Genomic DNA, 112,853 nt, shown 5'->3' with positions numbered 1-112,853 from the left:
TCGAAGTACGCGCCCCGACTTCGCCATTTGGCAGAGGTTATCCCGTGGCCTTCGACTTCGGCGCGAAGCGCCGAAGTTTATCCTGAGCGGCTGGCTTGCCAGCCAGCCGAAGGGCTCAGGCTGAACGGAGGTGGAGTTTAGTACCCTGCGAAGTCCGTAAACCGCGTGATCGTCGGGTCGAACTTCATCACCACCTTGCCGGTCGCGCCGTGACGCTGCTTGGCGACGATCAACTCCGCCAGGCCGTACACCCGCTCCACCTCGGTCGCCCACTTCGCATGGTCCTCGAAGACCTTGCCGTCATCGCCTTCCATCGGGCGCTTAGGCTCGCGCTGCATCATGTAATAGTCTTCGCGGAAGACGAACCAGACCATGTCGGCGTCCTGCTCGATCGAGCCGGACTCGCGAAGGTCGGACAGCATCGGGCGCTTGTCCTCGCGCTGTTCGACCGCACGGGACAGCTGCGACAGCGCCAGCACCGGCACGTTCATGTCCTTGGCCAGCGTCTTCAGCCCGCGCGAAATCTCGGAGATTTCCTGCACGCGGTTGCCCTCGGACGACTTGCCCGAGCCGGTCAGCAGCTGGAGATAGTCGACCACGACCAGACCCAGTTCGTTGTTCAGCCGCCGCTGCAAACGCCGGACGCGAGTGTGCAGCGCCGAGATGGTCAGGCCGCCGGTATCGTCGATGAACAGCGGCAACTGCTCCAGTTCGGCGGCGGCGGCGGCAAGTTGGGCGAACTCGTTGCGGCTAATCTTGCCCATGCGCAGCGCTTCGGAGCTGATCCCCGACTGCTCGGCCAGGATACGTGTCGCCAGCTGGTCGGCCGACATTTCGAGGCTGAAGAAGGCGACCTTGGCGCCGACCGACTCCGACGGCGGAATGCCGTCCTGCATGTCGCGCATCCAGCGGCGCGCGGCGTTGAACGCGATGTTGGTCGCCAGCGAGGTCTTGCCCATGCCCGGACGGCCCGCCAGGATCATCAAGTCGGAACGATGCATACCGCCGATCTTGGCATTGACCGAGTCGAGACCCGTGGTGATGCCCGAGACATGGCCGCCCGAATTGAGCGCCCGCTCGGCATTCTTGACCGCCATAGTGGTGGCCTGGGAGAAGCTCTTCACCGCATTCTCGGAGCCGCCGTCCGCTGCCACCTTGAACAGCTCGTTCTCGGCCAGCTCGATCTGGGCGCGCGGGTTCACCTCTTCAGACGTGTCCATCGCGCGGTCGACCAGCGTCCGCCCCACCGTCACCAGCGCGCGCAGCATCGCCAAGTCATAGATCTGCGTCGCGAACTGCCGCGCGCCGATCAGGCCCGCGCCCGATCCGGTCAGCTGCGCCAGATAGGACGGGCCGCCCAGCGCCTTCATCCCCTCATCCGCCTCGAACATCGGGCGCAGGGTGACGGGGGTCGCCAGCATGTCGGTGGCGCGCAGATTCTTGATCGCGGAGAACACGCGGCCATGGACCGGCTCGAAGAAATGCTCCGGGTCCAGCCGGTCGACCAGATCGTCGGCCAGCCGGTTGTCGATCATCATCGCGCCGAGCAGCGCGGCCTCCGCCTCGATATTGCGGGGAAGTTGCTGCGGCTCGGTGGCGGCAGCGGGGTTCTGAAATGCGAGGGTGGCCATTTCTCCGGCGTTAGCGCGAAGCGGCTCGGTATGAAAACGCATTGCGTCGATCAGCGGGGGATTTGCGGCGCACGCGCTTCGCGACTATCCCCGTTCGCATGGCCGATCCCCGGATCATATCCATCGAACTCGACGAGCGCAGCCTGGGCTGGCGCTCGGCCGATGTCGAGCAGGAACGGCGGATCGCGATCTTCGACCTGATCGAGGAAAATTATTTCGCGCCGCAGCGGCCCCAGGCGGACGGCTATGCCGGGCCATACCGGATCAAGCTGGAGTCGGAAGAAGGCCGTCTCGGCATCCATATGCACCGCGAGGACGGCACGCATATCGAGACGTTGGTGCTGGCGCTCGGCCGGTTCCGGCGGCCGATCAAGGACTATTTCGCGATCTGCGACAGCTATTACCAGGCGATCCGCGCGTCCACGCCGCAACAGATCGAGACCATCGATATGGCCCGGCGGGGCATCCACAACGACGCGGCCCAGATGCTGAAGGAGCGGCTGACCGGCAAGATTGAGGTCGACTTCGATACCGCACGCCGCCTCTTCACACTGCTCTGCGTCCTGCATATCCGCAACTGATGGCGATTCTCTGGAAAATCGGTGCCGGGCTGCTGGCGCTCGGCGCGATCAGCGCGGGCGGGCGGCACTGGGTGACGCATTGGCAACCCGCGACCGAACATTACGCGTTGCAGGGCATCGACCTGCCCGAGAACCCGCCCGCCGTCGAATGGCGCACGCTGCGCGCGAACGGTGCCGACTTCGCCTATCTGGTCGCCACTTCGGGCACCGACCGGCGCGACCCGTCGTTCGAGGGCAATTGGGACGCCCTGCCCGAGGCGGGGATGCGGCGCGGCGCGGTCCATATCTATTCGCTGTGCCAGCCCGCCGCAGCGCAGGCGGATGCCTTCAACATCTTCGTGCCGCGCGTCGGCGATGCCCTGCCTACCGCCATCGACCTGTCCTTTCACGACGACTGCACCGCCCGGCCCGAACGCGCGCAACTCGTCGCCGATGTGACCCGCTTCGTGTCGATGGTCGAGACGCATACCCGTAAGCCGGTGATGCTGCGCGTGTCCAAGGCCTTCGACCGCGAATATACCATTACCGCCGCGATCGACCGTCCGGTCTGGGCGATCGGCAATCTGTTAAAGCCCGATTATGCCGCGCGCCCGTGGCGCATGTGGCGTGCCAGCGATTTCCGCCGGGTCGAGGGGGTGGAAGGCCCCGTAAATTGGGACGTCGTCACGCCATGAATGCCACCGATCCGCACGCCTTGATCGCCGCCGCCCGCGACGCCGCGCGCAACGCCCATGCGCCGTACAGCCGCTTCGCGGTCGGCGCCGCGCTCCTGATGGCGGACGGCTCGGTCATCACCGGCGCGAATTTCGAGAATGCGAGCTACGGCCTGTCGCTCTGCGCCGAGACGGTCGCGATCGCGACAGCGTCGGCGGCGGGGCGGCTGCGCGAGATCGTGGCGATCGGCGTGATCGGCGGTGCGATGGACGCGGACGGCGTGCCCACCGGCGCCACGCCGGTCAGCCCCTGCGGCCGCTGTCGCCAGGTCATCAACGAAGCCGCACAGATGGGCGGCCGCGACCTGCCCGTCCATTGCGGCGCGGCAGAGGGCGATGCGGTGCGGACCTATCGTTTGTCGGAACTGCTCCCCGACGCGTTCGGCCCGGCGGATCTGGGGATCGGCTGAATTCGCCCGGAGGCGCGGATATTTTGTTCGCGCAGAGGCGCAGAGAGCGCAGATAAGAAGTTTAGAGCCGTCCGTACTGGCCATCGCCAACGACCTTGCACGTTCTCTCTGCGTCCTCCGCGCCTCCGCGCGAACATCCTTCTTCTTCGCGGCGTCGCGGCTTCGCGTGAACAACCGCCTTCAGGCCTCCGGCTCTTCGCCCCGCGCCCGCATCGCCGCACCGGCGGCCTGCATGAATTGCCACACATCGGCGGAGAAGCCGGGATCGGCCTGCCCATCCCACTCCGCCCGATTCTCGTGCAACCGCGTCGCGCCCGCCCACATTTCCGGCGACGCCACCGCACGGAACGGCGCCAGCAAGGCGAACCACTCGCGCACGAACCCCCGCGCGGCTTCCGAATTCGGGTCCATCGGCAGCGTCGCCGCGATTCGCTGGCCCAGATCGGCCCAGCGCGCCTGATAGGCATTCTGATCGAAATCGGGTCCGAGCGCCTCCATCCGCCCCGCCCAATGCGCCTGTTCGTCCGGGGTAAAGTGGCGGTCGACCACCGATTTCCACTGCGTCGTCGTCATGGCATTCCCTTTTCGTATCAGCGAGCACAGCGTCGCGACGTCGATGCGCTCGCCGGCATCGATGCGGGACTGAATGGACTGGAGCAGCGTTGCCGTTTCCGCGAGCACGGCACGGTGCGCCTCGACCACCGCCAGCTGCGCGGCGATCATCGGCGCCAGCCGGGCATCCGGCCGGTCGAGCATCCGCCCGATCGCCGCCAGCGTGAAGCCCGCGCGCTTGAGGGCGACGATGGCGTGCAGCCGCTCCAGCTCGCCCGCGCCGAAGATGCGCCGCCCGCCCTCGCTGCGCAGCGGCCGGATCAGGCCGCGTGCCTCATAGAAGCGTAGCGACCTGCTGCTCAGCCCCGTCATGCGGGCGATCTCAGTAATGTCGAGCATGGTAGTCATGAGCGTGACCGTACCGCTTGACGCTGCGTCAACCGCAAGCCCCTTTTTGCGGTTGGCGCTTGCCCTGCCCGCGCGATCCGGCGATGAGCGGCGCGTATCAAGGGGAATGAAGATGTCGATCCTGTCCGACCGTTGGATTCGCGAAGCCGCGCAGACCCAAGGCATGATCGAACCGTTCGTCGAGAGCCAGCGCCGCGACGGCTGCATCAGCTATGGCCTGTCGTCCTATGGCTATGATGCGCGGGTGGCGAACGAATTCAAGATCTTCACCAATGTCGACAGTGCGGTGGTCGACCCCAAGGACTTCGCGTCGAACAGTTTTGTCGACCGCAAGACCGATGTCTGCATCATCCCGCCCAACAGCTTCGCGCTGGCCCGGACGGTTGAATATTTCCGGGTGCCGCGCGACGTGCTGGTCATCTGCCTGGGCAAGTCGACCTATGCGCGGTGCGGGATCATCGTGAACGTCACGCCGCTGGAGCCGGGCTGGGAGGGGCATGTGACGCTGGAATTTTCCAACACCACCCCGCTGCCCGCCAAGATCTACGCCAATGAGGGCGCCTGCCAGTTCCTGTTCCTGAAGGGCAACGAGCCCTGCGAGACCAGCTATGCCGACCGGGCGGGCAAATATATGGGTCAGCGCGGGGTGACGCTGCCTCGGTTGTAAGGGGGTTAGCCGCCTGCAAGCGGCCCAGCGTTGGCGCCATCGCGGCTAAAGAGGATATGGTTGTCGGTATTCAGAGCGAACCGCCCCTCGTTCCTCCCCTGCGCGGATGACGGAGCAGGGTTCTCGGGTTGCGGTCGTTAACCAACCTCTTCCAGCAGGACACCCCTCCGTCAGGCCTTCGGCCTGCCACCTCCCCTTCCAGGGGAGGAATGGAGTGAGTGCTGTTCGGTCTCGCCTGGCTGCCCGGCGGACCGGGCATGTCCAGACGCATCGGCGCCCGGACTTGCCCGAATGGATTTATCGCGCGGCGATCGTCTGCGGCAGGTGGCGCAAGCCGGTACGGGCGACGGTATGCGACGACAGGATCGCACCCGACGGCATGTCCATCGCAATCGCCTTTTCCTTCAGCACCGCATCATACAGCGCGCGCGCATCGGCGGTGCGGCCGGTCTTGGAATAGACGGCAGCGAGGTTCAGCATCAGTTCCGGGCTGTTCGGATCGGTGCGACGTTCCTCGAGCAAGGTCCGCTCGGCGGCAAGAAAATTGCCCGCCGCGATTTCCTGAAACCCCGTGCGCTGCGGCCAAGAATCCTGGGCCATGGCCGGGGCTGCCACGCCCGCCGCCGCCACAAGCAACACCGATACCACTCCACGCATAGCCCATCTCCTATGTTTCATTTTTGTGACTTAAGAGTGTCACTTTTGTGAAACGTGTGCAAGCGGGGAAAGGTGCGGAGTTTTGGACGGCGTTTGGCCCTTTGCGGCCCATGACTAGCGGTGGGTTATGAGCCGGACGCCGCTTGATAATTTACGGGTGCTCGTCGCCCTCACAGGCTGATCCCAGGATTGGCGGCACCGGGCATTTGCTTCGCATGGTTCGGCAGTGATGTGCGCGTCCCGAGTAGGAGAGGGTCGCCTCTTCCCGCTCTCTCAGCTTACTTAGGGCGAGCGTTTAGCGTGGTCTTCGACTTTGCTCAGACTGAACGGATGGCGGATCCAGCCCTTGCCCCCCACCACTTATCCGCCAACCCTTGACCCCGTTCACCTTGAGCGAAGTCGAAGGCCAAGGGATACCCCCCTCCCAAAACGAAAAGGGCGGCCTCCGAAGAGACCGCCCCATTTCATCATCGACCTGATCGAAAGGGATCAGAAGTCGTTGCGATACTGCTCGTTGCCGATGAAGCCGAGCTTCGTCACCGCCGAACGCTTGATGACGGCCAGGGTCTCGTCGACCTTGGCGTACTTCGCGTCGGGGGCTGGCTGGAAGTGCAGTTCGGGTTCCGGGTTCATCGCGGCTGTCTGGTCCAGGAACTGGCGCAGCGTCACCTCGTCGACCGGGGCACCGTTCCAGGTGACCGTGCCTGCAGCGTCGATACCGATCTTGTTCTTCTCGGTATTCACGACCGGCGTGTTGGTCTTCGAGTTGACCGGCAGGTCGACCTTCACCGCGTGAGTCTGGATCGGGATGGTGATGATGAACATGATGAGGAGCACGAGCATGACGTCGATCAACGGCGTCGTGTTCATGTCCATCATCGGCTCGCCATCATCGGATCCGGCGCTCATTGCCATGGCGTGCTAACTCCTATTGTGTCCGCCCGGCCGATCAGGCGCGGGGGTTGCCGCCGGGGGGCGGCTCGGAGATGAAGCCGACCCGCGCGAAACCGGCCTGCTGCATCGTGTAGATGGTGCCGCCGATGCACCGGTACGGCGTATTCACGTCGCCACGGATATGCGCTTCGGGCAGCGAGTCGGGCGTGATGTTCGGCCCGAGCCGCTCGACTTCGGCCTTCAGCTTTTCGACCGCGCGGGTGCGCAGTTCGTCCGAGCTGACCGGCGTCAGGTTCCAGTACACCTTGCACTGGCCATTCTCGCTGGTCACCGAGAGCGACACGTTTTCCGGCTTCGTCGTGGTCGGATCGAAGCGGACGTTCGGCAGCTTCAGCGGAACGGTCTGAATCACGACCGGAACCGCGATCAGGAAGATGATGAGGAGCACCAGCATGACGTCCACGAGGGGCGTCGTGTTGATCTCCGACATCGGTTTCTCGGCGGAGTCACCGCCAACGCTCATCGCCATGAGAGAGCTATCCTATCCATGCATTCTTGCGCCGCCCCGAAATGGGCGGCGGGGGGTGGCGGGGCGACCGTCCGGAGACGGCCGCCCCGCCCCCTTAAGCTCAGGCGCGGGTCTGAACGCCACCGGCCTGACCGGCCGTGGTGGTGCCGGCCGGAGCCTTGACGGCAGCGGGCTTCGCCGCACCGGCAACCGCCGGACGAACCGCACCGTTCGAGGCCAGGAAGCCCAGCACGTCGTTCGAGAACGACGACAGGTCTTCCGCGATGCCCTTGTTACGACGCTGCAGCCAGTTGAAGGCGAGCACCGCCGGAACGGCGACGACGAGACCCAGAGCGGTCATGATGAGCGCTTCACCGACCGGACCGGCGACGGCGTCGATCGAGGCCTGGCCCGACGAGCCGATCTTGATGAGCGCGCGATAGATGCCGATAACCGTACCGAACAGACCGATAAACGGCGCGGTCGCACCGACGGTCGCCAGGAAGGCGAGACCGCCGCCCAGCTTCGAGTTGATCGCGGCTTCCGAACGCGCCAGCGAGCCGTGCAGCCAGTCATGCGCTTCGACCGGATCGGTCAGCTTCGAGTGCTGGTCCTGCGCGGCCAGACCGTCGTCGACGATCTGCTTGTAGGCCGAGTTCTTCTCGAGCTTGGCCGAGCCCTCGCGCAGCGAGTTCGACGACCAGAAGCCCTGACGGACGCGCTTGGACTGGTTGATGATCTTCTGCTGCTCGAACAGCTTCGAGAACAGGATGTAGAACGACACGATCGACATCAAGCAGAGGATGGTGAACACCGACTGCGAGATGAGGCCGCCTTCCTTGAGAGCCTGGCCGAGACCGTAGGGGTTTTCGGCACCGGCCGCGGCGCCGCCCGCGGCGAGGATGGTGGTGAGCATGGTTGGTAGGTCCTCTGACTAAAGCGTTGAATTTTTAAGTTCGGCCTAAAAAGCCGTTATTCCTGCGGCAGCTGCCAGCGTACCGGGAGCGTGTAGGACGACACGATCGGGTTCCCGCCCTGGTCAAGCGCGGGCGAGAAGCGCACGCGCGCCTTCGCGATCCGGCACGTCGTATCGTCGAGCGCACGATTGTTGCTGCTCGTCGTGACGACGCAATCGGTCACGCGTCCGTCGGTACCGACCGTCAGCTTGGCAACCACGCGACCTTCCGCGCCTTCGCGCTGGGCCGAGGGCGGATAAGCGTCCGGACCGAAGAACTGGCCCGGATTGCCCTTCAGGCCGGCCGCCTTCGAGACCGCAGGCGGAGCCGGCGGGGCAGGTGGCGACGGCGGCGCAGGCGGGGCCGGCGGTGCGGTCGGCTGGCTAAGCGGAATGACGCTCGTCGTCGAGATCGTCGGCGCCTGGGTCGGCACGTTGACGATCGGCGGCGGCGTCACGACCGTCGTCGGCGGCGGCGGAACATTGGGCTGTTCCGGCGGCGGCGGGGGCGGCGGTTCTTCCGGCGGGGGTGGGGGCGGCGGCTCTTGCACGTCGAACGTGTTGAGCTTCTCGGTCGCCTTCTTCACGTACTGGTAAGCCAGCCCCGTGACGAAGGCATAGCCCAGGGCAGCATGGATGAGCACGACGATAACGATCGCGACCACCTTGCCCCCGGACATCTTCTGGTCAGTATAGGCCATTCAGCAACGAAACTCCTCAGTCTGCCAGTTTCGCCTCGCCGTAGCGTGGGGACGTGGGAAACTCCTGCCATGCTCTTTCGGCATGCGGCAGAGCCTTGGACCCTATCGTGACGGCTGGCGCGGTGCAATCAGTTTGTCGGACGTAATAAACGTACAACCTGCGCATGACGAAATTATTTCTGTACCGTTAATGTGCAAAGGAGTAGCGCGAAGCTATGAATCCCCTGTCCCACGCCATTCGCGCTGGCGCTTTGACGCTGACGATTCCCCTGTTCGCCGCCCCCCTGCCCGCCCAGATGGCGACCGCGCCATCGGCCCGGCCGGGTGATTCGATGGTAGCGCAAACAGGACCAGGCTATGCCGACCTCGCCGATATGGTGCTGTCGGCACCGGTGATCGCCGATGTGACCATCCGCTCGGCCACCGCGATCAAGGGCGCCGAGGCCGCCGGAGTCGCCCCCGGCCATCAGCGCTTTTATATCGAAGCCGATGTCGGCGCACTGATCCGCGGCGCGGGCGGCCTGCCCGCGCGGGTCGGCTATCTGTTCGATACCGCGACCGATGCGCGGGGCCGCGCCCCGAAGCTCAAGAAGATGCGGGTGCTGATCTATGCCCGCCGAGTGCCGAACGCCGCCGATCAGCTCCAGCTGGTCGCGCCCGACGCGCAGCTGCCCTGGACGCCTGATACCGAACAGCGCAGCCGGACCATCGCGCGCGATGCGCTATCACCGGATGCGCCGCCGGTCATCACCGGGGTCGGCAACGCCTTCTACGTGCCCGGCAGCCTGCCCGGCGAAGGCGAGACGCAGATTTTCCTGACCACGGCCAACAACCGCCCCGTATCGCTATCGGTGTTGCGTCGACCGGGCGAGGAGCGGCGTTATGCCGTGGCGCTGAGCGAGATCGTCGACGAGTCCGCCGCCCCCCCGGCGCGCGACACGTTGCTCTGGTACCGCCTGGCCTGCGCGCTGCCGGAGTCGCTGCCCGATCGCAGCACCGCGTCGCTGGGACCGGAAAATGCTGAGGCCGCGCGCGAGGATTATCGCTTCGTGCTGCAAAAGCTCGGCCCCTGCGGGCGCGAGCGTCAGATGCCGACGGCCAACGACTGACCCGTGACGGCGTGCGCGGCGGCGAGATAGGCGACCGCCGCCGCGACCGCTTCTTCCATCGCGCCCTCGGCCGGGATCACCGCATTGATCCGCGCGCCCGGAGCCGCCGCAATGGCGAGCGGAGCGATCGCCGCCTCGACCATCGCCTGCGCCACGGCATCGCGGCCGGGCCGGATCACGAGCACCAGATCCTCGTCCGGATACCCCGCCACCACGGCCGCGATATCGGCGTCGGGGGCCAGATCGACTCGCCGCGCCGTCATCCCGTTCAGCGCCGATGGCGGACCAGCGTGATGCCGATCGCCTCGCCCTCTTCGGCGATGGCCAGCTTCACGATCTTCACCTGCACCCGTCGCACGCGCGCATCCTGAAGGAACAGCGTGTCGCAGATATGGTCGGCAACCCCCTCGATCAGCGTGAAATGCACGCCTTCGGGCAGCTGGGTCGCGGCATGTTTCAGGTCGAGATAATTTTTGGACTCGGTCAGCGGGCTGTCGGGCGTATAGCGCGCCGGACAGTCGAGATCGACGGTCAGCGAGATGCGCAGCGGCTGCGGCAGGTGCGTTTCCTCGGAATAGATGCCGGTCAGCACCTGGACTTCGAGGTCGTGGACTTCGAGCTGGAGACGGTCTTCCATCCCTGCGCCTGTAGCAGAGCGCGCGGCGAAGGAAAGCTTGCATCCCCCCGCCGTCGCGCTAAGGGCGCGCGTCCCCTTCCCCGCCACCGGACTTCGCCTCCCCCTTGACCATGCCGCCCGTGATGACCGCTCTTGTCCCGCTCGACGCGGTCGCACCCGATGCGGTCGAGGCGCTGCTGGACCGCGCCTTTCCGCCCGGACGCCAGGCGCGCACCGCCTATAAGGTGCGCGGCAGCGTACGGCCGATCGCGTCGCTGTGCTTTGCGGCGGTCGAGGAGGAGCGGCTGATCGGGTCGATCCAGTGCTGGCCCGTCGCGCTGACCGACGATGACGGCCAGGCGCATCCGATGGTCATGGTCGGCCCGGTCGCGGTCGAGCCGGAGCATCAGCAGGGCGGCATCGGGCGCGAACTGCTCCGCCACATGCTGGACGCCGCCGCCGCGTTAGGACTGGACCGGGCGATGATGCTGATCGGCGACCCGGAATATTATGGCCGCTTCTTCGCTTTCTCCGCCGAGCGGACCGGCGAGTGGCGATTGCCCGGCCCGGTCGAGCGGCGCCGACTGCTCGCGCGCGGACCGGACGTGCCCGCGCTCGCCGGGATGCTCGGCCCCGATACGGGCCGGGGCTGAAGCATGCGGGTCTTTACCTGCCCGCCCCGCATCCCTACCTCGTTCGCATCATGCCGATGGCACCGCCCCCCGATCTGTCCGCGCTGAGCCTGGCCGAAATCGTCCAGGCGATGGAGGCGCAGAAGCTGCCCCCCGTCTCGCAATGGCACCCCAGCCATTGCGGTGACAGCGAGATGCGGATCGCGCGCGACGGCACTTGGTACCATCAGGGTAGCCCGATTACCCGGCCCGCCATGGTTCGGCTGTTCTCCACCATCTTGCGGCGCGAGCCGGATGGCCGCCATGTGCTGGTCACGCCGGTCGAAAAGCTCGACATCGCGGTCGAGGATGCGCCCTTCGTCGCCACCGCGCTGAAGGCTGAGGGGGAAGGGGCGAGCGGCCGTCTGGTGTTCCAGCTCAACACCGGCGATCTGGTCGCGGCGGGGCCGGACCATGGCCTGCGCTTCGTCGAGGGCGAGGACGGCCCCCGGCCCTATCTGCACGTCCGGGACGGGCTGGAAGCGCTGATCGCCCGGCCGGTCTATTACGAGCTGGCCGAACGCGCGCTGGAGGGCGAGGGCGAGGCGCCCGGCGTGTGGAGTGACGGCATCTTCTTTCCCCTGACGTCCCCCTCCGCCGCATGACGCTGGCCGAAAGGCTGGCGGCGGCGATGGCGCGGATACCGGCGACCGACCTGCTGACCGGCGACGGCGTCGAGCCGCACGAGATCACGGCCATTCCGACCGCCGCCGCCGTGCTGGTGCCCGTGACCGACCGGGCCGACCCCGGCGTGCTGCTGACCCAGCGGACGGAGACGCTGCGCAACCATGCCGGGCAGATCGCTTTTCCGGGCGGCCGCGCCGACCCCGGCGACGCCGATCTGGTCGCGACCGCGCTGCGCGAGGCGGAGGAAGAGATCGGGCTGCCCCCCGCCACGGTCACGGTCGTCGGGCTGGCCGACCGCTATCGCACCGTCACCGGGTTCGAGGTGACGCCGATCGTCGGCGTCATCCCGCCCGACCTGACGCTCACCCCCGCCGAGGCGGAAGTGGCGGACCTGTTCGAGGTGCCGTTGTCCTTCCTTCTGAATCCTGCCCATCACCACCGGGTCAGCGCGCCGTGGCGCGGGCGGACCCGCCATTTCTACGAGATATTATGGAACGACCGGCGCATCTGGGGCGCGACTGCGGCGATGATCGTAAACCTGTCGCGGCGGCTGCAATGGGCGGCATGACGACCGGAACCGCACCCTGGGCCGATCGCCCCGAGCTGATCGCGTTGGCCGAGCGACTGGAGGCGCGCTTCGTCGGCGGGGCGGTGCGCGACATGCTGCTGGGCTTGGCGGTGGCGGATATCGATCTGGCGACGCCGCTCTCGCCCGAAACCGTCATCGACCGGGTGCGCGACAGCGGGTTCAAGCCGGTGCCGACCGGCATCGCGCATGGCACGATCACCGCCGTCCTGCCCGACGGCCCGGTCGAGGTCACGACGCTACGCCGCGACGTATCGACCGACGGCCGCCATGCCGTGGTCGCCTTCACCGATGACTGGCGCGAGGATGCCGCGCGGCGCGACTTCACGATGAACGCGCTCTATGCCGATCCCGCAACCGGCGGATTGTTCGACTATTTCGGCGGGCTGGACGACTTGAAAGCCGGGCGCGTGCGCTTCATCGGCGACCCGTTGCAGCGGATCGCGGAGGATCATTTGCGCATCCTGCGCTTCTTCCGCTTCCATGCGCGCTTCGGCCATGCCGTCGACGAGGCCGGACTCGCCGCCTGTGCCGTGCGCGCCAACGACCTGATGGCCCTGTCCCGCGAGCGGATCGCGGCGGAGTTGCTGAAACTGCTGGTCGCCGCCCGTGCGGTACCGGTCGTGGCGCTGATGGTCGAGCATGGCATCTTCCGCGCGGTCATTCCCGAAATCGAGACGGACGGCGTGGAGCGGCTGGCCCGTCTCGCCGAGCGCGAAGAGACGGCCGGAATTGCCCCCGACGCGATCCGGCGACTTGCCGCGCTTCTGCCTCGGCAAGCGGCAGAGCCTGTCGGCGCGCGGTTGAAACTGTCCAATACGGACCGCAAGCGCCTGATCGCCGCGACGGCCGGGCCGGGTGACGAAGGGCCACGCGCGCTTGCCTATCGCGTGGGCGTGCCGGGTGCGGTCGACCGTCTGTTGCTGGCAGGCGAGTCGGTCGAGGCGATTCGCGACTGGACGCCGCCTGCCCTGCCGCTGACCGGCGGTGCGCTGGTCGAACGCGGGATCGGCAAGGGACCGGAGGTGGCGCGGCTGCTCCGTCGGATCGAGACTCAGTGGATTGCGGAAGATTTTCCCGACGCCGAGCGGGTCGGGCATATAGCCGACGAGGCGGTCGCTCAGACCTGATCGGCGATGAGCGCCCAAGCGGCTTCGGGATCGAGCGGGCGGGCGTAATAATAGCCCTGGCCATGGCTGCACCCCAAAGCGGCCAGCGTCTGGCCCAGCTCGACCGCCTCGATCCCCTCGGCGGTGGTCTTCATGCCCAACGCCTGCGCCAGCCCCAGAATGGCGCGGACGATCGCGATCTTGTCGCGGTCGGCCAGCATCCCCGAGACGAAGCTGCGGTCGATTTTCAATATGTCGATCGGCAGCTTCTGAAGATAGGCGAGGCTGGAATAGCCGGTACCGAAATCGTCCATCGCGATGGTCGGGCCGAGCTTCTTGAGCGCGTTCATGATCGCGCTGACCCGGTCGGGGTCGCCGACGATCGCGCTTTCGGTGAGTTCCAGGATCAGCCGCTCGCCTGCCACGCCAGCCCGCGCCAGCGCCGACTCGATCAGCGCGGGTATGTCGTCGCGCTGCAACTGGATGGCCGAGACGTTGACCGACATGCGCACGCCGCAATTGCCACCCGCCCGCCGGTCCCACTCCGCCAGCTCGAGCAGCGCCTTGTTCGCGGCCCAGCGGCCCAGCGGCACGATCAGCCCCGATTCCTCGGCGACAGGAATGAAATCGACCGGGGAATGGTCGCGCCCCTCGGCATCGCGCCACCGGGCCAACGCCTCGAACGCGATGGTTCGGCCCGAACCCAGGTCGCAGATCGGTTGATAGGCAAGATGCAGATCTTCCTGCTCGATCGCGCGGCGCAGCGCGGTTTCCATCGCGAATTGCGCGCGGGCGATGGTGAAGGCCTGGGGGTGATAGACTTCGGTCCGCCCCGCCGCCTTGGCGTGCTTGACCGCGAACTGGGCGTGACGGATCAGCTCCTCGGCATCGCCATCCGGCCCTTCGTTGAAGGCGATGCCGACCGATGCCTCGACATTGACCTCATAGTCGGTCAGCCGGAACGGCGCGCGCAAGGCCCGATCGATCCGGTCGGCAAGGATATGGGCCTCCTCCTCGCTGCCGTCGATCATCATCAATATGCCAAATTCGTTGCCGCCGATCCGTCCGATCGAGTCGCGCGAGCGCAAGGCGCCCTTCAGGCGACGCGCCACGGTAATGAGCAACTCGTCGCCGACCAGTGACCCCATACAGGCGTTCAACCGACCGAATCGATTGAGGTCGATCACCAGCACCGCGTGGCGCTGGCCATTGGCCATCATCGACTCGATCAGGTCGCCGAAACCCTGGCGATTGGGCAGCCCGGTCAGGCTGTCGGTCGTCATCTCGCGACGCAGGCTGCGTTCGGTGTGGTGCTGCGCGGTATGGTCGACCAGCATCAGGACGCAACCATCGCCATGCCCCTCGGCCGCTCGGGTCAACGTTGCCTGGAAATAGCGGCAGTCGATGACATCGCCGACCGCCAGCGGAAACTCGATCGACGCCTGATCCGATGCCAGAAACGCGTCGATCCGGGTGGCGACTTCGTCTAGCAAACCCGCCTGGGTCCGCGAGTCGTTGAGGGCGGCGCGGCGATAGGCGTCGTTGGTGGCGACCACCACTGGTGCGCCGTGCTCGATGAGGATTTCCGCCGCCGGAATAGCCATGATCCTGATCGCGCACGACGTCAGCGACCCGAAATTCCGGTCCGAAGAGCGTTGCGTCGGATGAGCCATCGTTGCCATCAGTCACCCGCGTAGCCCGCGAATGTTAAGAGCCTCTAAAACTCAACGAAAAATCTAGTTAACGAAGCATTGCGAGGCCAGCGGGGATTCATCGTCAGACCGGTGCGATTCCACGGTTTCCTGCAAGCGGAACGGCTTTGCCGATCGCCCTCACCCTCGCCGGAAATAGTCCACGACGCCTAATCGAAGCGGTTGTCGCGCGGGAAGCCGGTCGGCGGCATCCGCCCCGCTGCGCCCCGCGCGGTGCGCCACGCCGACAGATCGGACTCGGTACGGACCCGCCCGGTATCGCCGCCCATCGGCCAGCTCAGCCCATCCTTGAAGACGAAGGTCGTCGCATCCGAAAGTCCGCCGTCGCGATAGCGCTGGAGCTGGACGCCGGTGCCGCGCGACAGCTCTACGAACTCCGTCAGCGGGAAGACCAGCAGCTTCCGGTTGTCGCCAATCGCCGCGACATAATCATGCTCCGCCCCCACCGGCCGCACGACCTTCAGCATGGACCCGGCACGCGGGGTCAGCACGGTCTTGCCCTTGCGCGTCTCGGCGATGGTGTCGGCGACCGGCACGATGAAGCCGCGTCCGTCCGACGCCGCGACCAGCAGCTTAGCCGCGCGGCTCGCAGGAAGGAAACCGGCGATGCCGATCGATCCGTCGAGGTCGATCATCGCGCGCACCGGCTCGCCGAAGCCCCGCCCGCCGGGTAGCTTGTCCGCCGCCAGCGTGAAGAACCGCCCGTTCGCCGCCGCCAGCAGCAGTTTGTCGGTGGTCTGCGCATGAAAGGCGAAGGCCGGACCGTCGCCTTCCTTGAACTTGGCGGTGTCGGCCGAGGCGAGGTCGACATGCCCCTTCATCGCGCGGATCCAGCCGCGCTGCGACAGGATGACGGTGATCGGCTCGCGCTCGATCATCGCCTCCAGCGGAATATCGCGGGTCGGCGCGGCTTCCTCGATCAGCGTGCGGCGCGCGCCCAGCGCAGTCTCGGGGCCATAGCGGTCGCGGATCTTGCCCAGATCCTTCTTCATCCGCGTCCGCTGACGCTGTTCGGAGCCGAGCAGCAGCGTCAGCTGCTCGCGCTCCTTGTCCAGCTTGTCGCGCTCGCCGCGAATCTCGAATTCCTCGAGCCGCCGAAGCGAACGCAGCCGCATGTTCAGGATTGCCTCGGCCTGTCGGTCGGTCAGGCGGAATTCCTCGATCATCACCGCCTTGGGCTCGTCCTCCGTACGGATGATCTCGATCACCCGGTCGAGGTTGAGATAGGCGACCAGATAGCCGTCGAGCAGTTCGATCCGGTCGGCGATCTTGCTTAAGCGGTGTTCGGAGCGACGCCGCAGCACGACGAACTGATGCTCGACCCAGGCGGCCAGCGCCTCGCGCAAGCTCATAACGCGCGGGGTGCGGTCCTTGTCCAGCACGTTGAGGTTCAGGCTGACCCGCGTCTCCAGGTCGGAGAAGCGGAACAACCCGTCCATCAGCACCTGAGGATCGACGGTACGCGCGCGCGGTTCGAGAACGATCCGCACCTGCGCATCCGATTCGTCGCGCACATCGGCCAGGATCGGCAGCTTCTTGTCGTTGATCAGCGTGGCGATCTGTTCGATCAGCTTGCCCTTGGCGACGCCATAGGGGATTTCGCTGATAACGATCTGCCAGCCGCCGCCCTTCTCGCGCTCGATCTCCCAGCGCGCGCGGACGCGAAAGCCACCCCGACCGGTCGTATAGCTTTCGCGCAAGATGGCGGGCGCATCGACAACCATGCCGCCGGTCGGGAAGTCCGGTCCCTTGACCAGCGCCAGGATCGCATCGTCGTCCGCGTCGGGCTGATCGACCAGCAGGATCGCAGCCTCCAGCAATTCGGCGGCATTGTGTGGCGGGATGCTGGTCGCCATGCCGACCGCGATGCCACTGGCGCCGTTCGCCAGCAGGTTGGGGAACAGGCCGGGGAAAAGTTCGGGTTCCTGCTCCTCGCCATTATAGGTCGGGCGGTAGGCGACGGCGTCCTCGTCCAGCCCGTCCATCAGGTCGATCGCGACCTGGGTCAGCCGGGCCTCGGTGTAACGGTACGCAGCAGCGTTATCGCCGTCGATATTGCCGAAATTGCCCTGCCCGTCGACCAACGGGTAACGCAGCGCGAAATCCTGAGCCAGGCGGACCATCGCGTCATAGACCGACTGGTCGCCATGCGGATGGTATTTACCGATGACGTCGCCGACGACGCGCGCGCACTTCTTGTACCCCGAGGCCGGATCGAGCTTCAGCAGCCGCATCGCCCAGAGAAGACGCCGGTGAACGGGCTTAAGGCCGTCGCGCACATCGGGCAACGAGCGCGCGGTGATCGTCGACAGCGCATAGACCAGATACCGCTCCGACAGCGCGCTGTCGAAGGGTGCGTCCAGAATGCCGACGGGAGGATTGTCGCGGAGATCGATCGCCATGGAAGCCCAGCTTCTAGCAAGCCATGACCCAAGGAGCAATCGGGAGGATCAAATCGGGAACATTCTTGCGATCAGCACCTGAGCCGATCCGATTGCGGCCGAACGAATGGCACCGCCCAAAGGCCCCTGCGGGCCAGTCGCTTGTTTTCCGGTTGTTATTCCCCACTGCTTTGTAACGTAATATTTCTACTTACAACACATTGTTGAAATCGATTCGCAATATCTTTATTTCTTCCCCGGACCTCGTCAGCAGGTCGTTTCCATGGGGGAATCATGCTCATCAACGTCTCGACCTCGCGGTCGCGGCGATGGCACATTGGTGCCTTGTCGCTGTGCACGTCCTTCTCAACCCTGATTTTTGCCGCGCCCGTGGCGGCGCAGAGCACCGCGCCGACCGGCGGGGAAAAGACCGGCGACAGCGACATCGTCGTCACCGCGACCGGCTATAGCCAGAGGCAGGAGGACGCCCCGGCGTCGATCACCATCATCGACGGCAACGACCTGCGCCGCCGCTCGATTCAGAGCCTGGCCGACGCGGTGCGCGACGTCGAGGGCGTGACGGTGAACGGCAGTGCCAACGAAACCGACATCCAGATTCGCGGCATGCCCGGCGACTATACGCTGGTGATGGTCGATGGCCGCCGCCAGAGCGGCCGCGAGTCCCGCGTCAACGGCAATCGTGGTTACGAGCAGAGCTTCACCCCGCCCGCCGCCGCGATCGAGCGGGTCGAGGTGGTGCGCGGGCCCATGTCGTCGCTCTATGGCTCGGACGCGATCGGCGGCGTCATCAACATCATCACCCGCCGCCCGACCCCACAATGGAGCGGCAGCCTGTCCTACGACCTCTCGATCCGCCCCTCGGGCGACCAGGGCAATGCCGGGAACGCGCAAGCCTTTGTCAGCGGCCCGGTCGTGCCTGGCCTGCTGGGCGTACAGGCCTGGGGCAGCTATCTGGCGCGCGGCGCGGACGACAATGTGATCGTCACCAACGGCTTTACTCGCGCGCGCCAGCGCAGCGCCACCGGCCGCCTGGTCCTGACCCCCGCCACCGGGCATGAGGTGATCCTGGAAGGCGGCCTGTCGCGGCTTCGCAATGGCGAGGGTGTCAGCCCCAACTGGGCGACGCGCCAGCAGGACAATGACCGCGATTACTGGTCGCTGATGCACAATGGCCGCTGGGGCAGGCTGTCGTCGCTGCTGTCCTATCTGGATGAGAAGACCAGCCGCGAGGGGCTGGCAACTCCGAACCAAACCGATGTATTCGGGCGTCGCCCCGAGGTGCGCAACCGCGTACTCGACGGCAAGCTGGTGATGCCCTTCGCCCGCACCACCACGACCATCGGCGCACAGTGGCTGAAAACGGGGCTGCGCGACTGGAACCAGGCCAATGCCGGCCAGCCGAACGCGCGCGAGTATGAACGCTATTCGGTGGTGCAGAAGGCGATCTTCGCCGAGAATGAATGGCGGGTCCTGCCGGGCTTCACCCTGACCGGCGGCATCCGGCTGGACGACCATCAATTCTATGGTCGCCACCTGAATCCGCGCGCCTATGCCGTGTGGCATATGGACGATCATTGGACCCTGAAGGGCGGCGTCGCACGCGGCTTCAAGGCGCCCGAGCTGCGCGCCGTCATCCCGGACTATGCGGTGATCCGGCGCAACCGCTTCGTCCAGTTCGGCAATCCGGCGCTGCGCCCCGAAAGCAGCGTGAATTACGAGGCGACGCTGACCTGGTCGAACCGGGCGGGCATCGCCGCCAACGCCACCATTTTCTACAACGACTTCCGCGATGCGCTGTCGACCATCACCACCACGCGCCGGTGGCAGGGCTTGCAGATCATGGAACGGGTCAATCTGAACCGCGCCTCGATCCTGGGCGTCGAGGTTGCGGGGCGCTGGCGGATCGACCCGACGCTGTCGATTCGCGGCAACCTGACCTATCTCGATTCGCAGCAGAAGAGCGGTCCCAATATCGGCGCGCCGCTGGCTCTGACCCCGCGCTTCAAGGGCAATGCCCGGCTGGACTGGGATGCCACGCCCGACACGCGGATATGGACCGCGTTCAACTATTACGGGAAGGAATATGAGGCGACCGTAACCGGCTCGCCCGCCCCGCCCTATGCGACCGCCGACCTGCTGGCGACGCAGCGGCTGACGCGCGGCCTGACCCTGAAGGGCGGTGTCTATAACGTCGCGGACACGCGACTGGACGATCCGACCTATGGCACGGTGAATTACGGACGGACGCTGTTCGTCGGACTCCTCGCCGATTTCTGAGGCGCCCCCCTTATTCCCTCGCCCCTCGCAGAGGGGAGAGGGTTGCGCAGACTTGGTCTTTGCGAAAGCAAAGGCCTAGTCGGAGCTGGGTGAGGGGTGGCGCTCGAAGAGCGCGCGAGCCTTCAGGCTCGCTCGACCCCTCACCCCAGCTGCGCTAGCCAGCACGCTGGCAAGCTTCGCTACCCCTCTCCCCTGTCCAGGGGAGAGGGAAAGGCGGCCTTAGGCCTGGTTCGCCTGGGCCTGGGTCACATCCTGCTGGAAGTGGTCGCCTGCGGCCACCGTGCAGTTCTGGAAGGCGACGGGGGTGAAGGTTTCGACCCCGGCGACATCCTCGTCGGTCTTCAGCTTGCCATGCGGCCCACGGACCGGCTGGAAGGCGACGACTTCGGGACGGAAGGTGGCGAGCACGTCCGCGGTATCGCGGCAGGCGACGGTGCGCTCGGCATTACCGTTCTTCACCACCGCGATGGCTTCCATGCCATTGGCGAGCGGCACATGCGCCTGCTCCCAGATCTGAGCACGCGGCGCCATATGCACCGGCCGCGCGACGGCAGCACCGGCCGTCAGCATCAGGGCTCCACCAACAACACCGATCATCAGCTTGTTCATGACTACCTCCTTTGCAAGCATAGCCAAAACCCCTGATCTATCCGATCGGTTTCCGTTACTTTCCACCTTACATTTCTTTAATCTCTCTTCCAAAAACTGTTCATCATGGATCACGGATTACGACGACGTCATCCTTGACCAGGCGGGGCGAAACGGGATGACCGGACGGTGCCCCGCTCCATTGCGCCGCCGCGTTCCATCCATTATAGGCCGCGCCATCCCGCCTCGGGCCTCAGCATGGGGGCGCCGGGGCTGTACTCATTTCAGGGGACCGCCGCATGGCTCGCCGCCGCCAAATCTACGAAGGCAAGGCCAAGATCCTGTACGAGGGCCCCGAGCCCGGCACGCTGATCCAGTATTTCAAGGACGACGCCACCGCGTTCAATGCCCAGAAGAAGGGCACGATCAACGGCAAGGGCGTGCTGAACAACCGTATCTCCGAGCATGTCTTCACCATGCTCGACCATATCGGCGTTCCGACCCACTTCATCCGCCGCCTGAACATGCGCGAGCAGCTGATCCGCCAGGTCGAGATCGTGCCGATCGAGGTCGTGGTGCGCAACGTCGCGGCGGGCTCGCTGTCCAAGCGTCTGGGCATCGAAGAGGGCGTGAAGCTGCCCCGCACGATCATCGAATATTATTACAAGGACGATGCGCTGGGCGACCCGATGGTCACCGACGAGCATATCGCCTGCTTCGGCTGGGCCAGCCAGGAAGAAATGCACGACATCGCCGACCTGGCGATCCGCGTGAACGACTTCCTGTCGGGCATGTTCGCCGCGATCGGCATCCGCCTGGTCGACTTCAAGCTGGAATTCGGCCGCATCTGGGACAACGACTTCGGTCGCATCATCCTGGCCGACGAAATCAGCCCCGATGGCTGCCGCCTGTGGGACATGACCACCAACGAGAAGCTGGACAAGGACCGTTTCCGCCGGGATCTCGGCGGCGAGGTCGAGGCCTATCAGGAAGTGGCGCGCCGTCTGGGCCTGCTGCCCGAGGGGGGCGACACCGCCGTTCTCGATCTGGAAGAACACCGCAAGAGCCGGGGCAAGTAATGAAGCTGAAGATTTTCGTCACCCTGAAGCCCGGCGTGCTCGACCCGCAGGGCAAGGCGATCCATCATGCGCTGGAAAGCCTGGGCTTTGCGGGCGTCGACGACGTGCGCGCGGGCAAGCTGATCGAGCTGGAAGTCGCCGACGCGACCACCGACGCGCAGATCGACGAGATGTGCCGCCAGCTGCTCGCCAACACCGTGATCGAGAATTACCGGGTGGAGCGCGCCTGATGAAGACCGCCGTGATCGTCTTTCCGGGCTCGAACTGCGACCGCGACCTCGCCGTCGCGCTGGAGGCGGTGACGGGCGTCAAGCCGGCCATGGTCTGGCACGGCGACAGCGAACTGCCCGAGGGGCTGGGGCTGATCGGCGTGCCGGGCGGCTTCTCGTACGGCGACTATCTCCGCTGCGGCGCGATCGCGGCCCGTTCGCCGATCATGCGCGCGGTGGTGGAGTCGGCGAACAAGGGCACGCCGGTCTTCGGCGTGTGCAACGGCTTCCAGGTGCTGGCCGAAACCGGCCTGCTGCCGGGCGCGCTGATGCGCAACCGCTCGCTCAACTTCGTGTGCCGCGACGTGAATCTGGAGGTCGCGAACACCGACAGCGCCTTCACCCGCCTGTACGAACAGGGCGAGACGATCCGTATCCCGGTCGCGCATCATGACGGCAACTACTTCGCCGACACCGATACGCTCGACCGCCTGGAAGGCGAAGGTCGCGTGGCCTTCCGCTATGCCGAGGACGTCAACGGCTCGGCCCGCAACATCGCGGGCGTGCTGAACGAGAAGCGCAACGTGCTGGGCATGATGCCCCATCCCGAACGCCGCATCGAAGCCGCGCACGGCGGCGACCATGGCCGCCGCCTGTTCGAGGGGCTGCTGGAGATGGTGGGGGCATAATTCCTACCTCCGTTCAGCCTGAGCGAAGCCGAAGGCCACGGGATGACATTTGAAAAGGGGAAGCGAGGCAACTCGCTTCCCCTTTTCATTTGGATTCACGCGAAGCCGCGACGGCGCGAAGAAGGCTGGTTCACGCGGAGGCACGGAGGACGCGAAGGTATCTCGCGTTTGGAGGCGCCCTCCCGCCTACTATGGCTTGTATAGAAGCATACAGCCGACGCTGCGTACGACCTCTTTGCGCCCACCGCGCTTCCGCGCGACCAAATCCTCTTTAAAACTCTTTGCGTCATCGCGGCTTCGCGCGAACCGAAACCCCGCTCAAACCCGCGCCCTAAACGGCGTGAAGTCCGTGCCCTCGTCGAACACATCTACCCCCTCGGCGCGTTTCAGCCAGCCGACGATCAGATAGGTCACCGGCGTCAGCAGCACTTCCCAGCCCACCTTCAGCGCCCATTGCGTGAACAGCACCACGACCACCAGATACGGCGTCCAGCCAACCGCGCCCCAAAAAGCCAGCGGATAGAAGATCAGACTGTCCACCCCTTGCCCCACAAGCGTCGAGCCGATCGTCCGTGACCAGAGGTGCCGCCCGCCGGTCCACAGCTTCATCCGCGCCATCACATAGGCGTTGACGAACTCGCCCGCCCAGAAGGCGCAGACGCTGGCCAGCACGATGCGCGGCACCTGGCCGAAGATCACCTCATAAGCGGCCTGATTGGTCCAGCTCGGTGCCGGGGGCAGCGCCACGACGACATAGCTCATGAACGCCATGAACAGCACCGCCGCCGTCCCCGCCCAGATCACCCGCCTGGCGCGCGCATAGCCATAGACCTCGGTCAGCACGTCGCCGATGACGTAGCTGAGGGGAAAGAACAGAATCCCCGCCCCGAACGGCCACTCGCCAACGAACGGCAGGGTGATGACCGCCACCTTGCCCGCGCCGATGACGTTGGACAACAGCAGGATGGTGACGAACGCCGCCATGACGAAGTCGAACCAGCGGAAAGCCCCGTGTCCCACGTCCCGGTTCGCCACCACCCGTTCCACGTCCATGCCGATCCCTTTCACCAAGCGGACCGACATTTATCGCCATTCCCAACCCAGGCAAACCACGCTAGGGACACCGCCATCCGCGCGTCCGTAGCTCAGTTGGATAGAGCAAGGAGCTTCTACCTCCTCGGTCGGGGGTTCGAATCCCTCCGGGCGCGCCAATCACCACACAGCATCGCCCTCACCACCGCGTACGCAGCGTCAGGCCATAGGTTCGCGGTTCCGCCAGGTACGAACCGAACAGCGCGTTGGCGGTGGCATAATTCGGTGCGCCGAACCGCTGGACCTGCGACAGGCTACCCGAACCCTGGAACGGCATGTTGAACGCGACCTGCTGGTAATTGGTGTTGAGGATGTTCTGGCCCCAGAATTCCAGTGCCCAGCGCTGGTCCTTGCCGTGCAGGCCGATGCGCGCGTTCATCAGGAAGAAGCCGTCCTGCTTCTTCTCGGCGAACAGGTCCGAGCCGGTGTTGTAATCGCTGGTCAGGCGGCCATCGACATAGAAGAGCGCGGTCATGCCCGTGCCCGCGATCGACGGCGTCCAGCTGGCCGAGGAGGTCACGACATGGCGCGGGGCATTCGACATCATGCTGCCGGGCAGCAGGAACAGCGCGTTGCTGAGCGGCTCGCCCGCATCGCTGCCGACCAGGTTCCGGGCATAATTGGTGTGGGCATAGGTATAGCCCATATGGACGGTGACGTCGGGCACGGGATACATGCCCGCTTCCAGCTCGATCCCTTGCGTCACCACGCCCGCCTTCACCTTGCCGGTGCATCGACCGGTCGTCGGGGAGTCGTCGCGATCCGCGCCGTTCAGGTCGCTGCCGCACGCGCTGATATTCTGGACGATATAGCCGGTGCCGTTGAACGTGTTCAGCTGGAAGTTCTTGAATTCCGAGCGGAAGGCGGCGGCGTTGAGGGTGAAGTTGGGCGAGGTGAACTTCACCCCCAGCTCATAGGCGTTCACCGTTTCGGGGTCGAAGCGCAGATTGGTCACCGACGCCGCCGTTGGCGTCCCGTACACATTGGGGGTCAGGTCCGAGCGTTCGAGATTATAGCCGCCCGCCTTGTAGCCGCGCGCATAGGAACCATAGATCAGCGTGCTGTCCACCGGCTTCCACGAGACGACGGCGGTGCCGGTAACCTGCCCCTCGCCGATCGAGTCGGACAGCGGCAGCCCGGTGAGCGCGGACGTGGAATTGCCGTTGCAGCTGAGCGTCAGGATGCCCCCGGCTAGATTGGCCAGGGTCGGATTGCCGCTGAGCAGGAATGGACGAAGCGCGGCCTGCTGCAGCGGGCAGGCGGTGTTGTTGTTCTCGAAATTCGCACGAAGTTTCTTGCGCTCGTTGGTGTAGCGCAGGCCGCCGGTCACGCTCAGCGTGTCGGTCAGGCGATAGATATTGTGCGTGAAGAACGCGAAGTTGGTGCTGGTCTGGTCATAGAGATCGCGCAGCGAACCGACATTGTTGATCGTGCTCAACCGGTCGATCGCCCCGACCAGCGTCGGCCCCAGCGCGCCGGTCAGGACGGCGCGACCCGCGCCGCTCAGGCAGCCCGGATTGGCAGGATTCTGCAATGCCGCGGTCGGATTGATCGTCGCCACGACCCGGCACGCGGCGAAGGCGCCATATTGCGAGCCGAAGATCAGATTGTCCGACACCTGAAGGTCTTCATGCGCGAAATAGCCGCCGACCAGCCAGTCGAGCCGGTTGTTCAGGATCGACCCGCTGAGACGCGTTTCCTGCGTGAAGGTCTTGAACTGGCGGTAAGCGCGGCCGTTGTTCGGGCGATCGATGATGTCGACATTGCTGTAATCGACATCGCCCGCCCCGCCCGCCTTGTACTCGCGATAGGCGGAGATGGAGATCAGCTGGACCTTGCCGATATCCCAGCCGACGCGCGCCGAGACGCCATAATCCTCGGTCACGTTGGAATAGGCATGGCCCGGCGTCTGCGCGATCCGGCGATTATAGGGATCGCTCTGGCTGGGCAGGACGCCGCCCAGGCTGCGCAGGATGTTGACGATGCGGTTCTGCGGATTGATCGCCGCATCGCCGGCGACGCCCGGCGTCGGATCGACCTTTTCGCGCGTGTCGATATAGACCGCGCCGCAGCACTTCTCGTCGCGGTGCGTATAGTCGCCGATCAGGCGGACCGAGAAATCGTCCGTCGGCTTCCAGAACAGCTGGCCGCGCACGAATAGGCGGTTGCGGTCGTTGTAATCGGTCTTGTTGACGACGTCGTACAGAAAACCGTCGCGCTTGTTGTAGACACCGTCCACCCGGAAGGCGAGCGTGTCGCCGATCACCGGACCGGTGACGGCACCTGCGACGCGTACGGCATTGTAATTGCCGTAGCTGACCTCGCCATAACCGCCATATTTGAACGCGGGATAGGGCGTGTAGATGCTGATCGCGCCCGCCGAGGAGTTGCGCCCCGACAGCGTGCCCTGCGGCCCGCGCAGCACCTCGATACGCTCCACCTCGCCCAAGTCGTTGAGGCCCGAGCCGGTCCGGCTGCGATAGACGCCGTCGATGAACACCGCGACCGAGCTTTCCAGCCCCGGATTGTCGCCCACCGTGCCGATGCCGCGGATACGCGCGGTGGCGTTCGCCTCCGAGCCGGTCGAGCTGACCAGCAGCGACGGCGCCAACTGGGTCATCTGGCGGATGTCGGTCGCCCCCGAATTCTGCAACGCGACCCGGCCATAGGCGCTGACCGCGATCGGCACGCTCGACAGGCGCTGCGAACGGCGGGTGGCGGTGACGACGATGTCGCCGCTGTTGGACGGCGCGGCCTTGGGCTTTTTCCCGTCCGCCTTGTCCTTCGAGGCCGGTGCCACGGAGCGAAGCCCCTGCGCCGATGCCGTTCCCGTGACGGTCCCCGACACCGTCAATGCCGCCGTCGATGCCAGCAGCCAACCCCAACGTCGCATATCCCACTCCCCTGAGCCCTGAATCTCGTTGGGAAAGCAGATAGACGAATAATCATACCGGCCGGTTAAGCCCCCGGACCGAAGCCGGATGCCCGATCGGACCCGCCGGCCGGTCCGGCCACTTGATCTGGATCGCCAATTCGCCATTCCGGCGCGCCGGTGCTAACCTATTGATATGATGAAAAGTGAGATCAACCCGCGCGTCTTCTGGGGCGCCTCCGGGATCATCGCGCTGCTGCTCGTGACGACGCTGGCCATGCCGGGCACCGCCGACGCCGCGTTCAAGACGGCGCAATCCTGGGCGATCGATACGTTCGGCTGGTTCTATATCTCGGCGGTCGCGGTGTTCCTGGTCGTGGTGCTGGCGCTGGGCTTCGGCCCGGCGGGCAAGCTGAAGCTGGGGCCGGACGATGCCGAGCCGGACTTTCCCTATCTGTCGTGGCTGGCGATGCTGTTCGCGGCGGGCATGGGCATCGGCCTGATGTATTTCGCGGTCGCCGAGCCGATCCAGCATTATATCTCGCCGCCCGAAGCGCCCAGCGGCACCATCCTGGCCGCGCGCGAGGCGATGGCGATCACCTTCCACCATTATGGCGTCCATGCCTGGGCGATCTATGCGCTGGTCGGCATGAGCCTCGCCTATTTCACCTATCGCAAGGACATGCCGCTGACCCTGCGGTCAGGGCTGTCGCCGATCCTGGGCAAGCGGATCGACGGCCCGCTGGGCGATGCGATCGACATCTTCGCGGTGTGCGGCACCGTGTTCGGCGTCTCCACCTCGCTGGGCTTCGGCGTGTCGCAGATGACGGCGGGGCTGAATTACGAATATGGCCTGCCCGACACGCTGACCGTCAAGATTGCGGTCATCGTGCTGGTGATGGGCGCGGCCACGCTGTCTGTGCTGAGCGGTGCGGACCGGGGTATTCGCCGCCTGTCCGAGCTGAACCTCGTGCTCGCCGTCCTGTTGATGCTGTTTGTGATGGCGGTCGGGCCGACCCTGTTCCTGCTGCGCGCGCTAGTGCAGAATTTCGGCCTGTATCTCGATCATTTCGTGAAGCGCACCTTCACCCTCTATGCCTATGAGCCGCGCGCCTGGATGGCGGACTGGACGCTGTTCTATTGGGCGTGGTGGATCGCCTGGTCGCCGTTCGTCGGCATGTTCATCGCGCGCATCTCGCGCGGGCGGACCATCCGCGAGTTTGTGATCGGCGTGCTGTTCGTGCCGACCGCCTTCACCTTTTTGTGGATGACGGTGTTCGGCAACACCGCGATCTCGCTGGATCTCGGCGGCGCGCATGGCGGGATCGCCGACGCGGTGCAGGCCAACTTGTCGACCGCGCTGTTCAAGTTCCTGGAATATCTGCCCGCCGCCAGCGTCACCTCGACACTGGCCATCGTCCTGGTCGGTTTCTTCTTCGTGACCTCGGCCGATTCCGGCGCGCTGGTCATCGACACCCTCGCCTCGGGTGGCACCGAGGAGACGCCGCGCTGGCAGCGTATGTATTGGTGCGTGCTGCTGGGCGTCACCGCGACGCTGTTGCTGGTCGCGGGCGGATTGGGCGCGTTGCAGTCGGCGACGCTGCTCGCCGCCCTCCCCTTCTGCTTCATCATGTTGTTGCTGGCGGTCGGGCTGGTGCGCCAGACCAATGCCGATTTGGCGGGCGTGACGCTGCCCGGTGACGGCCCCGCGATCAGCGAGCGGATCAAGCGGCTGATCGTGCCCGCGCGCCGCGCCGACATTCTCGCCCAACTCAAGGCGCAAGGCGAACCCGCGCTGCAATCGGTGCTGGAGGCGCTGGAGGCGGAAGGCTGGACCGCCAGCCGGTTGGACAGCGAGGACGACAAGGTCGAGCTGACCATCACCGCCCGCGATGGCCGCCCCTTCGTCTATCGCCTGTCGCCCCGCTCGCGCCCCCTGCCCGCCTATACCGCGCTGGAGGCGCCCGAGCGTCGCCGAAGTCTCGCCTGGATGCTCGCGGCACAGACCAATGGCGAAACGGGTTTCCGCGACCTGACCGGCTTTACCGTCGGGCAGATCGCGAACGATGTGCTGACCCAGCTGGAGCGCTGGCGGCTGGCCGAGGCGCCTCGCAAGGAGGGCTGATACGGCGCAATGACGGACCGGGCGACTTTCGGGGTGCCCCCTGATCGTCCCCCGGCCCATGGCGGGCGCTGCATATAAAGGTTCGTATTTATAATGATTTGGTTGGAAGCCCTGTTTCTGGGGCTGTTGCAGGGTATCACCGAGTTCCTGCCGGTATCGTCGAGCGCGCATCTGCGGATCGCGGGCGCCCTGCTCCCTTCCGGCAACGATCCCGGCGCGGCCTTCACCGCCATCACCCAGATCGGCACCGAAGCGGCGGTGCTGCTCTATTTCCGCAAGGATATCTGGCGCATCGCCATGGCTTGGCTGGGCTCGGTGATCCGCCGTCCCGCCACCCTGTCGCCCGACGCGCGCATGGGCTGGCTGGTGATCCTCGGCACTCTGCCGATCGCGATCCTCGGCCTGGCGTTCAAGCATCAGATCGAGGGCGGACTGCGCGACCTGCGCATCACCGCGACGATGCTGATCGTCTTCGCGCTGGTATTGGGCGCGGCCGACCGGCTGGGCGCGAAGCGCAAGCCACTGGGGCGGCTGGGGTGGCGTGTCGGCCTGGTACTGGGCTTTGCGCAGGCGATGGCGCTGATCCCCGGCGTGTCGCGATCGGGCGGCACGATCAGCGCGGGGTTGCTGCTCGGCTATACGCGCGAGGCGGCGGCGCGTTATTCCTTCCTGCTCGCGATCCCGGCGGTGCTAGCCTCGGGGCTGTTCGAGCTGGCCGACAGCTGGGGGCGGTTCGGGACGTTCGGACCGGGGCCGACGCTGCTCGCCACCCTCGTCGCCTTCGTCAGTGGTTACGGCGTCATCATGGTGTTCCTGAAGCTGGTGTCGACGCGCGGCTATCTGCCCTTCGTCGTCTATCGTATCGCGGCAGGCGCGGCGGTCTTCACGATGCTCGCCATGAACATCATTCCGGCGCGTTAGGCCGAGCCACCACCCCGTCGCGGCCGTTCAGCAGGCCGCTCAGGACTTGCCCTGTCGTGTCAGCGCCTTACACACCCCGGCGCATGGACACGCTTTCCCTGTTCGGCCTGCTCGCCGTTTCCTTCACCCTAGTCTGCTATGCGATGGAATCGGGGTCGCATTGGTGGACGCTGGGCTTCTGCCTGGGATGCGTTGCGGGATCGGCCTATGGCTTTCTTCAGGGGGCATGGCCGTTCGGGGTGGTGGAGATCGTCTGGGCGATCGTATCGGCTCGCCGCTGGTTGACGCTCAAGCGCCTTCAATCGAGCAAGTTTGTGGAACCGATCGCTTGACAGGGTGTTGCGCGGCGCCTAACTGACCGTCCTTCCAACACCCCCGGTTGAACGACGCGCGAGTTGCGTGCGTCGCCATTCCGCGTGGCGGAACCATCGCGTTGAGATGGAGCATGTGCGGCCATGCCATGCTCCGTGGAGCTAGGAGAACAAGTTTCATGGCACGTATTGCGGGTGTCAACCTCCCGACCAACAAGCGCGTATTGATCGCGCTGACCTATATCCACGGCATCGGTCCGGCCAAGGCGAAGCAGATCGCCGACAAGCTGGACATCGCCGCCGATCGTCGCGTCCAGGACCTGTCGGATCAGGAAATCCTCCAGATCCGCGAAACCATCGACGCCGATCACACGGTGGAAGGCGATCTTCGTCGCGAAACCGCGATGAACATCAAGCGCCTGATGGACCTGGCCTGCTATCGCGGCCTGCGTCACCGCAAGGGCCTGCCGGTCCGCGGCCAGCGCACGCACACCAATGCGCGCACCCGCAAGGGCAAGGCGAAGCCGATCGCAGGCAAGAAGAAGTAATTCGCCCAGGCAAATTACTCCGCCGGAGGCAGGCTTGTGGCTGACCGCCCGCCGCTCTCCGTACCAGGATACTAGGTCAGGACTTTCATCCAATGGCACGTGAACCGCAGCGCATTCGCCGTCGCGAGCGCAAGAACATCACCGCCGGCGTCGCCCATGTGAACGCCAGCTTCAACAACACCATGATCACCATCACCGATGCGCAGGGCAACGCCATTTCGTGGTCGTCGGCCGGCATGATGGGCTTCAAGGGCTCGCGCAAGTCGACCCCGTATGCGGCGCAGGTCGCAGCGGAAGACGCGGGCAAGAAGGCCGCCGAGCACGGCGTCCGCACCCTGGAAGTCGAAGTGAAGGGTCCGGGTTCGGGCCGCGAGTCGGCGCTGCGCGCGCTGCAGGCGGTCGGTTTCCAGATCTCCTCGATCCGCGACGTCACCTCGATCCCGCACAACGGCGTGCGGCCTTCCAAGCGTCGCCGCGTCTGATGCTTCCCATGGCCGGCTGACGAGTCGGCCATGCCTCTCTCCATGGCTGGAACCGTCCCCGTTCCGGCCCACAACTCAGGGGAACCACGTGTCTGTCAACGCAAAGAACTGGCAGGAACTGAAGAAGCCCAACGCGCTCGAGAAAAAGGGCGGCGATGGCAAGCGGAAGGCGACGTTCGTCGCCGAACCGCTGGAGCGTGGCTTCGGCCTGACGCTGGGCAACGCGCTTCGCCGCGTGCTCCTGTCGTCGCTCCAGGGCGCGGCGGTCACCTCGATCAAGATCGAGAACGTGCTGCACGAGTTCTCGTCGCTCGCCGGTGTGCGTGAAGACGTCACCGACATCGTGCTGAACGTCAAGCAGCTCGCGATCCGCATGCAGGGCGAAGGCCCCAAGCGGCTCCAGCTGTCGGCGACCGGTCCCGCCACCGTCAAGGCCGGCGACATCGCCGTGTCGGGCGACATCGAGGTCATGAACAAGGACCTGGTGATCTGCCATCTCGACGAAGGCGCGACGTTCAACATGGAACTGACCGCCGACATCGGTAAGGGCTATGTCCCCGCCGCGTCGAACCGTCCGGCCGATGCGCCGATCGGTCTGATCCCGGTCGATGCGCTTTACTCGCCGGTCCGTCAGGTGTCGTACAAGGTCGATCCGACCCGCGTCGGCCAGGACCTCGACTATGACAAGCTGACGCTCTCGGTCGAGACCGACGGCACCGTCACTCCGGAAGACGCCGTGGCCTATGCCGCGCGCATCCTCCAGGACCAGCTGGCGCTGTTCGTGCACTTCGACGATTCGGCGCTCACCCGCGCGGCCCCCGTGGGCCAGGCGGCGATCCCCGCCGCCGGTGGCGAGCCGCAGAGCGACGCGCAGCAGATCAACCGTTACCTTCTCAAGAAGGTCGACGAGCTGGAACTGTCGGTGCGTTCGGCGAACTGCCTCAAGAACGACAACATCATCTATATCGGCGATCTGGTCGGCAAGACCGAAGCCGAGATGCTGCGCACCCCGAATTTCGGCCGCAAGTCGCTGAACGAAATCAAGGAAGTGCTGTCGTCCATGGGTCTGCGCCTGGGCATGGAAATCCCCGGCTGGCCGCCCGAGAATATCGAGGAAATGGCCAAGAAGCTGGAACAGGAGATCATGGGCTGATTTCGCACCGGCGCAAGCAATTGCGCCGGAGACGAAAACAGCTCGGCCGGCGGGTCGCCTTCGGGCGACCCGTTCGACGTCAGGATCGCGGCTTCGCCGTGATCCGGTCCCGGCCGCTCCAGCAGCTTTGCTGACCCGCTCCCCGGTGAAAACCGGAGGGCCACAAGACAGGCGAAGGTGACGGCCTCAACAGTCACCAGCTCTGGGGTACCGTGACACGGCCCCTTAACGAACGAAGGAACTACCATGCGTCATCGCGTCGGCGGCCGTAAGCTGCAGCGTACCTCGGCTCATCGTATTGCGCTTTTCCGCAACATGTCGGCCGCGCTCATCAAGCATGAGCAGATCACCACCACCGTCGCCAAGGCGAAGGAACTGCGTCCCTATGTCGAAAAGCTGGTGACGCTGGCCAAGAAGGGCGGCCTGTCGAACCGTCGTCTGGCCCATGCCCGTCTGCTCGACGACGCGCAGCTGGTGAAGCTGTTCGACGTTCTGGCGTCGCGCTATGCCGACCGCAACGGTGGTTACACCCGCATCATCAAGGCAGGCATCCGTGCGTCGGACGCCTCGCCGATGGCGATCATCGAGTTCGTCGACCGCGACGTCTCGGCGAAGGGCCAGGATTCGGGTCCGGTGATGAACGAGGAAGATTTCGACGAAGCCGCGTAAATTCGCGCAGCCTCGAAGACCTTCGAGGAAGGGCCGTCCCAGCAATGGGGCGGCCCTTTTTGTATTTTCACCCGGCTCGCACCTAGCGCACCCCCTCCCGCAGGCGGGAGGGGGCCGGGGGGAGGGCAGGGTGTCTCACCGAGTGAATGGCTCCTGGCTTGCCCTCCCCCATCCCCTCCCGCTTGCGGGAGGGGCGTGCCAAGAATTGCAGTTTGGCCTTCTACGGCATCTCCATGACGGCCATCCACTCTACGGAAACACGTCCGCCCCGGTAGCTTTTCGCAAAAGACATCGCTATCGGACCGCCATGGAGCACCCGGACAGCATCCTCATCGTCGATTTCGGCAGCCAGGTCACCCAGCTCATCGCGCGCCGCGTGCGCGAGGCGGGGGTCTATAGCGAGATCGTGCCCTTCCAATCCGCCGCCGAGGCGTTCGCGCGGATCAACCCCGCCGCGGTCATCCTGTCGGGTGGCCCCGCCTCGGTCGTCGACGAGAACAGCCCGCGCATCCCGCAGGCGATCCTCGACAGCGGCCTGCCGATGCTGGGCATCTGTTACGGCCAGCAGGCGCTGACCGAGCAGCTGGGCGGCAAGGTCGAGAAGGGCGACAGCGGCGAATTCGGCGAGGCGTTCATCACCGTCGAGGGCGAATGCACGCTGTTCGACGGCCTGTGGACGACGGGCGAGCGGCATCAGGTGTGGATGAGCCATGGCGACAAGGTCACGGCCCTCGCCCCCGGTTTTCGTGTCGTCGCGACCAGCCCCGGCGCGCCCTACGCGATCATCGCCAATGACGAGCGCCGCATCTATGCGATGCAGTTCCACCCGGAAGTCGTTCACACGCCCGACGGCGCCAAGCTGATTGCCAATTTCGTCCGCCATGTCGCCGGGCTTTCCGGCGACTGGACCATGGCCGAATTCCGCGCCGCCAAGATCGCCGAGATCCGCGAGCAGGTGGGCACGGGCAAGGTCATTTGCGGCCTGTCGGGCGGCGTCGACTCGTCGGTGGCGGCGCTCCTGATCCATGAGGCGATCGGCGACCAGCTGACCTGCGTGTTCGTCGACGGCGGCATCCTGCGCCAGGGCGAGGCCGAGCAGGTCGTCAGCCTGTTCCGCGGCCACTACAATATCCCGCTCGTCCATGTGGACGCGCAGGACCTGTTCATGGACGGCCTGGCGGGCGTCACCGACCCCGAGGCCAAGCGCAAGTTCATCGGCAAGACCTTTATCGACGTCTTCGAGGCCGAGGCCAAGAAGATCGGCGGGGCCGAGTTCCTGGCCCAGGGCACGCTCTACCCGGACGTGATCGAGAGCGTCAGCTTCACCGGCGGTCCGTCGGTGACGATCAAGAGCCACCACAATGTCGGCGGCCTGCCCGAACGCATGAACATGAAGCTGGTCGAGCCGCTTCGCGAGCTGTTCAAGGACGAGGTCCGCGTGCTTGGCCGCGAGCTGGGCCTGCCGGACGTGTTCGTCGGCCGCCATCCCTTCCCCGGACCCGGCCTGGCGATCCGTATCCCCGGCGAGGTGACGCGCGAGCGCTGCGACATCCTGCGCAAGGCGGACGCCATCTATCTCGAGGAAATCCGCAAGGCGGGTCTGTACGACGCGATCTGGCAGGCCTTCGCGGTGCTGCTGCCGGTGCGCTCGGTCGGCGTGATGGGTGATGGCCGCACCTACGACTCGGTGCTAGCGCTGCGGGCGGTGACCTCGGTCGACGGGATGACCGCGCAGGCCTTCGACTTCCCCGGCGACTTCCTGCCGCGCGTGACGACCCGGATCATCAACGAGGTGAAGGGCATCAACCGCGTCGTGTACGATTACACCAGCAAGCCGCCCGGCACGATCGAGTGGGAATAACCAAGACTCGCGGCCCCGCGGGGCGGGGCCGCGGCTTGGTTATTCGGTGGCACAAGCCACCGCTAACGGGCACAGTGTTTTCTCCTCCCCTGTAAGGGGAGGTGGCAGGCCGCAGGCGTGACGGAGGGATGTCACCAGCGGCGAGGGTGGACTGTCCCCATAAGCCGGGACACCCGTCCACCATCCTATGGATGGTCCCCCTCCCCTTGCAGGGGAGGAATAGGATGAATGTCGATCGGTCCCAGGGAATAGGCCTGGCAGGTTTCCTCTCCCGCCGGAGAAAGCCTGGCCTTAGGGAATCACCAGCCGCGCGATCAGGCCCGGCTGGTTGTCGCCCAGCTCGAACCGTCCGCCATGGAGCCGCGCGACCGCTTCGATCAGCGCCATGCCCAGCCCCGCCCCCGGTGTGGTGCGCGCCGTGTCCAGCCGCCCGAAGCGCTTCAGCGCCTGCGCCCGGTCCGCCTCGGCGATGCCGGGGCCGTGATCCTCGACCTGGAAGACGATACCTTCCACACCCTCGCGCAGCCGCAACGTCACCTGCCCGCCCGATGCGCCGTGCTTCAACGCATTGTCGATCAGGTTGGACAGCGCCTGGCTCATCAATTCGCGGTGCAGCGGCAGCGGCGCGGGACGTGCTTCCACCTCGATGAGGAAGCGCAATCCGGCATCCTCCGCGACGGGCGCATAGAGTTCGCCGATCTCCTCGACCAGTTCCACCGGCGAGGCCAGTGTGAAGCGGTCGCGAGTCACCGACTCGGATCGGCTGATCTCGATCACCATGGTCAGCATCCGCATGATGAGGTCGGTTTCGACCAGCAACCCGCCCAGCGCCGCCTCGCGCTGCGCCGGATCGGCGATCAGCACCGCCTGCTCGGTCTTGGTGCGCAGGCGCGCCAGCGGCGAGCGCAGATCGTGCGCCAGGCTGTCGGTGACGACGCGCAGCTCGGCCATCAACTGCTCGATCTTGCCAAGCATGGCGTTCAGCCGCTCGGCCAGCCGATCGAAGGCATCGCCCTCGTCATTCCCCGACCGGACCAGCGACACCCGGCGGGAAAGGTCCCCCTCGCCCGCCGCGTCGATCACCGCGACGATGGTGTTGAGCCGCCCCGCGACGTAGCGCGCCAGCACCAGTCCGGTGCCCGCCCCCAGCATCAGCGACAGGAACACCGCCAGCGCCAGCGCCCGTTCGATCGCGACCTGCTGCGCCTCGATCAGGTCGAGCGGACGCCCGACCAACAGCCAGTCCTTGCCGATCGGGTGCAACGTATAGCCCGCCTCGCGCGAGTCCCAGACGCCTTCGCGCCCGAGCACCGCGATACGGAACGGCGTATCGGCCAGCGGCACCGCCAGATGGCGCGGCGCATAGCCCGCGATCCGGTGCCCCTGCGGATCGAAGATGGCGAGCACCAGCGATACGTCGCCCGGCTCGCGCGCCTCCTTGATCGCATCGGCCAGCGCGGGCAGCGCCCCCGTCCGCCAGACGGCGCGCAGGGCATCGGCCTGCTCGACGATCTCGCGGTGCAGGGCCGCGACCGCATCGGCGCTGGTCTGTTTCCAGATGAAGCCGACCAGCGCCAGATTGGATACCAGCGCGAGGATGATCGACAGCAGCGCGATCCGCGCCGAGATCGTCAGCCGGGGCTTCACCCTTCGACGGCCAGCCTGTAGCCCGCGCCGCGCACGGTATGCAGGATCGGGCTGCCGAACCCTTCCTCCAGCTTGCGGCGCAGACGGCCGATATGGACGTCGACCACATTCGAGCCTGGGTCGAAATGATAGTTCCAGATCTTTTCCAGCATCATCGTGCGGGTGACGACCTGGCCCGCATGACGCGCCAGGAATTCCAGAAGGTTGAACTCACGCGCGCCGACCGGGATGATCTTGCCCGCGCGCGTCACGGTGCGCGCCAGCAGGTCGATCTCCAGATCGCCGACGCTCAGCTTGGTGCGGGTCGGCTCGGACGCGGCGCGATCGGAACGGCGGACCAGCGCCTCGATCCGGGCCGACAGCTCGGCGAAGGAGAAGGGCTTGCACAGATAATCGTCCGCGCCCGCCTTCAGCCCGTCGACGCGGTCGTCGACCGTGGCGAGCGCGGAGAGCACCAGCACCGGCGTCGAGATGCCCGCCGCGCGGATCGCGCTGACCATCGCAAGCCCGTCCAGGCGCGGCAGCATCCGGTCGGCGATGATGAGGTCGAAGATGCCCTCGCTCGCCAAGAACAGGCCGTCGCGGCCGTCCCCGCATTGCTCGACGGCATAACCCGCCTCGGCCAGCCCCTTGGCCACATAGGCGGCGGTCGAGGCGTCATCTTCGACGATCAGGATTTTGCGGCTCATCGGCTCGTCTGCTCCGTCTTTGGGCGACATTCAACATTGCGGCGTCGTGTCGGGGTCGCTCGATCCCGGCTCACCACTGCTGCCGCCAAGGAAAGGCCGGCGGGAAGCGCTCTTCCCGCCGGCCTCGACGGCACCCCCGGGAGTGTCGGGCGCCGAGCTCTTCGAACTCCGTGGGATGCAGGGCTACAGCGCAGGGGGATACCTCGGGGTGACCATAATGTGACAAATGCGTCATCCACCCCATCCCCGGTTCGGCCGGTCGTGTTCTGTATTTTTGAACAAACAAAAAGCCGAATATTTTCTTATGCTTCCGTGCATTTTTAAGGTTTTGAAAACTCTTTTCGCTATGGTCCTTATATGATGATGGAAGCTCCCCTTGCCATCCCCGCACCGCTTGACGAGGAGCGCCGCCTCGCGACGCTTCAGGCGCATGCGTTGCTCGACAGCGAGCCGGAGGCGGAGTTCGACGCGCTGGTCTCGCTGGCCGCCGAGATGCTTGGTTGTCCGGTCGCGGCGCTGACGCTTGCGGACCGTGACCGTTTCTGGGTCAAATCGGCGATCGGCGCGCTGCCCCGGCAGATGCCGCGCGAGGTCGCCTTTTGCGACTATACCATCCAGTCGAGCGACGTGACCGTCGTGCCCGACCTGAGCCGCGACCCGCGTTTCGCGGTCAATCCCTTCGTCATGAGCGATCCGGGGACACGTTTCTATGCCGGGATGCCGATCCGGGTGCCCGATCTGGACGGATCGCCCCAGGCGATCGGTTCGCTCTGCGTCATGGACGCCTCGCCGCGTTCGCTCAGCCCGGCGGGGGAACAGACTCTGCGCCATCTGGCGCGACTGACCGAGTCGCTGATCGCCGCGCGCGCGGTCGCCCGGCGTGCCACCGCCATGGCCGAACTCAGCGAGCGGCAGGCCGCCGATCTGCGCGCCAAGGACCGCACCGTCCGTCAGGTCGAACGGCTGGCGCTGATCGGATCATGGCACGCCGTTCTGGGGACCGGACAGGTCGACTGGTCGGACGGCGTATATCGCATCCATGAATTGCCGCCGGGCCAGAGCTTCACCGTCGAACAGGGACTGTCCTATTATACGCCCGAGGCACGGACCGTCCTGCGTGCAACGATCGAGCATACGGTACGCACTGGCGATCCCTTCGACATCGAACTGGATTTCGTCACCGCCCTGGGTCGCAAGCGGCGCGTACGCGTCATGGGCGAACGCGAGATGCTGGACGGTGCGCCGCAAGGTCTGGTGGGCATGTTCCAGGACGTGACCGAGCGGCACGCGCTGGAAACCCAGCTGCGCCGCAATGCCGACACCGACGCGCTGACCCTACTCGCCAACCGCGCCGCCTTCGATCGGACGCTGGAGGCGGCGATCGCGGAGTCCTCCGCCAGCGGCGAGCCGCTGGCACTGGTCCTGATCGATCTGGACGGCTTCAAGCTCATCAACGATACGCTGGGCCATCCGGCGGGGGACGAGGTACTGCGCATCGTCGGCCAGCGGCTGCGCTCGGACTGGCTGGACGGCAGCTTCGTCGCACGGTTGGGCGGAGACGAGTTCGGACTGATCGTCCGCGACACGACACTGCTCGCCGATACCGAAGCCCTGCGCGCGCGGATCGAGACGTTGCTGACCATCACCATTACGATCGACGGCTTGACCATGAGCTGCGCCGGAACCGTCGCCGTGACGCTGCGCCCCGAGGATTGCCGGACCAATCGCGATTTCATGCACCATGCCGACAGCCGCCTCTACGGCGCCAAACGCGACCGGGTGGGCGAACGTCGACGCGGCGACCGGCGGCGGGCGGGTTGAGGGATAGCGTTCGGCCGTCATCCGGCATTCAGTCGAGCCGTCCTATCGTGTGATCTCCGACACAAGGGAGATCGTGATCGTGAAGAAGACCGCTTTTCTTGCCCTCGGTTTCGCTGTTGCCGCCATGCCCGTCGGCGCTGCAACCATCGCCAACCCCGCCTCCGCCTTCTGTGCGACGATGGGCGGCCGATCCGTTTCGGCTACGCTGGCCAATGGCGGAGCAATCGGCCTGTGCTATTTGCCGGGCAAGAAGATCGTCGAGGAATGGACGCTGTTCCGCATGTTCAACGGCAAGAAGCCCGCACCCCGGAACAATCCTTTCCGCTGACGCATCCGCGCGCACGGGCACCGGCCCTTCCCTCCGGGCCACACCGCCCCATATAGCGGGTCCATGTCTTCGCGCGTCCGCGTCCTTGTCCTGAACTCCGCGCTCGGCCCCCTCGACTATCGTGTGCCGCACGGGCTGACGGTTGAGCCGGGGTCGATCGTCGTCGCACCGCTCGGGCCCCGCCAGCTGCTGGGTGTGGTGTGGGAGCCGGAGCGGATGCCCTCCGACGCCGAGGTCGGCGACAATCGCCTGCGCCCGCTGCTGGGCGTAGCCGATGCGCCGCCTTTGCCCGATGCGCTGCGGCGGCTGATCGAATGGACGGCGGACTATTATCTGGCGCCGCCCGCCGCGGTGGTGCGGATGGCGCTGTCCTCCACCTCGGCGCTGGAGGGCGCGCGGACCGTTACCGAATACCGCGTCACCGGCCATGTCCCCGACCGCCTGACCCCGCAGCGGGCGCAGGCGCTGGAGCGGATCGGCGACCGCCAGGGTATGATCCGCGAGTTGGCGACGATGGCCGATGTCTCCGACGCGGTGATCCGGGGGTTGGTGAAGAACGGCGCGATCGAAGGCGTCGAAGTCGATATCGACAGCCCCTTCCCCCTGCCCGATCCCGACCATCACCGCCCTGTCCTGTCCGAGGACCAGCGCGCGGCGGCGGACATTTTGGTCGCGGGCGTGACCGCGCACAGTTTCCAGCCGGTACTGCTCGACGGCGTGACCGGATCGGGCAAGACCGAGGTCTATTTCGAGGCGGTGGCGCAAGCCGTCGCAGAGGGTCGGCAGGTGCTGGTGCTGCTCCCCGAAATCGCACTGACCGAGCCGTTCCTCAAGCGTTTCCACGACCGCTTCGGCTGCGAGCCGGTGGCTTGGCATTCGGGCCTCCGCTCATCGCAGCGACGCCGCGCCTGGCGGGCTATCGCCAGCGGCCAGGGACTGGTGACGGTCGGCGCGCGCTCGGCCTTGTTCCTGCCCTATCGCAATCTGGGCCTGATCGTCGTCGACGAAGCGCATGAGACCAGCTTCAAGCAGGAAGACGGCGTCCATTATCACGCGCGCGATGTCGCCGTGATGCGCGGCAAGTTCGAGCCGTGCCCGGTCATCCTGGCGTCGGCCACCCCCGCCATCGAAACACGGCAACAGGTCGCGTTGGGCCGTTATACCGAGGTCAAGCTGCCCGGCCGCTTCGGCCCGGCGCAGATGCCGACGATCGAGGCGATCGACCTGATCCAGGACCCGCCCGAGCGCGGCCGCTGGATCGCGCCCAAGCTGGTCGCCGCGATGAAGGAGGTGCTGGAGAAGCGCGAACAGTCGCTGCTCTATCTCAACCGGCGCGGCTATGCCCCGCTGACGCTCTGCCGGACCTGCGGGCACCGCTTCCAGTGCCCCAATTGCACCGCCTGGATGGTCGAGCACCGGCTGGTCCGGCGGCTGGCCTGTCATCATTGCGGCCATGTCCTGCCCACGCCCCGCGCCTGCCCCGAATGCGATGGCGAGGACTCGCTGGTCGCCTGCGGCCCCGGTGTCGAGCGGATCGCGGACGAGGCGACGGCCCTGTTTCCCGAAGCGAAGATCGCCGTCGTCACCTCCGACACCATCTGGTCCCCCGCCAAGGCCGCCGAGTTCGTCGGGCGGATGGAGGCCGGCGACATCGACATCGTCGTCGGCACCCAGCTGATCACCAAGGGCTATCACTTCCCCAACCTGACCCTGGTCGGGGTGATCGACGCCGATCTGGGTCTGGAAGGCGGCGACCTTCGCGCGGCGGAGCGGACCTTCCAGCAGATCCGGCAGGTGTCGGGACGCGCGGGACGCGGGGCCAAGCCGGGCCATGTGTTCATCCAGACCCACAGTCCCAAGGCGCAGGTGATGCAGGCGCTGGTCACGGGCGATGCCGAGGCCTTCTACACCGCCGAAACCGAGGCGCGCCGCGATGCCGATGCGCCGCCCTTCGGCCGCTATGCCGCGATCATCGTGTCGTCGGAGGATCAGGGCGCGGCACAGTCGGCCGCGACCATGATCGCGCGCGCGGCGCCAAAGGTGGACGGGATGCACGTCTTCGGCCCGGCGCCCGCGCCGCTGGCGATGCTGCGCGGGCGGCATCGGTTCCGGTTGCTGGTCCATGCCCGGCGGGCGCTGGCGGTGCAGGATGTGATCCGTGAGTGGCTGGGCGGGCTGGACTGGTCCGCCAAGGTGCGGGTCGCGGTGGATGTGGACCCGTATAGTTTTCTCTGACCAGAGGGCGCGCGCAGAGGCGCGGGGGACGCGGAGTTGTCGGGCGGCTTGGTGGCCTCCCCTTCACCGCCCTCCGTTCAGCCTGAGCGTAGTCGAAGGCCACGCTCAGACGTTCGCCACAAAGGCATTTTAACGGGTTCAGATAAAGCCCGAGACAGCCCGAATCCCTTGGCCTTCGACTTCGCTCAGGCTGAACGGGGCGATGGGTTCCCCGGGCACCACGCAGGTGCGCAAAAAGACCTCACCGCGCCGCGCGGGTCGGCGCATGGAAATCGGCCGGTTTCCTTGCAATCCACCGCAGGAACCGCACCATCTCCGGATGCGCGCGCAGCACCGCAAAGTCGGCATAGCCCCGCGCCAGTTCCGCATTGGAAAAGGTCGCATGGATGGTCCGGTGACAGATGGGATGCACCGGCACCGTCTGTCGCCCGCCTTCGCTCTTGGGAACGGGGTGGTGCCATTCCACCTTCACCCCCAGCGGCCGTTCGCACAGCGCGCAGGCCAGCGCTGCGGTCCGCTCGACCCGTTCGGCGGCGGCCACCAGCCCCGCCTTTCGCTTTACCCGCCCGACCATGCGCCTGATATGGGAAGCATCAGCCCATAAAAAACGGGGTCCGGCATCGCTGCCGAACCCCGTTCCTTTACGCCAACTGGATCCGAGAGGGATCAGAAGTGTGCGACAACACCCGCCATCGGACGGAAGGAGTGCGCGTTGTCGAAGGTCGAAACTTCCATACGCAGACGCAGACCCGAGTTGCCGGTCAGACCGCCCAGACCGATGTCCTTCGGGCCGACTTCGGCGCCGACGCCGTACACGGTCGCGTGATAGTCCTGCTTCAGGTCGCCAGCGACGCCCGGAGCGAAGTTGTGGAAGTTGTTCCAGCGGTAGCCGACCTTGCCGTAGAACAGGCCGCTCTCACCGGCGCGGAAGCCCGCGCGGCCATAGGCACCATACTGCCAGTCGATGTCACCCGACACGCCCTTGGCGACCGCGCCCTCGGCACCGACGAACACGGGGCCCAGCGGCACGTTGAAGCCGACGATGCCCTCAACCAGCGCGCCGTCCAGGTTGTAGCCCTTGGGCTGCGCGGGGATGCCGGCGACCGACTGGCGATCGAACTGCTCCCAACCACCCATGATCGCGACGTACGGCTCGATACCGAAGGCGCGGGTGCCGTCGGGAGCAGTCGCGGTGTCGGCCGGGGCCGGAGCCGCGGTCGTCGTGTCGGTGGTGTTCATGTCCTGAGCCATGGCAGGCACGGCAACGAACGCGGCCGCCGCAGCGGCGACGAGGGAAAGCTTACGCATGTGAGATACCCTTCTCTTATTCTATGTGGGGCGGCGGATCCAACCGCTCAGCCCAGGCCCGCTTAACCGGCTAGACGCCCATGGGTTGCACGGCATTTCAGATTTTTGATCGCCTTGTCGGAACCTGTAACACCAAAGACACAGTTCCTGTCACCAAGATGAACCAAATGGGGGCGGAATGCGGCATTGGCGGATTTCCGCCACTTTCCGGCCGCTTTTCCGCCCGCTGGTTTCATCGCGTGGCGGTGCAGCGTACGGAATCACCCGTGGGGCGTGTCAAAACAACCTCACCCCCCTTGCCACGCAGGTCATGCCCGAAGCCGCTATAGTGGATGCCGGACGCGACCCGCTGCCCCTCCAGCCGCATCTCCAGGTCGTCGCCGAAGCGCACCAGTGCGCTGTCGTCGCGATTGTCGAAGCGCACCCAGAAGCTGCTGCCGTTCTCGCACCGGAAGGTGGTGGAGACCATCGGCGGGAGCGCCGAGCGCTGGGCAGCGCGCGGATCGGGCATGGTCGAACAGCCGACCAGCACGATGCCGCCCGCCGCCAGCGCGACGGGAAGCCGGTTCATGGCCGCAGCGCGGTGTCGTCGGCGTCGTCGATCTCGTCGTCGGCCACCGTATCGTCCTCGAAATCCTCCTGGAGATCGTCCTCATCGATATCCTCGGCATTCATGTCGACCGAGGCATCGCTGGTCCCGACCTCTTCGGAGTCCATGTCGAGTTCGTCGATCGGCTCGTCCTCGACGCTGTCGTCGCCCAGATCGGGTTCGATATCGGTCAGCAGGACGCCGTCGCTGGGGCCGTCACGCGTCACCTCCAGGATTTCGGCGCGCTGGCTCTCGTCATAGCCTTCCTCGTCCCAGCCATCGTCGCCGGGTCCCTGGCTGGGAACCTGATGTCCGCCCATCACTGCCTCCTCTTGAACTCTGTGGAGGGGGAACACGGGGGCGGGCCGGGCGGTTCCCCGGCACCCTTCACGCGGGACGGAACATCCGCCCGCGCTCAGTCGCAAAGACGAAGGCGAAGGCGGCGCATCCTGCGATCAGGAAACCCAAGGTCAGCGGTTGGGTCGTCCCGTCATAGGCCTGGCCGATGCCTGCCCCAATCACCGATCCGATGGTGACGCTGGTAAAGCCCTGCACGCTCGACGCGGTGCCGGCGATCCGCCCCATATTCTCCATCGCCATCGACGAGAAGTTGGACGTCGCCAGACCGAAGCACGCCATGGTGATCGCCTGCAGCACCGCGAAGACGATCAGCGATTCACCGCCGAAATGCGCGATGGCCAGATGGATCGCCGACACGACGATCAGGATCGTGACCGAGCTGTGGCTGATGAGCCGCGTGCCCAGCCGCATGACGATCCGCGAGTTGAGCAGGTTCGCCGCCGCCATCGTGACCGAGGTGGTGGCAAAGATCAGCGCGAGCAGCTTTTCGCGCCCGAAGGTCTGCGCCATGATCGGCTGCACCGAGTTCAGATAGCCGTAGAGCGCCGCCATCAGCGCGGTCGCCGCCAGCGTATAGCCCAGCGACAGCCGGTCGCCGAGCGTCTCGCGCCAGCCCCCGACAATGCGCGTCAACGAGATGGGCAGCTGCGCCTCCACCGCCAGCGTCTCGGGCATCCGGAGCGAAAACCAGGCCAGGACCAGCGTGGCGAGGCCCGCGATCGTCCAGAAGATCAGCCGCCAATTGCCGAACAGCAGCACCAGCTCGCCGAAAGCGGGCGCCAGGATCGGTACGATCATGAACACCATGAAGGCGATCGACATGACCTGCGCCATCGCGCGCCCGTGATAGCAGTCGCGGACCAGCGCCACCGTCGCCACCCGCGTCGCCGCGATCGCCGCCCCCGCACAGACCCTCGCGACCAGCAAAAGGGTAAAGCTGCCCGCCACCGCCGCCGCGCCATTGGCGATGATGTAGATGATGAGCGCGACGATCAGCACCCGCCGCCGCCCATAGCGATCCGCCAGCGGCCCATGCACCAGCTGCGCCACGCCGAAGCCGATCAGGAAGGTGGTAACGACGAACGGCCGCGCCGCGGGCGACGCGCCCAGCGACTCCCCGATGGCAGGCAGCGCGGGCAGCATCGAATCGATGCCCAGCGCGGTCAACGCCATCAGCGCCGCGATCAGCAGGACGAACTCGACAAAGCCGATGGGCGCGCCGGGAGGCTCGGCGGTGACGGGCGTCACCGGATCAGCGGAACGGGATTCGGACATGATGGCTGTCTCTTAGGGTGGATGGACGGAGAGGGAAACCGCAAAACCGGCATCGGTAACGCGGTAATGGCCGCGCGGCTCCGTCCGATACCATGCCCGGCCCATGCCGATCGCAGTGGCTCAGGCTCTGCGAACGGTGTTGCGGCCTGCCTTTTTCGCCGCATAAAGCGCGCTATCGGCACGGCGCGACAGTTGCTCCACCGTGTCGTCGGACTGCCCCGCGGCAAGACCCAGGCTGATCGAGACCATCACCTGGACCTGCTCGCCCGTGTCGACAGGAGTCTGCCGAAGAGCCGCCTGGACACGGGCACAGAACGCCTCACCCGATCGCGTCTGGTCGGTCCGCACCAGCATCAGGAATTCATCGCCGCCCAGTCGACCGATCAGGTCGCCGGGCTGGGCCTGCGCGCGAAGGGTCGTCGCCAGATGACACAGGACGCGATCGCCGAAACCGTGCCCCCAGCGATCGTTGATGTCCTTGAACCGATCGACATCGATCGCGACGCAACAGCTCTGCCCCAGTTCCGCCGGGCTCCACTCCGCCGCGGCCAGCGCAAAGCCACGGCGATTGAGCACGCCGGTCAACGGATCGGTCGCCGCCTGATCCTTGGCCTCCCGTTCGCGCCGCGCCAATTCGGCCGCCAGCCGTCGCTGCTCCGCCAGCCCCGCCGCGACCGGCAGGCAGGTCAGCAGGACGACCGCGAGAAAGATCTGCAACATATGGGCATGGTGCAGGGCATCGGCCTGGATCATGACGACCGGGCCATGTCCCCGTGCCGTTGCGAAGGCCCCCATCACGGCGATGATGATCACCGCCAGATTGGTCCCGAGCGGCCCGATGCGGAACGTCACCAGCATGACTGGCGCATAGAGGAGGAACAGCGCAGGCAAGGCAGCGACGAAGAATACCGCATAGGTGGTCAGCGCGACGCTCAGCAGGATCGCCGCCGATACGGCACGTTCCCGCCAGCTCCATTGCGCGATCGTATCGGCCAGCTCGCCTGAAAATACCGCGAACACCATCGGCGTGAAGATCAGGAGGCCGAGGCTGTCGCTCAGCAGCCAGACCGTGAAGGCTTCGGTAAAAGGCTCAGCGAACAGGGCTACGGCGGTCGACGCGCCCAGCAGACCGCTGACCAACGGAGAGATGAGCCCGGCCGCAATCAGGAAACGCAACAGACCCTGGGGCGACCGCAGCGCATCGAAACGCCGTCCGCCCGCCCGGACCAGCATCGCTGCCAGTCCGATTTCGACCCCGTTCGCCATGCTGTACAGCAGCGCGCCCGCCATCGTCCCGCGGGTCAGCCAGTTGGCGGCGACATTGGCGACCAGTCCCGCGCTCAGCACCAACCCCCAGCGCGGGCGGCCGTCCAGCAGCAGCATGGCGAGCAGGACGGCATTGGCGGGCCAGACCGTTGCAATGGTCCGTCCGTCACTCGTCAGATGGATGGTCGAGGCGGCGAACAGGAAATACAGCAGCGCGGCCAGCAGCCAGACCATGCTGGCATTCATACTGATCGGTGTGGACGGGGCCTTCATGTCTGTCACCGCAGCGACTGGAATCGGGTGGTTATCGGTTTCTAAGATCTTCATTCCACCCTCCCCGGCCATGGTGAGGCACATCATTATGCCGCAGTGAGGGACGGCGTGCGAGGCCTTATTGCAGTCTGCGCGCGCTGGTGTCCGACACCGCATCCGGCGTCGCGCGTTCAGCACGAGGACAGCTTGCGCGACGAACAATCACGATCACGCTGCGCAAGACATGCAGAATGCAGAAGGAGTTTGCCGTCATGACCATCCAGCACCGTACCGGGCTGCGCAAGACCGGCCTGTCCCTGTCCTCTTCCGTGACCCTCCCGCTGCTGGCGGCGCTCGCCCTGTCGGCCTGCGATCGGCCGAACCAGGGTACGTCGATCACGGTGAACGGCTCGGATGGCGAAACGCTGGCGTCGGTCGATGGCAAGTCGGGGGAGGTGAAGCTGGCGCTGCCCGGCTTTTCCGGCGCGTTCAAGCTGCCCAAGGTGTCGATGGAGGCCGATAATTTCGAGCTGAACGGCGTGCATCTCTATCCCGGCTCGACGATCCGCAACGTCGATGTCGGCAATGGCCGCGACAAGGCGTTCACCATGACCTTCGACAGTCCAGCCGATCCAGCGACGGTGCGCGACTGGTTCCGCGACAAGATGGGCGAAGCCGACTTCACCCTGACCGATCAGGGCGGCGCGCTGGTCGGCAAGACGGCGGAGGAGAAATCCTTCCGCCTCGACCTTCGCCCCTCGGGCGGTGACCGATCGACGGGGACGATCACGCTCGGAGGATAATGGAGGGGGCGGATGACGCACCCTGTTCGGGAATGACGGGCGCGTTATATAGGTGCCAGCCTATTCGATTTTCTGGACATATCGCCATGACCGACACCCGCTCCGCCGAGGTTCCGACGCTCAGCCTCGCCGACCAGGACCATGACCCCGAGGGCTTTGCCGCCGCCTTGGGCGAATCGTTCGAGCGGTTCGGTTTCGCCATCGTCGCCGATCATGGCGTGCCCGCCGAACTGATCGACCGCGCCTGGGCGCAGACCAAGGCGCTGTTCGACCTGCCTGAGGAGGAGAAGCGCGGCTATCACGTCCCCGGCGGCGGCGGCGCGCGCGGCTATACCCCGTTCAAGACCGAGATCGCCAAGGATGCCAAGGTCGTCGACCTGAAGGAATTCTGGCATGTCGGCCGCGAACTCCCCGAGGGGCACCCCTATGCGGACCGGATGCCCGCCAATATCTGGCCCGACCGTCCGGAAGGGTTCCGCGCTGATTTCGTCGAACTGTTCTCGGCCTTCGATCGCGCCGGCGACCGGCTGCTCTCCGCCATCGCGCGACATCTGGAGCTGGAGCCGAACTGGTTTGATTCCGCCGTGAAGGACGGCAATTCGGTCCTGCGCCTGCTCCACTATCCGCCGATCCCCGCCGATGCCGAGGGTGTGCGGGCGGGCGCGCATGAGGACATCAACCTCATCACGCTGCTGCTCGGGGCCGAGGAAGCGGGCCTCGAACTGCTCGACCGCGATTCGGGCGAGTGGCTGGCGATCCGTCCGCCCGAGGGCGCGATGGTGGTCAATGTCGGCGATATGCTGCAGCGGCTGACCAACCATGTCCTGCCCTCGACCACGCACCGCGTCGTCAATCCGCCGGTCGAACGGCGCGGCTTCTCGCGCTATTCGATGCCGTTCTTCCTGCACCCGGCGCCGGACTTCCTGATCAAGACGCTGCCCGGCACGATCAGCGAAGGGCATCCGGATCGCTATCCGGAACCGATCACGGCGCATGACTATCTGTTCGAGCGGCTGGTCGAGATCGGGTTGATCAAGAAGTGATAGTGCGGGCTCGGTGAGACACCGCCCTCCCCCATCCCCTCCCGCCTGCGGGAGGGGAGTTGCTAAAATTCAGCGGCTCGTTCTAGCCGCTCCCCTCCCGCAGGCGGGAGGGGTTGGGGGAGGGTAAGGTGCCTCGCAGAGACCTTACCCCAACAATCACCCCAGAATATGCATCAACAACGGCTGCCCGACCAAACTCTGGCTCCCGCGCAACCGCTCCAGCGCCTGCGCCACCGCGCGCTCCGGCCCCTCATGCGTCACGATCGCGATCATCACCCCGCCATCGGCGGCCTCGCCGCGCTGAATCAGGCTTTCGATCGACACCCCCGCATCGCGCATCGCGGCGGCGATTTCGGCCAGCACGCCAACCTTGTCCTGCACCGTGAAGCGCAGATAAGCGCGCCCGCGCCGCTCGCCGCTATCGGCCTTCACCGCCGCCGTCAGCTCATGCGCGGGCATGGCGAAGGACGCGCCATATTCGCCGCGTGCGATGTCGATCAGGTCGGCGACCACCGCGCTGGCGGTCGGGCCGTCGCCCGCGCCCGCGCCTTGGAACAGCAACCGGCCGACGAAATTGCCCTCGGCGACGACCGCATTGGTCGAGCCGGTGACATGCGCCAGCGGATGGTCGAGCGGCACCAGATGCGGATGCACGCGCTGGAACAGGCCGTTCGCCCCCTCCTCCGCCACGCCGACCAGGCGGACACGGTAGCCGAGCGACGCGGCCTGCGCGATATCGGCGGCCAGCACATGGCGCACGCCGCCGATCGCGACGTCATCGAACGCTGGCTGGGTGCCGAAGGCGATGGCGGCCAAGATCGACAGCTTGTGCGCGGCGTCCACCCCGTCGATGTCGAAGCTGGGGTCCGCTTCGGCATAGCCCAGCGCTTGGGCCTCGGCCAAAACCTCGGCGAAGTCGCGGCCTTCGGCTTCCATCTTCGACAGGATGAAATTGCAGGTGCCGTTGAGGATGCCGTAAACCCGCGCGATGGCGTTCGCTGCCGCGCCCTCGCGAAGCCCCTTGATGACCGGGATACCGCCTGCGACCGCCGCCTCGAACTTCAGCGCGGCATTGGATTCCTCCGCCTTCTGCGCCAGTTCCAGCCCGTGATGCGCCAGCATCGCCTTGTTCGCCGTGACGAAGCCGCGCCCCGCCCCCAGCGCGGTGCGCGCCAGGGTCAGCGCGGGGCCGTCCGAACCGCCGATCAGCTCGACCACCACATCGGCATCCGGGTGCGAGGCGAGCGCGGCGGTATCGTCCACCCATTCGAAGCGCGACAGGTCGACGCCCCGGTCCTTGGTCCGATCGCGCGCGGAGACGGCGACGATTTCGATGGGACGACCGGCGCGCCGGGTAATCAGGTCACGGTTCGCATCGAGCAGGCGAATGACGCCGCCCCCCACCGTGCCCAGTCCCGCCAAAGCCACTCGCAAAGCATCGCCCATCGTCCAAATCCTGTATCCGGAGCGTTTGTTGAGTGCAGGCGGGTAGCGGATAGAAATGGTCGCTGTCGAGCCGGTCAGCGACCTTTTATTGCTCGAATGGGGCAATGCCGCTAAAGGCCGTTCATGATTTCCCCCGATTTCGTGGTCATCGACGTCGAAACCGCCTGTTCGCGGACCAGCAGCATCTGCCAGATCGGCATCGTCGGCTATGCCGCGGGCGTCGAAGTGCTGGCCTATGAGACACTGGTCGATCCCTGCGACGAGTTCAGCGCCTTCAATATCGACATCCACGGCATCACCGCCGAGCATGTGCTGGGCAAACCGACCTTCGCCGCGCTGCATTCCGAACTGGCCGGGCATCTGGGCGGGCGGGTGACGGTGGCGCATTCGGGCTTCGATAAGGGCGCGCTGGGCCGGGCGTGCGAACGCGATGCCCTGCCCCCCATCGCCGCGCGCTGGCTCGACAGCGTGACCATTGCCCGGCGGGCTTGGCCGGAATTGCCCAATCACAAGCTCAACACACTGGCGGCGTTCCTGGAACTGGAGCACCGCCATCACGACGCGCTCAGCGATGCGCGCGCGGCGGGTCAGGTCGTGCTGCGCGCAATGGCGGCGACGGGCATGACGCTGGCCGACTGGTTCCTGCCGCCGCCCTCCGCACGCTCCCGGCGGCAGGTCCGGCGCTGACAGGCTTCAGAAACCTCGACAACACCAGCCAGACCACCCCGGCGAAGGCCGGGGTCCAGTGGGGCCAGCCGAGGTAAACGCCCCTGTTTCTCTCGCAACTGGACCCCGGCCTTCGCCGGGATGGTGCTTGAGGCGTTAGAGCTGACGACGGAGCCTTTACGGCTCCAGATGCCCCCGAGGCCCCGCCCCGTCGAGCGCGATGGGCACGCGATGGCTCTTGTCGCGCAGCTTGTCGACCAGCTTGCTGATCCCGATCCGTGTCTCGTTGGCGAGCAGCAAGACCGGCGTGACGACATCGATGCCGACCTGACATCCGCCCTGCCGCGCCACACAGGGGCTGCCCGCGGCCGCCAACGCGCCCGCCCCGGTCAGTTCGGGATTGGACATCAGCGGCTTGGCGGGCGGCGCATCCGGGTCCGGCGGCAACCGATCATTGCCCAGGCGCCGTCCACAGACGATGATGTCCGCCTCGGTCCCGGCCGAAGGCGGACAGGGGTCGGCCGTCAGGATCGAGAAGCGCTCGGTCCCCGGCGGCGGTACGGCAGGGGCGGTCTGCAAGGCGATCAGCAGCAGCGGGATCATCGGCGCTTCCCTTCCATCACGGTGCGGGCTTGCGCAGGGTAGGCTTGCCGCCGCTGCCGCGCGCGTTGGTGTCCATCGTCAACCCCGCCATGCCGCCACCGACCTGAAAGGGCGACAGCTCCTTGAGCGGCGTGGTCCGCGCGAGGAGCCGGGTGCGTTCCTCCGCCACCCCCTCATGCCGGGGATCACCGGGTTCGGGCGGCACCTCGAAGGGGATGCGGAAGCGGTCGGCGTTGCGACGGCCGCAGACGGTGATGTCGGTGGCGTTGGGATCATGGACGCAGCGCGTCTCGACGCTGGTCAACCGGCGGGTCTTCGCCACGATCGTCTCCACGGAGGGTGGCGGGGCGTCCTCGCCCTGTGCCGACAGTCCCGCCATCACCATGACCAGCATCGTCGCAATCATGACGCTCTCCCGGCATCGTCCGCTCCCCGCCTGAAAGCTGGAGCCCGCCGGATCATGCCCCTTTTCCGGGCCGACCGCCAGCGTCATGACGGCGGCGTATCGTCTACGGCTCCAGATGCCCCTGAGGCTCCGGTCCGTCGAGCGCGATCGGCACCCTCTTGCTCTTGTCCCGCGACTTGTCGAACAATTTGCTGATGCCGATCCGCGCCTCGTTGGCGAGCATCAGCGCGGGGGCGACCAGATTGACCTGCGAGGCACACCCCCATTGCGTGGCGGCGCAGGGCGTGGCCTCCGCGCGCAGGGCACCGATGCCGGTCAGTTCAGGATTGGACGGTACCGGGCCGGAGGAGGGCTCGCCCCGCAATTCGGGCGCGCGGTCGGTTCCCGGACGACGGCCACAGACCACGACGTCCTGCTTCGCATCCGTCGACACCGGGCAATCGGGCAGCAGGATCGAGACGCGGTCATGCTCAGGCGACGGGGCAGCGGGCACCGCCTGCAGGGCAATCAGCAACAGGGGCAGCATCGGCGATCCTCCTCGGTTGGCGATCCTACTGCCCGTTGCGCCCGCTAATCAATCGCGGTGCGGAACAGGGTGCGCGGCTTGCTGGTGCAGTATTTGTCGCCGACCACCGCGCAATAGGTGCCGTCATTGGCGAAGGCTCGGGCCTTGGAGTCGATCGGCACCGCATGGCTGGGCGCGAGGCGATAGGGCGAAGGACGCTTGCCGCCATGACAGGTGGACAGGGTGCAAGTCGGCGTCAGGCGCGGCAGGGACATCTTGTGCTCCCCCTCCGCGATAGGAGCGGCCCATAACAGCAGCAGCGGCACCATCGTCTCTCTCCCCTTTTATATGTCGCTCTTCGCCCTTTTGTTTTTTCAGTCCTACCCGACCGGTGGCACGCCGAGGCGCGGAATCTCGATCGCGGGGCAGCGGTTCATCACCACCTTCAGCCCGGCGGCCTCGGCGCGCGCGGCCGCGGCTTCGTTGACGACGCCCAGCTGCATCCACACGGCCTTGGCCCCGATCGCGATCGCCTCGTCCACCACGTCGCCCGCCGCCTCGGACCGGCGGAAGATGTCGACGATGTCGATGGGATCGCCCAGCTGGCCCAGCTCACGGAAGACGAATTCGCCGTGGACATGCTCGCCGGTGATCTGCGGATTGACCGGGATCACGCGGTAGCCGTGATCCTGCAACCGCTTCATCACGCCATAGGATGGACGGTCGGGCCGGTCCGACGCGCCGACCAGCGCGATGGTGCGCGCCTTGGCCAGCAGGTCGCGAATATCCTCATCGGCGGTCAACGGCATCGGCTATCCCCTGTTCGCCACCGACCACCGGACTATCGTTCGGAAAAGCGGCGGGTTATCGCGCCTCAACGCCCCGCCATGCCGCCGGTTTCAGCGTGCGTTTGAAAACTCGCTGAAGGCGAGTTTTGGGGCGGCACCGGCACGCTCCCCCACCCGACCTCCCACAGAGTATCCTTGATGGGAGGTCGGGTGGGGGAGCGGGCCGGTGCGGCAAAACGTGCCAAAGCACGTTTTCAAACAGACCCCTGACCGTCCAGCCAGTTCGCGACCTGCACGGCCAGCGGGGCGAAGACCGTATCGTCCTCGCTCGCCGCCGGGGGCTGGCCCGCGTCGGAGGCGGTGCGAATCGCGATGGTCAGCGGCACCCGGCCCAGGAACGGGATGCCCAGCTCGGTCGCCGCCGCCTCCGCCCCGCCCGATCCGAACGGGTCCGAAATGCCGCCGCAATGCGGACAGCAATAGCCCGCCATATTCTCGACCAGGCCGATGATCGGCACCCCCGCCTTGGTAAACAGGTCGATCGCCCGCCGCGCGTCGATCAGCGCCAGATCCTGCGGCGTCGAGACGATCACCGCCCCCGCCGGGCGATGCTTCTGCACCATGGTCAGCTGCACGTCGCCGGTGCCGGGCGGCAGGTCGAGGACGAGAAGCTCGGTCGCACCCCAGTCGCCGTCGACCAGCTGGCTGAGCGCGCCCGCCGCCATCGGCCCGCGCCATGCGATCGCCTTGTCCGGCTCGACCAGCTGGCCCATCGACAGCAGCGACACGCCGTGAGGCGTCGGTACGGGTTGCAGCTTGCCGTCCTGCGCGACGGGCTTCACGCCTTCGGCGGCCATCAGGCGGGGCTGGGAAGGGCCATAGATATCGGCATCGACAAGACCCGTCTTGCGGCCAGCCCGCGCCAGCGCGATGGCGAGATTGGCCGACAGGGTGGACTTGCCCACCCCGCCCTTGCCGCTGGCGACCGCGATGATGCGACGCTCCCGCTTCTCGGCGGTCAGGACGACGCGGACATCCTCGGCGCCCGACTGGATCGCAGCGGCCTTCACCTCTTCCTCCAGCGCCTGGCGGCCCGCGCCATCCAGCCCGGTGGTGTCGAGCACGACCCCCGCCCGCGCGCCCTCCATCCGCACATTCGCGCGCTTGCCCGCCACCGCGGCGACCGCCGCCTTTACCGTCTCGATGATGCTCATGGCGGCCAGATAGGACGCGATGCGCGGCTTGGCACTGTTTTTGTCGGCGAACCGTTCCTATAACGATGACTATGAGAAAGCTGACGGGCCGGTTTCAACGCCCCCCCATCCTAGCCGCCAACACGCCAAAAGGCCCCTGGGGCGGGTCTGGCGAGGATCCCGACAACGGTCCCCGCAACCCTTGGGCGGTTCCGCCGGGCGGCCGCAAGGCACCGGGCAAGCCCACCGCGCTGGATGAATTCATCCGCAAGGCGCGCGGCTCGGGCGGCGGCGGCCCCGGTGAGGGTCCGGGCGGATCGGGCGGCGGCTTCGGCGGTCTTCCCGGCGCGCCGGGCGGGCGTACGCTCTGGGCGATCGGTGCCGCGATCCTGATCGTCATCTGGCTGCTGTACACCTCGATCCATCCGATCGGGCCGCAGCAGCGCGGCGTCGTCACCTATTTCGGTCGCTATACCGGCATCCTGGAGCCGGGCATCCAGATCACCGCCCCCTCCCCCATCGCCAGCGTCCGCGTGCTGGACGTGCAGAAGATCCGTACCGAGAATTTCCCGGAAGGGTCGGGCGAGAATCTGGTCCTGACCAATGACCAGAACATCATCGACCTGACCTATTCGGTCCGCTGGGACATCGCCAATCCGCGCGACTACGCCTTCCGTCTGGCGCAGCCCCAGACGACGGTGCGCGCAGCCGCCGAGAGCGCGATGCGCGCGGTGATCGCCGACACCTCGCTCGACCAGGCGCTGGGTTCGGGGCGTACCGGCATCGAACAGCGCGTGCAGGAGATGACCCAGTCGATCCTGAACGAATATCGCGCGGGCGTGCGGATTCAGGGCGTGGCGATCAAGCAGGCCGCCCCGCCGCAGCAGATCGTCGACGACTTCAACAAGGTGACGGTGGCGCAGCAGCGCGCGGTCGCCGACGTGAACCAGGCGCGCTCCTATGCGCAGCAGGTCGTGGCCCGTGCGCAGGGCGAGGCGGCGCAGTTCGACAAGGTGTACGAACAATATCACCTGGCCCCCGAAGTGACCCGCCGCCGCATGTATTACGAGACCATGGAGGCCGTGCTGGCCAAGTCGGACAAGACCATCGTCGAGACGCCGGGCGTCGTGCCCTATCTGCCGCTGTCCAAGGGGCAGGCCAGGCCGCTGCCGCCCGAGATCACCGCGACGGCACCGGCGACGCCGCCTGCCGCCGGTGCCGCGCAGGGAGGTGGCCAGTGAACGGCCTGAACGCACGCAACCCGATCGTGCTGGGCGTCGCCTTGCTGATCGCGGTCATCATCGCCGCCTCGACCTTCTCGATCGTGCCTGAGACCAAGCAGGCGGTGATCTATCGGTTCGAGCAACCGCGCCGGGTGGTCAACGGCTATCGGCCGGGCGAACAGCTGGGCGATAGCGGCGCTGGGCTGATCGCGCGCATTCCCTTCGTCGACCGGATCGTCTGGGTCGACAAGCGCGTGCTCGACCTCGACCTGGAAAAGACCCAGGTGCTGTCGACCGACCAGCTGCGCATGAACGTCGACGCCTTTGCCCGCTTCCGCGTGATCGATCCACGTCGGATGCTGGCGACGGCGGGCAGCGTGGACGGCGTCATCAACCAGCTTCGCCCGATCTTCGGCTCGGCGCTGCGCAACGAACTGGGCAAGCGGCGTTCGTCCGAACTGCTCAGCCCCGAGCGCGGTCAGGTGATGGACGCGATCCAGGTCCGGCTCGACCGGATCGCGCGCCAGTACGGCGTCCAGATCGTCGACGTCCGCATCAAGGAAGCCGAACTGCCCGAGGGCACGCCGCTCGACAGCGCGCTCGCCCGGATGCGGACCGCCCGCCAGCAGGAGGCGATCACCATCGCCGCGCAAGGCCAGAAGCAGGCGCAGATCGTTCGCGCCGATGCCGATGCCCAGGCCGCGCAAATCTATGCCCAGGCGTTCGGCAAGGACCCGGGCTTCTATGATTTCTACCGCGCCATGCAGTCCTATCGCCATACCTTCGGCGCGGACGGCAACAATCAGGAACGAGGGACGACCCAGATCATTCTGTCGCCCGAGAACAGCTATCTGAAGGAATTCACCGCGCCGGGCCGATAGGTGGAGATTCCACCTTTCCGCTCGTTCATATTCAAGCGTCGTTCAGCCAAACCGTGGCAAATAGGTCACGGTCAAACTGAATTTTCTTTGAGAGGACCCTAGCCCAGTGCGCTACGCCTACGCCATTACCAGTGCGCTCCTCCTCGGTGGTGCGACCGCGACCCTGGCCCTTCAGCCCGGAACCGCCCAGGTCGCGCAGAACGAACCCGGCGCGATCCAGGCGGTCGCCCCGCGTGCCGGCGCGCCGATGAGCTTTGCCGACATGGTCGCCAAGCTCCAGCCCGCCGTCGTCAACATCTCGACCAAGCAGTCGATCACCACCAAACAGCCTGCCAATCCGTTCGCCGGTACGCCGTTCGAGGGCTTTTTCGGCCAGTTCGGCGGTCAGGCCGGGCCGCAGCCGCAAAAGCGTGAGGGCATGTCGCTGGGCTCGGGCTTCCTGATCTCGCCCGACGGCTATATCGTCACCAACAACCACGTCATCGCGCCGGGCGCGGCGGGCGCGTCGGTCGATTCGATCACCGTGACGCTGAACGACCGCAAGGAATATACCGCCAAGGTCGTCGGCCGCGACGAGACCTCCGACCTCGCGGTCCTGAAGATCGACGGCAAGAACCTGCCCTTCGTCCGCTTCGGCGACTCGTCGCGCGCGCGGCCGGGTGACTGGGTGCTGGCGATCGGCCAGCCCTTCGGCCTGTCGAGCACCGTGACCGCCGGCATCGTCTCGGCCGTGCACCGCGTCACCGGCCAGGGTGGTGCGAATGACCGCTTCATCCAGACCGACGCCGCGATCAACCAGGGCAACTCGGGCGGCCCGATGTTCGACATGAATGGCAACGTCATCGGCATCAACAGCCAGATCTATTCGCAGTCGGGCGGCAATATCGGCATCGGCTTCGCCATCCCGGCCGAAGACGCCAAGCCGATCATCGACCGCCTGATGAAGGGCCAGAAGATTGAGCGCGGCTATCTGGGCGTGCAGATCGGCGGCCCGGTCACCGACGATGTCGCCGCCTCGCTGGGCGTGCCCAAGGGGCAGGGCGAGATCATCGCCAAGGTCGAGCCCAACGGCCCCGCCGCCAAGGCCGGCCTGAAGGCGTTCGACGTCGTGACCAAGGTCAACGGCCAGTCGGTCACGCCCGAGCAGACCCTGTCCTATCTGATCGCGAACGTGCCGCCGGGCGGCCGCGTCAATCTGGAAGTGCTGCGCGGCGGCAAGCCGGTGTCGCTGACCGCGACCGCCGCGACCCGGCCATCGAACGAGGAACTGCGCTCGACCATGGGCGATGGCTCCGACGCCTTCCCCGACGAGGACGACGATGCCCAGACCACACCGACGCCCGGTGGCGGCTTGGGTCTGGCGGTGCAGCCGCTGACTCCGGCGATCGCGCGCGCGATCAACGTCGATCCGTCGACGCAGGGTGTGGTCGTCGCGGCGGTCGATCCGTCGAGCGATGCGGCGTCCAAGCTGAAGCGTGGCGATGTCGTCACCGCCGTCAATGGCACGCCGATCCGCAGCGCCGCCGACCTTCAGCAGGTCGTAGCCGCCGCCAAGTCCGCGGGCCGTCCGCAGGTGCTGGCGCAGATCACCCGCGGCAAGATCGCCGGTGCGCTGATCCCGCTGCGGATCAAGTAACCCGTCCTCCTTTACGGGCCGAGACAAAAAGGCCGTCGCATCCCAAGGATGCGGCGGCCTTTTGCTATTCCCGTCCCCGTTCACGGCGATACAATGCGCGCCATGGACGGCATCTTCATCGGCATGGGTGGCGGCAAGCCACAGGCGATCGACCTCAAGCGCGCGAACAGGCACGGCCTGATCGCGGGTGCGACCGGCACGGGCAAGACGGTGACGCTGCAAACCATGGTCGAGGGATTTTCCCGCGCGGGCGTGCCCAGCTTCGTCGCCGACGTGAAGGGCGACCTGTCGGGGCTGGGCCTTGCCGGATCGGCGATGGGCAAAACGCATGCCGCCTTCACCGCGCGCGCCGCCGAGCTGGGCATGACCGACTGGGCCTATGAGGCCGCGCCGGTACAGTTCTGGGACCTTTTCGGCACCCAGGGGCATCCCGTTCGCGCCACCGTGTCGGAGATGGGGCCGCTGCTGCTCGCGCGGATGATGGGCCTGAACGAGACGCAGGAGGGCGTGCTGACCATCGCCTTCCACGTTGCGGACAAGGAAGGCTTGCTCCTCCTCGACCTGGACGACCTCCAGGCGATGCTCGCCGAATGCGCGGCACGGGCGGACGAGCTGACCACCACCTATGGCAATGTCTCCAAACAGTCGGTCGGTGCGATCCAGCGCGCGCTGCTCCAGTTGCGAACGCAAGGGGGCGAGCATTTCTTCGGCGAACCGGCGCTGGAGCTGTCCGACCTGATCGCGGTCGATGACTCGGGACGCGGCGTAGTCAATATTCTCGCCGCCGATCAGTTGATGGCCAGCCCCAAGCTCTACGCCACTTTCCTACTGTGGCTGCTGTCCGAACTGTTCGAGCAGCTTCCCGAGATCGGCGACCCCGACAAGCCCAAGCTGGTTTTCTTCTTCGACGAGGCGCATCTGCTGTTCGACGAGGCTGCGCCCGCGCTGGTCGACACGATCGAGCGCGTCGTGCGGCTGATCCGGTCCAAGGGCGTCGGCGTCTATTTCATCACCCAGAACCCGATCGACGTGCCCGACAAGATCGCCGGACAGCTGGGCAACCGCGTACAGCACGCGCTGCGCGCCTTCACGCCGCGCGATCAGGCGGCGGTGCGCTCGGCAGCGGAAACGTTCCGCGCCAATCCCGGCGTCGATGTCACCACCGCCATCACCGAGTTGAAGGTCGGCGAGGCGCTGGTCTCGCTGCTCCAGCCCGACGGTTCGCCCTCGCCCGTCGAGCGTACCCTGATCGCCCCGCCGCGCAGCCGGGTCGGCCCCGCAACGCCCGACGAGCGCAAGATACTGGTCGAAACCGACGCGGTCGGTGCGAAATACGATCAGGCAGTCGACCGCGAATCGGCCGAGGAACTGCTCGCCGCCAAGACCCAGGAAGCCGCCGCTGCCGCCGCCGAAGCCAAGGCGGCGACCGAGGCCGACAAGCAGGCGGCGCAACAGGCGAAGGCGGATGCGAAGGCAGCCAAGGACGCCGAACGCGCCCGCATCGCCGAACAGCGGGCGGCGGCCAACTCCCCCTGGGCCAAGATGGCGAGCAGCGCGGCGCGCTCGGCCAGTTCCTCGATCGGGCGACAGGTGGCCAACGAGATCGGCAAGCAGGTGTTCGGCGGCGGCTCGCGGCGGCGGTCGACCAATGCGGGCGGCGGGATCGTCGGCGCGGTGGTACGCGGGGTCTTGGGAAATTTGTTCCGGGGGTAGCCTTCTCCATGGCCAATGCCGCCAATCCCAACCTCCGTTCCGCCTGAGCGAAGTCGAAGGCCACGGGAATCCATTCACCCCAAGCCCCACCCCGGCGAAGGCCGGGGGCCAGATCCGATAAAGCTCGTGGTGCGCGAACCGTTGCGGGGGAGGCGAAGATGTCGCGCCTTCGATGGCCCATGCAAGTGGACCCCGGCCTTCGCCGGGGCGGGGCCTTTGGCGGTGGAATCGCGTAGCCTTCGACTTCGCCCAGGCTGAACGGCGGTTGGGGAGGAATATTTCTCCTTCCGCTCCCGCCGGACCAAGCCGAAGCTCCCTCACACACGAAACGCTAGGCGAGCGCCGCGCCTTCTGCCACATCTGCGCGCATGAGCCGTACTCCCACTGCCGCCCGCCCCGTTGCCGAACTGACCCTTCGCGGCATCGCGTTGGGCGGGATCATCACCCTGTTGTTCACCGCCGCGAACGTCTATCTCGGCCTCAAGGTCGGGCTGACCTTCGCCACCTCGATCCCGGCGGCGGTCATATCGATGGCCATCCTGCGTTATCTGCCGAACAGCTCGGTGCTGGAGAACAATATCGTCCAGACGGTCGCCTCGGCGGCGGGGACGCTGGCGGCGATCATCTTCGTGCTACCGGGCCTCGTCATGATCGGCTGGTGGCAGGGTTTTCCCTATTGGCTGACCGCCGGAATTACGGCCACGGGCGGCATTCTCGGCGTCATGTTCTCGGTGCCATTGCGCCGCGCCCTCGTCGTCGACACCGACCTGCCCTATCCGGAGGGCCGCGCCGCCGCCGAAGTGCTGAAGGTCGGCGCAGGCAGTCGCGAGGGCGAGGCGGAGAGCGCGACTGGCCTGCGGCTGATCGTCGTCAACGCCGTCGCCTCGGCCGCGTTCGCGATCCTGACCCAGACCAAGCTGGCGGTGGCTGAGGCAAGCGTCTGGTTCCGCACCGGCGCGGGCGCGACCGGGATTTCGGGTGGGCTGTCCTTCGCGCTGATTGGGGTGGGGCATCTGGTCGGCCTGTCGGTCGGCGTCGCGATGCTGGCGGGGATCGCGATCGGATGGTGGGTGGCACTGCCCATTCTGACCGCCATGGCCCCCTCGACCGGACCGGTCGCCGATTGGGCGGGCGGCATCTTCAGCCGCGACGTGCGTTTCCTGGGCGCGGGCGTGATCGGGGTGGCGGCGATCTGGACATTGTTGAAGATCATCGGGCCGGTCGTCGGCGGCATCCGCTCCTCGCTAGCTGCTTCCTCGGCACGGCGCGACGGCGCAGTGCTGGCGATCGGCGAGCGCGACCTGCCGATCGGCATCGTCGCGGCCGTGGCACTGGCGACTTTGGTCCCGATTGCGGGCCTCCTATGGTCGGTGATCGCGGGCGGGCCGCTCGCCGCGTCGGGCTTCGCGCTGATCGGCGGCGCGCTGCTATTCATCCTGCTCATCGGCCTCGTGATCGCCGCCGTCTGCGGGTATATGGCGGGTCTGATCGGGGCCTCGAACAGCCCGGTGTCGGGCATAGGCATCCTTTCGGTCCTGGCCGCAGCGCTGCTCCTCGTCGGCCTGTTCGGGCGCGGCACATCCCCCGAGACCACGCAGGCGCTGGTCGCCTATGCGCTGATCGTCACCGGCGTCGTGTTCGGCGTCGCGACCATCTCCAACGACAATCTCCAGGACCTGAAGACCGGCGAGCTGGTCGGTGCGACGCCGTGGAAGCAGCAGGTGGCGCTGGTCATCGGCGTCGTCTTCGGCAGCCTGGTGATCCCGCCCGTTCTCGACCTGCTCAACGCGACGCTGGGCTTTGCGGGCACACCGGGGGCTGGCCCCAACGCGCTGTCCGCACCGCAGGCCGCGCTGATCTCGGCGCTGGCCAAGGGCGTGCTGGGCGGTGATCTCAACTGGGGCATGATCGGGATCGGCGCACTGGTCGGCGTCGGGGTGATCGTGATGGATGAGGTGCTGGGCAAGCTCGGCTGGTTGCGCCTGCCGCCGCTGGGCGTGGGGCTGGGCATCTACCTGCCCATGTCGGCCACGCTGCCGGTCGTGGTCGGCGCCACCATCGGCCATGCCTATGACCGCTGGGCCAAGCGCAGCGCGAACCCCGAAGCCGCCGAGCGGTTAGGCGTGTTGGCCGCGACCGGTCTGATCGTCGGCGAGAGCCTGTGGGGCGTCGGCTTTGCGGGGATCGTCTATCTGACCAATTCCGACGCGCCGCTGGCACTGGTCGGAGAGGGTTTTGCCACTCCGGCGCTGGTCGGGGGGACGATCCTGTTCCTCGGAATCGTGGCGGCGCTGTATCGCTACACGCGCCGTCAGGTCGTCAGCCTGCCGCCAGCGGCGCGCTGATCCTACGGGAGCCGACTATCATTCCTCCCCTGCAAGGGGAGGTGGCAGGCCGAAGGTCTGACGGAGGAGTGTCCCGCTATCGAGAGGGGGACACCCCTCCACCATGCTTCGCATGGTCCCCCTCCCCTTACAGGGGAGGAATAAAGAGGGTCGATGGCGCGGTATCCCTACCAACGCCCCCGGTCATCACATCGCGGCAAGAAGCTCGCTGATCTTCACGAACGCAAAGCCGATCGAGCTGTCCGCGATGCCGTAAGGCAGGAACAGCGAGTCGCCGTGCCGGATCGCGCCGCAGGAATAGACGACGTTGGGCACATAGCCCTCGCGGTCCTGATCCTTGGCGGCCAGGATCGGCTGCTTCGTCCGGCCGAGCACCTTGGACGGATCGTTCTTGTCGAGCAGCGCCGCGCCGATCGAATATTTGCGCATCGCGCCGACGCCGTGAGTCAGCAGCAGCCAACCCTCGTCCGTCTCGATGGGCGGACCGCAATTGCCGATCTGCACCAGCTCCCACGGATAGACGGGGGTCAGGATCTTTTCGCCCTCGTCCCAGTGTGTCAGCGAGTCGGACTTGAGCAGGAACAGGTTTTCGCCGTCCTGCCGCCCGATCATCATATATTGGCCAGCGACCTTGCGCGGGAATAGCGCCATGCCCTTGTTGCGCGCCGCCGCGCCTGTCATCGGCACCAGATCGAACGCGCGGAAGTCGCGGGTGCGCATCAGTTCGGACTGGATGCCCGAGCCGTCATAGGCGGTGTAGGTGCCGATCCACTCGACTGCGCCGTCGTCATGCGTGAACTGGACGATCCGCATGTCCTCCAGCCCCTTGGACTGGGCCTGAGTGATCGGGAAGATGACGGTGCCCGACAGCGTCGAGTCGCGGTGGCGATGCACCGTGATCGGGCCACTCGGCACGTCTTCCTCACCCCAGCCATGCACGTCGGTCGCGGTCGCGAAGGGCGGCTCGGGCGCGAGGCGAAGCTGGTTCTGATCGTTGATGATGCCTTCGCGGAAGGCGACCGAGGAGATATGCCCCTCACCCACCGAGCGCATCGACATCAGGATGCGCTGCGACCCCGGCTGGATGCCGGTCTGGTCGAAATGCGGCACTGCCGACGGGTTCATCAGCGCGGCGGCGGCATAGCTGTATTCGTGGCAGAAATAGGCGCCGATCAGCTGGCGCTTCTCATCGCCGATCTTCGACCCGTCGAGCTTCAGCAGATCCTCGATCTGGTCGTAGCGGGTCATGAAGACGCGCCGCGTCTGCCAGTGCCGCGCCTCGAAATCCTTCAGCACGGTTTCCAGCTGGTCGCGGGCTTCCTGCGGCGACATGGCCAGAACCTCGCCCACCAGCCGCTCGGTGCGGCTGGGCGGTGCACCGTTGCCGCCGCCCCAGGCAATATGGAACGGCCGCACGACGACGCGCGAAGGATCGGCATGAAGCCGCAGCCGGTGGTTGAACAAATCCATCGCGCTACCGTCTCGCCACTTTACCCAAAACGCTCATCACATCCCCCAAACATGACAGCATGTCAGGCAATGTGACGTTCGGCTCCTGCCATGGATGACGCGGAATGGCAAAGCCTGGCTATCGCGCAATTGGCGAGTTGAAGTGCCAGAATCGACTCGGCACCCTGGTTGCGGTTGAGGCCGGTCGGCATCAGCCCGTCGAAACAGCCGCCGTCCTGCGCCGTCGCCAGCGGCAGGTCGAGGTCGTTGGCGCCCAGGAACCAGCCATAGGCCCGCTCGCCCTCGGCGATCCAGCGCGGGTCGCGGGTGGCGGCATAAGCCGACTGGCACGCCTCGACCGTCGCCTGCGCCTCCAGCGGCTGCTGGTCGAACTGCAACGGCTCGGCATAGGGACGGCCGAAGCTCTCGCTGCCGACCGCGCGGAAACGGCCCTCGGGCGAGGTCTGCTTCCCAACGATCCATTCCAGCGTCGAAATGCCGCAATCGATCAGCTCCTGCCGACCCAGCGACCGCCCCGCCTCGATCAGGGCCTGCGGCACGCGGGCATTGTCATAGGCGAGCACGATCTCGAACCATTGCCACTCGGGCCGCCGTGCTTCTTCCAGCAGGGCGAGATGCAGCGGGGGCAGCTTTTCCAGAATGGCGCGCGCCAGTTGGTGCCCCGGCCGTGCCTCCAGCATCGCCGCCGCGCCCAGCATCGCAAAGGCCTGCGCGCGCAGCGATCCCAGGTCGAGCGCCAGCGAGGCGGTGGCGTCGAACCACATCTGCGCCCAATCGCGATGCTTGGCCATCTGCGCGTCGCGCGCGGTCACGCCCAGCGCCCAGAGGGTCCGGCCATTGGAATCCTCCGACCCGACATCCTCGCACCAGCTGCGGTCGAAACGCATGAAGTTGCGATAGCGCCGCGCTTCCGGGTTCCAGGCATATTGCAGGAACGAGGCGTAAATGGTCGTCCACTTATCGCGCGTGACGGGATCGATGTCCGGCGCCTGCGTCATGAAGATCAGCGCACGGGCATTATCGTCGATACAATAGCCATGGCGACGATCGGGGATCGAGTAGATGGCATGCTGCAACATGCCGGTCGAGTCGCTCATTCGCTCGACGGCGGCGATGTCGGCCTGGAGCGGCTTGATGCTGGTCTGATGCGAACCGGCGATCCGGCGGGGACGCGCGGTGATCGCCGCCGCCATCTGCTCCACCGCCGCCTCGGCCAGACGCGGCCAGATCATGGTGCGGCCCCGCGCATAGGCCCGCTGCGACAGGCGATTGCGCGCCGCTTCGTCGGACAGCAGCCGGTCGATCTCGCGGGCAAAGGCGCTTGCGTCGCAGAAGTCGACCAGGACGCCGTGATCGTCGCCCAGAATCTCGACCGCATGGACATAAGGCGTGGAGATCACCGCCTTGCCGACGCCCACCGCATAGGACAGCGTGCCGCTCGTGATCTGGGCGGGGTTGGTATAGGGCGTCGCATAGATATCGGCCGCCTGGAGATATTCGATCAGCTCGTCATGCTCGACGAACGCGTCGACAAAGGCGACATTGTCGGCGACGCCGCGCGCCTCGGCTAGCGCCTTCAGCCGGTCGCGATAGGCCTCACCCTCATGCGCGATCAGGTTCGGATGCGTCGCGCCCAGCACGACATAGAGAAGTTCGGGGTGATGCGCGGCGACGGCGGGCAGCGCCTCGATGATCGTCTCGATCCCCTTGTTCGGGGCGAGCAGGCCGAAGGTGAAGACCACCTTGCGTCCTTCCCATCCAAAACGCGCCTTGAGCGAATCGGGGTTGATGAGGTCGCGGTCCGGCACGCCATGCGGAATCATCGCAATCTGGCGCGGATCGGCGCCATAGACGCGCTGGAGAATGTCGCGCCCCTTGTCGGCCATGACGATGATCCGGGCGCAGCGGCGCAGCAGCCCTTCCATCACGCGGCGCTCGTCGGCCGAGGGCTTTTCGAGGACGGTGTGCAGCGTCGCGATCACGGGCAGCGTGGTACGGTCGAGCAGCGCCAGCAGATGCTCGCCCGCGGCCCCGCCATAGATGCCATATTCGTGCTGAACCCAGATGGCCTGCGCGCCGCTCGCCTCGATCCGGCGCGCCATGTCGATATAGGCGCCGCGCTCATGCTGCGGGATGGCGGCGGTCACCGCCGGGGGATAGGCATAGCGGCCGGGATGGTCGTCCATCGCATAGACATCGACCGCCAGTTCGGGGAACCGGTTGCGCAGCGCGGAATAGACGTCGGTGGTGAAGGTCGCGAGTCCGCATTGACGTGGCAGGAAATTGCCGATCAGCGCCAGTCGTTCGATCACGGTTCCGTTCGCATCCACCATATCGCATGTCCTTGCAGGCGCGAGGGAAGCGGCAGTTCCGCAATTCCCCTCGCGATACGGTTAACCCGCAAGGCGCGACGAAGGTTGCAAAGCGTATTACATATTTGCTGCACCGCAAACGCTTGCCGCGCCCAGATGACGCTACGGCAGGCTCGATTGCACGGGTCAGTTATTCCTCCCTTGCAAGGATTCCGCGGCGAAAGTCGGCACGTCGCCTGATAACATGTACCACCCCGGCGAAGGCCGCGGTCCGGTTGGGCAGCAATCGGAGGAACTTACAATCGTCCCGCAACTGGATCCCGGCTTTCGCCGGGATGGTGGATAGGGAGTTCGTAGAGGACTCCTGTCCGGAGAGAACGGCCAAGCTGCGGACCTGACGGAGGGGCGTCACGGTCGGCGAGGATCGACGACCCAACCACGAGGAACCCCCTCGACCATGCAGCATGGTCTTATGCAGAAGGGGCGAGGAAACGCTTAGCGTTGTGCGCCCGACTTCACAGGCACCTGCCCCGCCGCATCGCTGACGGCCTTGCTATCCGCCGCCGGTTTGCCAGCGGGCTTGAATCCTGCCTCGTACGAGATGCTGGCCTTCTGACGCTGGTCCTTCAGCGTCTTGCCGAGCGCATCGGCGATCGCCTTGCGCCGCAGGATCTCCGCCGCCAGCCCGCGTGCCGGTTCGCCGGTCGTCGGCGCCGCCATGCGCTGGATGATCGCGTTGGCGGTATAGCCGTCCTTATAGGGCAGCAGGATGGGATCGCCGAACGCCTGCTTGGCGACCTGCGCCGCGACGGCCGGGTCGAGATAGGCCGAGTCGATCAGGACATGATCGCGGGTAAAGGGCGTGGCATTGCGGGTCAGCTCGTCGGCCAGCGCGTCCAGCGTGGTGAACCGGCCGAGCGCCAGCAGCGCGTCGGTGGTGGCGGGCTTGGCGAAGCGGATCTGGTCGACATAGAATTTCTGCCGCTGCGCGAATTCATAAGGGCGCGCGGCGATATAGGCATCGACCGCCTGGACATTGGGCACCGGCACGGTGTTGGCCAGCTTCTGCGCCAGCATCTGGATGAGCAGCTTCTGCTCCTCCCGTTCGCGCTGGGCGGCGAATTCGGGAGTCTTGTCGAGGCCCATCTTCTGCGCCGCCTGCGCCAGCAGGGTGCGGTCGACGATCTGGGGCAATACCGCCTTGCGATAGGCGAGACGATCGACGCCCGACGGCGCGTCGGCCAGTTCGGCGTCCAGCGCCTGCGTGGTGATCGCCTGTCCGTCGACCTTGGCGGCGACCTGCCCCTCGGGCTTGGACTGGCATCCCGACAAGGCCAGCACGGCGAGGGGGACAGCGCTCCAGGACAGATTCTTCACGCGAAACACTCCATGACCAGAAACCGCGTCTGCCCGGCAGGCAGATGGCGGCTCAACCAATCATGCGTTCCTGCGGCCAAAGCGGTTGCGATATTCTTATCCCGATGTCGATCGGCCTAAAAAATCGATGATCCCAACGAAAAACCGGCCGCCCATAAGGCGACCGGTCTTTCGTATCAGGCAAGGCGCGCGAGAAGCGCCCCCAGCCCAAAAGGTCAGGCGATGGCAGCGGCCGGTGCACCCTGACGGCGGCGCACGGCATAACCCGCCAGCGCCAGGCCCAGCAGCATCATCGCCCAGGTCGCCGGCTCGGGCACCGACACCGGCTTCGACGCCGCGCCATAGGCATTGCCGTTGGTATAGGCCGCGGTCCAGGTCGCATTACCGGTGGTCGGGTCGATCGTGTAGATCGCATTGTCCTTCACGCCGAACAGCGTATCGGCCGTCGAAGCCAGGCCATAAATGCCCGCCGCCCCACCGATCAGCTGGCTCGCCCCGGTCAGCGGATTGACCATCGCCAGCCCCGCGTCGCTGGCGAGATAGAGCTGCCCCTTGAAGAAGGCCAGATCGCCCGACGATTGCTGACCCGTGGCGCCGATCAGGCTGGCCTGACCCGTGCTGGTGTTCAGCTTGTAGAGATTGTTGTCGCCCGACCCGTACAAAATGCCGTCCGAGCCGAAGACGAGGCCGTTGACGAACTTACCCAGCGAGCCGAGCGCGGTCGCGACGCCGGTCGTCGACAGCTTGTACAGCGTTCCGCCATCAACGCCGAACAGATCGCCACCGGCGTTCATCGCGATGTCGAACAGGGTCGGGCAACCGCTCTTGGCGAGCACCGTGCTGGCCTTGGTCGTCGTGTCGTAGGACACGAGGCCGCCATTCGAGTCGTTGATGATGATGGTGCCCGCGCTCGCCGCGCTGGCGGTGCCCAGACCGACCACCGTGGCCGTCACCATCGTGATGTACTTGATGATCTTGCGCATCATCCGTTCCCTTTCGCATCCCGATGATGCGTTCCTTATCACGGCACATAAATCGCGATACGGATGGCTTCAATAACGAGCTTTGTTCCACATCGGGATGAAGCAAGGGTTAAACGGATGCTGCCCGCCGGCCGGAGGATCAGCCCCGGCCGCGATAGCCCGCCACGCCCTGGTCGGGCAGCCACAGGTCGGCGGGCGGCGCGGAGGACTGCCAGAACACGTCGATCGGGATGCCGCCGCGCGGATACCAGTATCCGCCGATGCGCAGCCACACCGGCTTCATTTCCTCGAACAGACGCTCGCCGATGCCGACGGTGCAATCCTCGTGGAAACCGGCATGGTTGCGGAAACTGCCCAGGAACAGCTTCAGCGACTTCGACTCGACGATCGTCTCGCCGGGCACATAGTCGATGACGAGGTGCGCGAAGTCGGGCTGTCCGGTGACGGGGCACAGCGAGGTGAACTCGGGTGCCGCGAACCGGATCAGATAGGTGCGCCCCGGACGGGGGTTGGGAACATAATCGAGCACCGCCTCTTCCGGGGAAGCGGGCAGCGCGCTGGTCTGGCCGAGATGCTTCATGAAAGGCCATGTAGGACAGCCATGCCCAAAGCGCCAACGCTGATCCCGATTCTGGGCGATCAACTGTCGATGAATCTATCGTCGCTGGAGGGCGCCGACCCGAAACGCACCGTCTTGTTGATGATGGAGGTGGACGACGAGACGGGTTACGTCCGCCACCACAAGGCCAAGATCGCCTATATCCTGTCCGCCATGCGCCACCATGCAGAGGCCTTAAGGAAGGCGGGCTGGACGGTCGATTACGTCAAGCTGGACGACCCCGACAATGCGGGCAGCTTCACCGGCGAGGTGGCGCGCGCGGTCGAGCGGCACGATCCGACACGGATCGTCGTGACGCAAGCGGGCGAATGGCGCGTGGCGGGAATGCTGGAAGCATGGGAGACGATGTTCGGCATCCCCGTCGACATCCGCCCCGACACCCGCTTCATCGCCAGCCAGGCCGAGTTTGAGGATTGGGCGAAGGACCGCAAGGAACTCCGCATGGAGTTCTTCTACCGACAGATGCGCCGCAAGACCGGCCTGCTGATGAAGGGTGACAAGCCCGAGGGCGGCAGGTGGAATTACGACGCCGACAATCGCAAGCCCGCGCCCAAGAAGGACACGCCGCCCGAACCGCTGACGTTCGCACCGGACAAGATCACCCGCGACGTGCTGAAGCTGGTCGCCGCCCGCTTCGACAACCATCCCGGCTCGCTCGACGGCTTCGCCTACGCCACGACCGCCGAGGAGGCGCAGAAGCAGGCCGAGGCGTTCATGGCGCATGGCCTGCCCAAGTTCGGCGACTATCAGGACGCGATGCTGACCGGCCAGCACCAGCTCTGGCACTCGGTCCTGTCGCCCTATATCAATTCGGGGCTGCTCGACCCGCTCGACCTCTGCCGGATGGCGGAGGGGGAATATGAAGACGGCAACGCCAGCCTCAATTCGGTCGAGGGCTATATCCGCCAGATCATCGGCTGGCGCGAATATGTGCGCGGGCTCTACTGGCATGTCGGGCCGAATTATGCGGAGCGCAACTTCCTGCGCGCGCATCGGAAATTGCCCGGCTTCTACTGGACCGGCGAGACCGACATGCACTGCATGGCCGAAGCGCTGGGCCAGACGCTCGACACCGCGCATGCCCATCATATCCAGAGGTTGATGGTGACCGGCAATTACGCCGCCCTGATCGGTGCCGACCCGGCGGAGGTGCATCGCTGGTATCTGGAAATCTATATCGACGCCTATGAATGGGTCGAGCTGCCCAATGTCGTCGGCATGAGCCAGTTCGCCGATGGCGGCATCATCGCGTCCAAGCCCTATGTGTCGTCGGGGGCCTATATCAACCGCATGTCGGATTATTGCGGGTCCTGCCGCTACGACGTGAAGCAGCGGGTCGGCGAGGACGCCTGCCCGTTCAACGCGCTCTATTGGGACTTCCTCGCGCGGCACGAAGAGCGGTTCGAGGGGAATGTGCGGATGGCGATGGCGTATCGGAACTGGAACCGGATGGCGGAGGCGGACCGGAAGGCGGTGCGGGCGCAGGCAGCGGGGTATTTGGAAGGGTTGGATCGGGGATAGTGATTCCCTTGGCCTTCGACTTCGCTCAGGCTGAACGGATGTTGTGGAAGACCCCATACCCCCACCTCCGTTCAGCCTGAGCGAAGTCGAAGGCCACGCCCCACCCTCACCTCTAGCCGCTCCTTCCCGCAGGCGGGAGGGGATGGGGGAGGGAATGGAGTCTCACAGAGACCAACGCCCGCGGCCCTTGCCCCTCCACAACCCCTCCCCCTGCCGGGAGAGGGGCTTCGCTTGGCTTGCGACCCCGCCCCCAACGCGCCTAGGTACGGACCCACCGACCGAGGAGCCCAAAGATGCCGCCACTCATCACCCCGGAAGAGCTCGCCGCCATCGCAGGCGAGGCGGACGTGCGCATCCTCGACGTCACCTATTTCCTCGACGACCCGGACGGCACCAAGGCCCGACGCGGATTCGAGGATGGGCATATCCCCGGCGCCCGCTTCCTGCCGATGGGCGCGCTCGCCGACCCCGACAGCGACCTGCCGATGACGCTGCCCCCGGCCGAGCATTTCGCTCATGCACTGAGCGAGGCGGGGATCAGCCATGCCGACCGTATCGTCCTGTACGACCGTTCCCCGCTGCATAGCGCCGCGCGGGTCTGGTGGCTGCTCAGCCTGTTCGGTGCGTCATCAGTGGCGCTGCTCGACGGCGGGCTGGAGGCTTGGGCAGCGGCGGGGCATCCCGTCACGATCGGCCCGGCGGGCGCACCCGAAGCCCCCGGCCTGTTCCTCGCGCAAGCCGACCTGGCCCGCGTGCGCAGCCTTCGTGAAGTCCGCACTCATGTCGAGGCGGGTGACGCACAGATCGTCGATGCCCGCTCCCCCGGCCGCTTCGCCGGGGCCGAGCCCGAACCGCGCCCCGGTGTCGAGCCCGGCCATATCCCCGGCGCACTGAACCTGCCCTATTCGCAGCTGTTCGAGGCCGATGGCCGCTGGAAATCCCCGGACGCCATCGCGGCCGAATTCGCCGCCGCCGGGGTCGACCCCACTAAACCGATGGTCGCCACCTGTGGCTCCGGCATCACCGCCTGCGTCCTCGCCTTCGGGGCGGAGCGGATCGGCGGGCTGATGCCGGTCTATGACGGCAGCTGGACCGAATGGGGCTCCGACCCCAGCACCCCCAAAGCGAAAGACGCTTGAAACAATGACCGACGACGACCTGCCCATCAAGCCCGCCACCCGTCTGGTCCAGGCGGGCCGCCGCGCGGAATGGACCAAGGGCGTGGTCAACGTCCCCGTCTGGCGCGGCTCGACCGTGCTCTACGATAATGTCGCGCATATGCGCGCCACCGGTGCGGGCGATCTGCACGAGAAGCTGTTCTACGGCCGCAAGGGCCTGCCGACCCAGTGGTCGCTGGCCGATGCGCTGACCAGCCTGGAGCCAGGGGCCGAGGCGACCTTCCTCTACCCCTCGGGCGTGGCGGCGATCGCGGCGGCGCTGCTGTCGGTGCTGTCGCCGGGCGACGAATTGCTGCTGGTCGACAGCGCCTATGACCCGACGCGCGGACTGGCGACCGGACTGCTGGCGCGGATGGGGATCACGACGCGCTTCTACGATCCGCTGGTCGGCGCGGGCATCGCCGAGCTGATCGGCCCGGCGACGAGGGCCATCTTCCTCGAAAGCCCCGGTTCGCTGACGTTCGAGGTGCAGGATATTCCCGCCATCGTCGCCGCCGCCAAGGCGCATGGGATCACGACCATCCTCGACAACACCTGGGCGACGCCGCTGTTCTTCCCGGCGATCGCGAAGGGCGTCGACCTGACGGTGCTGGCCTGCACCAAGTACATCGTCGGCCATTCGGACGCGATGCTGGGGTCGGTGACGGCCGCGCCGTCGCACTGGGCGGCGCTTCGCGACACGAGTTTCCAGCTGGGTCAGGTCGCCAGCCCCGACGACGCCTATCTGGGCAGCCGGGGACTTCGCACCATGGGCGTCCGCCTCGCCCAGCATCAGACCAGCGCGCTGGCCATCGCCAAGTGGCTCGCCGAACAGCCGGGCGTGGCACAGGTGCTCCACCCCGCCCTCCCCTCCTGCCCCGGCCATGAGGTCTTCGCGCGCGACTTCCTCGGGTCGAGCGGACTGTTCGCCTTCGTGCTCGACGGCGGCAACGACGCCGCGCGCACCGTGATGCTCGATGGGCTTGTCCATTTCGGCCTTGGCTTCAGCTGGGGCGGGTATGAGAGCCTCGCCATCCCCGCCGACCCGCATCGCTATCGCAGCGTGACCAAGCGCGAATTCGCCGGGCCGCTGATCCGGCTCCAGATCGGGCTGGAGGATACGGACGACCTGATCGCGGATCTCGACCGGGGGCTTGCCCGCTTTCGAGCCGCGCGCGGATGACCCTGTTCGAATGGCTTCAGGCGAGCGGTATCGAACTGCCGACCCGCGCCGAGGCCATGGAGGCGGCGGTCGCCTCGGTCCTGACGCTCGCCATGCTGGCGGGCGGGGTGGTCGCGGGGCGCAAGCTCGGCCCGCCCATCGCCGCCATGGTGCAGCGTTTCGCCATAGCCCAGGGCGAGACGCTGCACGCCCGCATCTGCGCGATCACCCGCCACGGGGCCGCCGCCTTCCTGCTGATGACCTTGGGCGCGATCTGGCCGTGGGAGTCGCTGGCGGGCGTGCCGATCGGGCTGGCGCTGGGCGCGTCGGTGGCGCGGGCGGGGTTCCAGCTCTTGCGTGGACTGAACCTGCCGCGCTGGCTGGCCTGGGTCTTTGCCATCGTATGCTTCGTGGCGTTGTTCAGCCGCGAGATCGGCGGACTGGAGCCGGTCAGCCGCTTGGCCGAGCAGATCGGCTTTACCGTGGGGTCGCGGCGATTCTCGGTCATGCTGCTGGTAACGATGCTGGTCACGGTGGTCGCGATCCTGGCCGTCACCCGCGCCGTCACGCGGATCACCGAGCAGTGGATCGGCCATGCGCGCGGGCTGGACCCGACGCAGAAGCTGCTGGCTCAGAAACTCGCCAGCATCGGCATCGTCGTCATCGCCTTCTTCTTCGCGATGGATTTGTTGGAGATCGACCTGACCAGCCTCGCGCTGTTCTCGGGCGGTTTCGGCCTGGCGATCGGTTTCGGGCTTCAAAAGACGATCGGCAATCTGATCGCCGGGATCATCCTGTTGATGGACCGCTCGATCAAGCCGGGCGACGTCATCGCACTCCAGAATGAAATCGGCTGGGTGAACAAGATCGGCGTGCGTGCCGTCTCGATCATCACGCGCGACGGCAAGGAGCATCTGATTCCCAATGAGAATCTGATGACGCAGGAGGTGGAGAACTGGTCCTATTCCGACCGCAACGTCCGTGTCCGCATCCCCGTGTCGATCGCGTACGACAACGACCTGAAACTGGCCCAGGAATTGATGCTGCGCGCCGCGCGCGAATCACCGCGCGTGCTGAAAAGCCCCAAGCCGACCGTCTGGCTGATGAGCTTCGGCGATTATGCGCTCCAGCACGAAATCCTGGCCTGGATCAGCGACCCGGAAAGCGGCGTCGGCAATGTCCGCTCCGACGTGCTCAACCGCCTGTGGTTCCTCTTCAAGGAGCATGGCATCGGCCTGCCCTATCCCCAGCGCGACATCCATATCCGCTCGCTGCCGACGGGGATGCGGCATGAGAATCTCGACGCTTGATCTGTGTTGTTTGCGCAACATCGCGTCATCCGAGCATCAGTCCGCGTTCGATTATACTTGTGCAGCGCATCATGGCCTGCCAATCTTTCATGACTTGCTACGGCAGACGGTCCGCCGGGTTTACCCGACATACAGAGGCCGCACCGATGCGAGCTTGCAGGTGAGAACATCGAATTTCCGTTTGAAAGGGAAACGATGCGCTTCTCCACGATCCTCCTTGGCGGCCTCTCGCTGGTCGCCGCGACGCCCGCCTTTGCGCAGGACAGCAGTGCGGATACCGCGCCGCCCTCGCCGATCACGGTCAGCGGCAGCGCCGCGATCCTGACCGACTATCGCCTTCGCGGCGTGTCGCAGACCAACAAGAACGCCGCCGTCCAGGCCGCGCTGACCGTCGCGCATGAAAGCGGCTTCTATATCGGCACCTTCGCGTCGAACCTGGCGGGCTGGGGCACGTTCGGCGGCGCCAATATGGAGCTGGACGGCATTGCCGGGTACAAGCACACCTACGGCACCGCGACCGTCGATGCGGGCGTGACCTGGTACACCTATCCGGGCGGCGCGTCCGAGACCGACGTGGTCGAATTCTTCAGCCGCCTGTCGGGCACCGCCGGTCCCGCGACGCTGACCGCCGGCGCCTATTACGCGCCCAAGCAGACCTCGCTCGGCAACTTCTCCAATACCTCGTACAGCCGGGGCCAGCGTTGGGATAACATCTATCTGACCGGTGATGGCGCGGCGGGCATTCCGGGTACGCCGATCACCGCCAAGGCGCATATCGGCTATTCCAAGGGCAATCCGGGCCTCGGCCCCAACGGCACCAGCCTGTCGCCGACCGGCAGCTATTGGGATTGGTCGCTGGGCGCCGATGTCGCGGCGTACAAAAACCTGACCTTCAACGTGTCGTATATCGACACCGACATCACCAAGTCGAAGGCGGCCTATATCCAGCCGAACTTCTCGCAGGGTCAGGTGCCGGGGGGCGCTTCGATCTCGGATGCGACGGTGGTGTTCTCGCTGACCGCCGCTTTCTGAACGGCGACATGGCTTATCGGGGGTGAAGGGGCGGTGCCGGTGACGGCGCCGCCCTTTTCCATTCCGGTCACGGATATGACACTCGCGCCGGACAGAAGGCGCGCCTAAGCTGACGGCCTCTCGCCGTGGAGTGCGTTCGATGATCCGATTCCACCACACCGCCCTGTCGCTCGGCCTGCTCGGCGCCTTCGCCGTCCCCGCCGCCGCAGCCTGGTCGCTCCAGAATGACTTCCCCATCGTCGCGGTGAAGCCCGGCAGCTCTGGGCGGGCGCTGATCCGGTGGGAGCCGGGCGAGATACGCTGCCACGGCGCTTCCGTGACGGGGCAGCCGATTCGCCGCCCCTGGAACCAGCTCGGCTGGATCGGCAACCAGACGCAGCGCGCCCTGACCATCCGTTTCGCGATCGATCCGACCGGCCGCCCGGTCTCGCTGACCCGCGAGACGACCGGCTTCGTGCCGCTGTCGGACGATGTCGAGCCTGCCCTGGCGGCCAGCCGCTTCGCCGCCCAATCAGGGCAGCAGGACTGCAGCGTCACCTATACGATGCGCACCAGCCCCCTGGCGGCGGCGGATGGGCAGGAACTCATGGCCTATACCGTCCACCCCATGTCGGGACGTCTGCCCGAAGAGGGATGGCAGCGGATTCGCGAGATGGGCGGCGACTGCCTGACCAACCCCCAGCCCCAGCCGCTCGAACGGCATTTCCCCGACTTCGCCACCATCACCGCCACGCGCGGCGTGCAGGACTGGTCGATGGTCCGCTACAATGTCGACGCGGCGGGCCGGACGCGCGGGGCCGCGCTGCTGGCGGGGACCGGCAACCGCGCGCTGGATGCCGCAGCGGTGAAGGCGATTCGCGAGTCCCGCTTTACCAAGGGCGTGCGGACGGGCTGTCTCTATCCCTATTGGCGCGCGGCGGCGAAACTGCCCGCGCCCGACATGCCCGAATCGATCCGCACCACGAAGGTCGAGGGCAACTGCCCCGACCAGCATGGCTGGGCCGTCCCGCCGCAGCTGCGCTTCCCCGAAGCCTATCGCCGTCGCTCGATCGAGGGCTGGGCGGTCATCAGCTATGACGTCGCGCCCTGGGGCCAGACGGGCAATCTCAAGGTGATCGCGGCCCAGCCCGCCGACGGCTTCGGGACTCAGGCCGTGGCGATGATCCGTGACGCCAAGCTGCCGCCCAGCAAACAGGGCTATACCGGCTGCGTCGACCGGGTGCGCTTCAACATAGGCCCGGAAGCCTCGCCCGGCGAAGGCGGCGAAGGCGTCGCGCCGGTGCCTGCTTTATGAGTTCCTCCCCTGAAAGGCGAGGTGGCAGTCCGAAGGACTGACGGAGGGATGTCACGCTGTGCGAGGGCAGTCGGCTCTCGCGGGCGGCGACACCCCTCCACCAGCTTCGCTGGTCCCCCTCCCCTTACAGGCGAGGAATGAGGGGAAAAAAAGGGCCGGGAAGGCGATCCGCCCCCGGCCCTTTTCCCTAACCGCTGTACGGCGTCACTTGGTCGCGGCGCGTGCGTCCTGGCCGTCGCCTTCGGGGGCGGCGACGATGTCGCGGGTGGTCGCGCCCTTGTCGACGACATTGGTGCCGGGATCGCCGACTGACGAGCGGATCCCCGCATCGGCGTTATCGGCACCGGCATTCTGCACCAGCCCATATTCCGACTGGCTGCGTGCCGCCTGACCGCCGAACAGCGCGTCCAGCGTCTGCTGCTGGCCGCCACGGGTCTGGACGGGCGCGGCGCCCGGCTGCGGCGGGACCAGCGCGAAGTCGGGCGGGATCACCAGCGAGGGCTGGCGCGCGACGGCGAATTCGTCGGGACGCGCCCGGTCCAGGCCACGCCCGGCCCCACATCCCGTCAGCAACGCGGCGCAGGACAGACCTGCGATGACGGGCACCAACTTACGCATTGCTCTTCTCCACGGGAGCGGGCCGGTCGCGCACGAGAAGCGCGCGGGCCAGCAAAACCAGAACGCCTATCGTAATCGCTGCATCGGCGACATTGAAGACCAAAAAGGGACGCCACTCGCCGAAGTGCAGATCGGCGAAGTCGACGACATAGCCGAACCGCACCCGGTCGAGGATATTGCCCAACGCCCCGCCCAGCACACAGCCGAGCGCGACCTGATCGACCGGGTTGCGCTCGCGCGTCATCCAGAAGGCCACGGCCAGCGCGATCGCCCCGGTCATCGCGACCAGCGCCCAGCGCGAGGCGTTGCTGTCGGCGGTCAGCAGACCCAGCGAGATGCCGTAATTGGGCACGAAACGCAGGTTGAAGATCGGCATGATCTCCCGAACGTCACCGAGCGACCGGAGAGCCATCGGCCCGGTCACCGCCCATTTGATGATCTGATCGACCAGGAACAGCGCCAGCGCCGTCACCAGTCCACGCTTGGGCAGATTAGCCATGCGCGACCACCTCGGCACAACGGCCGCACAGTTCGCCATCCGCCGAAACATCGGGCAGGTGGCGCCAGCAGCGACCGCATTTGTGCTTGTCCGTCCGGGTGACGGAGACCGTATCGGCGATCCGCACATCCGCGACGATGAACGCCTCGGCCAGGGCGTGCGGCTCCAGCGGCAGCGAGGGCACGGTCACCTCGGCCTCGTTGGATGAGCGCACGGTCTTTTCGCGGCGCAGCGGCTCGATCGCCTCGGTCACCTGCGCGCGAAGCCCGCGAATTTCGGTCCAGCGCGCCATCAGCGCCTCGTCCTCGCCCAGCTGCGGCAGTTCCGGCCATTCGAGCAGATGGACCGAGCCATCCTCCGACGGATAACGCGCCTGCCACACTTCCTCGGCGGTAAAGCACAGGATCGGCGCGGCGTAGCGGACCAATGCGTGGAACAGGATGTCGAGCACGGTACGATAGCTGCGACGCTTCGGATCGGTCGCGGCGTCGCAATAGAGCGAGTCCTTTCGGATATCGAAGAAGAAGGCCGACAGGTCCTCATTCGCGAAATCGGTCAGCGCGCGCAAATAGCGGTTGAACTCATACGCGTCGGCCGCACGCCGCAGCTCGGTGTCGAGCTGGGTCAGACGCGCCAGGACATAACGCTCCAGCTCGGGCATCGCATCGAACGAGATACGCTCTTTCTCGCTGAACCCGTCGAGCGCGCCAAGCAGATAGCGGAAGGTGTTGCGCAGCTTGCGATAGCTGTCCGAGGCAGTGGCGAGCACCTCCTTGCCGATGCGGACATCCTCGAAATAATCGGTCGAGGCGGTCCAGATGCGCAGGATGTCGGCCCCCGACTCGCCGATGATCTTCAGCGGATCGACGACATTGCCCAGCGACTTGGACATCTTGCGCCCCTGCCCGTCGAGCGCGAACCCGTGGGTCAGCACCGCGTCGTAAGGCGCGCGGCCGCGCGTGCCGCACGACTCGAGCAGCGACGACTGGAACCAGCCGCGATGCTGGTCCGATCCTTCGAGATACAGGTTCGCGCGCGTACCCTCGCCATAGCGCGCCTCGATCACGAAGGCATGGGTCGAGCCGGAGTCGAACCACACGTCCAGGATGTCGTTGACCGGCTCGAAATCGGCGAGGTTATAATCGGCACCGAGCAGCGCCTGATGGTCGGCGGTGAACCACGCATCGGCCCCGCCTGCGCGGAAGGCGGCGAGGATGCGCGCGTTGACGTCCTTGTCGGCGAGATATTCGCCGGTCTGGCGGTTCACATAGAGCGCGATCGGCACGCCCCAGGCGCGCTGGCGGCTGATGACCCAGTCGGGACGCCCTTCCACCATCGAACGGATGCGGTTGCGGCTGCGCTCGGGCACCCAGCGGGTGCGCTCGATCGCGTCCAGCGCGGTCTGGCGGAGCGTTGCGCCATTGCCCAGCGGCACGGTGAGCAGCGGCGTCACGCCCGAGATCGGGTCGACATTGGCCATCGCCATCTCGGGGATCAGTGTCGCATCGGCGCGGTCCATCGGGATGAACCATTGCGGCGTCGCGCGGAAGATGACCTTCGCCTTGGACCGCCAGCTGTGCGGATAGCTGTGCTGGAAATCGTCCGAGGCGGACAGCAGCGCGCCGACCTCGCGCAGGTCCGAACAGATCGGGCCGTCGGCGGACACGAACTTCTTGTTGATGACGCTGCCCTGGCCGCCCAGCCACGCCCAGTCGGGGCGATAGGTGCCGTCGCCCTGCACCGCGAAGACCGGGTCGATGCCGTGCGCCTTGCACAGCAGAAAGTCGTCCTCGCCGTGGTCGGGGGCCATATGGACCAGGCCCGTACCGGCATCGGTGGTGACGAAATCGCCGGGCAGGAACGGACGCGGCTTGGCGAAGAAACCGCCCAGCTTGTGCATCGGATGGAGCGCGGTCGCGCCCTCCAGCACCGGGCCTTTCGCCAGCGCCAGGAATCCCTTCATCGAAATGCCGGTGCGCTTGGTAAAGGCAGGCAGCAGCGGCTCGGCGACCAGATAGCGGCGGCCGTCGCACTCGAAGTGCAGATAGTCGATCGCCTCGCCATAGCTCAGCGCCTGGTTGACCGGGATCGTCCAGGGGGTGGTGGTCCAGATGACCGCCAGCGCGCCGACCAGATCGGGATATTCGGGGCAGGATACGACCTCGAACCCGACATCGATCTGGGTCGAGACGATGTCTTCATATTCGACCTCGGCCTCGGCCAGCGCGGTCTTTTCGACCGGCGACCACATGACCGGCTTGGCGCCGCGGTAGAGCTGGCCCGATTCGGCGAACTTCAGCAGTTCGCCCGCAATCACCGCCTCGGCGTCATAGGTCATGGTCAGGTACGGATTGGCCCAGTCGCCCATCACGCCCAGCCGCTCGAACTGCGCCTTCTGCGTGCCGACCCAGGTATCGGCATAGGCACGACACTCGGCGCGGAACTGCGCGACGGGCACCTCGTCCTTGTTCAGCTTCTTGGCGCGATAGGCCTCCTCGACCTTCCACTCGATCGGCAGGCCGTGGCAGTCCCAGCCGGGGACATAGGGCGCGTCCTTGCCCATCAGGGTCTGCGAACGGACGATGATGTCCTTCAGCACCTTGTTGAGCGCATGGCCCATGTGAATGTCGCCATTCGCATAAGGCGGGCCGTCATGCAGGATGAACCGCTCGCGCCCCTGACGCTCGCGGCGCAGGCGGTCGTACAGCCCCATTCTGGCCCAGCGATCCAGGATCGCCGGTTCCTTGGCGGCAAGTCCCGCCTTCATGGGGAAATCGGTCTTCGGCAGGAAGACAGTGTCGCGGAAATCGGGCGCGTCGCTCATAGGGGACAGGCCCTTAACGACTTTAGGTTAACACGTCATGCCGGATTATGCGATGAAAGTATCACGCGGGCACGCGCGCAGTCCGCATCCATCTGCGTGACCAGGGCACCCAGCGAATCGAATTTCGCCTCGGGCCGCAGATAGGCGATCAGCTCGACCGACAGGCGCTGTCCGTACAGGTCACCGCTAAAGTCGAAAAAATGCGGCTCCAGCAACTCCTTGGGCGGATCGAACTGCGGCCGAATGCCCAGATTAGCGGCCCCGTCGAGCACCCGGCCGTCGTCCAGCCGCCCGCGTACCGCATAGATGCCGTAAGCGGGGCGCAGATATTCGCTCATGTCGAGATTGGCGGTCGGATAGCCGATGGTGCGGCCCAGCTTGTCGCCGTGCTGCACCACGCCCTGGATGGTATAGGGTCGGGTCAGCAACCGCGCCGCCGTCTCCGGGTCACCTGCGGTCAGCGCTGCGCGAATCCGGCTGGACGAAATCGTCTCGCCGTCGAGCATCACCGGCGCCACCGCATCGGTCGAAAAGCCGTGCGCCCGGCCCCAGGCGCGCAAGGACGTCACATCGCCGCTGCGTGCACGACCGAAGGTGAAGTCTTCGCCCGTCACCACGCCGCCGACCCGCAACGCAGCCAGCAGACGCAATCGGACGAAATTCTCCGCCGACAGCGCGGCCAGTTCCTCGTCGAAGCGGAACACCACCATCGCATCGACGCCAGCAGCGGCGAACAGCCGTTCGCGCTGGTCGAGCGTGGTCAGTCGGAAGGGCGCGGCGTCGGGCCTGAAGTAACGGATCGGATGCGGGTCGAAGGTGGCGACCAGCGCCGGGCGGCCTTCGGCGCGCGCACGGGCGACGGCGGCACCGACCACCGCCTGATGCCCCAGATGGAATCCATCGAAATTGCCCAGCGCGACGATTCCGCCCGCCAGATGCGCCGGGATAGGCCCCGCGCCGTCAACACGCTGCATGACCGCGCGCTATAACAGGCCGCGCCGAATTGGCTAGGCGCGCGACAGGATGCGGTTGCCCAGGCCGCCGCTCGCCAGATCGCGCAGCATGTCGGCGCGGGCCAGCGTGTCCTCCAACGGCACGCCGACGCCGACCGCGACGCCGCCCGACATGGTGACGGCCCCGATCGGCTCGCCCGTTCCCCGCAACTTGAGCGTCCGCTCGCGCATCGCGGCGCGCGCATCTTCCATCATGCCCGCCAGCGTCGACAGCGGTCGCCCGCGCAGCACGACCAGGAACAGATTGCCCTGCCAGCGGACGATCTCCGTCCCCTCGCACGACTGGCGCAACGTGGCGACGAAGGCGCGCAGGACATTATCGGCGACCGAACGCCCGTAACGCTCGTTGATGCCCTCCAGGTCGTCCAGGCTGCACGCCGCCAGAACATAGCCATGCGGTTCATTGGTTAGCCCCTCGATCATCGCATGCGCGCCGGTCCGGCTAGTGACGCCGGTCAGTTGATCGATCCGATCGTCGGCGGCGCCCGGCTCCATCCGGGAGCGCAGGCCCGCGATATTACCCGCCAGTTCCTCCAGGTCGCGCTCGGTCTTGGAAATGCGCGCGATCAGCTGTTCGAGCAGCGTTGCGATGGCGCGCGTGTCGGGGCCGAAATCATTGCTGCGATGCGCATGGGACAGCGCCGTGACCTGCTCCGAGAAGTCGCTGGTGATCGCCCTGGCGTCGGAGGTCAGCGCCTCCAGCGTCTCGGCCTGTTCGCCCAGGTCCTGCTCCATCTGGATCCGGCCGAGCCCGAGATCGGCGACCTCATGCTCGCGGACCAGCGGCATCAGTTCGCGGACATCGTCTTCGGTCAGGCGGATACCGCCATCGGTACGCCGCGAGACCTCGCCACCAAGCGGGCCATAGGGGTGGAGTATGGTCTGGAGCGCCAGCGCGTAGCTGGTGGTAGTCCGAGCCAGTCGATGCCGATCAAGAAATTCAATCGCCTCATGACTGGCGTCCAGGATGCCGACCGGATCGCTGCCCGCCCGGCGCTCCTGCGCATTCCCCCCATCGATGATCATCCGACACTGCCCGTTGCCAAGACGAATGCGGTTCATGCCGCAATTCTTTATCCGACCAAGGGTTTACGGATATCGAATTAACAAATGAAGATGGATTAAGAAATTTTTGCCAAAATGGTTATTCCTACGGAGACTGCATCCTTCTGTCATCGCTGCAGCGTCACAAAGGAATAGCCCGGGCGATTATCAATGGCAGGATGATCCTGTCGTTCTACTTCGCGCCAATCCGAAAACGGGGCAACAACAGTATCGCCCTCGGCATCGATATTGATTTCGGTCAATTCCACCCGGTCGGCGATATCGCGGAACAGGTCGAAGATTTCCGCCCCCCCGATCACCGCCACAGGCCCCTCGCCCGCCAGTGCAAGCGCGCCCGCGACGTCGCGTGCCACCTCGGCACCCGGTGCGCTCCAGGTGGGGTCGCGGGTCAGGACGATATGCCGCCGCCCCGGCAGCGGGGCGGGGAAACTCTCGAAGGTCTTGCGGCCCATGATCATCGGCTTGCCCATGGTCAGCGCCTTGAACCGCTTGAGATCGGCGGGCAGGTGCCAGGGCAGCCCCCCCTCGCGCCCGATCACCCCGTTGCGCGCGCGGGCAAGGACCAGTGTGATCATATCGCGACCGGCGCCTTGATATGGGGTTGCGCGACATAGTCGTGCAGCACGAAATCCTCGGGCTCATAACCGTCAATGGCATCCGGGCGGCGTAGGATTTCCAGGCGCGGCAGCGCGCCCGGCTCGCGACCCAACTGGGTCTTGGCCTGATCCAGATGGTTCAGGTACAGATGGCAGTCGCCGCCGGTCCAGATGAACTCGCCCACCTCCAGATCGCATTGCTGCGCCAGCATATGGGTCAGCAGCGCATAGGAGGCGATGTTGAACGGCACGCCCAGGAAGATGTCGGCCGACCGCTGATAGAGTTGCAGCGACAGGCGGCCGTTCGCGACATGGGTCTGGAACAGGCAGTGGCACGGGGCCAGCGCCATGGCGTGCAGATCGCCGGGGTTCCAGGCGGAGACGATCTGGCGGCGCGAGGCGGGCTGGGTGCGGATTTGCTCGACCAGCTCGGCGATCTGGTCGATATGGCGGCCGTCGGCCGTCGCCCAGTCGCGCCACTGCTTGCCATAGACGGGGCCGAGATCGCCCTGCTCGTCGGCCCATTCGTCCCAGATGCTCACCCGGCGATCCTGAAGCCAGCGGACATTGGTGTCGCCGCGCAGGAACCACAAAAGCTCGACGATGATCGAGCGCAGGTGGAGTTTCTTGGTGGTCAGGGCCGGAAAGCCCTTGGCCAGATCGAAGCGCATCTGGTGGCCGAAGACCGACAGCGTGCCGGTGCCGGTCCGGTCCATCTGCTGCACGCCCTGGGTCAGGACCCGGTCCATGAGATCGAGATATTGCCGCATGATCTGGGCCTAGCGCCGTGCGGGGCCTGAGCCAAGCAGCCGTGTCGGAAACGGACAGAGCCGAACGTGCATCACGTCGCACCACACGGCAGGACTGGTCGTGTACCGCTTGCCCCGCCGTCCCCTCCGCATCGCCACGCGTCGCGACGCCCTGGCCTTGTTTGGCGGGCTGGATCGTGGGGACAAGGAGGCGATGGGGATCGCCTATCTGGGTTCGGAACGGATGCTGTTGGGCTTGCGCCATGTCGCGGGACGGCATGATTCGGTGACGGTCCCGGTTGCCCGGATCGCCCACGACGCGATCCTGCTGGGGGCGAGCGCCGTGCTGATCGCGCACAACCACCCCGATGGGGATACGCGACCCAGCGCGGCGGACCTGTCGCTGACCCGGCGGCTGGCACAGGGCTTGGCGGCGCTGGACGTGATGCTGCTCGACCACCTGATCCTGGGCGGCGGCAGAGTGCTCAGTTTGCGAGAAGAGGGGCTGGTCTAAAAAGCCCCTCCTCCCGGCAGGGGAGTTTCAGGTCGGTCATGCCCCCGGCATGACCTAAATGATGCGGGGCATCATTTACCTGAAACTGGTTTGGGGTGGGGGCCAAGCCACGGGCAATGCAGCTTAGGGCGTTACCCTCCCCCATCCCCTCCCGCCTGCGGGAGGGGAGAGACTTGTGGCCAGTGATCAGCGTGCCTCTGAAACTGTTAAAAACATGGGACCTACGGCACGCTTCCGTCGAATTTCAAACTGGCCTTTAGAACCCGAAGCGCACCCGCCCGACGATCCGGTCGCCCGAATGCCGCGCATCGGCCAGCGGAAAGGCGGAGGCCGCCTGCTCCGACAGGTCGGTGCCGACATAGTCCAGACCCAGGGTCACCGGCCCGGCGACATGCTCCACCCCGACCCGCCAGTCGGTATAGTCGCCACCGGGCCGAAGCCGCGCGGCACGGAACGGATCGTCGGTCTTGCCGGAAGAGTGGCCGAGCCCGGCCAGCAGCGTCCAGGGCGTGCCCGGTATGCCCGCCTGGGCTCCGGCATGAAGATAGAGATTGTCGCCGCCGATCGCGCTTTGCGACGGTGCATAGTCCGCGCCCGCATCGACCTGCACCGGGCCCAGCGTATAGGCCGCCGACCCGCCCAGTTCGACATAATCGGCATTCAAGCCCGCCCCGCCGAACAGATGCCCGGTCACGCGGCCGCGCACCGTCACCGGGCCCAGCAGGGTGGAGGCACCGAGGCTCAGATCGCCGACCACCCCTGCGCCGCCATGCCGCGGCGATTCACGAAGCGCCACGATTCGGCCGCTCGCCTCGAACGGTCCGCTCGTCGCGAAGATATCGGCGGAGGGCGATACCCGCCCCCCGCTCCAGCTCAGGCCCCGGCGATTCTCGTCGCTGTTCAGCTCGACGCCGATCGAAGGCCGCTCCTGCGCGAGGAGCGGCGAGGCGATGGTGATGCCCAACACGACACCCAAGGCAATGATACGCAAGCTCATCCGGCGCGCGTCTCGGCATCGAGACGATCCATCTCGGCGCGCAACAGGCCATGGTCTTCCTGCGCCACGGCCTGAAGGTGATGGCGCACCGCGTCCTGACGCTGGGCGACCTCCTGCGCGATGGCGGCACGGTTGGTGCTGCACCAGCCGGGGCGGCTGCCCTCGATCACGCGATCCTGCGCCGCGCTGCGCATCAGCGCCGTACCGCCGGCGCCCCGCGCTTCGCGGTGGACGGTGACGTTGGCACTCCACAGGCAGCGCAGCGTCGAGGGGCGGCCGCCGGTCGTCACCGCGCCGATCTGCTTATGGGTCACGCCGACATCGGCGCTGTAGCGGACCGCGACCGGGCCCGAATGATGGTCGAGCTGGACGCGGTGCTCGAGCGCCCCGTCGGAGGCTACAACACCGCCGAGCGCGAGCCCGGCGATCAAAAGCATGTTCATCATCATCTCCTTCTGCGGGACCCCGGCTTATGCTGGCCGGTGGTCTATCGGCACCGTTCGGGGCCGATACGGGATCAATACATGACAAAGCTGTCATGTTCCAAATTTGTCGTGGCGACGGTGACGAATGACCAACCCGTTCCTCCCCTGGGAGCGGAGGTGGCAGGGCGAAGCCCTGACGGAGGGGTGTAACCGCCGGTAGGGTAGGCTCTCCTCGCGACCGGGGACACCCCTCCACCATGCTCCGCATGGTCCCCCTCCCCTTGCAGGGGAGGAATGAAGAAGGGGACTGCCCGCTCCTAGTTATCCTTCATGCGACAGGGCCGGATCGCCTTGGGATCCGGACGCGGGCCGGTCGCGCGGAAGGTCGCCAGATAGCCGCCTGCCGAGGGCATGTTCTCGATCGACACCTGGGTGAAGCCGACCGCCTCGAACTCGCATTTCAGCAGCGCGGGCGGCGTGCCGTGCGCCTTGGTGCGGCGATCGGCATCGACCACCACGACCAGCCCGTCGGGCTTGAGCGCCGGGAACAGCCGCCACAGGAACTCATAGGGCTGCTCGATCTCGTGATACATGTGAACCATGAGAACGCGGTCGAAGCTCGTGGGCGGCAGCTTGGGATCGGCGGGTTCGCCAAGCCGGACGCTGACATTGTCCAGCCGCTCGCGCGAGACACGCTCGGCCAGCCGGTCGCGCCAGGCGGCGACGATATCCTCGGCCAGCACGCGGCCGGTCTTGCCGACCCGCTGCGCCAGGCGAACGGTGTAATAGCCCTCGCCTGCGCCGATATCGGCCACCGTCATGCCGGGGCGGATCTTCGCCCGGTCCATGACCTGATCGGCCTCGCGCAGGCGATCGCGCGCATCCTCGCTCGACCAGCGTGACGACACGACATCGGCGACCGGCCGGTCCGCCGCCGGGAACGGGCCGACCTTGTCGTCATCCCCGTCGTCGCGCTGCTGGATCAGCGGCTTGGAACCGTCGCACGCCGCCACCGCGCCCCCCAGCGCGATGACGAGGGCCGCCGCCGCCATCATGGGTCCCGCCCCCCGGACACGCATCTTAGTCGACATCCTCCACCGCGACCGCCTCGCCGGTCACGCGCTGCGACAGAGCGGCGGCCATGAAGGCGTCGAGGTCACCGTCCAGCACATCGCCCGGCGCGGTGGAGGTCGTGCCGGTGCGCAGATCCTTCACCAGCTGATAGGGCTGGAGCACGTAGGAACGAATCTGGTGACCCCAGCCGATATCGGTCTTGGTCGCGTTCTCGGCATTGGCCACCGCTTCGCGCTCGGCCAGTTCGCGCTCGTACAGACGCGCGCGGAGCTGGTTATAGGCCTCGGCCTTGTTCTTGTGCTGCGAACGCTGGTTCTGGCACTGCACCACGATGCCGGTCGGCAAGTGGGTGATGCGCACCGCCGAGTCGGTGGTGTTGATGTGCTGACCGCCCGCGCCCGATGCGCGGTAGGTATCGATGCGCAGCTCGCTCTCGTTGATCTCGACCTCGATATTGTCGTCGATCACCGGATAGACCCAGACGCTCGAAAAGCTGGTGTGGCGGCGCGCGGCCGAATCATATGGGCTGATCCGCACCAGCCGGTGCACGCCCGATTCGACCTTGGCATAGCCATAGGCGTTCTCGCCCTTGACCAGCAGGGTCGCCGACTTGATCCCGGCCTGTTCGCCCGCATGATAGTCGATCAGTTCGACCTTCATGCCATGGCGTTCGGCCCAGCGCGTGTACATGCGCTGGAGCATCCCGGCCCAGTCCTGGCTCTCGGTGCCGCCCGCGCCCGCGTTGATCTCGATATAGCTGTCATTGGCATCGGCTTCACCGGCCAACAGCGCCTTGATCTTGTCGGCCTCGGCCTTCTTCGCGAGTTCGCCCAGGCTGGTGACGGCTTCCTTCTCGAGGTCCTCGTCGCCCTCCATCTCGGCCAGCTCGATCAGTTCGACCGTGCCCGACAGCTCGTTCTCGATCGCACGGGTGGCGGTGATGGCCTCGTCCAGGCGGCGACGCTCGCGCATCACCTCCTGCGCCTGCTTGGGGTCGTTCCACAGCGCCTGGTCCTCGACGCGCGCGTTCAGCTCGTCCAGGCGGCGCAGCGCGCGGTCCCAGTCGAGGAAGCGGCGAAGCAGCTCCAGGGCGTCCTTGATCTTGTCGACATGAGCCTGCGCTTCAGCGCGCATGAAAATTCTCCAAATCGGTCGTACGGCCGCCCGAACGGGGACGGCAAAACGAATATGGGAAGCGGGCTAGTAGATTCCGCCTTCTCTTTGCAAGAAATCGCTGTCGCGCGGGGGCGCGGGCCTGGTCGGGCCGGTCGGCGTCGCGGGCGCCTCGGCGGCAGCGGCACGGCGCGCGCGGCGGCGCGGCTCGCTCTCCGGCTTGAACGCTTCCCAGATCACGGCGGGCTTGGGATCGTCGCCGGTCGGGAAGGTGCCATAGACCGGCCGCCCGCTCGCGCGGTCGATGCGGACCATGCGAATGCCGGGCGCCGCGCGGAAGGGCAGCTTCTCGAGCCCCTCATAGGCCTTTTCAGCGAACTGGCGGAAGATCGGCACCGCGATGGTCCCGCCCTGCGCATAGCCGCCCAGCGAGCGCGGCGTGTCATAGCCGATATAGAGGCCACCGACGAATTGCGGCGTGCCGCCGACGAACCAGACATCGGTCGGGCCGTTATTGGTGCCGGTCTTGCCGAACATCGGGCGGTTCAGGTCGCGCAGCCCGGTGGCCGTGCCGCGCTGGATCACACCCTCGGTGATGTGGACCATCTGATAGGCGGTCATCGCGTCGAGCACCTGCCGCTGATGCGAGACCGGGCGCGGCATCGGCTTGCCGTCATAATCGGCGGCGTTGCAGCGATCGCAGGCGTGCCAATTCTCCGGCCAGATCACCTTGCCATGCCGGTCCTGCACAAAGTCGATCAGCGAGGGATCGCCGCCGCGCCCATTATTGGCGAGGATCGCATAGGCGTTGACCATCTGCCCCACCGTCGTCTCGCCCGCGCCCAGCGCATAGGCGAGATAGGGCGGGAAATCGCCGATCCCCATCTGCTTGATCGTCGCCACGACATTCTTCATGCCGACGGTCGAGGCGGTCCGCACCGTCATCAGGTTGCGCGACTGCTCGATGCCCCAGCGCATCGTGTGCGGCCCGGCGCCTGCCGAATTGCCGAAGTTGCGGAAACACTTCGTCCCCAGACCGGCCCCCTGATCGACGCAGAACGGACCGTCGACGATGATTGAGGCGGGCGTCATGCCGTTGTTCAGCGCGGCGGAATAGACGATGGGCTTGATCGTCGAGCCCGGCTGACGCTCGGCCTGGGTGGCGCGGTTGAACGCCTGGAGCCGGGCGTCGAAGCCGCCCTGCATCGCGAGCACACGGCCGGTCGCGGGTTCCTCGACGACGAAGCCGCCCGAGATGCGCGGGATGGAGCGCAGCTGGAACTGCTCGCCCGCGGGCGACACGGCGATGATGTCGCCGACCTTGAGCGCGTTGAACGCGGTCGCCGCCGTGCCCCGGCGCGGCATCTGCGCAAAGCTGCGGGGCAGCATGCCGGTGCGGCCATTGGCGAAGCCGATCGTCGCCTCGCCGCTGTCCTTGGCGGTGACGATCCCGGCGCGCCAGTCGCGATAGTCGAGGCCGATATTGGTGTTCAGCAGCACCTGCTGCCAGTTGCCGTCCTCGATATCCTCATGCCGGATCGGCCCGGACCAGCCGCGCCCGCCCTCGAACCGGATCAGGCCGTCGCGCAGCGCTTCCGCCGCCAGATCCTGAAGCCGGGTATCCAGCGAGGTCCGCACCCAGAGGCCCCCGTCATAAACGCTGTTCGGTCCGCTCTCCGCCTTTTCGCCATAACGCTTGATCAGCTGGCGGCGGACCTCCTCGACGAAATAGCCGCCGACCTGCGCATACTTCGGCGTGCGGCGCAGCACGGTGCCCAGCGGCTCGGCCATCGCCCCGTCATATTGCGCACGGGTGATGAAATTGTTCGACAGCATCTCGCGCAGCACATAGGCGCGGCGTTCCAGCGCGCGGTCGGGATGACGGACGGGATCGTAATTGGCCGGTCCCTTGGGCAGCAGCGCCAGATAGGCCATCTGCCCCAGTGTCAGCTCGTCCAGTTCCTTGTCGAAATAGGCATGGGCCGCCGCCTCGACGCCAAAGGCGTTCCGGCCGAGCGCGATCTGGTTGAGATACAGCTCCAGGATCTGCGGCTTGGTCAGCGTATCCTCAATCTTATAGGCGAGGATCGCCTCCTTGATCTTGCGGGTCGGCGAATAGGCATCGCCGATCAGCAGGTTCTTGGCAACCTGCTGGGTGATGGTCGAGCCGCCGCGCGCGCGCCGCCCGGTGCCCCATTTCTTGGCATAGTCCAGCACCGCGCCCGCCAGCCCCGGATAGTCGACGCCGCCATGCTCGAAGAAGCTCTTGTCCTCGGCGGCCAGAAAGGCGCGGACGAGCAGCGGAGGATATTCGTTGAACGACAGCTCGACCCGGCGCTCGCGCGCATAGGACTGGATCGGAGTGCCGTCGATGCCGCGGACATGGGTGGGCAAAGGCGGCTCATAGGCCTTGAGCGCATCGACGGAAGGCAGGTCGCGGATAAACAGGAACCAGACCACGCCGCCGCCGATCGCCGCGAGCAGCGCCAGGACGGCAAGCAGCCGCACCCACCAGCGGCGCCAGAGCGGGCGACGCGGCGGTTCGGCGGGTTCGGAAGGGGAAAAGGTTTCGACGGCCATGGCTTTGCGGGGCTTCGTGTAGCAGGTTCGCCCCGGCTTGCCACCCGCCCGCGACGGTTTGCGCGTCAGGGATGCGCCGGTTCGTCGCGCGCATCCTCATCGGAGACATAGCGCGCCCCGACATGCGCCTGCCCGCGCGCCGCCGCCAGCTGCTCCTGCCGGTGCCGTTCGGCATAGGCGGCCAGCCGCTCCGCGTCGCGCGTGCCGTGACAGGCGGGACAGCTCACCCCCTCGATATAGAGCGGCGAGGCGCGATCCTCCGGGCTGACCGGCATACGGCAGCCATGGCACAAGCCGTGCGATCCTTGCGCCAGCCCATGCCCGACCGCGACGCGCGCATCGAAGACGAAGCATTCGCCGTTCCAGCGGCTCCGTTCCTCGGGCATCGTCTCCAGATATTTCAAGATGCCGCCGTCGAGGTGGAAGACATCCGCCACCCCTTCCGCCTTCAGGAACGCGGTCGCCTTTTCGCAGCGTATGCCGCCGGTGCAGAACATCGCGACCTTCGACTTGCCCGCCATCAGTTCGTCACGATTCTCGCGGAACCAGTCGGGGAAATCCCGAAAGCTTTTGGTCCCCGGATCGACCGCGCCGTGGAACGTACCGATCGCGACCTCGTAATCGTTGCGCGTGTCGATCAGGAGGGTGTCCGGGTCGGCGATCAGCGCATTCCATTCCTCTCCCGCTACATAGGTGCCGACCTCACGCGTCGGGTCGATGCCCTCGACGCCCATCGACACGATCTCGCGCTTCAGCCGCACCTTCATCCGGTGGAACGGCATCGTTTCGGTGGTCGAGTCCTTATAGTCGACATCGGCACACCCCGGCAGCGTGCGGATATGCGCGAGCAGCGCCTCGATTGCTTGCGTGCTGCCCGCCACCGTGCCGTTAATCCCCTCGCTCGCGAGCAGCAGCGTGCCACGGATCCCGTTCGCCTCGGCGACGGCGAGCAGGGGTTCGCGCAAGGCGGCGGGGTCGGGGAAAGAGGCGAAACGATACAGGGCACAGACGCGGATCATCCGGTTGCCTTTACGCAGATCGGACGTGGGGGACCAGACAAGTTGCCATTCGGGGGCGACAACCTTTACCGAAAAACGATCCAGAGCGTGTGAAAAGTTGCGTCTGCGATTCCGCCGGGCCGCGGGTCGGCGTATGCTTTGGGCATGGCGTATATCGAGGGTCACGCGCGCGACCAGGCGCTGCTGCTGCCGGCATCGGTTGAGGATTACGTATCGGCAGACAACCCAGTGCGCTTCATCGATGCCTTCGTCGACGATCTTGATCTCGGCGAGGCCGGTTTCCATCGTTCGCAGCCGAAGGCCACCGGACGGCCGGGCTATCACCCGGGCGACATGCTGAAGCTGTACCTGTACGGCTATCTCAACCGAACGCGGTCGAGCCGGCGCCTGGAAGCCGAGGCGACACGCAATCTCGAGCTGATCTGGCTGCTGCGCGGGCTGCGGCCCGACTTCAAGACCATCGCCGACTTCCGCCGTGACAACCGCTCCGCGTTCAAGGCGGTGTTCCGCGCGTTCGTGGTGCTATGTCGCAAGCTCGACCTGTTCGGGCGCGAGCTGCTGGCGGTGGATGGCACGCGGCTGAAGGCGGTGAACAGCCGGACGCGCAACTTCACGAAGGCCAAGCTAGACAAGTATATCAGGTCCGCTGACGAGCGGCTCGAGAAGTATCTCGCACAGCTCGATGATGCCGACCGCGGCGAGGAGGCAGGCACAACCAGACGGAGCGATGCACTGGCGGCGAAGATCGTGAAGGTGCGCGAACAGCGTCAGGTCAACCAGGCGCTGCTGGAACAGCTGAAGGCCAGCGGCGAGAGCCAGATTTCGCTCACCGACCCGGACGCTCGCGCGATGGCGGCGCATCCCAAGGTCGGCGTCGGCTACAACGCGCAGGTCGCGGTCGATGCAAAGCACAAGCTGATCGTCGAACAGCATGTCACCAACGCGGGCAGCGATCTGGGTTTCCTGGCTGAGACAGCCGGCGCGGCGAAGGACCTTCTCGACGTCGACCGGATCGATGTGGTCGCCGACATGGGGTATTACATGGGCGAGGACATCGCCGCGTGCGAGCGAGCCGGCATCACGCCCTATGTCGCCCGCCCCCAGCGCGGCACGGCCGTTGGCGACGGGCGCTTTCCCAAGGAGCGGTTCCGCTATGATGAAGCCGCGGATTGCTACCACTGCCCCGGCGACCAGCGCCTTGATACACGGTACCGATGGCTTCAGGGCGGTCACATCATCGTGCAGTATTCAAACCCGCGCGCTTGTGACGGATGCGAACTCAAGGCGCAGTGCGCCCGTGGAAACTTCCGTCGCATCACGCGGTGGGAAGGCGAGGCGGTGCTCGATCGCATGGCGATACGCCTCGCCGCCCGGCCCGACATTCTCGACATCCGGCGCGAGACGGTCGAGCACCCTTTCGGTTCGATCAAGCAATGGATGAACCAGGGCACTTTCCTGATGCGCGGTCTCGACAAGGTGCGGGCCGAATTCAGTCTGACGGCGTTTGCCTATAACCTGAGACGGGCGATAAACCTAGTCGGCGTACAGGGATTGATCCGGGCCTTGCAAACCTGATCCGACGTTCAAACGCTCCCCGGCCGTCGCCCGCAGCCGATGGCCGCCCTTCCGGCGACACTGTGCCACCCATAAAAATCAGCCAACATCCTGACGTTCATTCAGCGGATCCCAAGCGTGGCATCAGCCAACAGCGAGTTTCCGCACAGTCTGGATCGAGTATCGGGAAAGCCGCGCGGTCAGTCGGGAACGGCGATAACAAGGTCCGATCGGCCTTCTAGGCCTGCTATCCGCATAACCAAGTGCCAGGCGTTCCCCTGCGTCAATGTGAGCCGAGGCTGACAGTTGGCGGCAATGGTCTTAAGCGTTTCGCTGGGAGAGGCCCATGCCGGTAGCGTTAGAACAATTTCCTGCACCGCCCCCAGTCCCGAACCATGTTGAAGCTCACCCCGCTTCTCGAGCGGCCAATCACTTGGCGGTGTCGAACCGGGCGATCGGAACATCATAGGCTGCCGGACATCATCGCCATCGTCCGCGACCGCGATTGTCATCCCATCGGGAAGGTAGGGCGGCGCGAACGCCCATGTTGATATCGGTGTCTCAGCCCCACTCAACGTTCCGCGCCACGCAATTCCAAAGGGACAGACCTCACGGCTTCGCCATGAGGATCGCTCGTACAGCCCCGTTCTCTTGATAGCCGGGCTTCGAGCGGTATCTGGTTCATCGACCCACAAGAGTTCGAGAAACATGTTGTCGAAGCAGTAGCAAACATTGCGCGTACCTTGGCCTGGATGGGTGCGCCGATAGGTTTCGGTTAGGCCCAGCCTCTCCATCTGGCCGATCTCAGGCCCCTCGGGATCTATGAGCATGAAGATGTGGTCGATCATACCCGTGGCCCTCCATGCAGGCGAGATTAACGCCGGGCCGGTCTGCGGCAATCCCTAGACGAACCTTCCCGATTGGGAACGGATGACGGGAATCCAGCCACGTCGATCGAGCTGACGGAAGCCCGTGGGCGTCACTTTTCCCGAAATCTGTTCCCGCTTCCCCATTCCCGAAACGGCCGACTTCGACGGGGAAACGGGAAACACCCTCCCCTACCGCGACGCCATCCGCCGCGCGAAGTGGACCTCGACCGCTTGCAGCACCGCCTTGGCGATCCGTTCGCGGCCCGACTCGCTGTCGAGGAACGCAGCATCCTGCATGTTCGAGATATAGCCCGTCTCGAACAGGATGGACGGCATGTCGGGCGCCTTCAGCACCATCAGCGAGGCCATGCGGTGGAAGGTCGGCTTGACCGGTATCAGCGGCTGCGCCTCGCGGCCCAGAAGTCTCGCGAAGCTGGCCGAGGCGTTCATCGTCTCGCGCTGGGTCAGGTCGATCAGAATCGAGGAGACGTCGCTGTTCCCGCCCAGGTCGACGCCCGCGATCACGTCCGCCTTGTTCTCGCGCGCGGCCAGCCGTGCCGCTTCCTTGTCGGAGGCCACGTCGGACAGGGTATAGGCGGTCGCCCCGCGTGCTTCCCCCGCCCCGGCGCTGTCGCAATGGATCGAGATGAACAGGTCGGCGTGCAGCCGCCGCGCGATGCCGTAGCGCTCGCGGTGGAGGATATAGCGGTCGTCCTCGCGGGTCAGCGCGGCGCGCACCCGGCCGCTGGCGACCAGCGTGTCGCGAATCTCCTTCGCGATGGCCAGCGTCACGTCCTTTTCGCGCAGGCCCGTCTGCGGGTTGATCGCTCCGGGATCGACCCCGCCATGTCCCGCATCGATGACCACCAGCGGACGGTTGTCCGCGCCCTTCACGCGGGGCAGCGGCAGCGAGCGTGACGTAGCGGGGACCGGCACGGTCAGCGTGTAGGCGGGCTTGCGCTGGAAATGGAACGGGAAGAAGTCGAGCGCGCCCGCGAAACTCGTCTGGGTATAGCCGCCGGTCACGGGCTTGAGGGTCAGCGACAGCGTCCGGCCGTCATCGTCGAAGCCGCCGTCGAAGATCGTCGCATCCTGCGCCAGCGCGAAGCTCAGCCGGGTGACGCCGGGCTTGATGCGGGTCTGGGTCAGCCCGCGTACCACACCGTCGTCGATCGTGGCGGGGCCGGGCGACGCGCCGGTCACGTCGATCGCAACCCGGCGCTGTTCGGTCAGCATGACGCTGCGCGCGCGTTTCACGGGCGTATCGAACCGGATGATGAGGCGCGCGCCGCGCACCACCACTTTCTGCACCGTCGCGGCCATCGCGCTCATCGGCGCGAACAGCCCGATCAGGAATGTGAACAGCATCAGCACGACCCGGCGACCATGCCGTGCCCGTGCGTCGCTGGTCCAGCGAAAAGCCATTACCGCATACCCTTTTCCACGATCCGGGGATCGAAACGCCGGGATAGCGAAACGTGCCTGTCTCCAGGCTTTCGGCCATTGGTTAACCGGAAATTCGGCATGTTTTGGCCGCTCGATCGGCAGATTCCCGCCTGTTGCGCAAACGTTCCGATGATGCTAGCACTCCTGCGGACCCCGGCCTCGATCACCTCTCCCACGATCGGGACGGGGCCATCTCTAAAAGGGCTGGGACTGCGAGGATTTCGCGCCCGGACCAACCAGGTTGACGCTCGCATGACGCATATGATCCACCCCGCTGACCGACCGGCCTTTGCCGGTGGGATCGCGGTGTCGTGGGTCCGCACCGGCCCCGTTGCCGATGCTGCGGCTGAGAGCGGCACGCTTTCCGTTTTTTCCAGCGGACCGGCGCCCCGCGCCGCCGCCCACCTTATTTACCGCGCGCGACGGCTGCCACCGAGCCCGGCGCGCGCGTGGAGACTTCATAATGACCACGCGTATGCTGATCGACGCACGCCACCGGGAAGAAACCCGCGTGGCCGTCGTCAAGGGTAACCGGATCGAGGAATTCGACTTCGAGTCGGCCGAGCGCAAGCAGCTCAAGGGCAATATCTATCTCGCCAAGGTGACCCGGGTCGAACCGTCGCTGCAGGCGGCGTTCGTCGATTACGGCGGCAACCGTCACGGCTTCCTGGCCTTTTCGGAAATCCACCCCGATTATTACCAGATCCCCAAGGAAGATCGCGAAGCCCTGCTGCGCGAAGAGGCCGAGCATGCCGCCGAAGAGGCCGCGCTGCGTGCCGAACTCGACGCCGAGGATCACGAGGATCATGACGGCGAGGATCATGACGATCACGCCGACGACCATCATGATGATGAAGACGGTGAGGCCGCGCCGCGCGCCCGCAAGTCGACCGTCAACGACGATCAGGTCGAGGCGCTTCGCCAGCGTCGCCAGAATCTGCGCCGCCGCTACAAGATCCAGGACGTCATCCATCGCCGCCAGGTGCTGCTGGTCCAGATCGTCAAGGAAGAGCGCGGCAACAAGGGTGCGGCGCTGACCACCTATCTGTCGCTCGCCGGTCGTTACTGCGTACTGATGCCCAACACGTCGCACGGCGGCGGCATCAGCCGGAAGATTTCGAACGCGGCCGACCGCAAGCGCCTGAAGACCATCATGGCCGACATGGCGCTGCCCTCGACCATGGGCTGCATCGTCCGCACCGCGGGCCTTCAGCGTACCAAGACCGAGATCAAGCGCGATTTCGATTACCTCGCGCGCCTGTGGGACGGCATCCGCGAAAAGACGCTGCACTCGTCGGCGCCCGCGCTGATCTATGGCGACAGCGATCTGATCAAGCGCGCGATCCGCGACATCTACAATCGCGAGATCGAGGAAGTGATCGTCGAGGGCGAGGAAGGCTATCGCCAGGCGAAGGACTTCATGCGCCTGCTGATGCCCGCGCACGCCCGTCGGGTGAAGCAATATGCCGACGCCGTTCCGCTGTTCCAGCGCGCGCATGTCGAGGACCAGCTGGCCGCGATGTACAATCCGGTCGTCCAGCTGAAGTCGGGCGGCTATCTGGTCATCAACCCGACCGAAGCGCTGGTCTCGATCGACATCAACTCCGGTCGTTCGACCCGCGAGCATAATATCGAGCAGACCGCGACCGCGACCAATTTGGAAGCCGCGCAGGAAATCGCGCGCCAGCTGCGTCTGCGCGACATGGCGGGCCTCGTCGTCATCGACTTCATCGACATGGACAACAACTCCAATGTTCGGAAGGTCGAGAAGGCGATGAAGGAGGCGTTGAAGAACGATCGCGCCCGTATTCAGGTCGGCCGCATCTCGTCCTTCGGCCTGATGGAAATGAGCCGCCAGCGCCTGCGCACCGGCGTACTCGAAGCCTCGACCCGCCCCTGCCCGCATTGCGAGGGCACCGGCCTGGTCCGCACCGCCTCGTCCTCGGGCCTGTCGGCGCTGCGCCTGATCGAGGACGAGGCCGCGCGCGGTCGCGGCTCGATCCTGACGCTGCGCGCCAGCCAGGAAGCCGCCGTCTATGTGCTGAACCGCAAGCGCGCCGACATCGCCGAGATCGAGGATCGCTACGGCGTCACCGTCGAGATCATCCCCGACCGCGAGGAAGAGGGTGCGCGCATGACGGTCGAGGCCTCCGGCCCGCCGCCCGCCTATGCGCCCAAGATCGACATGCTCCTCCCCGTCGAGGAAGATGAGGACGATCTGGTCGACGAGATCGAAGAGGAAGAAGAGGACGAGGTCGAGGAGGAAGCGACCGAAGCGCCCCGCCCACGCGAATCGCGTGACGAGGGCGACGGCAATGGCCGCAAGCGTCGTCGTCGCCGTCGTGGTCGCCGCAACCGTGGCGAGGGCGAAGGCACCGAGCAGGCCGAGGGCGAAGATCACGCCGACGCTGAGCAGGACGGGGCCGAGCAGGACGCAACCGACGCCGAGGAATCGGCCGAGGATGATACCGCCGAGACGGTCGAAGCCACCGAAGCCGAGCCGCGCGAAGGCGGACGCCGCCGTCGCGGGCGTCGCGGTCGCCGTGGCGGTCGCCGTGGCGAGGGTGCCGCGAACGACACGGCCGAGGCCGCGACCGAAACCACATCGGATGACGATGCGTCGGACGCACCGCTGCCGATCGTCGAGCCGATCGAGGCAGGCGATGCCGCCCCGGTGACGACCCCGCTCGCGGTGGCCGAGGCCGAGGCGAGCGAGGCTCCCAAGACCCGCCGTCGTCCCCGTGCTCGCAAGGCCGCGCCGGTCGCCAGCGAAGCGGTCGAGACGCCGGTCGTCGAGGAAGCCCCTGCGCCGGTCGCGCCGGTGGCCGAGGTCGAGGCGGAAGCCCCGGCCAAGCCCAAGCGCGTCCGCAAGAAGGCGGCCCCCAAGGTCGCCGCCGAGCCTGCCGCCGAGGAAGCGGCGCCGGTAGCCGAGGCCGAAGCGGAAGCCCCTGCCAAGCCCAAGCGTGTCCGCAAGAAGGCGGCCCCCAAGGGCGCCGCCGAACCGGTCGCCGAGGAAGCACCCGCCGCAGCCGAGCCGGCTCCGGCCGAGGAACCGGCAGCGGCCGATGCCGAAAGCGCAACCGGGGAAACCCCGCGCCGCGGCTGGTGGCAGCGCACCTTCGGCGCCTGATCGCCACAGCGACGGCTGACAAGACGCCCTCCTTCCCCAGCGGAAGGAGGGCGTTTTTCGTTGGAGCCCCCCATGCACCACCCCGGCGAAGGCCGGGATCCCGTTGGGGTGAAGGCAGTAGGCGCTCCCCCTCGCGCCGCAACTGGACCCCGGCCTCCGCCGGGGTGGCGCATAAGGTTCAATCCGCCGGAAATGTCCGGCTGCTCTTCACCACGCCATAGGCAAAGGTCGTGTCCAGGCTGGCGATTCCGGTGATCGCGTGCATCTTGCGGCGGATGAACCGCTCATAGGATTCCAGATCGGCGACGACGACGCGCAACAGATAGTCGGCGTCGCCGGTCAGCAGGTGACAGTCCATCACCTCGTCGAGCTGGCGGATCGCCTCCTCGAATTGCTGGACCAGATCGCGCGCATGGCGCTCCAGCCGCACCCGGATAAAGGCCGTCACCGGCAGGCCATAGCGTTGCTGGTCGACGATCGCGCCATAGCCCTGGATCACGCCCGCCTGTTCGAGCAGGCGCACCCGCCGCAGACAGGGTGACGGCGACAGGCCGACCCGTTCGGCCAGGTCCTGATTGGTGAGGCGTCCGTCCTGCTGGAGCAGGCGGACGATCTGGCGATCCTTGGTGTCCATGCCCGATCTTAGCAGATTCTGCCAATTCAGCACGTATGATTGGCAAAGAACGCAATTTCAGCGTGGAGGATCGGCTCTAGAAAGGCGGCATCCCGGAGAGAAAGCCTGTCCACCATGTCGCCCCCTGCCCCTTTCGGTTTCGCGACCGCCGCCATCCATCACGGTTACGATCCCCAGGATCATGAAGGTGCGCTGACCCCGCCGCTTCATCTGACCTCGACCTTCGCCTTTGAAAGCGCGGAGGACGGCGCGGCGCGCTTCTCCGGGGAACAGCCGGGCCATGTCTATAGCCGCATCTCCAACCCGACACTCGACCTGCTGGAGCGGCGCGTCGCGCATCTGGAGGGCGCCGAGGCGGCACTGGGAACCGCCTCGGGCATGGGCGCGATCACCGCGACCCTGTGGACACTGCTGCGCCCCGGCGACGAGATCCTGACCGACATGACGCTCTATGGCTGCACCTTCGCCTTCATGCAGCATGGGCTGGGCCGCTTCGGTATCCGCGTCACCCATGTCGACATGACCGACATCGCGGCGGTCGAGGCGGCGTTCGGACCGGACACTAGGCTCGTTTATTTCGAGACGCCCGCCAATCCGAACATGCGGCTGGTCGACATCCAGGCGGTCTGCGCGCTCGCCAGGGCGCACGGTGCGTGGAGCGTGGTCGACAACACCTATGCCACGCCCGTCATCACCCGCCCGATCGCGCTGGGCGCGGATTTCGTCGTCCACTCGGCCACCAAATATCTGGGCGGGCATGGCGATCTGGTCGCCGGCATGGTGCTGGGCCGGGCGGCGGACATCCAGCAGATCCGGCTGTTCGGCCTGAAGGACATGACCGGCGCGGTGCTGTCGCCGTTCAACGCCATGCTGATCCTGCGTGGGCTGAAGACGCTGGAATTGCGCGTGCAGCGTCATGCGACCTCCGCCCAGGAGATCGCCGAACGGCTCCAGGCGCATCCGGCGGTGCATTCAGTCCATTATCCGGGACTGGAAAGCTTCCCCCAGCATGATCTCGCCCAACGGCAGATGGCGCTTCCCGGCGGCATGATCGCCTTTCAGGTGCGTGGCGGGTTCGAGGCGGGCAAGCGGGTGATGAACCGGCTGACCCTGATCCAGCGCGCCGTGTCGCTGGGCGATGCCGAGACGTTGATCCAGCATCCCGCCAGCATGACCCATTCCACCTATCCGGTCGAACAGCTCATTGCGCATGGAATCATGCCCGATCTGGTGCGACTGTCGGTCGGGCTGGAGGATGTGCGGGACATCTGGGCCGATCTGGGTGCGGCACTGGCTGCAGAGCAGGACATGCTGTCGCACGCGGCATGACGCAGGCGGGGCCGGTCGCTGACCGCGCCGCGCCCCCTCCGTTCAGCCTGAGCGAAGTCGAAGGCCAAGGGAGAACGTCTCGATCCAAGGTCGGATCGTGGCGGAGGTCCAAGCGTGGCCTTCGACTTCGCTCAGGCTGAACGGGGATTGGGTGCCCAATTACAGGCAACTTGGCCCACCCAGCCAGGGCCCCGGTATTCATTCCTCCCCTCGCAGGGGAGGAACAGCAAATAATTAGCGGGTCGAGAGGATCGTCCGCCCGAGCACGCAACCCAGCACGGTCGAGGCCGCCAACCACGTCACACCAATTTCGATTGCCAGCGCCATAAAACCTCTCCTGTTTTTCTATGGCACCACAAATATCGCGATAAACCCTATCGCGCTAACGAACTTGTCCGTCATCTGTGATCGGATTCGCGATGCATCCGGTGTGCCGATGGCGATGGCCGCAATAACGAAAAAGGGCCGGACGTTTCCGTCCGGCCCCTTCTCTCTTACGCCGCCTTCGACCGAGCCGCGCGCTTGCGCTCGTTCGGGTCGAGGTAGCGCTTGCGCAGACGGATCGACTTCGGGGTCACTTCGACCATCTCGTCGTCGTCGATATAGGCGATCGCCTGCTCCAGCGTCATCTTCTTCGGCGGGGTCAGGCGGATGGCGTCATCCTTGCCGCCCGACGCGCGGAAGTTGGTCAGCTGCTTCGCCTTCATCGGGTTGACCTCAAGGTCATCCGTCTTGGCGTTCTCGCCGATGATCATGCCCTCATAGAGCGCCTCGCCGTGACCGACGAATAGGATGCCGCGCTCTTCGAGCGGACCCAGGGCATAGCCCTGTGCTTCGCCGGCGCCGTTCGAGATCAGAACGCCGTTCTTGCGGCCTTCGATCTTGCCCTTGTGGGGGCCGTACTTCTCGAACAGGCGGTTCATGATGCCGGTGCCACGCGTGTCCGACAGGAACTCGCCGTGATAGCCGATCATGCCGCGCGACGGCGCGGAGAAGGTGATGCGGGTCTTGCCGCCGCCCGAGGGCCGCATGTCGGTCATCTCGGCCTTGCGCAGGTTCATCTTCTCGACGACCGTGCCCGAATATTCCTCGTCCACGTCGATGATGACGGTTTCGTACGGCTCGGTCTTCTTGCCGTCCTCGTCCTCGCCGAACAGCACGCGCGGGCGGCTGATGCCCAGCTCGAAGCCTTCGCGGCGCATCGTCTCGATCAGAACGCCCAGCTGGAGTTCGCCGCGACCGGCAACCTCGAAGCTGTCACGGTCGTCGCTCTCGGTGACCTTCACCGCGACGTTCGACTCCGCTTCGCGCATCAGGCGGTCGCGGATCATGCGGCTGGTGACCTTCGAGCCCTCACGGCCCGCCATCGGCGAGTCGTTGACGGCGAAGCGCATCGACAGCGTCGGCGGATCGATCGGCTGCGCCTGGAGCGGCACACTGACGCTGGTGTCGGCGATGGTGTTCGCGACGGTGGCGACGGCCAGACCTGCCAGCGAGATGATGTCGCCCGCCTTGGCTTCCTCGACCGGCACGCGGTCCAGGCCGCGGAACGACAGGATCTTCGACGCGCGGCCGGTTTCGATGACATTGCCATCGGCGTCGAGCGCGTGGATCGCCTGGTTCAGCTTGACCGTGCCCGAGTTCACGCGGCCGGTCAGGATGCGGCCCAGGAAGTTGTCGCGGTCGAGCAGCGTCACCAGGAAGGTGAAGGGCACGTCCTCAACCTCGACCTTCGGGGCCGGGACATGGTTCACGATCGTCTCGAACATCGGGATCAGCGTGCCTTCGCGCGCGTCCATGTCGGTCGAGGCATAGCCGTTGCGGCCCGAGGCGTAGAGGACGGGGAAGTCGAGCTGTTCGTCATTCGCGTCGAGCGAGACGAACAGGTCGAACACTTCGTCCAGAACTTCCTGGATACGCGCGTCGGCGCGGTCGACCTTGTTGACGACGACGATCGGCTTCAGGCCCAGCGCCAGCGCCTTGCCGGTCACGAACTTCGTCTGCGGCATCGCGCCTTCCGACGAATCGACCAGGAGGACGACGCCGTCGACCATCGAGAGGATGCGCTCCACCTCGCCGCCAAAGTCGGCGTGGCCGGGGGTGTCGACGATGTTGATGCGGATCGACTCGTCGCTGCCCGGCGGAGTCCAGTCAACCGAGGTCGGCTTGGCGAGAATGGTGATCCCGCGCTCCTTTTCCAGGTCGTTGGAGTCCATCGCGCGCTCTTCGACACGCTGGTTGTCGCGGAAGGTGCCCGACTGGCGGAACAGCTGATCAACCAGGGTCGTCTTGCCATGGTCGACGTGCGCGATGATCGCCACGTTGCGGAGGCTCATGCAAATTTCTCTTGTTCGGAGGGTATGTCGCCGCGCGCCATAGCCGAAAGCCAAGCAAAGCGAAAGGGCAGCGCGATTATTGCGCCGCACAAAGGTGGTTGGCGGCTAAAACGATGCTCGCACCGGCAAGTTCCTCCCCTGCAAGGGGAGGTGGCAGTCCGCAGGACTGACGGAGGGGTGTCATCATCAGCGGGGACACCCCTCCACCAGCTTCGCTGGTCCCCCTCCCCTTGCAGGGGAGGAAATTATTTGGCGCGCGGCACCACCTTCAGCATCCAGTCGGTATCGGGGCGCAGATATTTCGCCGCGACCGTCTGCAGGTCGGCCGGACCGATCGACACGAAATCCTGCGCCAGTCGCTTGGTCGCCTCGATCCGCTGCGGGTCATAGGTCGCACCGCCCAGCCGCTGCATCCAGAACAGATTGCCCGAGGCCATGCGGGCGAGGCGCTGCGCCATGGGCCGTTTGATCCGTTGCAGTTCGTCGGCGTCGATGGGCTTGGAGGCCAGATCGGCGGCGATCGCGCGCGCGGTCGACAGGAAGAAGTCGACCTTGTCGGGGGCGACCATACCGATGGCGATCATCCGCCCGCCGCCGGGCAGGCCGATCGGCCATTGGCTGGCGACCTGTGGGCTGTAGCTGGCCCCCGCCTGCGACCGCAGCCGGTCGAACAGCCGGTCGGCAAAGACCTGCGCCAGCACCTCCAGCCGGTTGCGGATGCGATCGTCGGCCGAGCCGCCGCCGGTCGGCCAGGCGATCACCGCCGCCGCCTGATCCGCCGGGCCGGTATGCGTGCGGACGACCGGCGTGGCGACATGCGCGGGAAAGCGGATCGGCGGTACCGGGCCGGTCGCACCTTTACGCGCCGGGATCGCCCCGAAGCTGTCAGCCACCGCCTTGATCGCGTCGTCCGCCTTCACGTCGCCGAACACCGACACCTCGATCGGGCCGGAGGCGAGCAGCGGGGCCCAGAGCGCCTTGAACGACTGGGGCGTGGTCGCCGCCACCGCGTCGCGCGGCGGCGTGCCCCAGCGCGGATCGCCGTCGCGCAGCAACCGCTCTAGATCATGGCCGAGCACACCGTCGGGCGACGAGTCGAACCCGTCATACCCCGCCAGCATCGCCGCCTTGGCCCGGTTGACCGGTGCCGCGTCCCAGCGCGGCGCGATCAGCTTGGCCGCCATCAGCTTAAGGTTGTCGGCATAATCGCCGGGCGACGACAGGGCGTTGAAGGCGAACGCATCGTCATCGACGTCGAAGTCCAGCCCCATGGTCCGCCCGGCGGTCAGCCGGTCGAGATCGCCCTGGTCGAACTTGCCGATGCCCCCCGCGACCAGCGCGAGGTCGGCCGCCCAGGCCGGGCTTTCCCGGTTCGCAGGCAAGGCATCATAGCCACGCCCGAACCGGACGCGCAGATAGACGCGAGCCGTCTCGCCGTCATTGGCGAACAGCAGCAGCCGCGTGCCATTGGCGAAGGTCACCTTCTCCAGCCCCAGATCGGAGACCTTCTCGCGTGACACGACCTTGCCGGGGGTACCCAGCTTGGGGAGCTGAGCGAAGGTCACCGTACCCTGGCGGCGACGCTGTTCGGCGAGCGGGCGGACATCGGCCTTCAGCGCGGCGGTCAGCCTGGCGACCGCATCGGCTTGCACGGTGCGGGTGTTGACCAGTGCGCGGGTCGCGGTGCCCTGGAAAATCTTGCGCGTCGAGGCGAGCACCGTGTCGGGCGTGAACATCTTCTTATCGATTGCCTGACGCAGGATCTGATAGCTCGTCTCGGGCGCCGTCACCGTCTCGCGGATATCGAGAGCCCCGACCATGTCGTCGGCCTGTTTCGACCCCGCCTCGACCCGTGCGGTTTCGACCTGGTTGCGCAGGATCGCGTCGTAATCGGCAAGTTCGCGGTCGATCTCACCCTGCGTCGGCGGGGTCGCCATCGCGTCGGCGACGACCGCGCGCACGTCCTTCAGCGCGGCTTCCCAATTGTCGCCGATCGGCACGACATTGACCGTGGTGAGATTGGCCGAGCGCGACACATCGTCGAGCGCGACGCTGGCCTGCAAGAAGCTGCCCCCGGCGCGCGCCCGATTTTCCAGACGGCGACTGATCAGGCGGGCGGCGACCATGTCGACCATCCGCTTCTGGTTGAAGATCGCGGTATCGTCCTGATACTGCCACGGGCGCAGCACCGCCATGGCGACGACCGGCGGCATGGACGGCTCGACCAGCGCGCCAGCGACAGGCGCATCGGCGGTCGGCTTGCCGAAATCGGGATCGGGCGGATTGGGGCCGACGCCCTGCCAGGACCCGAAATTCCTGGTGACGAGTCTGGCGAGCAGCGCCGGATCCATGTCGCCCGAGATGATGACGACCGCGCGTTCGGGGCGATACCAGCGGTCGTGGAACGCCTTCACCGTCTCGGGCGTTGCGGCCTCCAGCGTCTTGAGCTGGCCGATCGGCGAACGTTCGGCCAGCGGCTGCCCCGCAAAGAAGGTCTCGCGCAGCTTGTCCGAATAGCGGACCTGCGGCCCCGGCTGCTCGCGGCGTTCGGCCAGCACCACCGGGCGCTCGGCGTTGAGCGACTGGGCGGTCAGCGAGGGCGCGGCCATCATGCCGCTCAGGATCTTCAGACTCTCGTCCAGCCCCGCCTCGGTCGCGCCGGGCAGGTCGAGCTGATAGACGGTCTGGGTCGGCGTGGTGGACGCATTGGAGTCCGAGCCGAAGGTCGCGCCCAGCCGCTGCCAGATACGCTTGGCCTCGCCGTCCGGCACATATTGCGATCCGCGGAAGGACAGATGCTCGATCAGATGGGCGAAGCCGCGCTCCGACGCCTGCTCGTTCAGCGAGCCCGCATCGATCCGCACCCGCACCGCCACCTGCCCGGGCGGTACGCCGTTGCGGCGGACCGCGAAGCGCAGGCCATTGGCCAGCCGCCCGAACTTCCACATCTTGTCCTGCGGCAGGTCCGAGCCCTTGTAGAGCCAGGGCGTCTGGTCGACGCCGGGGATCGGTGGCAGCGGGGCCAAGGGGTCGGCCGCCGCCGAGACCACACCAGCGGGCACCGGCAGCCCCTGCGGCACCGAACGATTGTCGGTCTGGCCGGGAACCTGGCCGATGACGGGGATCGCCAGCCCGAGCAGGACCGGCAGGGCAAGGCAGCGCATAGCGCGGGACGGAAATGCCATGCCACCCTCATAACCCGCCGCACGCCGGATCGCCAGCCGCCCCTAAATCGCCCCAATGCACCGCTTTGCGACGGCCGGACGCCATCATTTCGACCCAGTGGCGGCCTAGGACGATCAGACTGATCCCGCGTCACAAGGGCCGTCGATGCCCGGGCGCCAAGGGTCGGGCCGGGGATGTTCGGAACGTGATGACCAAGTCAATCAAGGCCAGTGCCCAGCGTCAGGGGCCGGCCACAATATGGCACAATTCGGGCGAGGCCGAGCGGCCCGTGCGGCCCGTCCCGACCCTGGTCGCCGCCATCCCCAGCCTTCCCTCGCCCCCCGCCTCGCCCCATCCCGCGCTGGCGGCGCTGTGCCGGGTATTCGACGGGGTGATCGCGGCATCCTCGCTGGTGCCCAACGACCCCGTGCTCGATATTCGCGACTTCGGCTGGACGGCCGGGCTGCGGCGGCAATGGCGCGCGATCCGGGACGAGGCGGTCGCGGTATCGGGTCCGGCTTCGACCAGCCGGATCGTCCCGCTGCTGCGGGGTGGCGAGACGGCGAATCGCTGTCCCGTCGCGACGGCGGCACTGGCCGAGGTGCCTGGGCTGCACGACGCCGCCTTCGCCCTGCTCTCGCCCGGTGCGCATGTCGAAATGCGGCGCGGCGCAACCAAGGGGCTGCTGACCTGTCATCTGGGGCTTGCCGTGCCCCGCGACGGTGGCGCGCGGATGCGGGTGCGCGACCGGATCGTGCGCTGGGCCGAAGGCGAAACGCTGATCTTCGACGACAGCTATCCGCATGAATTGTGGAACGATGCCGAGGCCGCGCGTATCGTCCTGCGACTGCGTTTTGCACGCCCGTTGCGTCAGCCCGGCCGAGCCGTGGCGGACGGCCTGCTGCGCCTGATCGGCGAGACGGCCTGACCATCGGTTTAGGCCGATCCGGTACAAAAACCGGACAATCTTAACGTTTTGGTAACCCGTGACCCACGACAAGCCGCGCCGCTTGCCGCCCCCGGCTTTGTCACGGAATTGTCATGTTTATCAAAAGCGTAGCAGCCCGTCTCATCGCGCCCGTGCTGGTGTCGATGCTGTTGCTGGCGATCCTGTCGGCCGTCACCCTTCAGACCGAGGGGCGGGTCGCCCGCGCCAATCAGGATGCCGCCCACGCCGAGGCGGTGATGATGCGTCTGGCCGAACTCCGCTCGCTCAGCCGGTCGCTGCAACGCGATGCGCTTAACCTGGTGATCGAAAGCGATCCCGCCGAACGGCAGGTGATTCAGGGCAAGTTCGACACACGGCTGAGCAAGTTCGCCGACCAGTTGGGCACGCTGCAAGGCGACGCGGCGCGCTATGCGATCACGTCCGCCTATTTCACCTCGCAGGCCCGCGTCCGCCGCGAACTGACCGAGGTCGGCCGCCTCGCAGGTGCCGGGGACCGCGCCGCCGGTCTTTCCCATTTCCGCCAGCGGGTGCGCCCGGCCGAGCGACTGGCATCCAGGATCGCCGACGCGCGGATCGATGCGCTGACCGACGAGGTGAAGGTGCTGCACATCCGCGCCGATGCCGTCGCCGAACAGGGACGCTGGATCCTGATCGCCGCGACATTGCTGCTCGCCATCGCCGGGCTGGCGACCGGCCTGTACATGGCGCTGCGAACCGTCGTTCGGCCGCTGCACGAGCTGCGCCAGGCCATGGGGCTGCTGGCGGAAGGCCAGACCGGGCGCGCCATTCCCCATGCCGAACGCGAGGACGAGGTGGGCGAGATGGCACGCTCGATGGTCGCCTTTCGCGACCAGCTCGCCCGCGCCGAGGCGGAGAAGACCGCCCAGACCCAGTTGATCGTCGCCAGCATCGGCCAGGGCCTGTCGGCGCTGGCGAAGGGCGACCTGACGGCGCGGATCGAAGCGAGGCTGGACGAGCCCTTCGCCCGGCTGAAGAACGACTTCAACACGGCGATGGCGGCGCTGCATGCGACCATGGCGCGCGTCGTGGGCGCGACCAGCGGCGTGCGGGCGGGCGCGATGGACATACGTCAGGCCTCGGACGACCTGTCGCAGCGCACCGAGCAGCAGGCCGCCAGCCTAGAGGAAACCGCCGCCGCGATGGACGAGATCACCGCAACCGTCCGCCATGCCGCGACGGGCGCGACCGATGCCGCGCTGGCGCTGGAACAGACCCGCGCCGATGCGCGTGACGGCGGCGCGGTGGTCATCCGCGCCCGCGCGGCGATGGTCGACATCCAGCGCGCCTCGTCCGAGATCGAGGAGATTATCGGCGTCATCGACGGCATCGCCTTCCAGACCAATTTGCTGGCGCTCAACGCCGGGGTCGAGGCGGCGCGCGCGGGCGAGGCCGGGCGCGGCTTTGCGGTGGTCGCTTCCGAGGTACGTGCGCTGGCGCAGCGTTCGGCCGATGCCGCGCGCGACGTGAAGCAGCGCGTGCTCGCCAGCGCCAGCGGCGTGCAGAACGGCGTCGCGCTGGTCGGCGAGACGGGCGTGGCGCTGGAGAAGATCAACGAGGGCATGGGTCGGCTGGGCACGCTGATGACCGGCATCGCCGACGATGCGAATCGTCAGGCCAAGGGGCTGGGCGAGGTGAACACCAGCCTGTCCCAGATGGACATGGTGACGCAGCAGAACGCCGCGATGGTCGAACAGGCCACCGCCGCCGCGCGCAGCCTGGCCGAGGAGGCGGAGCAATTGTCGCAGGCGGTCGAACGCTTCGTGCTCGACATGCCACCCGTGCCGCTGCGGGTCGTCGAGTCGGTGAAGGAACGGGTCGTGCCGCTGCCCGTGCGACGCGCGGCGAACGAGGACTGGTCGGCCTTCTGATGGCCGGCCAAAGCGGGATTGCCTCTGCGGAAACGCATCCTTTCCCGCGTCCTGCTTGATCCCCATCGCGACCCGCGCCACATGGGGGTCATGCTGATCGAGACCGAACCGACGCCCAACCCGGCGACGCTGAAATTCCTGCCCGGCCGCAAGGTCATGGACAGCGGCACCCGCGACTTCGCCTCGCCCGAGGAAGCCGCCGCCAGCCCGCTGGCCGAGGCGATCTTTAACTTGGGCGACGTGACCGGCGTATTCTTCGGCCGCGACTTCGTCTCGGTCACGATCGCGCCGGGAGCCGAATGGTCGGACGTGAAGCCCGACGTGCTCGGCATCCTGCTCGACCATTTCTCCGCGCAGATGCCGCTGTTCAAACAGGGCGCGGCCGATTTCTCGGTGCCGTCCGAAGAGAGCTTCACCGACGATCCCGAGGATGCCGACATCGTCGCGCAGATCCGCGAACTGATCGACACCCGCGTGCGGCCTGCGGTCGCCAATGACGGCGGCGACATCGTCTATCGCGGCTTCGACAAGGGCAAGGTTTACCTGAAGATGCAGGGCGCTTGCGCCGGTTGCCCCTCGTCCACCGCGACGTTGAAGAACGGCATCGAGCAGCTGCTCCGCCATTATGTCCCCGAAGTTACCGAAGTGAGGGCCGTCTGATGAACCCGATCGACGACACCAGCCTGGACCGGCTGTTCCGCGAGGGCCGCACCTTCAACCATTATCTCGATACGCCCGTCGGCGAAGACGAGATTCGGGCGATCTGGGATCTGATGAAGATGCCGCCGACCTCGACCAATCAGAGCCCGGCGCGCATGGTCTGGTGCCTGAGCGCGGAGGCCAAGGAGAAGCTCGCGGCCTGCGCCTCGGACAGCAATGCCGACAAGATCCGCAACGCGCCCGCCGCCGTCATCATCGGCATGGACGTGAACTTCCATGAAACCTTGCCGCAGCTGTTCCCGCATGTGGACGCCAAGAGCTGGTTCGACGGCAATACCGAACTGCGCGAGGCCTCGGCCTTCCGCAACAGCTCGCTCCAGGGCGCCTATCTGATCCTCGCCGCGCGCGCGCTGGGGCTGGATACAGGGGCCATGTCGGGTTTCGATCAGGGCGCGGTGGACAAGGCGTTCTTCGCCGACCAGCCTGGCGTACGGTCGAACTTCATCGCGACGCTGGGTTACGGCGACACGTCGAAGCTGCACCCGCGCAACCCCCGGCTGGCGTTCGAACAAGCCAACCGGATCGCCTGAGACAAACTTGCGCACGCTGGTCATCGACACCGCCACCGCCGCCTGCTCGGTCGCCCTTCTCGACGGCGACCGGGTGGTCGCGCATGGCCATGACGTGGTCGGGCGCGGCCATGCCGAGCGGCTGGTGCCGATGATCGCGGCCTTGCCCGATGGCGGCCGGGCGGAGCGCATCCTGGTCGATTGCGGGCCGGGCAGCTTCACCGGCATCCGCGTCGGCATCGCGGCGGCGCGCGGGCTGGCGCTGGGCTGGGGCGTGACCGCCACCGGCTATCAGTCGCTGGCGCTGGTCGCCGCCGCCGGGTTTGCGCGTTGCGACGACGAGGCGCTGTCGGTGGTGCTGGAGGGCGGGCATGGCGAGGTCTTCGTCCAGCCTTTCGCCCGCGACCTGACGGCGCTGGCCCCCTTCGCCTCGATGAGGCCCGACGCCGCGCTCGCCGCGCTGGAGGGCCGGGTGGCGATCGGCAATGGCTTGCGCTGGCTGACCGCCTTGTCGCCTGACCTGCCGGTCATCGAAGCGCTGCCCGATGCATCGGAAGCTTGGCGGCTGCCCGCCGACCTTATCGCCCTGCCCCCGCGCCCCGTCTATGGCCGCGCGCCCGACGCCAAGCTGCCCGGCGGGATCACGCCCCCGGAGCCGGTCGCCTGATGGCGAGCATCGGCATCTCGCTTCGCCCCGGTGACGCGCGCGACGCCGGAGTCGTCGAACAGGTCATGGCCGCCGCCTTCGACCCGCAATGGGGCGAGGCCTGGACCCGCTCGCAACTGCTCGGCGTGATGGCGCTGCCCGGTATCAAGCTGCTGATCGCCGAGGCGGGCGAGGAACCGGCGGGCTTTGCGCTGACCCGTTCGGTGCTGGACGAGGCCGAGTTGCTGCTGCTGGGCGTCGCGCCCGACCACCGCCGCGCGCGGATCGGCAGCCTGCTGGTCGAGGCGGTCGTCGCCGACTGCGCCGCGCATGGGGTGGAGACATTGCATCTGGAGGTGCGGTCGAACAATCCCGCCATCCTGTTCTACTCCGCGCATGGCTTTGCCAAGTGCGGCGAACGGCGCAATTATTACAAGGGCGCGGACGGGCGTCATTACGACGCGCACACCTATCGACGGTCGATCAAAACCCGGGCCATCGGCTGACCCGATCACTGTTTCCGGGTTATTGCGAGTCGCTATCCCCTTTTCGCAATTAGGCTTTGGGGGTAGAGAGGGGTTTGCCCGAGGAGTTGAAACGTTACCATGGCCCGCAAAATCGATCTCGAAGCGCTGTGCGCGCAAAAGGGACTGCGCATCACCGAACAGCGCCGCGTGATCGCCCGCGTCCTGTCGGAGGCGGAGGACCATCCCGATGTGGAAAAGGTCTATGAGCGCGCCGCCAAGATCGATCCCGGCATCTCGATCGCGACCGTGTACCGCACCGTCCGCCTGTTCGAGGAAGCGGGCATCCTGGACCGCCATGACTTCGGCGACGGCCGCGCCCGCTACGAGCCTTCGCCCGAGGCGCATCACGACCATCTGATCGATGTCGAGACCGGCCGCGTGATCGAGTTCGTCGACCCCGAACTGGAACAGCTGCAAAAGGCAATCGCCGAGAAGCTGGGCTTCCGCCTGGTCGATCACCGGATGGAGCTTTACGGCGTCAGCCTCGACCGCAAGGGATGATGGCGGCGGCCATCCCCGACGACGCCGACAGCAAGGGCGGCCTGCGTGCAGCGGGTCGCCTTTTGCGTATCGTGGCCGTGCTGCTGATCGCGCTGACGCTGCATGGAGCCTGGCGGCTGGTCGGTCGCGCCTCGCCATGGCCGCGCCGATTCCTGCGCCGGGTGGCGGTGATCCTGGGCGCCGACATCCGCGTCACCGGCACGCCCGCGCGTCGCAACGTCATGATCGCGGCCAACCATCTCAGCTGGATGGACATATTGCTGCTGGCGGGCACGTCGGGCACCCGCTTCGTCGCCAAGGCGGAGGTGGCCGCGCTACCGCTGATCGGCTGGCTGGCCAGCCTCAACCGCACCCTGTTCGTCGAGCGCGGCGATCGGCTGGGCGTCGGCGATCAGGTCGCGACGATCCGCGCCGCCCTGACCGAAGGGCAGCCGCTGGCGGTGTTTCCGGAAGGGACGACCGGCGACGATCTGGGCCTCCTGCCGTTCAAGCCTGCCCTTTTCGCCGCACTCGTTCCACCGGTACCGGGCATCCGAGTGCAGCCGGTGCGGATCGACTATGGCACGGCCGCACATGACATCGCGTGGCTTGGGACCGATCCCGGCGACGCGCATGTCAAGCGCGTGCTGCGACGGCGAGGGCGATTCACGGTGACGCTCCATTATCTCGAACCGTTCGACCCCGCCGATTTCCCCGACCGAAAGGCGATTGCGGCGGAGGCGCGAAGGCGGGTCGCCAACGCCTGACATTGCCATCGCCAGCGGCCCACTCCCGAGATAGGATCGGCGCGCCATTCCGGGGGGACGCCATGCTCAAGACGATTCTCGTTGCCGCCAGCCTGCTGACCACGACCGCGCAGATGGCCAATCCCTGCCCCGGCGGCACGACCCCGGCGACGATCCGCCACAGCAAGATCAAGCCCGGTCAGTGGGCGACCTTCGCCAAGGCGGTGGCGGCGCATAATGCCTGGTATGCCAGCCATAATGACGCGACCCGCACCATACTGGTTCGCGTGCTGACCCGAGGGGCTGGCGGCCCCGCCGTGGCCGACAGCGAAGCGGTGACCATCACCCGCTATGGCGCGGCCAAGCCGCAGGCGGCCCACGACGCCGCCTATTCCGCCTTTACCGACCTCTATCGCCAGAGCAGCGACATGGCCGACGAAACGCGAGTCTGTTTGCCGAAGGGCTGAAGCTATTATTCCTCCCCTGCAAGGGGGACCAGCGAAGCTGGTGGAGGGGAGTGGCAGGTCGAACCTGCCCCGCAGGTTCGAGGATTGCCGGGGGCAATCCGACCTGCCGCTCCCTCTCGATAGCGGGACACCCCTCCGTCATCGCTGACGCGATGCCACCTCCCCTTGCAGGGGAGGAACAGGGGAACCCTGGCGAGCGCGCGGCTTTTGCGATAAGGGCCGCGTCATGCCCGCATCCCCCAAGACCTTTCACGTCAAGTCCTTCGGCTGTCAGATGAACGTCTATGACGGCGAGCGCATGGCCGAGTTGATGGCCGCGCAGGGCCTGTCGACGACCGACGATGCCAGCGCCGCCGATCTGGTGGTGCTCAACACCTGTCACATCCGCGAACGCGCGACCGAGCGGGTCTATTCCGAGATCGGCCGCCTGCGCAAGGAAGCGGGCGAACAGGGTCGCAAGCCGATGATCGCGGTCGCGGGCTGCGTCGCCCAGGCCGAGGGGGCGGAGATCGTCCGTCGCGCCAAGGTCGATGTCGTCGTCGGCCCGCAAGCCTATCACAACCTGCCTGATCTGGTCGCCAAGGCGGCGGCGGGCGAGGCGGCACTCGACACCGACATGCCGGTCGAGTCGAAATTCGCCCACCTGCCCGGCCGTCGCAAGGTGAACCCGTCCGCCTTCCTGACCGTGCAGGAAGGCTGCGACAAATTCTGCACCTATTGCGTCGTAC

The 112,853-nt window shown here is 66.4% G+C and carries 104 protein-coding genes and 1 tRNA gene (1 of these 105 cut by a window edge); 53 read left to right on the top strand and 52 right to left on the bottom strand.

All coding sequences use genetic code 11. The annotated features are described in order from the left end of the window. Positions 1-137: 137 nt before the first annotated feature. Positions 138-1,631 (bottom strand): replicative DNA helicase, encoded by a 1,494-nt coding sequence (locus KV697_RS16460; RefSeq protein WP_056430330.1) that lies wholly within the window; start codon positions 1,629-1,631, stop codon positions 138-140. Between the two features lie 98 nt (positions 1,632-1,729). Here KV697_RS16460 and KV697_RS16455 point away from each other — a divergent pair, with 98 nt between their 5' ends. From KV697_RS16455 to KV697_RS16445, 3 genes are read left to right on the top strand one after another with little or no spacing between them, the layout of a single operon-like run. Beyond that, entirely contained in the window at positions 1,730-2,212 is a 483-nt protein-coding gene (locus KV697_RS16455) for a UPF0262 family protein (protein ID WP_219019106.1), read from the top strand. Further along, positions 2,212-2,886, top strand: coding sequence for a GH25 family lysozyme (locus KV697_RS16450; protein WP_219019105.1), 675 nt, complete (start codon positions 2,212-2,214; stop codon positions 2,884-2,886). Before KV697_RS16455 ends, KV697_RS16450 begins: the two co-directional genes overlap by 1 nt. Then, a complete protein-coding gene (locus KV697_RS16445) occupies positions 2,883-3,335 on the top strand; it encodes a cytidine deaminase (protein WP_219019104.1) in 453 nt (150 codons plus the stop codon). Before KV697_RS16450 ends, KV697_RS16445 begins: the two co-directional genes overlap by 4 nt. 180 nt (positions 3,336-3,515) lie before the next feature. Here the strand turns inward: KV697_RS16445 and KV697_RS16440 are convergent, their stop codons facing one another. Beyond that, on the bottom strand, positions 3,516-4,295 hold the full coding sequence (locus KV697_RS16440) for a MerR family transcriptional regulator (RefSeq protein WP_219019103.1): 780 nt from the start codon (positions 4,293-4,295) through the stop codon (positions 3,516-3,518). Positions 4,296-4,407: 112 nt separating this feature from the next. On the opposite strand from KV697_RS16440, the gene dcd reads away from it, so the two are divergent. Next, complete coding sequence (gene dcd / locus KV697_RS16435; RefSeq protein WP_219019102.1) at positions 4,408-4,962, top strand: dCTP deaminase; 555 nt, start codon at positions 4,408-4,410, stop codon at positions 4,960-4,962. A gap of 297 nt (positions 4,963-5,259) precedes the next feature. Here dcd and KV697_RS16430 read toward each other — a convergent pair whose 3' ends face one another. The 5 genes from KV697_RS16430 to KV697_RS16410 all read right to left on the bottom strand — a co-directional run bounded on the left by KV697_RS16430 (position 5,260) and on the right by KV697_RS16410 (position 8,677). Beyond that, positions 5,260-5,619, bottom strand: a complete 360-nt coding sequence (locus KV697_RS16430) for a tetratricopeptide repeat protein (protein ID WP_219019101.1) — start codon at positions 5,617-5,619, stop codon at positions 5,260-5,262. 489 nt (positions 5,620-6,108) lie between these two features. Then, complete coding sequence (locus KV697_RS16425; RefSeq protein WP_175314005.1) at positions 6,109-6,534, bottom strand: ExbD/TolR family protein; 426 nt, start codon at positions 6,532-6,534, stop codon at positions 6,109-6,111. Positions 6,535-6,568: 34 nt separating this feature from the next. Further along, the gene (locus KV697_RS16420) at positions 6,569-7,042 is read right to left on the bottom strand and encodes an ExbD/TolR family protein (protein WP_175314003.1); all 474 of its coding nucleotides are present in this window, start codon (positions 7,040-7,042) and stop codon (positions 6,569-6,571) included. 100 nt (positions 7,043-7,142) lie between these two features. Continuing rightward, positions 7,143-7,937: a MotA/TolQ/ExbB proton channel family protein gene (locus tag KV697_RS16415; protein WP_219019100.1), complete on the bottom strand. Its 795-nt coding sequence runs from the start codon at positions 7,935-7,937 to the stop codon at positions 7,143-7,145. Between the two features lie 56 nt (positions 7,938-7,993). Then, positions 7,994-8,677 (bottom strand): energy transducer TonB, encoded by a 684-nt coding sequence (locus tag KV697_RS16410; protein ID WP_219019099.1) that lies wholly within the window; start codon positions 8,675-8,677, stop codon positions 7,994-7,996. A gap of 215 nt (positions 8,678-8,892) precedes the next feature. On the opposite strand from KV697_RS16410, the gene KV697_RS16405 reads away from it, so the two are divergent. Then, the gene (locus tag KV697_RS16405; RefSeq protein WP_257575382.1) at positions 8,893-9,786 is read left to right on the top strand and encodes a hypothetical protein; all 894 of its coding nucleotides are present in this window, start codon (positions 8,893-8,895) and stop codon (positions 9,784-9,786) included. On the opposite strand, the gene KV697_RS16400 is transcribed toward KV697_RS16405, so the two are convergent. Further along, complete coding sequence (locus tag KV697_RS16400; protein WP_219019098.1) at positions 9,762-10,049, bottom strand: Rossmann fold domain-containing protein; 288 nt, start codon at positions 10,047-10,049, stop codon at positions 9,762-9,764. The two genes, KV697_RS16405 and KV697_RS16400, sit on opposite strands and share 25 nt — an antisense overlap. 5 nt (positions 10,050-10,054) lie before the next feature. Further along, positions 10,055-10,423 carry a dihydroneopterin aldolase gene (locus KV697_RS16395; protein WP_175313995.1) on the bottom strand — a complete coding sequence of 123 codons (369 nt, stop codon included), beginning with the start codon at positions 10,421-10,423 and terminating at the stop codon, positions 10,055-10,057. A 122-nt stretch (positions 10,424-10,545) separates the two neighbouring features. On the opposite strand from KV697_RS16395, the gene KV697_RS16390 reads away from it, so the two are divergent. The 4 genes from KV697_RS16390 to KV697_RS16375 are packed head-to-tail and all read left to right on the top strand — an operon-like array spanning position 10,546 to position 13,416. Beyond that, the gene (locus tag KV697_RS16390; protein WP_219019097.1) at positions 10,546-11,055 is read left to right on the top strand and encodes a GNAT family N-acetyltransferase; all 510 of its coding nucleotides are present in this window, start codon (positions 10,546-10,548) and stop codon (positions 11,053-11,055) included. Positions 11,056-11,105: 50 nt separating this feature from the next. Then, the gene (locus KV697_RS16385; protein WP_219019096.1) at positions 11,106-11,678 is read left to right on the top strand and encodes a DUF1285 domain-containing protein; all 573 of its coding nucleotides are present in this window, start codon (positions 11,106-11,108) and stop codon (positions 11,676-11,678) included. After that, entirely contained in the window at positions 11,675-12,268 is a 594-nt protein-coding gene (locus tag KV697_RS16380; RefSeq protein WP_219019095.1) for a CoA pyrophosphatase, read from the top strand. The genes KV697_RS16385 and KV697_RS16380 overlap by 4 nt, the downstream gene beginning before the upstream one ends. After that, the gene (locus KV697_RS16375; protein ID WP_219021452.1) at positions 12,256-13,416 is read left to right on the top strand and encodes a CCA tRNA nucleotidyltransferase; all 1,161 of its coding nucleotides are present in this window, start codon (positions 12,256-12,258) and stop codon (positions 13,414-13,416) included. The genes KV697_RS16380 and KV697_RS16375 overlap by 13 nt, the downstream gene beginning before the upstream one ends. Here the strand turns inward: KV697_RS16375 and KV697_RS16370 are convergent. Continuing rightward, entirely contained in the window at positions 13,407-14,999 is a 1,593-nt protein-coding gene (locus KV697_RS16370) for a putative bifunctional diguanylate cyclase/phosphodiesterase (protein WP_219019094.1), read from the bottom strand. The genes KV697_RS16375 and KV697_RS16370 overlap by 10 nt on opposite strands. Before the next feature lie 257 nt (positions 15,000-15,256). Next, positions 15,257-17,509, bottom strand: a complete 2,253-nt coding sequence (gene parC, locus KV697_RS16365; RefSeq protein ID WP_219019093.1) for a DNA topoisomerase IV subunit A — start codon at positions 17,507-17,509, stop codon at positions 15,257-15,259. 273 nt (positions 17,510-17,782) lie between these two features. Here parC and KV697_RS16360 point away from each other — a divergent pair, with 273 nt between their 5' ends. Further along, positions 17,783-19,786, top strand: a complete 2,004-nt coding sequence (locus tag KV697_RS16360) for a TonB-dependent receptor domain-containing protein (protein ID WP_219019092.1) — start codon at positions 17,783-17,785, stop codon at positions 19,784-19,786. Positions 19,787-20,005: 219 nt separating this feature from the next. Here the strand turns inward: KV697_RS16360 and KV697_RS16355 are convergent, their stop codons facing one another. Next, positions 20,006-20,395 (bottom strand): hypothetical protein, encoded by a 390-nt coding sequence (locus KV697_RS16355; RefSeq protein WP_219019091.1) that lies wholly within the window; start codon positions 20,393-20,395, stop codon positions 20,006-20,008. A 278-nt stretch (positions 20,396-20,673) separates the two neighbouring features. Here KV697_RS16355 and purC point away from each other — a divergent pair, with 278 nt between their 5' ends. The 3 genes from purC to purQ are packed head-to-tail and all read left to right on the top strand — an operon-like array spanning position 20,674 to position 22,351. Further along, entirely contained in the window at positions 20,674-21,453 is a 780-nt protein-coding gene (gene purC, locus KV697_RS16350; RefSeq protein ID WP_007405170.1) for a phosphoribosylaminoimidazolesuccinocarboxamide synthase, read from the top strand. Further along, positions 21,453-21,683, top strand: a complete 231-nt coding sequence (gene purS, locus KV697_RS16345) for a phosphoribosylformylglycinamidine synthase subunit PurS (RefSeq protein ID WP_219019090.1) — start codon at positions 21,453-21,455, stop codon at positions 21,681-21,683. The genes purC and purS overlap by 1 nt, the downstream gene beginning before the upstream one ends. Beyond that, the gene (gene purQ, locus KV697_RS16340) at positions 21,683-22,351 is read left to right on the top strand and encodes a phosphoribosylformylglycinamidine synthase subunit PurQ (protein WP_219019089.1); all 669 of its coding nucleotides are present in this window, start codon (positions 21,683-21,685) and stop codon (positions 22,349-22,351) included. Before purS ends, purQ begins: the two co-directional genes overlap by 1 nt. Positions 22,352-22,669: 318 nt before the next feature. Here purQ and KV697_RS16335 read toward each other — a convergent pair whose 3' ends face one another. After that, entirely contained in the window at positions 22,670-23,404 is a 735-nt protein-coding gene (locus KV697_RS16335) for a queuosine precursor transporter (RefSeq protein ID WP_219019088.1), read from the bottom strand. Positions 23,405-23,485: 81 nt separating this feature from the next. Here KV697_RS16335 and KV697_RS16330 point away from each other — a divergent pair. Continuing rightward, positions 23,486-23,562, top strand: a tRNA-Arg gene (locus KV697_RS16330). A 20-nt stretch (positions 23,563-23,582) separates the two neighbouring features. Here KV697_RS16330 and KV697_RS16325 read toward each other — a convergent pair. Further along, a complete protein-coding gene (locus tag KV697_RS16325) occupies positions 23,583-26,336 on the bottom strand; it encodes a TonB-dependent receptor (protein ID WP_219019087.1) in 2,754 nt (917 codons plus the stop codon). Positions 26,337-26,511: 175 nt separating this feature from the next. Here KV697_RS16325 and KV697_RS16320 point away from each other — a divergent pair, with 175 nt between their 5' ends. From KV697_RS16320 to guaA, 8 genes are all read left to right on the top strand, one after another. After that, positions 26,512-28,440 (top strand): BCCT family transporter, encoded by a 1,929-nt coding sequence (locus tag KV697_RS16320; protein ID WP_219019086.1) that lies wholly within the window; start codon positions 26,512-26,514, stop codon positions 28,438-28,440. Positions 28,441-28,533: 93 nt separating this feature from the next. Next, complete coding sequence (locus tag KV697_RS16315; RefSeq protein ID WP_219019085.1) at positions 28,534-29,361, top strand: undecaprenyl-diphosphate phosphatase; 828 nt, start codon at positions 28,534-28,536, stop codon at positions 29,359-29,361. A gap of 83 nt (positions 29,362-29,444) precedes the next feature. After that, positions 29,445-29,693, top strand: a complete 249-nt coding sequence (locus tag KV697_RS16310; protein WP_219019084.1) for a hypothetical protein — start codon at positions 29,445-29,447, stop codon at positions 29,691-29,693. Positions 29,694-29,851: 158 nt separating this feature from the next. After that, positions 29,852-30,220: a 30S ribosomal protein S13 gene (gene rpsM / locus KV697_RS16305; RefSeq protein ID WP_219019083.1), complete on the top strand. Its 369-nt coding sequence runs from the start codon at positions 29,852-29,854 to the stop codon at positions 30,218-30,220. A gap of 92 nt (positions 30,221-30,312) precedes the next feature. Beyond that, entirely contained in the window at positions 30,313-30,702 is a 390-nt protein-coding gene (gene rpsK / locus KV697_RS16300; RefSeq protein WP_042486392.1) for a 30S ribosomal protein S11, read from the top strand. Positions 30,703-30,790: 88 nt separating this feature from the next. Continuing rightward, a complete protein-coding gene (locus KV697_RS16295; RefSeq protein WP_219019082.1) occupies positions 30,791-31,855 on the top strand; it encodes a DNA-directed RNA polymerase subunit alpha in 1,065 nt (354 codons plus the stop codon). Positions 31,856-32,101: 246 nt separating this feature from the next. Beyond that, the gene (rplQ, locus tag KV697_RS16290) at positions 32,102-32,524 is read left to right on the top strand and encodes a 50S ribosomal protein L17 (protein ID WP_042486385.1); all 423 of its coding nucleotides are present in this window, start codon (positions 32,102-32,104) and stop codon (positions 32,522-32,524) included. A gap of 307 nt (positions 32,525-32,831) precedes the next feature. Continuing rightward, positions 32,832-34,385 carry a glutamine-hydrolyzing GMP synthase gene (guaA, locus tag KV697_RS16285; protein WP_219019081.1) on the top strand — a complete coding sequence of 518 codons (1,554 nt, stop codon included), beginning with the start codon at positions 32,832-32,834 and terminating at the stop codon, positions 34,383-34,385. Positions 34,386-34,676: 291 nt separating this feature from the next. Here the strand turns inward: guaA and KV697_RS16280 are convergent, their stop codons facing one another. Beyond that, a complete protein-coding gene (locus KV697_RS16280; RefSeq protein ID WP_219019080.1) occupies positions 34,677-36,032 on the bottom strand; it encodes a sensor histidine kinase in 1,356 nt (451 codons plus the stop codon). Beyond that, the gene (locus KV697_RS16275; RefSeq protein ID WP_056431327.1) at positions 36,029-36,721 is read right to left on the bottom strand and encodes a response regulator transcription factor; all 693 of its coding nucleotides are present in this window, start codon (positions 36,719-36,721) and stop codon (positions 36,029-36,031) included. Before KV697_RS16275 ends, KV697_RS16280 begins: the two co-directional genes overlap by 4 nt. Positions 36,722-37,084: 363 nt before the next feature. Here KV697_RS16275 and KV697_RS16270 point away from each other — a divergent pair, with 363 nt between their 5' ends. The 3 genes from KV697_RS16270 to KV697_RS16260 all read left to right on the top strand — a co-directional run bounded on the left by KV697_RS16270 (position 37,085) and on the right by KV697_RS16260 (position 41,105). Continuing rightward, a complete protein-coding gene (locus KV697_RS16270; RefSeq protein WP_257575381.1) occupies positions 37,085-38,542 on the top strand; it encodes a sensor domain-containing diguanylate cyclase in 1,458 nt (485 codons plus the stop codon). Positions 38,543-38,621: 79 nt separating this feature from the next. Further along, on the top strand, positions 38,622-38,870 hold the full coding sequence (locus KV697_RS16265; protein ID WP_219019079.1) for a DUF333 domain-containing protein: 249 nt from the start codon (positions 38,622-38,624) through the stop codon (positions 38,868-38,870). A gap of 63 nt (positions 38,871-38,933) precedes the next feature. After that, positions 38,934-41,105: a primosomal protein N' gene (locus KV697_RS16260; RefSeq protein WP_219019078.1), complete on the top strand. Its 2,172-nt coding sequence runs from the start codon at positions 38,934-38,936 to the stop codon at positions 41,103-41,105. Between the two features lie 241 nt (positions 41,106-41,346). On the opposite strand, the gene KV697_RS16255 is transcribed toward KV697_RS16260, so the two are convergent. The 6 genes from KV697_RS16255 to KV697_RS16230 all read right to left on the bottom strand — a co-directional run bounded on the left by KV697_RS16255 (position 41,347) and on the right by KV697_RS16230 (position 46,176). Beyond that, positions 41,347-41,679 carry an HNH endonuclease gene (locus KV697_RS16255; protein ID WP_257575380.1) on the bottom strand — a complete coding sequence of 111 codons (333 nt, stop codon included), beginning with the start codon at positions 41,677-41,679 and terminating at the stop codon, positions 41,347-41,349. A gap of 92 nt (positions 41,680-41,771) precedes the next feature. Continuing rightward, the gene (locus KV697_RS16250) at positions 41,772-42,413 is read right to left on the bottom strand and encodes an outer membrane protein (RefSeq protein WP_219019077.1); all 642 of its coding nucleotides are present in this window, start codon (positions 42,411-42,413) and stop codon (positions 41,772-41,774) included. A 232-nt stretch (positions 42,414-42,645) separates the two neighbouring features. Next, positions 42,646-42,984 (bottom strand): MliC family protein, encoded by a 339-nt coding sequence (locus tag KV697_RS16245; protein WP_219019076.1) that lies wholly within the window; start codon positions 42,982-42,984, stop codon positions 42,646-42,648. Next, positions 42,981-43,322: a DNA primase gene (locus KV697_RS16240; RefSeq protein WP_219019075.1), complete on the bottom strand. Its 342-nt coding sequence runs from the start codon at positions 43,320-43,322 to the stop codon at positions 42,981-42,983. The genes KV697_RS16245 and KV697_RS16240 overlap by 4 nt, the downstream gene beginning before the upstream one ends. 67 nt (positions 43,323-43,389) lie before the next feature. Beyond that, positions 43,390-44,637, bottom strand: a complete 1,248-nt coding sequence (locus KV697_RS16235) for a multidrug effflux MFS transporter (RefSeq protein ID WP_219019074.1) — start codon at positions 44,635-44,637, stop codon at positions 43,390-43,392. A 120-nt stretch (positions 44,638-44,757) separates the two neighbouring features. Next, the gene (locus KV697_RS16230) at positions 44,758-46,176 is read right to left on the bottom strand and encodes a GGDEF domain-containing protein (protein ID WP_219019073.1); all 1,419 of its coding nucleotides are present in this window, start codon (positions 46,174-46,176) and stop codon (positions 44,758-44,760) included. Between the two features lie 230 nt (positions 46,177-46,406). On the opposite strand from KV697_RS16230, the gene KV697_RS16225 reads away from it, so the two are divergent. Together KV697_RS16225 and KV697_RS16220 are read left to right on the top strand one after the other, a co-directional pair. Continuing rightward, entirely contained in the window at positions 46,407-46,958 is a 552-nt protein-coding gene (locus KV697_RS16225; protein WP_219019072.1) for a hypothetical protein, read from the top strand. An 86-nt stretch (positions 46,959-47,044) separates the two neighbouring features. Next, the gene (locus KV697_RS16220; protein WP_219019071.1) at positions 47,045-48,001 is read left to right on the top strand and encodes an isopenicillin N synthase family dioxygenase; all 957 of its coding nucleotides are present in this window, start codon (positions 47,045-47,047) and stop codon (positions 47,999-48,001) included. 156 nt (positions 48,002-48,157) lie between these two features. Here the strand turns inward: KV697_RS16220 and KV697_RS16215 are convergent, their stop codons facing one another. Continuing rightward, positions 48,158-49,447: a homoserine dehydrogenase gene (locus tag KV697_RS16215; protein WP_219019070.1), complete on the bottom strand. Its 1,290-nt coding sequence runs from the start codon at positions 49,445-49,447 to the stop codon at positions 48,158-48,160. Positions 49,448-49,570: 123 nt separating this feature from the next. Between KV697_RS16215 and KV697_RS16210 the strand changes: the two genes are divergently transcribed. Next, positions 49,571-50,134 carry a 3'-5' exonuclease gene (locus KV697_RS16210; RefSeq protein WP_219019069.1) on the top strand — a complete coding sequence of 188 codons (564 nt, stop codon included), beginning with the start codon at positions 49,571-49,573 and terminating at the stop codon, positions 50,132-50,134. Between the two features lie 156 nt (positions 50,135-50,290). On the opposite strand, the gene KV697_RS16205 is transcribed toward KV697_RS16210, so the two are convergent. From KV697_RS16205 to KV697_RS16180, 6 genes are all read right to left on the bottom strand, one after another. Beyond that, on the bottom strand, positions 50,291-50,716 hold the full coding sequence (locus KV697_RS16205) for a hypothetical protein (protein WP_219019068.1): 426 nt from the start codon (positions 50,714-50,716) through the stop codon (positions 50,291-50,293). Between the two features lie 16 nt (positions 50,717-50,732). Beyond that, on the bottom strand, positions 50,733-51,209 hold the full coding sequence (locus tag KV697_RS16200; protein ID WP_257575379.1) for a hypothetical protein: 477 nt from the start codon (positions 51,207-51,209) through the stop codon (positions 50,733-50,735). Between the two features lie 16 nt (positions 51,210-51,225). Next, positions 51,226-51,648, bottom strand: a complete 423-nt coding sequence (locus tag KV697_RS16195; RefSeq protein WP_219019067.1) for a hypothetical protein — start codon at positions 51,646-51,648, stop codon at positions 51,226-51,228. A 44-nt stretch (positions 51,649-51,692) separates the two neighbouring features. After that, on the bottom strand, positions 51,693-51,902 hold the full coding sequence (locus KV697_RS16190) for a hypothetical protein (protein ID WP_219019066.1): 210 nt from the start codon (positions 51,900-51,902) through the stop codon (positions 51,693-51,695). A 105-nt stretch (positions 51,903-52,007) separates the two neighbouring features. Beyond that, positions 52,008-52,436: a CoA-binding protein gene (locus tag KV697_RS16185; RefSeq protein WP_219019065.1), complete on the bottom strand. Its 429-nt coding sequence runs from the start codon at positions 52,434-52,436 to the stop codon at positions 52,008-52,010. Between the two features lie 233 nt (positions 52,437-52,669). Further along, a complete protein-coding gene (locus tag KV697_RS16180) occupies positions 52,670-53,629 on the bottom strand; it encodes an Mrp/NBP35 family ATP-binding protein (protein ID WP_219019064.1) in 960 nt (319 codons plus the stop codon). A gap of 71 nt (positions 53,630-53,700) precedes the next feature. Here KV697_RS16180 and hflK point away from each other — a divergent pair, with 71 nt between their 5' ends. From hflK to KV697_RS16155, 5 genes are all read left to right on the top strand, one after another. Further along, positions 53,701-54,849: a protease modulator HflK gene (gene hflK, locus KV697_RS16175; RefSeq protein ID WP_219021448.1), complete on the top strand. Its 1,149-nt coding sequence runs from the start codon at positions 53,701-53,703 to the stop codon at positions 54,847-54,849. Further along, positions 54,846-55,712, top strand: coding sequence for a protease modulator HflC (gene hflC, locus KV697_RS16170; RefSeq protein ID WP_219019063.1), 867 nt, complete (start codon positions 54,846-54,848; stop codon positions 55,710-55,712). Before hflK ends, hflC begins: the two co-directional genes overlap by 4 nt. Before the next feature lie 106 nt (positions 55,713-55,818). Further along, the gene (locus tag KV697_RS16165) at positions 55,819-57,348 is read left to right on the top strand and encodes a Do family serine endopeptidase (RefSeq protein ID WP_219019062.1); all 1,530 of its coding nucleotides are present in this window, start codon (positions 55,819-55,821) and stop codon (positions 57,346-57,348) included. A 102-nt stretch (positions 57,349-57,450) separates the two neighbouring features. Continuing rightward, positions 57,451-59,061 (top strand): helicase HerA-like domain-containing protein, encoded by a 1,611-nt coding sequence (locus KV697_RS16160; protein ID WP_219019061.1) that lies wholly within the window; start codon positions 57,451-57,453, stop codon positions 59,059-59,061. Between the two features lie 368 nt (positions 59,062-59,429). Then, a complete protein-coding gene (locus KV697_RS16155; RefSeq protein WP_219019060.1) occupies positions 59,430-61,406 on the top strand; it encodes an OPT family oligopeptide transporter in 1,977 nt (658 codons plus the stop codon). A gap of 186 nt (positions 61,407-61,592) precedes the next feature. Here KV697_RS16155 and KV697_RS16150 read toward each other — a convergent pair whose 3' ends face one another. The 5 genes from KV697_RS16150 to queF all read right to left on the bottom strand — a co-directional run bounded on the left by KV697_RS16150 (position 61,593) and on the right by queF (position 68,128). Beyond that, positions 61,593-62,876 carry a glycoside hydrolase family 130 protein gene (locus tag KV697_RS16150; RefSeq protein WP_219019059.1) on the bottom strand — a complete coding sequence of 428 codons (1,284 nt, stop codon included), beginning with the start codon at positions 62,874-62,876 and terminating at the stop codon, positions 61,593-61,595. A gap of 62 nt (positions 62,877-62,938) precedes the next feature. Further along, on the bottom strand, positions 62,939-65,209 hold the full coding sequence (locus tag KV697_RS16145) for a glycosyltransferase family 4 protein (protein WP_219019058.1): 2,271 nt from the start codon (positions 65,207-65,209) through the stop codon (positions 62,939-62,941). 474 nt (positions 65,210-65,683) lie between these two features. Then, on the bottom strand, positions 65,684-66,565 hold the full coding sequence (locus KV697_RS16140) for a SurA N-terminal domain-containing protein (protein WP_219019057.1): 882 nt from the start codon (positions 66,563-66,565) through the stop codon (positions 65,684-65,686). Between the two features lie 215 nt (positions 66,566-66,780). Then, entirely contained in the window at positions 66,781-67,548 is a 768-nt protein-coding gene (locus KV697_RS20185; protein WP_257575378.1) for a PEPxxWA-CTERM sorting domain-containing protein, read from the bottom strand. A 139-nt stretch (positions 67,549-67,687) separates the two neighbouring features. Beyond that, positions 67,688-68,128 (bottom strand): preQ(1) synthase, encoded by a 441-nt coding sequence (queF, locus tag KV697_RS16130; RefSeq protein ID WP_007403692.1) that lies wholly within the window; start codon positions 68,126-68,128, stop codon positions 67,688-67,690. Between the two features lie 21 nt (positions 68,129-68,149). On the opposite strand from queF, the gene KV697_RS16125 reads away from it, so the two are divergent. From KV697_RS16125 to KV697_RS16100, 6 genes are all read left to right on the top strand, one after another. Beyond that, a complete protein-coding gene (locus KV697_RS16125) occupies positions 68,150-69,688 on the top strand; it encodes a cryptochrome/photolyase family protein (RefSeq protein WP_219019056.1) in 1,539 nt (512 codons plus the stop codon). Positions 69,689-69,981: 293 nt separating this feature from the next. Then, entirely contained in the window at positions 69,982-70,827 is an 846-nt protein-coding gene (locus KV697_RS16120) for a sulfurtransferase (RefSeq protein ID WP_219019055.1), read from the top strand. Positions 70,828-70,831: 4 nt separating this feature from the next. After that, the gene (gene metC / locus KV697_RS16115; RefSeq protein WP_219019054.1) at positions 70,832-72,028 is read left to right on the top strand and encodes a cystathionine beta-lyase; all 1,197 of its coding nucleotides are present in this window, start codon (positions 70,832-70,834) and stop codon (positions 72,026-72,028) included. Next, a complete protein-coding gene (locus KV697_RS16110) occupies positions 72,025-73,317 on the top strand; it encodes a mechanosensitive ion channel family protein (protein ID WP_219019053.1) in 1,293 nt (430 codons plus the stop codon). The genes metC and KV697_RS16110 overlap by 4 nt, the downstream gene beginning before the upstream one ends. Before the next feature lie 195 nt (positions 73,318-73,512). Then, complete coding sequence (locus KV697_RS16105) at positions 73,513-74,349, top strand: TorF family putative porin (protein WP_219019052.1); 837 nt, start codon at positions 73,513-73,515, stop codon at positions 74,347-74,349. A gap of 139 nt (positions 74,350-74,488) precedes the next feature. After that, positions 74,489-75,643 carry a TonB family protein gene (locus KV697_RS16100; RefSeq protein WP_219019051.1) on the top strand — a complete coding sequence of 385 codons (1,155 nt, stop codon included), beginning with the start codon at positions 74,489-74,491 and terminating at the stop codon, positions 75,641-75,643. Between the two features lie 204 nt (positions 75,644-75,847). Here KV697_RS16100 and KV697_RS16095 read toward each other — a convergent pair whose 3' ends face one another. The 7 genes from KV697_RS16095 to KV697_RS16065 form a co-directional block, all read right to left on the bottom strand. After that, positions 75,848-76,261 (bottom strand): DUF3035 domain-containing protein, encoded by a 414-nt coding sequence (locus KV697_RS16095; protein ID WP_219019050.1) that lies wholly within the window; start codon positions 76,259-76,261, stop codon positions 75,848-75,850. Beyond that, positions 76,254-76,760 (bottom strand): signal peptidase II, encoded by a 507-nt coding sequence (lspA, locus tag KV697_RS16090; RefSeq protein WP_219019049.1) that lies wholly within the window; start codon positions 76,758-76,760, stop codon positions 76,254-76,256. The genes KV697_RS16095 and lspA overlap by 8 nt, the downstream gene beginning before the upstream one ends. After that, positions 76,753-79,584, bottom strand: a complete 2,832-nt coding sequence (gene ileS / locus KV697_RS16085) for an isoleucine--tRNA ligase (RefSeq protein WP_219019048.1) — start codon at positions 79,582-79,584, stop codon at positions 76,753-76,755. The genes lspA and ileS overlap by 8 nt, the downstream gene beginning before the upstream one ends. Positions 79,585-79,619: 35 nt before the next feature. Beyond that, on the bottom strand, positions 79,620-80,558 hold the full coding sequence (locus KV697_RS16080) for a bifunctional riboflavin kinase/FAD synthetase (RefSeq protein WP_219019047.1): 939 nt from the start codon (positions 80,556-80,558) through the stop codon (positions 79,620-79,622). 33 nt (positions 80,559-80,591) lie between these two features. Continuing rightward, entirely contained in the window at positions 80,592-81,659 is a 1,068-nt protein-coding gene (locus tag KV697_RS16075; protein ID WP_219019046.1) for a GGDEF domain-containing protein, read from the bottom strand. A gap of 110 nt (positions 81,660-81,769) precedes the next feature. Further along, positions 81,770-82,237 carry a dihydrofolate reductase gene (locus KV697_RS16070; RefSeq protein ID WP_219019045.1) on the bottom strand — a complete coding sequence of 156 codons (468 nt, stop codon included), beginning with the start codon at positions 82,235-82,237 and terminating at the stop codon, positions 81,770-81,772. Next, the gene (locus KV697_RS16065; protein ID WP_219019044.1) at positions 82,234-83,028 is read right to left on the bottom strand and encodes a thymidylate synthase; all 795 of its coding nucleotides are present in this window, start codon (positions 83,026-83,028) and stop codon (positions 82,234-82,236) included. Before KV697_RS16065 ends, KV697_RS16070 begins: the two co-directional genes overlap by 4 nt. 100 nt (positions 83,029-83,128) lie before the next feature. Here KV697_RS16065 and KV697_RS16060 point away from each other — a divergent pair, with 100 nt between their 5' ends. Beyond that, the gene (locus tag KV697_RS16060) at positions 83,129-83,521 is read left to right on the top strand and encodes a JAB domain-containing protein (protein WP_219019043.1); all 393 of its coding nucleotides are present in this window, start codon (positions 83,129-83,131) and stop codon (positions 83,519-83,521) included. A 256-nt stretch (positions 83,522-83,777) separates the two neighbouring features. On the opposite strand, the gene KV697_RS16055 is transcribed toward KV697_RS16060, so the two are convergent. The 6 genes from KV697_RS16055 to trhO all read right to left on the bottom strand — a co-directional run bounded on the left by KV697_RS16055 (position 83,778) and on the right by trhO (position 90,729). After that, positions 83,778-84,518 carry a TorF family putative porin gene (locus KV697_RS16055; protein WP_219019042.1) on the bottom strand — a complete coding sequence of 247 codons (741 nt, stop codon included), beginning with the start codon at positions 84,516-84,518 and terminating at the stop codon, positions 83,778-83,780. Continuing rightward, positions 84,515-84,961: a hypothetical protein gene (locus KV697_RS16050; protein WP_219019041.1), complete on the bottom strand. Its 447-nt coding sequence runs from the start codon at positions 84,959-84,961 to the stop codon at positions 84,515-84,517. The genes KV697_RS16055 and KV697_RS16050 overlap by 4 nt, the downstream gene beginning before the upstream one ends. 299 nt (positions 84,962-85,260) lie before the next feature. Continuing rightward, positions 85,261-85,998, bottom strand: a complete 738-nt coding sequence (locus tag KV697_RS16045) for a class I SAM-dependent methyltransferase (RefSeq protein WP_257575377.1) — start codon at positions 85,996-85,998, stop codon at positions 85,261-85,263. Positions 85,999-86,023: 25 nt separating this feature from the next. Then, entirely contained in the window at positions 86,024-87,151 is a 1,128-nt protein-coding gene (gene prfB, locus KV697_RS16040) for a peptide chain release factor 2 (RefSeq protein WP_219019039.1), read from the bottom strand. 66 nt (positions 87,152-87,217) lie between these two features. Beyond that, positions 87,218-89,710, bottom strand: coding sequence for a penicillin-binding protein 1A (locus KV697_RS16035; protein ID WP_257575376.1), 2,493 nt, complete (start codon positions 89,708-89,710; stop codon positions 87,218-87,220). A gap of 65 nt (positions 89,711-89,775) precedes the next feature. Beyond that, positions 89,776-90,729, bottom strand: a complete 954-nt coding sequence (trhO, locus tag KV697_RS16030) for an oxygen-dependent tRNA uridine(34) hydroxylase TrhO (RefSeq protein ID WP_219019038.1) — start codon at positions 90,727-90,729, stop codon at positions 89,776-89,778. Between the two features lie 144 nt (positions 90,730-90,873). Between trhO and KV697_RS16025 the strand changes: the two genes are divergently transcribed. Beyond that, complete coding sequence (locus KV697_RS16025; RefSeq protein ID WP_219018345.1) at positions 90,874-92,304, top strand: IS1182 family transposase; 1,431 nt, start codon at positions 90,874-90,876, stop codon at positions 92,302-92,304. A gap of 179 nt (positions 92,305-92,483) precedes the next feature. On the opposite strand, the gene KV697_RS16020 is transcribed toward KV697_RS16025, so the two are convergent. Beyond that, the gene (locus KV697_RS16020) at positions 92,484-93,131 is read right to left on the bottom strand and encodes a VOC family protein (protein WP_219019037.1); all 648 of its coding nucleotides are present in this window, start codon (positions 93,129-93,131) and stop codon (positions 92,484-92,486) included. A 210-nt stretch (positions 93,132-93,341) separates the two neighbouring features. After that, positions 93,342-94,577 carry an N-acetylmuramoyl-L-alanine amidase family protein gene (locus KV697_RS16015; RefSeq protein WP_219019036.1) on the bottom strand — a complete coding sequence of 412 codons (1,236 nt, stop codon included), beginning with the start codon at positions 94,575-94,577 and terminating at the stop codon, positions 93,342-93,344. Between the two features lie 484 nt (positions 94,578-95,061). Between KV697_RS16015 and KV697_RS16010 the strand changes: the two genes are divergently transcribed. After that, positions 95,062-97,728, top strand: coding sequence for an Rne/Rng family ribonuclease (locus KV697_RS16010; protein ID WP_257575375.1), 2,667 nt, complete (start codon positions 95,062-95,064; stop codon positions 97,726-97,728). Between the two features lie 178 nt (positions 97,729-97,906). Here the strand turns inward: KV697_RS16010 and KV697_RS16005 are convergent, their stop codons facing one another. Beyond that, positions 97,907-98,362, bottom strand: coding sequence for an Lrp/AsnC family transcriptional regulator (locus KV697_RS16005; RefSeq protein WP_219019035.1), 456 nt, complete (start codon positions 98,360-98,362; stop codon positions 97,907-97,909). 114 nt (positions 98,363-98,476) lie between these two features. Here KV697_RS16005 and KV697_RS16000 point away from each other — a divergent pair, with 114 nt between their 5' ends. After that, positions 98,477-99,691: a methionine gamma-lyase gene (locus KV697_RS16000; RefSeq protein WP_219019034.1), complete on the top strand. Its 1,215-nt coding sequence runs from the start codon at positions 98,477-98,479 to the stop codon at positions 99,689-99,691. A gap of 494 nt (positions 99,692-100,185) precedes the next feature. Here KV697_RS16000 and typA read toward each other — a convergent pair whose 3' ends face one another. Further along, positions 100,186-102,027, bottom strand: coding sequence for a translational GTPase TypA (gene typA, locus KV697_RS15995; RefSeq protein WP_219019033.1), 1,842 nt, complete (start codon positions 102,025-102,027; stop codon positions 100,186-100,188). 245 nt (positions 102,028-102,272) lie between these two features. After that, on the bottom strand, positions 102,273-105,212 hold the full coding sequence (locus tag KV697_RS15990) for a M16 family metallopeptidase (RefSeq protein ID WP_257575374.1): 2,940 nt from the start codon (positions 105,210-105,212) through the stop codon (positions 102,273-102,275). Between the two features lie 188 nt (positions 105,213-105,400). Between KV697_RS15990 and KV697_RS15985 the strand changes: the two genes are divergently transcribed. The 10 genes from KV697_RS15985 to miaB form a co-directional block, all read left to right on the top strand. Beyond that, positions 105,401-106,120 (top strand): aspartyl/asparaginyl beta-hydroxylase domain-containing protein, encoded by a 720-nt coding sequence (locus KV697_RS15985; RefSeq protein WP_219019032.1) that lies wholly within the window; start codon positions 105,401-105,403, stop codon positions 106,118-106,120. 113 nt (positions 106,121-106,233) lie between these two features. After that, positions 106,234-108,030, top strand: coding sequence for a methyl-accepting chemotaxis protein (locus KV697_RS15980; RefSeq protein ID WP_219019031.1), 1,797 nt, complete (start codon positions 106,234-106,236; stop codon positions 108,028-108,030). 90 nt (positions 108,031-108,120) lie between these two features. Next, positions 108,121-108,690, top strand: a complete 570-nt coding sequence (locus KV697_RS15975) for a NifU family protein (RefSeq protein WP_170171542.1) — start codon at positions 108,121-108,123, stop codon at positions 108,688-108,690. After that, positions 108,690-109,280, top strand: coding sequence for a malonic semialdehyde reductase (locus KV697_RS15970; RefSeq protein WP_219019030.1), 591 nt, complete (start codon positions 108,690-108,692; stop codon positions 109,278-109,280). Before KV697_RS15975 ends, KV697_RS15970 begins: the two co-directional genes overlap by 1 nt. 7 nt (positions 109,281-109,287) lie before the next feature. Next, complete coding sequence (tsaB, locus tag KV697_RS15965; protein ID WP_219019029.1) at positions 109,288-109,926, top strand: tRNA (adenosine(37)-N6)-threonylcarbamoyltransferase complex dimerization subunit type 1 TsaB; 639 nt, start codon at positions 109,288-109,290, stop codon at positions 109,924-109,926. Next, positions 109,926-110,411 carry a GNAT family N-acetyltransferase gene (locus tag KV697_RS15960; protein ID WP_219019028.1) on the top strand — a complete coding sequence of 162 codons (486 nt, stop codon included), beginning with the start codon at positions 109,926-109,928 and terminating at the stop codon, positions 110,409-110,411. Before tsaB ends, KV697_RS15960 begins: the two co-directional genes overlap by 1 nt. 99 nt (positions 110,412-110,510) lie before the next feature. Further along, positions 110,511-110,933 (top strand): Fur family transcriptional regulator, encoded by a 423-nt coding sequence (locus KV697_RS15955; protein WP_007406973.1) that lies wholly within the window; start codon positions 110,511-110,513, stop codon positions 110,931-110,933. Then, entirely contained in the window at positions 110,933-111,679 is a 747-nt protein-coding gene (locus KV697_RS15950) for a lysophospholipid acyltransferase family protein (RefSeq protein WP_257575373.1), read from the top strand. The genes KV697_RS15955 and KV697_RS15950 overlap by 1 nt, the downstream gene beginning before the upstream one ends. Before the next feature lie 62 nt (positions 111,680-111,741). Further along, on the top strand, positions 111,742-112,125 hold the full coding sequence (locus KV697_RS15945) for a hypothetical protein (RefSeq protein WP_219019026.1): 384 nt from the start codon (positions 111,742-111,744) through the stop codon (positions 112,123-112,125). A gap of 226 nt (positions 112,126-112,351) precedes the next feature. Further along, positions 112,352-112,853: the 5' end (the start) of a tRNA (N6-isopentenyl adenosine(37)-C2)-methylthiotransferase MiaB gene (gene miaB, locus KV697_RS15940; protein ID WP_219019025.1), read on the top strand. 821 nt of this gene lie beyond the right edge of the window; 502 of the gene's 1,323 nt are visible here — the first part of the coding sequence; its start codon is at positions 112,352-112,354; the stop codon falls past the right edge of the window.

It is taken from the genome of Sphingomonas sanguinis (assembly GCF_019297835.1).
In the GTDB taxonomy this organism is placed as follows: Bacteria; Pseudomonadota; Alphaproteobacteria; order Sphingomonadales; family Sphingomonadaceae; genus Sphingomonas; species Sphingomonas sanguinis_D.
This window is presented reverse-complemented; position numbering and strand designations above follow the sequence as displayed.

Bases quoted from the DNA above. Each gene is read 5' to 3' on its own strand.
- KV697_RS15970 (WP_219019030.1), top strand. From the start codon at position 108,690: ATGAACCCGATCGACGACACCAGCCTGGACCGGCTGTTCCGCGAGGGC.
- KV697_RS16095 (WP_219019050.1), bottom strand. From the start codon at position 76,261: ATGCGTAAGTTGGTGCCCGTCATCGCAGGTCTGTCCTGCGCCGCGTTG.
- KV697_RS16100 (WP_219019051.1), top strand. From the start codon at position 74,489: ATGATCCGATTCCACCACACCGCCCTGTCGCTCGGCCTGCTCGGCGCC.
- KV697_RS16460 (WP_056430330.1), bottom strand. From the start codon at position 1,631: ATGGCCACCCTCGCATTTCAGAACCCCGCTGCCGCCACCGAGCCGCAG.
- KV697_RS16205 (WP_219019068.1), bottom strand. From the start codon at position 50,716: ATGATCCCGCTGCTGCTGATCGCCTTGCAGACCGCCCCTGCCGTACCG.
- KV697_RS16155 (WP_219019060.1), top strand. From the start codon at position 59,430: ATGAGCCGTACTCCCACTGCCGCCCGCCCCGTTGCCGAACTGACCCTT.
- KV697_RS16380 (WP_219019095.1), top strand. From the start codon at position 11,675: ATGACGCTGGCCGAAAGGCTGGCGGCGGCGATGGCGCGGATACCGGCG.
- ileS (WP_219019048.1), bottom strand. From the start codon at position 79,584: ATGAGCGACGCGCCCGATTTCCGCGACACTGTCTTCCTGCCGAAGACC.
- KV697_RS15980 (WP_219019031.1), top strand. From the start codon at position 106,234: ATGTTTATCAAAAGCGTAGCAGCCCGTCTCATCGCGCCCGTGCTGGTG.
- hflK (WP_219021448.1), top strand. From the start codon at position 53,701: ATGAGAAAGCTGACGGGCCGGTTTCAACGCCCCCCCATCCTAGCCGCC.
- KV697_RS16220 (WP_219019071.1), top strand. From the start codon at position 47,045: ATGACCGACACCCGCTCCGCCGAGGTTCCGACGCTCAGCCTCGCCGAC.
- dcd (WP_219019102.1), top strand. From the start codon at position 4,408: ATGTCGATCCTGTCCGACCGTTGGATTCGCGAAGCCGCGCAGACCCAA.
- KV697_RS16065 (WP_219019044.1), bottom strand. From the start codon at position 83,028: ATGCGGCAATATCTCGATCTCATGGACCGGGTCCTGACCCAGGGCGTG.
- KV697_RS16195 (WP_219019067.1), bottom strand. From the start codon at position 51,648: ATGCTGCCCCTGTTGCTGATTGCCCTGCAGGCGGTGCCCGCTGCCCCG.
- KV697_RS16000 (WP_219019034.1), top strand. From the start codon at position 98,477: ATGTCGCCCCCTGCCCCTTTCGGTTTCGCGACCGCCGCCATCCATCAC.
- KV697_RS20185 (WP_257575378.1), bottom strand. From the start codon at position 67,548: ATGCGCAAGATCATCAAGTACATCACGATGGTGACGGCCACGGTGGTC.
- KV697_RS16325 (WP_219019087.1), bottom strand. From the start codon at position 26,336: ATGCGACGTTGGGGTTGGCTGCTGGCATCGACGGCGGCATTGACGGTG.
- KV697_RS16410 (WP_219019099.1), bottom strand. From the start codon at position 8,677: ATGGCCTATACTGACCAGAAGATGTCCGGGGGCAAGGTGGTCGCGATC.
- KV697_RS16075 (WP_219019046.1), bottom strand. From the start codon at position 81,659: ATGAACCGCATTCGTCTTGGCAACGGGCAGTGTCGGATGATCATCGAT.
- KV697_RS16190 (WP_219019066.1), bottom strand. From the start codon at position 51,902: ATGTCCCTGCCGCGCCTGACGCCGACTTGCACCCTGTCCACCTGTCAT.
- KV697_RS16355 (WP_219019091.1), bottom strand. From the start codon at position 20,395: ATGAACAAGCTGATGATCGGTGTTGTTGGTGGAGCCCTGATGCTGACG.
- KV697_RS16275 (WP_056431327.1), bottom strand. From the start codon at position 36,721: ATGAGCCGCAAAATCCTGATCGTCGAAGATGACGCCTCGACCGCCGCC.
- KV697_RS16125 (WP_219019056.1), top strand. From the start codon at position 68,150: ATGCCCAAAGCGCCAACGCTGATCCCGATTCTGGGCGATCAACTGTCG.
- purS (WP_219019090.1), top strand. From the start codon at position 21,453: ATGAAGCTGAAGATTTTCGTCACCCTGAAGCCCGGCGTGCTCGACCCG.
- rpsM (WP_219019083.1), top strand. From the start codon at position 29,852: ATGGCACGTATTGCGGGTGTCAACCTCCCGACCAACAAGCGCGTATTG.
- KV697_RS16105 (WP_219019052.1), top strand. From the start codon at position 73,513: ATGCGCTTCTCCACGATCCTCCTTGGCGGCCTCTCGCTGGTCGCCGCG.
- KV697_RS16225 (WP_219019072.1), top strand. From the start codon at position 46,407: ATGCAGAAGGAGTTTGCCGTCATGACCATCCAGCACCGTACCGGGCTG.
- KV697_RS16185 (WP_219019065.1), bottom strand. From the start codon at position 52,436: ATGCCGTTGACCGCCGATGAGGATATTCGCGACCTGCTGGCCAAGGCG.
- KV697_RS16120 (WP_219019055.1), top strand. From the start codon at position 69,982: ATGCCGCCACTCATCACCCCGGAAGAGCTCGCCGCCATCGCAGGCGAG.
- lspA (WP_219019049.1), bottom strand. From the start codon at position 76,760: ATGGCTAATCTGCCCAAGCGTGGACTGGTGACGGCGCTGGCGCTGTTC.
- KV697_RS16020 (WP_219019037.1), bottom strand. From the start codon at position 93,131: ATGATCGACCACATCTTCATGCTCATAGATCCCGAGGGGCCTGAGATC.
- trhO (WP_219019038.1), bottom strand. From the start codon at position 90,729: ATGATCCGCGTCTGTGCCCTGTATCGTTTCGCCTCTTTCCCCGACCCC.
- KV697_RS16420 (WP_175314003.1), bottom strand. From the start codon at position 7,042: ATGGCGATGAGCGTTGGCGGTGACTCCGCCGAGAAACCGATGTCGGAG.
- KV697_RS16315 (WP_219019085.1), top strand. From the start codon at position 28,534: ATGATTTGGTTGGAAGCCCTGTTTCTGGGGCTGTTGCAGGGTATCACC.
- KV697_RS16230 (WP_219019073.1), bottom strand. From the start codon at position 46,176: ATGAAGGCCCCGTCCACACCGATCAGTATGAATGCCAGCATGGTCTGG.
- KV697_RS16370 (WP_219019094.1), bottom strand. From the start codon at position 14,999: ATGGCTATTCCGGCGGCGGAAATCCTCATCGAGCACGGCGCACCAGTG.
- metC (WP_219019054.1), top strand. From the start codon at position 70,832: ATGACCGACGACGACCTGCCCATCAAGCCCGCCACCCGTCTGGTCCAG.
- KV697_RS16405 (WP_257575382.1), top strand. From the start codon at position 8,893: ATGAATCCCCTGTCCCACGCCATTCGCGCTGGCGCTTTGACGCTGACG.
- KV697_RS16005 (WP_219019035.1), bottom strand. From the start codon at position 98,362: ATGGACACCAAGGATCGCCAGATCGTCCGCCTGCTCCAGCAGGACGGA.
- KV697_RS16335 (WP_219019088.1), bottom strand. From the start codon at position 23,404: ATGGACGTGGAACGGGTGGTGGCGAACCGGGACGTGGGACACGGGGCT.
- KV697_RS16110 (WP_219019053.1), top strand. From the start codon at position 72,025: ATGACCCTGTTCGAATGGCTTCAGGCGAGCGGTATCGAACTGCCGACC.
- typA (WP_219019033.1), bottom strand. From the start codon at position 102,027: ATGAGCCTCCGCAACGTGGCGATCATCGCGCACGTCGACCATGGCAAG.
- KV697_RS16390 (WP_219019097.1), top strand. From the start codon at position 10,546: ATGACCGCTCTTGTCCCGCTCGACGCGGTCGCACCCGATGCGGTCGAG.
- KV697_RS16395 (WP_175313995.1), bottom strand. From the start codon at position 10,423: ATGGAAGACCGTCTCCAGCTCGAAGTCCACGACCTCGAAGTCCAGGTG.
- KV697_RS16455 (WP_219019106.1), top strand. From the start codon at position 1,730: ATGGCCGATCCCCGGATCATATCCATCGAACTCGACGAGCGCAGCCTG.
- KV697_RS16430 (WP_219019101.1), bottom strand. From the start codon at position 5,619: ATGCGTGGAGTGGTATCGGTGTTGCTTGTGGCGGCGGCGGGCGTGGCA.
- KV697_RS16215 (WP_219019070.1), bottom strand. From the start codon at position 49,447: ATGGGCGATGCTTTGCGAGTGGCTTTGGCGGGACTGGGCACGGTGGGG.
- rpsK (WP_042486392.1), top strand. From the start codon at position 30,313: ATGGCACGTGAACCGCAGCGCATTCGCCGTCGCGAGCGCAAGAACATC.
- KV697_RS15960 (WP_219019028.1), top strand. From the start codon at position 109,926: ATGGCGAGCATCGGCATCTCGCTTCGCCCCGGTGACGCGCGCGACGCC.
- guaA (WP_219019081.1), top strand. From the start codon at position 32,832: ATGGAGCACCCGGACAGCATCCTCATCGTCGATTTCGGCAGCCAGGTC.
- KV697_RS16200 (WP_257575379.1), bottom strand. From the start codon at position 51,209: ATGACGCTGGCGGTCGGCCCGGAAAAGGGGCATGATCCGGCGGGCTCC.
- queF (WP_007403692.1), bottom strand. From the start codon at position 68,128: ATGAAGCATCTCGGCCAGACCAGCGCGCTGCCCGCTTCCCCGGAAGAG.
- purQ (WP_219019089.1), top strand. From the start codon at position 21,683: ATGAAGACCGCCGTGATCGTCTTTCCGGGCTCGAACTGCGACCGCGAC.
- KV697_RS16320 (WP_219019086.1), top strand. From the start codon at position 26,512: ATGATGAAAAGTGAGATCAACCCGCGCGTCTTCTGGGGCGCCTCCGGG.
- parC (WP_219019093.1), bottom strand. From the start codon at position 17,509: ATGGCGATCGATCTCCGCGACAATCCTCCCGTCGGCATTCTGGACGCA.
- KV697_RS16045 (WP_257575377.1), bottom strand. From the start codon at position 85,998: ATGATGGCGGCGGCGGCCCTCGTCATCGCGCTGGGGGGCGCGGTGGCG.
- KV697_RS16445 (WP_219019104.1), top strand. From the start codon at position 2,883: ATGAATGCCACCGATCCGCACGCCTTGATCGCCGCCGCCCGCGACGCC.
- KV697_RS16425 (WP_175314005.1), bottom strand. From the start codon at position 6,534: ATGGCAATGAGCGCCGGATCCGATGATGGCGAGCCGATGATGGACATG.
- KV697_RS16385 (WP_219019096.1), top strand. From the start codon at position 11,106: ATGCCGATGGCACCGCCCCCCGATCTGTCCGCGCTGAGCCTGGCCGAA.
- KV697_RS16150 (WP_219019059.1), bottom strand. From the start codon at position 62,876: ATGGATTTGTTCAACCACCGGCTGCGGCTTCATGCCGATCCTTCGCGC.
- KV697_RS16025 (WP_219018345.1), top strand. From the start codon at position 90,874: ATGGCGTATATCGAGGGTCACGCGCGCGACCAGGCGCTGCTGCTGCCG.
- KV697_RS16250 (WP_219019077.1), bottom strand. From the start codon at position 42,413: ATGCGTAAGCTTTCCCTCGTCGCCGCTGCGGCGGCCGCGTTCGTTGCC.
- KV697_RS16375 (WP_219021452.1), top strand. From the start codon at position 12,256: ATGGGCGGCATGACGACCGGAACCGCACCCTGGGCCGATCGCCCCGAG.
- KV697_RS15985 (WP_219019032.1), top strand. From the start codon at position 105,401: ATGACCAAGTCAATCAAGGCCAGTGCCCAGCGTCAGGGGCCGGCCACA.
- KV697_RS16310 (WP_219019084.1), top strand. From the start codon at position 29,445: ATGGACACGCTTTCCCTGTTCGGCCTGCTCGCCGTTTCCTTCACCCTA.
- KV697_RS16255 (WP_257575380.1), bottom strand. From the start codon at position 41,679: ATGGTCGGGCGGGTAAAGCGAAAGGCGGGGCTGGTGGCCGCCGCCGAA.
- KV697_RS16055 (WP_219019042.1), bottom strand. From the start codon at position 84,518: ATGAGCTTGCGTATCATTGCCTTGGGTGTCGTGTTGGGCATCACCATC.
- KV697_RS15955 (WP_007406973.1), top strand. From the start codon at position 110,511: ATGGCCCGCAAAATCGATCTCGAAGCGCTGTGCGCGCAAAAGGGACTG.
- KV697_RS15975 (WP_170171542.1), top strand. From the start codon at position 108,121: ATGCTGATCGAGACCGAACCGACGCCCAACCCGGCGACGCTGAAATTC.
- KV697_RS16450 (WP_219019105.1), top strand. From the start codon at position 2,212: ATGGCGATTCTCTGGAAAATCGGTGCCGGGCTGCTGGCGCTCGGCGCG.
- KV697_RS16440 (WP_219019103.1), bottom strand. From the start codon at position 4,295: ATGACTACCATGCTCGACATTACTGAGATCGCCCGCATGACGGGGCTG.
- KV697_RS16210 (WP_219019069.1), top strand. From the start codon at position 49,571: ATGATTTCCCCCGATTTCGTGGTCATCGACGTCGAAACCGCCTGTTCG.
- KV697_RS16145 (WP_219019058.1), bottom strand. From the start codon at position 65,209: ATGGTGGATGCGAACGGAACCGTGATCGAACGACTGGCGCTGATCGGC.
- KV697_RS16160 (WP_219019061.1), top strand. From the start codon at position 57,451: ATGGACGGCATCTTCATCGGCATGGGTGGCGGCAAGCCACAGGCGATC.
- KV697_RS16235 (WP_219019074.1), bottom strand. From the start codon at position 44,637: ATGTCCGAATCCCGTTCCGCTGATCCGGTGACGCCCGTCACCGCCGAG.
- KV697_RS16245 (WP_219019076.1), bottom strand. From the start codon at position 42,984: ATGAACCGGCTTCCCGTCGCGCTGGCGGCGGGCGGCATCGTGCTGGTC.
- KV697_RS16015 (WP_219019036.1), bottom strand. From the start codon at position 94,577: ATGGCTTTTCGCTGGACCAGCGACGCACGGGCACGGCATGGTCGCCGG.
- KV697_RS16360 (WP_219019092.1), top strand. From the start codon at position 17,783: ATGCTCATCAACGTCTCGACCTCGCGGTCGCGGCGATGGCACATTGGT.
- KV697_RS16400 (WP_219019098.1), bottom strand. From the start codon at position 10,049: ATGACGGCGCGGCGAGTCGATCTGGCCCCCGACGCCGATATCGCGGCC.
- KV697_RS16415 (WP_219019100.1), bottom strand. From the start codon at position 7,937: ATGCTCACCACCATCCTCGCCGCGGGCGGCGCCGCGGCCGGTGCCGAA.
- KV697_RS16180 (WP_219019064.1), bottom strand. From the start codon at position 53,629: ATGAGCATCATCGAGACGGTAAAGGCGGCGGTCGCCGCGGTGGCGGGC.
- KV697_RS16035 (WP_257575376.1), bottom strand. From the start codon at position 89,710: ATGGCCGTCGAAACCTTTTCCCCTTCCGAACCCGCCGAACCGCCGCGT.
- KV697_RS16080 (WP_219019047.1), bottom strand. From the start codon at position 80,558: ATGCAGCGTGTTGACGGCGCGGGGCCTATCCCGGCGCATCTGGCGGGC.
- KV697_RS16010 (WP_257575375.1), top strand. From the start codon at position 95,062: ATGACCACGCGTATGCTGATCGACGCACGCCACCGGGAAGAAACCCGC.
- KV697_RS16240 (WP_219019075.1), bottom strand. From the start codon at position 43,322: ATGGGCGGACATCAGGTTCCCAGCCAGGGACCCGGCGACGATGGCTGG.
- purC (WP_007405170.1), top strand. From the start codon at position 20,674: ATGGCTCGCCGCCGCCAAATCTACGAAGGCAAGGCCAAGATCCTGTAC.
- KV697_RS16070 (WP_219019045.1), bottom strand. From the start codon at position 82,237: ATGATCACACTGGTCCTTGCCCGCGCGCGCAACGGGGTGATCGGGCGC.
- KV697_RS15950 (WP_257575373.1), top strand. From the start codon at position 110,933: ATGGCGGCGGCCATCCCCGACGACGCCGACAGCAAGGGCGGCCTGCGT.
- rplQ (WP_042486385.1), top strand. From the start codon at position 32,102: ATGCGTCATCGCGTCGGCGGCCGTAAGCTGCAGCGTACCTCGGCTCAT.
- prfB (WP_219019039.1), bottom strand. From the start codon at position 87,151: ATGCGCGCTGAAGCGCAGGCTCATGTCGACAAGATCAAGGACGCCCTG.
- KV697_RS15945 (WP_219019026.1), top strand. From the start codon at position 111,742: ATGCTCAAGACGATTCTCGTTGCCGCCAGCCTGCTGACCACGACCGCG.
- KV697_RS15990 (WP_257575374.1), bottom strand. From the start codon at position 105,212: ATGGCATTTCCGTCCCGCGCTATGCGCTGCCTTGCCCTGCCGGTCCTG.
- KV697_RS16050 (WP_219019041.1), bottom strand. From the start codon at position 84,961: ATGAACATGCTTTTGATCGCCGGGCTCGCGCTCGGCGGTGTTGTAGCC.
- KV697_RS16270 (WP_257575381.1), top strand. From the start codon at position 37,085: ATGGAAGCTCCCCTTGCCATCCCCGCACCGCTTGACGAGGAGCGCCGC.
- KV697_RS16260 (WP_219019078.1), top strand. From the start codon at position 38,934: ATGTCTTCGCGCGTCCGCGTCCTTGTCCTGAACTCCGCGCTCGGCCCC.